Raw genomic sequence first — 115,343 nt, forward strand, 5'->3', positions numbered from 1 at the left:
GGCTATAGATCAAAGTAGTGATATTGGGTACCGAAACCGCGTTATTCTCGAGACTCTTTATAGTTGTGGACTACGTGTGAGTGAGTTGACTAATCTTCGTATTTCCGATTTGTTTTTTCAAGAAGGTTTTATACGGGTAATTGGTAAAGGGGATAAGCACAGATTTGTGCCAATAGACAAGGATACACAAGGATACATCCAAACTTATATTACTCAGATAAGGAGTCAGTTAAATGTTCAAAAAGGTAGCGGAGATATTGTTTTTCTAAACCGAAGAGGAGCTCAATTAACCCGGGCTATGATTTTTACCATTGTAAAGGACCTGGCAAATAACATTGGGTTAAATAAGGTGATTTCTCCCCATACCTTCAGACATTCTTTTGCTACACATTTACTTGATAATGGAGCCGATATTCGTATCATTCAGCTTTTGTTGGGGCATGAGAGTATAACCACTACTCAAATCTATACGCACATTTCAAGTGAGCGTTTGCAACAAGTTTTAACAGAGTTTCATCCCAGAAGTGCAAAAAACAAGAATAATGTAAACCAGGCTTAATAAAAAAACGCTTAAGAATATCTCTTAAGCGTTTTTTGTTTATAAAAATAAACAGTATTATTTAGCAATATTAATTGCTCTTGTTTCACGTATAACGGTGATTTTAACTTGTCCAGGGTAGGTCATTTCTGTTTGAATTTTTTGTGAAATATCAAATGAAAGTGTACCTGCCATCTCATCGCTTACCTTCTCACTCTCTACAATAACACGTAGTTCGCGTCCGGCTTGAATTGCGTAGGCATTTTTAACACCATTGAACTCGTTGGCTATGCCCTCTAGATCTTTTAATCTTTGAATGTAAGAATCTAAAACTTGTCTTCTTGCTCCTGGTCTTGCTCCTGATATAGCATCACAAACTTGAACAATTGGAGAGATTAAAGAAGTCATCTCTATCTCATCATGGTGAGCTCCAATGGCATTACAAACCTCCGGTTTTTCTCCGTATTTCTCTGCCCACTGCATACCTAGTATAGCGTGTGGAAGTTCACTTTCTGTCTCTGGAACCTTACCAATATCGTGTAATAGACCTGCGCGTTTGGCAAGTTTTACATTCAGTCCTAGTTCTGCTGCCATTAAACCACAAAGTTTAGCAACCTCTCTGGAGTGTTGAAGTAGGTTCTGACCATAAGAAGAGCGGTATTTCATTCTTCCTATTACTTTGATTAATTCCGGGTGTAGACCGTGAATACCTAAATCAATAACTGTACGTTTACCAATTTCGATGATTTCCTCTTCAATTTGCTTGGTAGTTTTAGCAACTACTTCTTCAATACGAGCTGGGTGAATACGTCCATCGGTAACTAATCGGTGTAAAGAAAGTCTTGCGATTTCTCTTCTAACTGGATCAAAACAAGAAAGAATGATAGCCTCTGGGGTGTCATCAACAATAATCTCTACTCCGGTAGCCGCTTCAATGGCTCTAATATTACGTCCCTCACGACCAATAATTCTACCTTTTACATCATCCGATTCAATGTTAAAAACAGATACGCAGTTCTCCACAGCTTCTTCTGTTCCTACTCTTTGAATAGTTTGGATAATTATTTTCTTTGCCTCTTGTTGAGCAGTTAATTTAGCCTCTTCAATGGAGTCTTGAATATAAGCCATGGCATCTGCTTTGGCCTCTGTTTTTAAACTCTCGATGATTTGACTTTTTGCCTCTTCTGCAGTTAAACCAGAAATTACCTCTAACTGTTCTACTGAACTGCGATGTAATTTGTCAATTTCTTCTTGTTTTTTATTTATTGCTTGAAGCTTATTGTTGTATTCTTTTACAACCTTTTCACCTTCCTCGGTTGCTTTTTTTGCTTTAGCTAATTCACTTGAGATTTGTGATTCTTTATCTCTTGTTCTTTTTTCAGCTTCAGCTATTTTTTTATCTCGGGATAATATTACTTGCTCATGTTCAGATTTTAATTCTATAAATTTTTCTTTAGCTTGTAATATTTTTTCCTTTTTAATGGCTTCTCCTTCCGTTTTTGCTTCTCGCAATATCGTCTTAGCCTCACCTTGAGTTCTTTGTAGTATAGAAGAAGCGTGATTTTTTTCTAAGTACTTTGCGATGGCAAAACCAATACCAGCACCTAGTACAACTCCTCCGACGATAAATAATATTTCCATAAATGTTTCAAAATTATATATAAAAAAAGCCCACATTAGATGAGTTGTATAAACTCTTAAATAGACAAGTTTTGAGCTAACTTGCTGTTCAAGGATCTGCCAAAGGCAGCATGCTTTAGTAGCAAAGATTCACTCATTTTAATTTGTTAGTGTTGAGTTTATCAAACGATTTCTAATGTGAGCAGTATCTTGTGTTAAGAACGTTTTTGTTTATTTTTTGGTCAAAATACGATCCAATACTTCATCTAATTTAATTAACCGATCTACCGATTTATTATACGATTCGGTGGTATCAATTGTTTTTTGCTCTGTTTGCGAGGCAAGTTGCAAGGCGCACATAGCCAAAACATCTTGTTTATCTCTCACAGCGTAATTTTGTTCAAATTGATGAATCATCATTTCAATCTTTTTAGAGGCAGTTCTAAGAGCTTCCTCTTGCGAGTAGCTTACAGTTAGAGGGTAGACTCTATCAGCGATTGATATTTTGATTTTTAATTGTTCATCTTTATGCATAAACTAATTATTTTGTGAGCTGAGCGATACAATGATCAATCTCTTTTATTAATGAATTTATTTTGAGTTTCGTATCTCTTTTTGTTTCTTCACTGCCCAATAAGGAATTAGCTAATTGTAGAGATTCATATCTTTGGTACATTTCATCTAACTTCTGCTCATTGCGATGAATCTGTGAATTAGCAAGATCAAGCGTTTGTTTTAATTGTCTGTTTTCAGACTCAAGAACGTTTAATCGTTGTACAAGTTTCGCAAACTTAACTTCTAAAGAACTTATAATATCCGTTAGCTCACTCATTATACTTTTTGTTTATCCTATACTACAAAGTTACAATTACTATTTAAATTTAAAAAAGTTTTAGCATAAAAAAAAGTCTTTTTCTAAAAAAAGTATTCTACTTGTTGGCTATGTGGTTCATTTTTAGCGTAAGATTAAAAAATTTGGCATGTATTGTGTATTTTAGCCCAAAACTATATGTAGATGAGAAGAAAAAAGAATTGGAGTTTAGTTGCTCTAGGGGTTTTATCTGGATTTTTTGTTTATGGTCAAGATAAACTTGTCAAACCTATGGATATAGATTTGCATGCTTCGGGAAATTTTGGTGAATTAAGGGGGACTCATTTCCACGCTGGATTGGATTTAAAAACCCAGCAGCGTACTGGTATACCAGTGAAAGCCACCCAAGATGGATATGTATCTAGAATAAAGGTTTCCACCTGGGGTTATGGCAAAGTAATTTACATTGCACATACAGACGGAACCACTTCGGTTTATGCCCACTTAGATCGTTTTCAAGGCGATATAGCCCAATATGTATTAAAGAATCATTATAGTAAAAAAGCATTCGAAATAGAGATGTTTCCTGGTAAAGGAGAATTAGTGGTAAAAAAAGGGCAGGTTATTGCTCTAAGCGGTAATACAGGCGGGTCAGGAGGACCACACTTGCATTATGAACTACGAGATTCCAATACCCAAGAGGTTTTAAATCCTTTTTCCATGGGATTAGACGCCCATTTAACAGACACCCAAGCTCCTACGGTTAATAGTCTGCGAGTTTATACTTTTAATACCCAAGGCGCTCTAGAATCCGGTGATTTAGCACAAGATTTAGTCTATAGAAAATCCGACCAAGGATATATTATTAGCGATACGGTAAGGGCCAAAGGGAAGATTGCCTTTGGTATTGATGCCCATGACACGGCGAATTTTAATACTAATAAAAACGGGGTATATCACTTAAAGGCTTTTAATGATGGTAAATTGGTGTTTTCTTATAAGTTTGATCGCTTCTCTTTTTCTCAAAGTAATTTAGTGTCGGGATTGTTGGATTATCCATTATATGTGAATACTTCTAAAAAGGTACAGAAGCTTTTTTATGGCAAACCTTATAATTTATCTGTTATAACAACTGATAATTCAAAAGGTGTGGTGGATGTTAAACCAGGGGATAATTTTGAGTATATTATTGAGTTAATTGATTACCATGGTAATGTACAAAAGGTTTGTATTCCAGTTGTTTACAATGAAAATTTGCAGATAACCAACAAGGAGGTTTTGCAAAGTCCTTATCCAATTGTAACAAATAAGGCGTATAATTATCAAAAGGACTTTGTGAAGATTCAGATACCTTCAGAAACTTTCTATGAGGATTTCTATTTAGATTTAAAAACCAAAGATGGTGTGTTTAGCTTACATAATCCTGATGTTTATGCTAGGAAAAATATAATAGTGAGTTTTGATATCTCGGATTTGGATATTCAAAACCCTAGTAAGGCTTTTATAGGAAGAGTTGATAAAAAAGGGAACCGCAGTTTTTACAAGACTAGCAAAAAAGGTCAGACATGGCAAATTAACACCAAGAATTTAGGTGACTATAAAATTATGTGGGATACAACAAAACCAACTATATGGGCCGCAAGTTTTAAACCAGGAGATTGGTTGAGTAATGCTACCCAGATTTCCTTTAAGGTAAAAGATGATTTGTCTGGAATTCAGAGTATTAAAGCTACTTTAAATGGAAATTGGATTTTGATGGATTACGATTATAAAACCCAAAAAATTGTACATCATTTTAGTGATCAAAAAACCGTTTCTGGGAAAAATGAAATAGTTGTCACAGTGGAGGATCAAATGGGTAATACTCAGGAGTTTATTACTCATTTTTTCAGGAAATAGTATTGTAATATTAGTAATCAAACCTAGTGTGAAGTTTAGATAAAACTATTATCTTTGATCAAAAATAAGCTATGAGGAGTATATTTTTAATTTTGTCTTTGGTTAGTTTGGGTGTTTTTACAAGTTGTAATGAACAAGAAAAACCAAAGGTTATTTACAATCAAGAAGTTGATACTAATGCCAAAGAGCAATCAACTGGTTTGTCAAATCAAGAACAATCAGAGGATTTTCAAATTGCTGACTTACCTTTGGTTTTTGGTAAGAGTAAATACTTGGTACACCCTGTAGGCCAGGTAAGAGGATATAACGAGACAAAATCAAGTAAGAAAGCAAATTACTTGTCGTTTACTGTTTCCAGTTATGTGCCTTTTGAGCTTAGAGGGAATTTAAATAATCTTATGTTTCAACACATAGATTCTTTACAGATTCGACCATTAACCGATCAAAAAATAAATATTCAGTCGGTGACTTATTTAAAAGAGTTTGCGGATCTTTATAATAAAAATTATATCGTATACACCTTATTTGATCAAGACACCAATTTAGACGGAAAATTAGATGCCTCGGATGTAAAGAGTATTTATTTGAGTAAGGACTCAGGATTGGAGTTTTTAAAATTGAATCCCGATTATCAAGAGGTTTTAGATTGGTCTTTGGTTGCTCAAAACGCACGATTATATTTTCGCTGTATTGAGGATGTAAATAAAAATGGTGCTTTTGATAAAGATGATATTATTCACTACTATTATTTAGATTTATTGCACAAAGATTTTCAAGTGGTATCTTATGATCCACTTATGGTAGCACAACCTGTTATAGAAAGTGATGATTTAGATAATTAAAATGCATCATATGGCAAAAAAAATGGGCTGATTCACGTAAGATGAATCAGCCCGTTTTTTTATCTAGATTTTTATTATAAGTTGTAATTTATTAATTATCAGAGCTTGTTATTTGCTTGTCTAATTGCTTTCTTTCTTGAATAAATTCTGCTAATTGGATACCGTACTTTGACTTAGCAACTTTTTGATCTAGTGCATTGTAAATAGTATCTAAAAACTTGGTGTTAGCATCGTATAGGTCACTAAGAGCAATATAAGGGGCTACTTCTGAGTTTTTATGATTTAAAGCAAAGTTTACTGCATTTAAATATTTTCGAACAATTAGTCTTTCCGATACACGTACAAGACTATCTCTTTTGGAGATGTTATTGGATTTTTCAGCCTCGAAGATATCTACTATTAAATCATTTTGGCGCTCATTGATAGCTGTACGAGTTTTTAAGTAGTTCTCATAAACTTCTTGGGTATTTGAACCGGAAATTTTGGCATCAGCAAAGAACTTTTTTAAAGTCGTATTTAATTGAATTTCACCAGGTTCTAAGAAAATAGGTATTTGATTATCTGGAGAATTAGTATGACCGCGATCAAGAGCAAGGTAGAAAACCTCTGGTGAATCTAAATTGGTACGGAATAAAAAATCGGAATTTCCATCAACAATTAATGAGTCTACAGCCACAAGGGTTGTATCTTTAACCTGTACCAGGTAAAGTTTTCCTTGTTTAAAACCTTTTATAGTTCCCTTAAGGGTAACATTTGCGTTAGTGTCTTTTTTATCACAAGAAGTAAAAAAAATACCAGTGGTAAGTAAAAGAGTATAGAAAATCTTTCTCATAATGTTATTTAAATAAGCCTGTTCAAGGGATGATTGGGTTTATGTATTTTATTTGTTTGGTTATTACATTATTAGATTTTTAATTGGCATTAATTCTATGTTATAAGCCTTATTAAAATTCCTATTAATGGATTGCAAATATATATAATCAATATTAATTTATCTAAGCTAATTTTTACAATAATGGAATTGGTTATTTAAAGTATTTAAAAAGCACTTGTAACTTCAAGAGCAAGCATTTGTATTTTACAAAACAGGCGGTGTTCTACTAGATTAGCAATGTTTTTTTTGTGGATAATAAATAATACAACTTTGCATTGTTTTTCTTAGCTCCTGTTTTTATAATCCTAAAAAACATTCCTAGGTACTAATAAAGCAGTACTGTGTGTAAAAGAGGTATTGTAAAAAGAAAAAGACAAACGGCTGTGTTTTGGGATAATTCAACTGAAAATTTCAAGTAGTTAATTAAAATTCAGATACAAGGCGTTAAGGCATTTTTTATAAGTGTCAGTAAATTTTATAAATTTTAAAATACAGATTCTATTTCCCCTATAGTTATCTAGATTTTTAAACATATAAAACATTATAATTGGCTAGCAATACCACCTTATAGTAAAGATCTAATTGTAGTGCTGGTAATACATAATGTTTTATATGCTTGGGAGAATCGTGTTGTATAAACACACCCTGTGGGATAACTAAATAAAGTTATTTTGAAAATAAATCCATTCCAGGAATATTAGGCATACCATCTTTAGCCGCAGCAGCTAATTCTGCTTCATGGATGCTTGTTGCCTTTTGTATTGCTTTGTTTAAAACAAGAACCAAGTAATCCTCTAATTGCTCTTTGTCTTGCATTAACTGATCATCAATATCAAGGTTTCGTATTGTGCGATTAGCTGTCATAGTAACTTTTAATAAACCATCGGAGCTTTGTTGATCAACCAACACGGTGTCTAATCGTTTCTTTGTTTGTTCTATTTTCGCTTGGGTCTCTTGTAATTTACCCATCATGCCCATTAAATCTCCAAACATATTAAAAAGGTTTTATTGATTATAACAGCAAAAATATCAAAATCTTTTTAAGTTCAATACAAACCACGACAATACCTTGAAAAATTATCTTTCTTGGTTTATTGGAGGTGTTTTATTTTAAGGAAACCAGTAAAATGGGTGGAGTGTTTTTTAGGTTTTTAGAAAAATAAGGTTGTTTATTGAGCACTTCTGGTATGTATTGCGGAAATAGATAATTTTATTTAATGTTTTTTTTGTAATTTTATCTAGTATGCTTATTCCTAGTTTGTAAGTGCTTTTGATTTGTATTAAAACGGGTATTGGCTGATTTATGGATTTTAGGTAAGATTAACCTTTAAAAGATAATTACTATGAAAAAAGTGTTAGGATTTGCTGCAAGTACTTCCAGTAAAAGCATCAATAAGGCTTTGGTGGCCTATACCTTAAGTTTATTGGAGAATTGCCAGATAAAATTAATTGATTTAAATGATTTTCCCGTTCCTTTATTTTCCGAGGATCAAGAAAAGATTGCTTATCCCCAACAAGCTCTTGCTTTTTTGCAGGAAATTAAAGATTGTGATGCTATGGTGATATCCATGGCCGAGCATAATAGGAATTGGACTGCCGCATTTAAAAACTTATTTGACTGGTGTTCTCGTAAAGAGTTAAGGCTTTTACAGGATAAGGATATTTTGCTTTTAAGTACCTCTGGGGGAAAACGTGGGGGTGGCCGTTCTTTTGATATAGCCATGCAGGTATTTCCCGAGTTTGGGGGGCATATAAAACAAGGATATAGTTTAGCGGAGTTTTATCAAAATTTTGATCTAGAAAAAGGGATTATAAATCCGGTTATTCACAAAGATTTTATGTCCGTTGTAAAGGCTTTTGAAAAAGATATTGATTCACAAAAGTAGGTAATACTGCTTTTATTATGTACTACTATATTGTTAAGCTACTGCTTTAAAAATAGCTAGGGCTAAACAAAAAGCTTACTTTTGTATTTTAATTTACAAAAATGAATAAAGATATAGTGGCACCAGTGGCAAAGAAGCTACCGGTGGAATTAAAGGCTCACGGGGATATTCGAATTGATAACTATTTTTGGCTAAATCAAAGGCAAGATCCACAAGTAATCCAATATTTAGAGCAAGAAAATCAATACTACACAAGTAAAACTGCACATACAAAAGGTCTTCAAGATAGTTTATTTGAAGAAATGAAATCTCGAATTAATCAAAAGGATAGTTCGGTACCTTATTTTTATAATGGATATTATTATATCACGCGTTTTGAAACGGGAAAGGATTACCCAATTTATACCCGTAAAAAAGGAAGCTTAGATCAGGACGAAGAAATTCTTTTTGATTGTAACCAGCTAGCTAAAGGGCATAGTTATTTCCATTTAAGAGGTATTAATGTCTCGCAAGACAATCAGTGGGTAGCCTATGGAATTGATACGGTTTCTCGTCGCGAGTATACCTTGTATATAAAAAACTTAGTAACCAATCAGGTTTTGGATTATGGGATAGCTAACACCGATGGAAGTTCAACTTGGGCTGGAGATAATAAAACTTTATTTTATTCAAGAAAAGACCCAGATACCCTAAGAGTAGATCGTATTTTTAAGCATAAAATTGGCTGGGAAACCACCCAAGATGAACTAGTGTATTTTGAAAAAGATCAGACATTCGACACCTTTATAGGCAAAGAAAAATCACATTGCTATTTGGTTATTGGGAGTCAAAGTACCTTAACTAGTGAATACCAAATTCTAGAGGCCGATAATCCAGATGGTGAATTTAGAATTTTTCAAAAGCGTAAGCGCGGTTTAGAATACAGTATTTCTCATTACGCAGAACACTTTTATATATTGACAAATTATAACAAAGCTGATAATTTCCAATTAATGCGAACCCCTGTCCAGGCTACAAGTTTAGATAATTGGACAACTGTTATTGGGCATCGTAAAGATGTTTTGTTAGAATCCATCGATATATTTAAAGATTATTTGGTTATATCAGAGCGATTCGATGGCTTACCTCATATAAAAATACAGCCTTGGGATAATGCAAAAGCAAGTTATTACTTACCATTTGAGAGTCAAACCTACGATGCTTACACGGGAATGAATATTGACTTTGATACCCCAATTCTACGTTATTGTTATCAGTCTTTAGCAACACCGGCCTCGGTAATTGACTTTAATATGCAGACCCATGAAAAACAAATAAAAAAACAACAGGAGGTTTTAGGGGATTTCAACACAGATAATTATACCGAGCAAAGGTTATGGGCTACTGCTAAAGATGGGGTAAAGGTTCCTATTTCTATTGTTTATAGAAAGGGATTGCAACAAAACTCTAACAATGCTTGCTTGCTGTATGCTTATGGTTCTTATGGAATGTCTATGGAGCCTTATTTTTCTTCCACACGATTGAGCTTATTGGACAGAGGTTTTATCTACGCTATAGCCCATGTTAGAGGTGGTGAAGAAATGGGACGTTGGTGGTATGAGGATGGTAAGTTATTACATAAAAAGAATACTTTCAATGATTTTATAGCCTGTTCTGAGTATTTAATCCAGCAAGGATTTACCAATAAAGATAAATTATATGCTCAAGGAGGCTCTGCAGGGGGAATGCTAATGGGGGTAATTGCCAATCAAGCTGGTGATTTGTATAATGGGATCTTGGCTCAAGTTCCTTTTGTGGATGTAGTAACTACCATGTTGGATAGTTCAATACCTTTAACCACCGGAGAGTATGATGAATGGGGTAACCCAGAAAAGAAAAAATATTATGATTATATGCTTTCTTACTCTCCTTATGATAATGTTAAAGCCCAAGACTATCCCAATATGTATATATCCACTGGTTTTCATGATTCCCAGGTTCAATACTGGGAGCCAGCTAAATGGGTAGCTAAATTAAGGGAGCTTAAAACAAACGACAAGCAATTGTTTTTAGATACCAATATGCAGGCTGGTCACGGTGGTGCCTCTGGGAGATTTGAAGCTCTTAGAGAAATTGCGAAGGAATTTAGTTTTATGCTGGATTTAGAAGGAATTACAAAATAATTTTTTTTTGTAAATTTGCTAATAAAGAATCAGAGTTTTAAGAACTCTATTATATAACAATAAAATTATGAAACAGAAAATCCAAGCTTATGATAATGTATTATCATTAGTAGGAAATACACCATTGGTTGCTTTAGAAAAAGTAACTAAGGATTTGCCGGGAAATTTCTTTGGAAAAGTAGAGGCTTTTAATTCGGGACAATCTGCCAAGGATAGAATTGCTTTACATATTATTGAAACCGCTGAGAAAAAGGGAATTTTAAAGCCTGGAGATACTATTGTGGAAACAACCTCTGGCAATACTGGCTTTAGTATTGCTATGGTTAGCGCTATAAAGGGCTACAAATGTGTCCTATCTGTTAGTGATAAATCATCACCAGATAAAATAGATATGTTACGAGCCATGGGAGCCACCGTATATGTTTGCCCGGCAAATGTAGCGGCAGATGACCCTCGTTCTTATTACGAGGTGGCAAAACGTGTTCACAAGGAATTACCTGGTTCTATTTATATTAATCAATATTTTAATGAGTTAAACACCCAGGCACATTACTTATCTACAGGACCAGAGATATGGGAGCAAACCGCAGGAACCATTACACATTTTGTTTGTTGTTCAGGAACAGGGGGGACCATTTCAGGAACAGGTAGGTTTTTAAAGCAAATGAATCCGAATATTCAAATCCTAGGTGTGGATGCCTATGGGTCTATTTTGAAAAAATATCATGAAACTGGTGAGATAGATCCCAATGAAATACATCCGTATAAAATTGAGGGATTAGGAAAAAACTTAATTCCAACGGCTACGGATTTCTCAGTGATTGATAAATTTGAGAAAGTAACGGATAAACAAGCAGCTTTAGCTGCCAGGGAATTAGCTGCTAAAGAAGGTTTGTTTTTAGGATACACCTCTGGAGCGGTACTTCAAGCAACAAGGCAATATGCAGAACAAGGAATGTTTGATCAAAATAGTGTTGTTGTAATGCTATTCCCGGATCATGGTTCTCGTTATATGAGTAAGATATATAGTGATCAGTGGATGGACCAGCAAGGTTTCTTAGATAAAGACGCACCAAGTAATCCAATTAATTACATAAAGTAATTAATTAATCTATTGATTATAAGAATTTAAAAAAACCTCTTTGCTTGAAAAAGTAGCAAAGAGGTTTTTTTTTTGGTCACAAAAAAAGAGATTATGTGAAATTTTCACATAACCTCTTTTTTTATTTATCTCAGAAAGTAGATTATCTTCTTCTTTCTTTGATTTTAGCTTTTTTACCTGTAAGTTCTCTGAAGTAGAAGATACGAGCTCTACGAACTTTACCTCTTTGATTAACTTCAATTTTCTCTAAAGCTGGCATATTCACTGGGAAGATACGCTCAACTCCAACGTTTCCTGACATTTTACGGATAGTGAAAGTTTCAGTAGCTCCAGCACCTCTTCTTTGGATTACAACTCCTTTGAAGAACTGTGTTCTTTTTTTCTCACCCTCTTTAATTTCGTAGTAAACTGTGATTGTGTCTCCAGCTCCAAACTCAGGAAAGTCTTTTTTTGTTACTAATTCGTCTTGAACGAATTTTAATAAATCTGCCATTTTGTAATGTATAAAATATTTTAGTCTAGGGCAACATACACGGACCTCGCCAGAGGTTGGCCTAAATCGAGTGCAAATATAAAAAAAATATTACAATTTTAAATTATTATTTTTGATATTTAATACTTTGATATATAGGTGTTTAATTTATCGTTGGCCCTTAATACAAACTACTGTTATTGGATAATTTACTAGTTGTTTTTCAATGGGGAAAACTTTGTCTTTATATCCCTTGTTGTTTCTTGTTTGATTTTAATTGAATTTAAAGCAGATTTATTTACCTTTTTTATTACTTTTTTTTTTCGTAAATTAGTGTACAAGAAAAAGCATATTTAATGGTATCATAGTCAAGATTAGTACTATTTTGTTTTGTGATTCCGCGGTACATTTGTGCTGTGTTAATTACATAGTTACTATGTAATTAGGCTAGTGCAAACTTCAAAAGCACAAAATAATATAAACTAAAATTCATCAGGAACTTTAGTGTGGAAAAGTATCATTACTAATTAATAGAAAAGTAATTGAGAATAGTGAGTCCTTTTTAAAGAAATTAATCTAAGAACTTTTTTAGGGACTGTCTAAAAAGCAATAGAATTTTAGTATAGTTTTAATTTAGAAAAATATAATTTGTTATGCATGAGTTAAGTATAGTCAAAGATATCTTTGATACTTTACAAGAGCATTACCCAGATAAGGTGGATGAAATTGTAAAAATTGAAATCACAGCAGGATTATTATCCAATGTACAACCTATCTTGATTCAAAATGCATTTAATGCCTTTTTACAAGAAAACAGCCAGAAATACAGGCAGATAGATCTAGAGGTGGTGGTTAACGATATTGTGGCTCACTGCGATGTTTGTGACAAAGATTTCAAAGTGGAATTTCACCGCTTTGTATGTCCTTGTGGCACGCCTAGTTCTAATATAGTTCAAGGAGACGAATTATATATTTCAAAAGTAATTTTCAAACAATCTTAAATTTTTAAAAGATGGCAAATCCTAAAAGTCTTGGTAACCGTGTTGGTTCACTACAATCTGATAATACAACTTTACACTTATTAAAAGCAAATGATTTTGTAGCCAATGCAATTCGTGAGAAATTAAAAGGTGTGTGTGTAATTAATATATGTTCTTCACCAGGGTCTGGAAAAACTACCCTAATGCAAGAAACTGGAAAACTTCTTGGTAAGGATTTAAATATTAGTGTTTTAGTAGGGGATCCAGAAACCGATAGAGACGCTATTCGTATGAAAGAAGTGGGGTTAAATGCCTTGCAAATCGTAACAGGGGGAATGTGTCACATTGAAGCCCAAATGATTCTACAGGCATTAGATCATATTGATTTAACAGGTACCGATTTATTATTTATCGAAAATGTTGGAAACTTATTATGTCCTTCAGCCTTTGATTTAGGTGAGGATTATCGCGTGACACTTTTAGCAACCACAGAAGGGGATGATAAGCCTAAAAAATATCCACGTATGTTTTTAACAAGTGAGTTAATGTTAGTTTCTAAAGCTGATTTACTGCCTTATGTACCATTCTCGGTAGAGGCTGTAACAAAAGATGCCAGAGAGGTTAACCCAAATATAGAGGTGTTGACAATTTCTACTTTAAAAGGTACAGGAATGGATCAATGGTGTGAATGGTTAAAAGAGCGTGTAGCTTTAAAAAAACAGCAAAATTTAGAATTGGAAAATGAGTAATATCATTGAAATTCAACAGGTTGAAAAAACTAAGGATCCCCTTGCTAGTAATATAGCTGGGGATATCTTTCTTATAGAATGGTTTGAATCAGAGAAAGTGTTTTTTCAAAGACACACCCTACAAGGAAAAGAGATACAATTACAGAAATCTGAAAATGGTCATTGGCAAAGTGGGGACTTATTATATGCCAATGGCCATTTAATAGCTACAATACAAATTAAGGCTTGTTTGTGTATTTTGTTTGAAGGTTATAATTGCGATGAATTAGTAGATTTTTCTTATTATATTGGTAATAGACATTTACCTTTATATGTAGCTAATAATGGTAAAGGATTATTAGTGGCTTATGATGGTAATTTATTGGAGCAGTTAAAAAATAAGTTTGAGCAAAAAGTTACTCTTGTCCAGCAAGTACTGCATCCAGCTTTGTTATTAAAAGAGCAAACCTTATAAATCTATGGCCAAGTTTATATTTTATTTACGTTTTATTCTATGTGTATTTATTCTTCAGAGCTGCAACAATAAAGCTTCTAAGGACCATAGTCTACAATCCTCAAAAATAAGTGTTGTAGATGCTAGTAATACCAGAATTACCTTAGATTCGGTTGCAAGTAAAGTGGTTGTTTTGTTTGACTCTTCCTTAGATCATATTTATATGTTAGGGGCTCAAGATAAGTTAGTAGGTATTCCCCAGGTAACTTATATGCAAGAAGATAAAATGGATTTCCTTGGTAAGTTAGATTCGAGATTAGCAAATAAAAGTATTACTGCCGTTACTTTTAATGGTAGAAGTAGCAATGCCGAGCAAATAGTTGCTTTAAGGCCTGATTTGGTGATTAGTTATATTGGGGATTATCAAAGTATCGAGCAATTACGCGCCTTGGGCCTAACGGTATATAGTGTACAGACTAGCAATCAAAAAGATATGTTTAAACAAGTCATGGATTTAGGGATATTACTTGGGAAACAAGACCGGGCCAGTGAAATTGTAAAATATATTGAAGGTCAGTTAGATACATTAAAACAAAAACAGGTCTTAGATAAGAAAAAGGTATATTACGCTTGGAGCAAAGGACGTATTTTATCCACATCAGGTAAGGGAACTTTGGTGGATATGGTCATGGATCTTGCCGGGGCTACAAATGCTTGTACCTTAGAGATGGAATCTCCCAATATTGGTGCTGAATTACTTTATCAATGGAACCCGGATTTAATTGTCTTATGGGATAGTTCTTTAAATGAAGTCTATGGTTTAGCGGAATTACAGAGTTTACCTGCAGTAAAAAATAAACAAGTTTATCAATTAAGTCCAGCATTTTATTATGATCCACATACCGTAAAGTTTTTATTGTTTGCCAGACAACTAAATCATTGGTGTTATTTTGATTCACCATCAGATGTCTTACAAGAGCAAATCGCAGCGGATATAGAATTTTTATATAAAAATAATAAGCAGTAATAATGATAAAAAAACTTAGTCTACACGCCTTGTGGATCGTGCCTTTGGGAATGATTTTTTTATCCATATTAGTTGGTTCCACAGGTGTTACTCCCTTAAAGGATTTTTTTATTTACCTGGGTAATGTCCTAGAGCAGATGGATCCTTCTTTAAGAACGCCAAGTGAAACAATTCTATGGAATGTTAGACTCCCAAGAGTGGTTTTAACTTTCTTAGTTGGTGCTGCTTTATCTTCCGCTGGTGGTGTATTGCAAGGTATTTTTAGGAATCCTTTGGTAGACCCATTTACATTAGGAATTTCATCAGGAGCTGCCTTTGGAGCTGCCCTGGCAATGTTAGTGCCTGTTTTGAGTTTAAATTTATCTGCTTTTATCTTTGGTGTTCTGGCTGTGATACTTACCTATTTGGTATCTTATTCAAAGCAAAATACTTCTGTGGTTGCTGTGGTTTTATCTGGTATTATAATCTCAGGCGTGTTTACCGCCTTACTTACTTTATTACAATATTTGAGTGATCCTTATAAATTACAGGCAATTGTACAATGGACAATGGGTAATTTACATACCGCCTCTTGGAGTAAAGTACAGAGTGCTTTTTTTCCTATTTGTGTCGGGCTTTTAATAATTGTTAGTTTATCTCATCGTTTAAATTTACTTTCCCTAGGAGATAATGAAGCTTTAGCTGTTGGTATTAATCCCAAGAAATGGAAAATTATTTTGGTCTGTGCATCTACTTTAATTACTGCCAGTGCGGTGGCAGCTGTTGGAGTGATTAGTCTTTTTGGTCTAATAGTGCCCCATATATCGCGTATGATATATGGACCTAATAATCAAATTACGGTTTGGGCAAATATTAGTATAGGGGGAGTTTTTCTTTTACTTATCGATTTGTTCTCTAGAGCCGTAATGCCGTTTGAGATTCCCGTTGGGGTGTTTACCATGTTAATTGGTGCTCCTATATTTATTTACCTTATGAAACGCAGTTTAATGAATTGGAACGCATGAATAAAATTATACAAATTTCAGATTTATGGTTCTCCTATGGTAAGGAGTCTATCTTACAAGGGGTAGAGGCTAGTTTTGAGCAAGGAAAATTTTCTATTATTTTAGGTAGGAACGGTTCGGGAAAGTCTACTTTGTTTCAAATTCTAACAGGAATGCAAACCAACTATTCGGGAAGTGTTTTAATTGGGGATTTAGAAAGAAAAAATCTTCGAATAGGAGCTAAAACAGGTCTTCGAATCGGTTTCTTAAATCAGTTTCATCAAACTACTTTCCCTTTTCGGGTTTACGATGTTGTTTTAACTGGACGTAGTTCCTTTTTTGGGTTTCGTCCCACAAAACAAGACTATTTGGCAGTGGAGCAAGTTTTGAAAAAATTTGATTTATATCATTTAAAAGACAAACCCTATACTGGATTATCAGGAGGCCAACGACAATTAATTTTGCTTTGCAGAGTACTTGTACAATCACCCGATATTTTACTATTGGACGAGCCTACCAATCACCTAGACTTACATTATCAAATAAGAGTATTACAAACCTTAGAGGATTTGGCCTTGCAAGGTACAACGGTTATTTGTGTGATGCATGACCCTAATTTGGCTCTTAGCTACGGAGATGATTTGTTTGTAATGCGCAAAGGTAAATTAGTAGACTTATCCACTAAAGATATTTCTGTGGTTCATCAAGAATTAGAGAAAACCTATAAAATAGCTCTAGATTATATGGATAATCAAGGTCAGGCTTTATTTTTTCCAACTAAAAAAACAAGGTTTTATGAATGAAAGTATTTTCATTGAAAAAGTAACAATCCAGGACTATCAAGTCATTTTAAAATATGTTGAAGACTTTAGAAGAGGTCTTTTCCCGATGTTAGATCCACAAAAAAGGGCTTTTGATTTAATGGATTTTGCCCATTATTATATTGATCAAGGAGTTTTCTTTCAGGCTAAAGATCATCAGGGGAATTTACTAGGGGTTGTAGGATTAATGCCATTTAAAGATCGTTTTGAATATTTAAATTACAATGGAAAAAATGCCTTCGAAGTTGCTAGACTTTTTGTAGAACCTGCCTATAGACGCCAGGGAATTGCCAGAGAATTAGTCAAGCAAGTTTTTTCTTATGCCAAAGAACAACACATCGAGGTGTTGTATTTACATACGCATCCTTTTTTAACTGGGGCACAAGAATTTTGGGCTGCTCAAGGGTTTAATCACTTTAAAACTACTAAGGATGGTGACTTTACAACCATACATATGCAACTATTTTTATAAAAGCAGTAGCCAAATACAACTCTAGATGGTCAAATGCTATTTATTTAGAGTTGTTTAAAGCCAACAATCCAAACATAATTGGATATGTTACAGAGTAGTCAAGATTTGTGCTATAAAGCACTATGTTTTTGGTGGTATCTTTGTAATGTAAACAAAAAGATAAAAATAATTCAAACTTATAATGCGTTCTAATAATATATCACATACCAATTTTCGTAGTATCGAAAAGCTAGATATCACTAGTTTTGTATGGGGAAGGACTGTTGGTGCATTGTTGTTTTTGGAGAATAAATTTCAAAAGCAAAGGCAGGTTTTGTACATGTTTTTTTTATCTATCTTTAAATCTAGATATACTAATCTTCAAGAGTATATTCAAAGTGTAGGTTGTGTAACTGACCGTCTACTTTATAACAAAGGACTTTTGTATTATAAAGTACTCTCAAGCCTAGTCTAAAAGCGCTTTTAATTGAGCTGTAGTATAACTTAATAAACTAGATAGAAAAAAAATGATTTTTTAAAAAATCATTGTAACTACCTAGGAATTAAGTGTTAAAGTTCGTAAATTAGACAAAGCTCTTTTTAAAAAAAGGCTCTTTAAAAACAAAAAATTTTAAAGCTTAACACACTTCATCACCAGGGGAAAAACCTGGAGAAAAATTCGTAATTGTTCAATAATTTTAAATTATTTCGGTATGCATTTATTACCAAGAGAAACAGAGAAGCTTATGCTTCACCTAGCGGGTGAACTGGCTAAAAAGCGTAGAGCTAGAGGACTAAAGTTAAATTATCCAGAATCCATTGCCTTAATTAGTAGTGAGCTATTAGAAGGAGCTAGAGATGGAAAGAGTGTTGCAGAATTGATGCAATATGGTGCAACAATTCTAACACGTGAAGATGTAATGGCCGGGGTGCCTGAAATGATTCACGATATTCAAGTAGAGGCTACTTTTCCAGATGGAACCAAGTTAGTTACAGTACACAATCCAATTAGATAACCTATAATAGTTATAGATATGGTACCAGGAGAATACTTTTTAAAGCAAGAGGACATTATTTGCAATAAAGACAGAGAAGTTACTACTATAACAGTAGTAAACAAAGGAGATAGACCAATTCAAGTGGGGTCTCATTATCATTTTTTCGAAGTGAATAAACAAATGGAGTTTGATCGCGCTAAAGCATTTGGTAAACGATTGAACATTATAGCAAGTACTGCTGTTCGATTTGAACCAGGAGAGCCAATGGTGGTGAATTTAGTACCTTTTGCTGGGGCTCGTAAAATTTACGGTCACAACGATTTGGTTAACGGAGAAACAACCAGTGAACAAGCCAAAGAGAAGGCATTGAAAAAAGCAGAAAAAAACTTCTTTAAAAATACAAACGTATGAGTTTAAAAGTTAGTAGAGACAATTATAGCGCTATATTTGGTCCAACAGTTGGAGATAAATTGCGTTTAGCTGACACAGATGTAATAATCGAGGTAGAAAAAGATTTCTTAAGCTACGGTGATGAGTGTAAGTTTGGTGGTGGTAAAACAATTCGTGATGGAATGTTACAGTCTTCTACCGCTTTGGATGATGGACAAGTTTTAGATATGGTTATCACAGGGGCTATTGTTTTAGACCACTGGGGAATCGTTAAAGCTGATATCGGAATTAAAGGTGGAAAAATTGTAGGTATAGGTCGTGCAGGTAATCCAGATACAATGGATGGCGTGGATAAAAACATGATCATTGGGGCAGCTACCGAGGTACATGGTGCAAATGGTATGATTGTTACAGCTGGTGGAATTGATACCCACATTCACTACATTAGTCCAACACAAATCGAAACAGCTCTTTATAGTGGATTAACCACCATGATTGGAGGGGGTAGTGGACCAGCAGACGGAACATTAGCCACTACAGTTACTGCTGGAAAGTGGAATTTAAAACGTATGTTCCAAGCAACGGATGATCTTCCAATGAACTTTGGATTTTTTGGAAAAGGTAACATTGCAACAGAAGGACCAATTATTGAATCTATCGAAGCTGGTGCTTTAGGTGTGAAAATTCACGAAGATTGGGGTGCAACTCCAGCAACTATTGACAGAGCTTTATCTGTAGCCGATAAATACGATGTACAAGTAGCAATTCACTCCGATACGTTAAACGAAGCAGGATTCTTAGAAGATACCATGCAGGCAATCAATGGACGTGTAATTCACACTTTCCATACCGAGGGTGCAGGTGGAGGACACGCGCCAGATATTATTAAATCTGCTATGTATCCAAATGTTCTTCCAGCCTCGACAAACCCAACAAGACCATTTACTAAAAATACAATTGACGAACACTTAGATATGTTAATGGTTTGTCACCACTTAAGTAAAGATATTCCAGAAGATGTGGCTTTTGCGGATTCTCGTATTAGACCAGAGACTATTGCTGCTGAGGATATTTTGCAAGACAGAGGAGTTTTTAGTATTATGAGTTCGGATTCCCAAGCAATGGGTAGAGTAGGTGAGGTAATTGCACGTACTTGGCAAACGGCTGATAAAATGAAAAAGCAAACTGGATTTTTACCAGAGGATAAAGAAAATCAAAATGATAACTTTAGAGCTAAACGCTACGTTGCAAAATATACAATTAATCCTGCTATAGCTCACGGAGTTTCAAAATATATTGGTTCGATAGAGCCAGGTAAAATTGCGGATTTAGTAATTTGGAAGCCTGCTTTATTTGGTGTAAAACCAGAGATGATCTTAAAAGGAGGTATGATTGCAGCCTCTAAAATGGGAGATGCTAACGGATCAATTCCTACTCCACAGCCTATTATTTTAAGAAGCATGTATGGGTCTTTAGGAAAAGCAGTTACAAAAACATGCTTTACTTTTGTATCTAAAGCTTCTTTAGAGAAAGGAATCCAAAAAGATTACCAAATCGAAAGAGAATTATTACCAGTGGAGAACTGTCGTAATATTTCTAAAAAAGATATGGTTCACAACAATGCCACACCAGAGATTATCGTAAACCCAGAGAACTACCAAGTAAGTGTAGATGGTGAACATATTACATGTAAACCAATTGATGAGGTTTCTTTAGGACAGCGATACTTTTTGTTTTAATATAACTATGTTGAAATTAGACTATGGAGTCAAGAACTTTTTTTGCTCCATAGTTTATTAGACTTTGTTTTTATGCTTGTAACAAACGCTTTATATAACGATCCCAGTAAATTAACAGACCCTAAGGCCGATATTCTATCCATAGAATGGTTCCAGGCCAATAAGCGCATCCAGCGTTTGACTACTTGTGGGGGCCAAGAGGTAGCTATTCGTTTTTTTGGAAAGAATCAGGAATTAAAACACGGGGATGTTCTATGGGAAGATCAGCAGTCTATGATTGTGATTCAAGTGGAGCCTACTCAAAGTATTGTAGTGCGCTTTGACAATGAATTGGATATGAGCTATGTTGCCTATCAGGTGGGAAATAAACATATCGCCTTGTTTGTTGAAAAAAATTATTTATTGATTCCCTTTGAAAGACCAATTTATAAGTGGTTATTAGAAAAGGGTTTTGATCCCGAATTACAACAGCGGGTTTTAGTAGACAAACTCAATGCTAATGTTGATCCAACCCATAATAAACCTTTAGGGCTTCAATTAAAAAAGCCACTATTGAAACTAAAGTAATTCAAAGATGAAAAATCAATTTTTAGGAAAATTATTACATTTATCCGATCCGACTTTACCCATTGGAGGGTACACCCACTCAAATGGACTAGAGACTTATGTTCAAAAAGGGATAGTTTGTGATAAACAATCAGCTAAGAGTTATGTTAAACATAATTTGTGGTATAATATAAAATATAACGATGCTGCGTTAATGAAACTTGCCTTTGATGCTGCTAAAATTGGGGACTTTCAAAGAATCATTGATTTAGATTTGGAGTGTAACGCTTTAAAAGCACCCATGGAGGTTCGTGTAGGGAGTCAAAAATTGGGACTGAGATTATTTAAAATCTTTAGTCGTTATTATGATCTACCTTTAGTGGAGCAATTACAAAAGGCTTTAGATCAAAAAGATATTTATGGTCACTATTGTATTGTTTATGGTGTGTTTGCTTATTTAATGGAATTACCCATTGTTGAGGCTATGCATGCTTATTATTATAACGCTACTATTTCCATGGTAACCAATGCTGTTAAATTAGTACCCTTAGGGCAATTAGACGGGCAGGATATCTTATATGATTTGCATCAAGAGATATGGACTTTATCGCAAGAGTCTTTAAACTTAGACCCTAGTTTAATAGGGATGTGTAATATTGGTTTTGATATTCGTTGTATGCAACACGAGCATTTATATTCAAGACTATATTTATCTTAAATTTTTAAAAACATGGAACAAAGAAAATATGTAAAAATCGGAGTAGGTGGTCCTGTAGGTTCAGGAAAAACTGCTTTACTAGAGGCATTAAGCCGTCGTTTAATGAATGAGTATGATTTAGCGGTAATTACCAATGATATTTATACCAAAGAGGACGCTAAATTTATGGCCAAAAACTCTCTTCTTCCAGAAGAGCGTATCATTGGAGTAGAAACAGGAGGATGCCCCCATACAGCTATTCGTGAGGATGCAAGTATGAACCTAGAGGCAGTGGATGAATTAGCAAGACGTTTTCCGGATTTAGAATTAATTTTAATTGAAAGTGGAGGAGATAATTTATCATCTACATATAGTCCTGATTTAGCCGATGTTACTATTTTTGTTATTGATGTGGCCGAGGGAGAGAAGATTCCTAGAAAAGGGGGACCTGCTATTACTAGATCCGATTTATTGCTTATCAATAAAATTGACCTAGCACCATACGTGGGAGCTTCTTTAGAGGTTATGGAGCACGATGCTCGTTTAATGAGAAAAGGCGCTCCGTTTATTTTCTCTAACCTAAAAACAGGTGAAGGCTTAGAGCAAATTGTAGGTTGGATAAAAAAATATGCACTATTAGAAGATATTGAAGAACCAAATTTAGTTCGTTAATATGGTATGTTCATTAGATGTATTAATACAACTTCGAAAAGATGGATATTCCTTTTTAAAGGATGCATATGTAACTCCACCTTTTCGAATTGTACCAGTGGGCCAATACAAAAAGGATAAAGCTGCTTATTTGATGATCATGAGTACCTCACCTGGATTATTAGATGGGGATGATCACCAAATCAGTGTTACTTTAGAACCGGATTGTATTTTGCAGTTACAGACCCAGTCTTATCAAAGACTATATCACATGCAAGATAAAAGCATGCAAACCACAAAGGTTTATATGCAAAAAGGCAGTAAGTTTAGTTATGTTCCGCATCCGATTGTACCGCAAAACTCTTCCTTTTTTATAAGTAAGAACATGTTTTACATGCAAGATGATGCACATTTAGCTTTTAGTGATATAATTACTTGTGGACGTAAAGGCTCTGGAGAAGAATTTGAATATAACCATTTTCAAAACCTAACAGAAATTTATCATAACAACAAGTTAGTAGTTAAAGATAATGTGTTATTAAAACCCAAAGAAATGCCAATTCAAGATATTGGACTTTTAGAGGGATATACCCATCAAGGGACTTTTATTTATTATAATACAGCCGGGATCCCAGTTGATCAATTACAAGAGCAGTTTTATAATCGTTATGGTGATCTTAGTCAAATCGAATTTGGAATTTCTTCCCTACAAGGTGATGGGTTTATGATTCGTGTACTAGGACAAGGAGCCGAACAAATCTTTACAATTTTCAAGGAAGTACAACAAAAATTATGGGAAGAGTTATTTGTTGACTAAAGGCCAAGAAATTCTCTTTTGTTTTTTACAAAAAACAATACTTATGAAAGACGCTTTCAATCATGTATTTAAAGCTTTGTTCAAAGGGTTTGGACAAATTATGTTACAAGCAAATGTCTTTACTGGACTATTGTTTTTCGCAGCGATTTTATACGATTCAGCCCTGATGGCCTTAGCAGGGGTCGTTGCGAATTTAGTTGCAATTGCAACAGCTTGGATATTAGGTTATCACAAGCATAACATAGAGCAAGGACTCTATGGATTTAATGCCAGTTTAATTGGTATTTCCACCATGTTTTATTACGAACCCAGTCCAATGGTTTGGTTGGCCGTTATAATAGGCTCGGTGTTATCGGTTTTATTAATGCGCTATGCATTAGAAAGGGAGCTTCCAGCCTATACAACTCCCTTTGTTTTAATATCTTGGGGAATCATCTTTTTTTTAAGCATTCCTGGCTTTGGATTCACCCCTGTACCTACACACTTTGAACCGGTTAAAGAGATAGACGATATTTTAATTCAAGGCCATGCCTTTGGTCAAGTTGTTTTTAATGGAAGTGCTATTGCTGGTCTGATATTTTTTATAGGTGTTTTTATTAGTAGTCCGATAAAGGCTCTGTACGCTTTTGTGGGTGTTGCTATAAGCATTTATATTTGTCATAGTTTAGGAGCCCCAGAGCATTTAATTCAACAAGGTGTATTTAGTTTTAATGCCGTGTTGTGTGCCATAGCTATGGGAGGTAACAATATACGAGATGGAATCTATGTTTTGATTTCTATTTTTCTTGCCACGGTGGTGGATATTTATTTAATAGATTGGGGGGTAACTACCTTAACGTTCCCATTTGTTTTGGCCATGTGGTTTATGTTTCCTATTAAACGTTTGGATAACTGGATTGTCAGGACTATTGGACTGTTTTCCTAGTATTTTATTCCCAAAGGGAATAGTTTTATTATCTTCTAAGAATTAAGTATCTTAGTCAAAGATTTTCTTTTAGTTAAATAGGGATTAATTCTTTTGAAAAATGCCAAAAAGATCTATTCAAATATTGAATAATTATCAGTATAAGAAATTGTTCTTAAGTGATGTAGCAACCAAGGACTTAGACAATAAAAGTATTATACAGATTTATCGTTTAGAGAATTACTTACGAGGTATTTTAATGCCTGTTGTTCCCTATCGTACTACGTTTAATTTTATGCTTTTCCTTACCAAAGGCAGTATGACCCAATATCTTGATAATGGAGCTTATACCGTGGGAAAAGGGGATGTTTTAAATGTTAGAAGTGGTAATATAACCGCTACTTTATCTATTTCAGATGACATTGAAGGGTTTTTTATAGCTTACGAAAATGAAGTGATTACCGATATTGCTTTAACAAGTAATGATATGAAGTTCTTTATGATGAACCCTTATATTTGTTTAAACAAACATAATGCAAAATGGGTAAAGAAACTTTTAGTATTATTTGAACAAGAGCTTTTTTTGGCCAATAGCGATAAAGAGGTTTGTATTTCTTTAATGCATACTATTTTACTGAAAATTATTCGTGTTGATATAGAACTTAAAACTCCTATGACTCGGCAGTTAGATATTGCGTTTCGCTTTAGAGAGTTTGTACAACAATTTCACATAGAACATAAAAATGTTTTATTTTACGCAAATCTGCTTCATATATCTGAAAATTACTTAAATAAATGTGTGAAGGAGGCTACAAACAAACCTCCAAAACAGTGGATTAATGAAATTAGTATTCTGCATTCACAAATCCTACTACAGGATAAAAGTAGGGACATAGCTGGAATTGCCTTTGAGCTTAATTATAATTCTGCTTCTTATTTCACAAGATTATTTAAAAAAGTAACTGGATATTCACCAAGTGATTATCGAAAAAATAAACTTACTATATAAAAAAAAATCGCCATAAATGGTGAAGTTACTTGTGTTTTTTAAAACTGCCTAGATTTTTAATTTAGGCAGTTTTTTAATATTCTTAGTTATCCATCGCCTTTTGAAACTCTTCAAAAAATAACCCTGCATGGTAGCCATCCCCTAGGGCATGATGTAAATGTAAAGACACACTGATTTGTTTGGTTTGTTGGATTTGTATCATCTTACCAAAAGATATTTTTGGTGAACTATCTGTTTTATCAAAATTTCTAGCATGAGAGATACTACTAAAGTTAATCCAAGGTATACTAGAGAAATGTATAATAGCATCACTATGGGTATGGGGTAGTAAATCCTTGGATTGTTCTACCCTTTGAATCTCTTTTCTTGCAGCAATATAAAACTCTTGGCTCGAATTGGTATAATTCATATAGGCAAATCCAAAGGTTTTATTGGGTCTTAAAATTGTTGGTGAAGCATGAATTTGATCAAATAAATAGACTTTATTATCTAGTATTCTATAACGGAAATTCTCTATGTTATTGGCAACCTGTAGCGCTTTGTATAGATAGTACAGAAAAAATGAAACTCCTTTTTCTTTAGCTCTTTCATAGGCAATAGTACAATCTATCTTGGCAGTTATCCCAAAGAAAGGCTCGTCAAATTCTTTGAAAAATAAGTAGTGCTGTTCTCTATCCCAGTTTTGTATATCGATTAGTTTTTTCATGCATATAAGGGAATTTCTAATTCTATAATAGCTTGTAAAAAAAAAGCTAAATAAAATTTCAAGAAATTAAATCCAGAAATACTATTTAGCTTTTCGTATTAAAAATGTTATTTGTTTTTATCCAATAAATCAGGCCTTCTGTTTTTGGTATGTTCATAGGCTTTATCTTCTCGCCATTTATCAATTTGCGCAAAATTACCACTTAATAAAACCTCTGGCACATCCCAACCTTTGTAAGAAGCTGGTCGGGTGTAGATTGGTGGTGCTAATAAGTCATCTTGGAAGCTATCGGTCAGGGCTGAGGTTTCATTACTTAAAACTCCAGGAATTAAACGTATAATAGCATCACATAGAATCGCGGCACCTAATTCACCACCTGATAACACATAGTCACCAACTGAAATTTCATGGGTTATAAAATGATCTCTTACCCTTTGATCAACTCCTTTGTAATGGCCACATAAAATAATAATGTTCTTTAAAAGAGACATTTTGTTGGCCATTTGTTGGTTTAAAGTTTGCCCATCGGGGCTCATATAAATTACCTGGTCATATTCTCGTTGTTGTTTTAAAGCGGAAATACAACGATCAATAGGTTCAATACTCATTACCATTCCGGCACCTCCCCCAAATTGATAGTCATCTACATTTTTGTGTTTGTTTGTGCTATAATCACGTAGATTGTGAAAATGAACCTCTACCAATCCCTTTGCAATAGCTCTTTTTAAAATGGATGCTTCAAAAGGGCTTTTAATTAATTCAGGTACTACCGAAATGATATCTATACGCATAATCTATGTAAATTTATGCAAATGTACAATGCTATTTTGTAATGCGCAAAATCTATTAACCATCGAATATAAACAGAATGATTTAGCAGATAAATTTAGATTTTTTTTTGGATTATTATTTTGGTGCTCTAAATCAGATGCCGTAGGTTTGCGCTATGAGTTTAAGTAAATCAAACGTTATATTTATGGCCGCGGTAACCGGGGTTATAGTAGCAAATCTATATTATTGTCAACCTTTAATTCCCTTGATAGCAAAACAGTTCGGAATCTCGGTAGATAAAGCAGGTTCTTTAACCTACTTGACTCAAGGTGGGTACGCATTTGGAATTTTTTTAATGATCCCTTTAGGAGATAAATTCGAACGCAAGACACAAATCTTAATAACTACTTTTTTGGCTAGTATTTGTTTAGGGTTAACAGCAATTATCAACAATTTTTTTTGGATGCAAGTTGTTAGTTTTGCCCTGGGTATGTTCTCTGTTGTCCCTCAATTACTCTTGCCCATGGCTGCTAGTTTATCCAGTGTCGAGGACCGTGGTAAAACAATCGGAACGGTGGTTAGTGGTTTATTAATTGGAATATTATTCTCACGTACCATTAGTGGTTTTATAGGTCAGTGGATAGGATACAAAGGCATGTTTGGTATTGCCACTGTAATTGGTTTTTTTATTTGCATTATGATTTATTTTTTATTGCCCTGGGATAAACCTGAGTTTACTGGTAAAATAAAAAATTTATATACCTCTCTTTTTACTTTAATAAAACAAGAGCCTGTTTTACGAGAGGCAACCTTAACCTCGAGTTTGGCTTTTGCTCAGTTTGGAGCTTTTTGGACTACGATGGTATTGCTTTTAAATGGTGCTCCTTTTTATTATGATACGGCTTTAATCGGTTCTTTTGGTATTATAGGAGCTGTTGGCGCATTTGCCGCACCACTGGTTGGTAAATTTGGCTCCAGTGGAGGTGCTAGGAAGCTTATTCAATATGGCATAATTCTAACTTTTTTGAGTTTTGTGGTTTTTGCTTTTTCCAGTAGTTCTTTATTTGGAATTATTGTTGGGATTGTTTTGATTGACTTGGGATTACAGACCATACATGTATCTAATCAAACTAGAATATATGCATTAAACCCCATGGCACGAAACCGAATAAATACTGTCTATATGTCATTTAGTTTCTTAGGAACTGCCTTTGGCTCGGCTTTTGGTTTATATTTGTGGAAGTTTTTTTCTTGGCAGGGAGTTTGCATAGGATGTATGGTTTTAGCTATAATTTCCTATGGAATCTTTCTTTTTTCGAAAAAGAATAGTTAAATTTAAACAAACAATATTTAAAAATATTAAAAAACAGATAGTAATGGAAAACGGTATTTACGCAAAATTTAATACTTCAAAAGGAGAAATTATTGTAAAACTAACAGAAGATAAAACTCCTGGTACTGTTGGTAACTTTGTTGCCTTAGCAGAAGGACAATTAGAAAACACGGCTAAGCCTCAAGGTCAACCATATTATGATGGATTAAAATTCCACCGTGTTATTCCTGATTTTATGATACAAGGAGGTTGCCCTCAAGGACTTGGTTCAGGTGGACCTGGATACAAGTTTGATGATGAGTTTCATCCAGAGTTAACCCATGATGGACCTGGGGTGTTATCTATGGCAAATGCAGGACCTGGAACTAATGGTTCACAATTTTTCATCACTCACGTGGCTACTCCATGGTTAGATGGTAAACATACTGTTTTTGGTAAGGTAGTTAAAGGTCAAGATATCGTTGATGCAATTGCACAAGGAGATCAGATTGAATCTATTGAGATTATCCGTGAAGGTGAGCAAGCAAAGAACTGGAATGCTGTGGAGGCATTTAGAACTTTTGAAGGAGATAGAGCTAAGCGTCTAGCTGGTGCAAGAGCACAGGCTGATCAAGAGGTGGAGAAATACGCGCAAGGTTTTGAAAAGACACCAAGTGGTTTACGTTACCAAATGATTGTTAAAGGAGACGGAAAGCCAGCAGAGAAAGGAAAGACTGTTTCAGTTCACTATAAAGGTGCTTTAGCAGACGGAACAGAGTTTGATAATTCTTATTCTCGTAAAAAGCCGATCGAATTTCCTTTAGGACAAGGTTATGTTATTGAAGGATGGGATGAAGGAATTGCTTTATTAAACGTTGGAGATAAAGCTAGATTTGTTATACCTTCTTATTTAGGATACGGAGAAAATGGAGCAGGTGGAGTTATACCTCCAAATGCAACATTAGTTTTCGATGTAGAGCTAATGGATGTAAAATAATAAAAACTTAGTAAAACTCTCAACAATACTGTTGAGAGTTTTTTTCTTAATATGGTTGTTTATGAAGCAATTATTAATAGATAGTTATAAGCTAATATCTCCCTATGTTCATAATACTCCTATTATGGAGAGTAGACATATTGAAAATTTCTTAGGAAACGATTTATATTTTAAATGTGAGAATTTCCAAAAAGCAGGTTCTTTTAAAATCAGGGGAGCTTTTAATGCTATATTAAAGTTAACTCCTGAGCAAAGACAAAAGGGAGTCATTACCCATTCATCTGGTAACTTTGCTCAAGCTCTTGCTTTGGCAGCAAGAACCCTGGGTGTTAAATGTTACATTGTTATGCCTGATAATGCGCCAGTTGTTAAGCGTAACGCTGTGTTGCGTTATGGTGGGGAAATTCGTCAATGTGTGGCAAGTATAGAATCTAGGGAAAGAATATGCAACCAAGTTATAGAGCAAACCGGTGCTGTTTTTATTCATGCATCCAATCAAATGGATGTTATAATCGGTCAGGCAAGTGTAACCATGGAGCTTTTGGAGTCACAGCCTGATTTAGATGCTATTATTGTACCAGTAGGAGGTGGAGGGCTACTTGCCAGTAGTATTTTAACTAGAGATTATCTAGGCAAGGAAAAAGTGAAGATTTACGGTGGAGAACCCCTAGAGGCCGATGATGCTTATCGTTCGTTACAAATGGGTAGTATTCAAGGAAACCTTACCACCGATACCATGGCCGATGGACTTTGTACAACCTTAGGAGATCTTACCTTTCCTATTATTCAAAAAGGAGTAGAGCAAATAATTCGTGTTCGAGAAAATGAAATAATTAGCGCGATGCGATTAATTTGGGAACGCATGAAAATAGTGGTAGAACCAAGTAGTGCGATTGCTTTATCGGTACTTATTAAAGAGAAATCTTTTTTTAAGGATAAAAAAGTAGGAATAATTTTAACTGGAGGAAACGTTGACTTAGACAATCTTCCCTTTGAAAATCAATAAAAGATTCTTTAAAATAAAGCTTGTATTACTAGGTTAGTTAAAAACAGAACCAAGTTTTACAAGCTTTTTTATTAGTACTTTATACTAAAAGTAATTTTGTTTTATTATACTAAAAGTAATTTTGTTTTATTTTACTAAAAGAAATTTTCTTTTCACCAAAATACAATCCAGCAATTATTAATGCGGCACCAATTATTTGTATGTCACTCAAGGTCTCTCCATGTAAAATTCCCCATATATATGCCACTAATGGCATTAATAAAGAAACCGAGGATGCAAAGGTTGCATTGGTTTGTTGTATGAGTTTATAGTAGTATATATTGGCTAAAGCACTTCCAAAAAAGGCAAGTAAAACAATGTAACCTATACCTTGTAAAGCGCTAGGGTGCTCCCATATGATTTGAAAAAAACCTGTTGATATTAATACTATTAATCCTGGGATTAGTAAAATTAATTCAATAAAGGCAGTCCAAATTATAGCAGGTATGTCGCCCATGTATTTTTGAGTAAGTAACCCACTATAGGCATACATTAAAGTAGCAAGAATAAGTAGGAGGTAGTAGATCCAATTCGAACCAAAATCTTGACTAGAACCTTGGGAGGTTTGTAAAAGCAAAATGACCCCTATAAAAGAGAGTACAACTCCTAGAAACTGACCTGTATGGGTTTTGTATTTAAAAAAAATAGCCCCCAATACAATTACAAATATACTCATTAAAGCATTTAATATACCTGCAATAGAACTATGTAGATGGGTCTCTGCAATTGGAAACAAAAACATAGGGATAAAGCTTCCAGTGATGGCCGTTAAAAAAAGCCAAGGAAAGTTTCGTTTAGGTAATTTTTTGATGTTTTTTAAAGAAATGGGTAATAGGAAAACACCTGCCAAACAAATTCGTAACGCCCCTACTTGTAGTGGGGAGAAATGCTCCAAACCTTTTTTAATTAGTATAAAAGACGAGCCCCAAATTAGCGATAAAAAGATAAGGGTTATCCAATGCTTAGGTTTTATTTTCAAAAGATAATAGTGTTAGGTTTTACAAAAGGTTATAAACAATAAAAGACCGTAAAAATACGGTCTTTTTATAAATAGCTAGATTATATTTAGCTTATCTTTTTCTTGTATCTAAGTCACCAAAATACATTTCTTGGAAACTTTTGTTCACTCCGTGATCAACTCGTTTATGGAAAGTTTTCGGATCAATTTCAGAAGGTTTCTCATATCCACACGCACTAATGAATTCACCTAATGCTTTCATTGTATTGGCATGGAAATTAGCAACACGTTTTCTTTTATCTGTAACGTTGATAGCTTTATATAAAGATTCATCTTGCGTTGCAATACCAACAGGACAGTGTCCACTATCACATTGTAAGGCTTGGATACAACCTAAAGCAAACATCATACCACGTGCACTATAACAAGCATCAGCTCCTAATGATAATGTTTTAGCAATATCAAAGGCAGAGATGATTCTTCCCGAGGCAATAAGTTTTACTTTATCTCTAAGACCGTTTTCAATTAATGCTTTGTTTACAAAAACTAGCGCATCATTTAAAGCCATTCCCATGTAGTCGATAAACTCTAAAGGAGCTGCTCCAGTTCCTCCTTCTGCACCATCAACGGTAATAAAGTCAGGGTAGATTCCAGTTTCAACCATTGCTTTTACAATGTTCATAAACTCATCTTTTCTACCAATACATATTTTAAAACCTACAGGCTTACCGTTAGATAATTTACGTAATTTATCTATAAAATGTATTAATTCAGTTGGACTTGAGAAAGCCGAGTGACCAGATGGTGAGTGTACTGTTGTATGAGGTACAATACTTCTGATTTTAGCAATTTCTTCTGTGTTTTTTTCAGCAGGTAATAATCCTCCATGTCCAGGTTTGGCTCCTTGAGAAAGTTTTAACTCAATCATTTTTACCTCTGGATAGTTGGCTCTTTCTTTAAATAGATCAGCATCAAAGAAGCCTTTCTCATTACGACAACCAAAGTACCCAGTACCTATTTGCCAGATTAAATCTCCTCCCGAACGGTGGTAACTACTAATTCCACCTTCTCCTGTGTTATGGGCAAATCCACCTATTTTAGCTCCTTCGTTTAAAGCTGTAATAGCTTTTTTACTTAAAGCTCCATAACTCATAGCACTAATATTATAAATACTCGCGCTATATGGTTGTGAACATAAATCACTTCCGATTGTAGTTCTAAAGTTAGTGTCTTTTACGTTTTTTGGGTAAACCGAGTGAGAAGCCCACTCATAACCAATACGATTAGCATCGTCTTGCATACCAAAAGAAACAGTTTGTTTCTCGTTCTTAGCTCTTTGGTATACAATAGAACGCTCACGTCTATTGAAAGGTTTTCCATCTAATTCACCTTCCCAGAAATATTGTCTCATTTCAGGTCGAATTGACTCGAACATATATCTAAAGCGAGCAAATAATGGGTAGTTTTTACGAATTGTATGTTTTGTCTGGCTTAAATCCTGTAGTACTAAAAGCATGATAAACCCGGAGATTACTACATTGACTATGCTAGCTACAGATTGATAAAGAACAATGCAAGTAAGGGAGTAAACCAAGTATAGAACTGCTAGAAATACGGTTACTTGACCAAATGTAAATCGATTAAGAAATTTTTTGTGAAACATAAAATAAAATTTAATGTAATCTTTTGTTGTTTTGTGTGTAAAACTTTTAAAACTTTTATTCAATTTGATTAAATCTCCAATGCATACAAAAAGTCTTTTTCCTATAGCTAAATTAGACTGTGTTTTATTGGCGTAAAATCAGCAGCAAAGGTAGTAAAGATTTTGAATTTACCCAGTTTTTGCAATTAATATTTTGGTGCATATTGTCCTGTAAAATAGCATATTGTTAAAATACTGGTTATTTATTTTTAAATATGAGTTTTTAATGCTGTAACACTGATTTTTTTTAAATTTTATTCTTACTTAATTGTTGAATTTTCAAGGTTAAATTTTTGTGATTTATAGATGGTATGCTGGCTAGAGACTAAATAAGCAATCACACAGGCCAGGGCGGTGTAGATACTATTGCTTGTTCCAAAGAGTTCTGCAGCCATAGCAATGCAGGCTAATGGGGTTTTTGTACAGGCGCAAAATACCCCTACAAATCCTATACTAGCAAGCACATCTATAGGTAGGTCAAAAAGTAGGGCCAGGGCGCTTCCCAGGGTAGCACCTATGAAAAATAAAGGTGTTACTTCTCCTCCTTTAAAACCCGAGCCAAGTATAATGGCTGTTAGTACAAGCTTGGTTATAAAAACATCTGGGGAGCTACCTACATAAAAGGATTCTTGAATAGTTGGTATTCCTAGCCCCAGGTAAATATCAGTCTTTAAAAACAAGACAAGAATTATAAAGACAATAGCTCCTAAAAAAGGATGCATATATTTTTTTTTGAGATACTTATTTAAGGAATTCGATACAAAATCGGTGGTTAAAATAAACACAATACCTGTTAAACCAAAACAAACACCTGCTAAGCCAACCCAAAGGGTGTTACTTAGGTTGTAATCTAAAAAGTGGGTAACTTGATACGCACTGTGTTTGACTTGTGTTAAATGACATACATAATTGGCTAGAAAACCAGTAAAGAAAATAGGTATAGCTTTTTTGTATTGCAATTTACCCACAATCATAATTTCCATGGCAAATAAACCTCCAGCTAGTGGTGTTCCAAAGACTGCTGAAAAACCACCGCTTATTCCCAAGAGTACAAGAAGTTTTTTTTGCTCCGGGGTCAAAGAAAAAATCTTTGAGAATTGTTCCGAGATACTTGCTCCTATTTGTAAAGCCGTACCTTCTCTACCTGCTGAACCTCCAAACAAGTGGGTAACTAATGTACCAAATAAAACAAAAATACCCATTTTTATTGGGACAGTATTTTGTGCGTTATGATAGTCTTGGATTAAAAGATTGTTTCCTTTATTGGCAACTCCTCCTTTGTAATAATACAATAATCCTACAACAAGACCGGCTAAAGGAAGTAGGTATAAAAGCCAGGGGTTTTGTTGTCTTAATTGGGTTACAAACTCTAGGCTATATAAGAAAAATGCACAAACCAATCCTATGGGTACAGCTATTAAAAAGCATATTAGCATCCATTTTGCTAAATTTAGGGTATATTTTTTTATACCTTGATAATAAGATTGATTCGGAAGTTTCTCAAGCATCGATTTCCCTTATATTAATAGGTTGCTTTAAAGTTTTATGGTTTGTTTTAAAAAGTAGTCTTAATCAAAAAAAGTCTACTTAAAATAAGTAGACTTTTTTTATAATTTGATTAAATATCGTCAAAACTAATATCTGTAAATGAATTTAATTCGTCTTTTGGATATTCCTTTTTAAAATCTTTTTGATGTCTTTCTGAGATAACCTCTTCTCCTTTATTAGCTACTACAAAATCTGTCATTTCGTCTAGAATCTCTCTAAAGGCAGTAAAATCTTCTTTATAAAGGTAGATTTTATGTTTTTTGAAATGAAATGACCCGTCTTCTTCTGTGAATTTTTTACTCTCTGTAATGGTAATGTAATAGTCATCTGCTTTTGTTGCTCTAACATCAAAGAAATAAGTTCTTCTTCCAGCTCTCAGTACTTTTGAGAAAATCTCCTCTTTTTCTAACATTTCGTTATCTCTCATAATTCCTTCTTATCAATTAATTGATTCGTTCATATAGGACTCAAAATTCTAAAAAAAAACTTAATAAACCAACTTTTTATAATAATTCTTTTTCCGAGAGTTGTTTTTGATATAACTCATTGTAATAGCCCGGTTTATCTAGTAGTTGATTATGGGTTCCGCTTTGTATAATTTTACCATTATCAAGTACAATAATATAATCTGCATTTTTAGCAGATGAAACTCGGTGGGTGACCACAAGGGTAGTTATATTCTTACTATGTGTTTCCAAAGAGTTTAAAATAGCCTCTTCGGTTTGGGTATCTACAGCCGATAAGGAGTCATCAAGTATTAAGATAGGTGCTTGTTTTATCAAAGCTCTTGCAATGGATACACGCTGCTTTTGACCTCCGGAAAGGGTTAAACCTCGTTCTCCTAAGATGGTATTATACCCTTTGTCGAATTGTTCAATATTGTGGTGTACTGCAGCTTTTTTTGCAACCTGTTTTATTTGATCTAAAGTAGCCTTATTGTTACCAAAGCGTATATTATTGGCTATTGTGTCACTAAAAAGAAAAGCATCTTGTGGAACAAAAGCAATTGCCTGTCTTAGATCATTTAAATTAAAGGATTTAATTGGTTTATCATCAATTAATATCTCACCTTGAGTAGGGTCATATAATCTGGCAATTAACGATAAGATAGTTGTTTTTCCAGACCCAGTTTTTCCCAGTATAGCTAAGGTTTGTCCTTGTTGAAGTTTGAAACTAATCTGGTCTAAGGCTTTTATACCGGTATCGGGATATGTAAAGCTGACATTTTGAAATTCAATTGAACCTTGTATTGGGGTAGGATGATCAACCGTATTGTAAATAATAGGTTTGGTTTGTAAAAATTCGTTGATTCTTTTTTGTGATGCCTCGGCCTCTTGTATCATCATCGTAACCCATCCTAGGGATGCTATGGGCCAAGTTAACATATTGATATATAGGATAAATTGGGCTATAATTCCAATATCGGGTATCGTTCCGTTGAAATATAATAACGATCCTACAAGAATTACTACTAAATTACTTATTCCTATTAAAAATATTAAAAGCGGTCCGATTAGGGCGCTAGTTTTTGCTAATCTTAAATTTTTAGTTTTACTATCTTTGGCAAGTTCACTAAAATCATGTTCTTTCTCCTTTTCTAAAGAGTAGGCTTTAACCACGCGTATTCCCGAGAACATTTCTTGGCTAAAGGAAGATAAATGGGATAAGTTTTCTTGAAAAGCTTTACTGCGCAAGTTCACTTGTTTACTTAATTTATATATAAAATATCCTAAAAAAGGAACAGGTATAAGTGAGTAAAATGTTAGTTCGGCAGAGATAATATACATTTGGGTAAGTACAACAGCGAAGCGAATAATGGTATTAATGGAATACATCACCGCCGGACCGGCGTATTGTCTTACTTTGCCCACATCCTCACTGATTCGGTTCATTAAATCACCCGTACGATGTGTTTTAAAGAAACTTTGCGACAAACGTTGGTAATGGCTATAGATTTCGTTTTTTAGATCAAACTCAATGTGTCTAGACATTACAATTAAGGTTTGGCGCATTAAAAAAGTAAGAAATCCAGCAATAAGTGTTGTCACTAATATCAAAAAGATATTTTGTGTTAGGGTTGTCACCACCTGGGTTTTATCCTCTGGGGTTAACTGTTCTAAGGTACGAATTGAATCTCCTACTAATTTTGGAGTATATAGGGTGAAAATTTGGGCTACAATAGTTATAATTATACCTATTATAAAGCGGGTTTTATATTTTAAAAAATATTTATTTAAATGACTAAGTGCATTCATAGATAATATATAGACAATAGGGTATTAAAACGAGACTCGTTATAAGGCTCTTGCTAAAAGCAAAGATACTGTATTATAAGCAAAGCGGAATTTGTTATAGATTAATTATTTACTAAAAATATCGTTAAATATAAATTCATTGCATCTTTTTGGTTTGATTAAAATTATATTTTCTTACCTTTGCCCTGTTAAATAAACGACATTCATTTATCTAAAAAGTTCTTAAGTAGCATGTTAAACAGAAGACACATTCGTATAAAGGTTATGCAAACTCTTTATATGATGCAACAAAGTAACTCTGACAATATCCAAAGCGGAGAGAAGTTTCTAATTGATAGTATAGAAAATCTACAGGATTTATATCTATTAGTAATCAGTAGCTTGGTGGAGGTTAGAAAAAAAGAAGCTGAGTTATTATCCCTAGGCCAAAAGAAACATTTAGCTACTGCGCAAGAACGAAATCCAAATAACAGATTTATCGACAATAAAGTTCTCAATATTCTTGAGGAATCTGTTTCTATTACTTCAAAAGTACAGGAGAATAAGTTAAACCACTGGCAAATCAACTACACCTACATCAATTTGTTATTAGAACAAATCAAACAAAGTGAGATTTATAATCACTACATGAGCAAACCAACATGTAGTTTTGAAGATGATCGTAAATTTGTATGTGATGTATTTACAAATATTGTAGCACCTGATGAAAAAATTTATGCTTTTTTCGAAGATACAAAATTAACATGGGTGGATGATCTACCAGTTGTTAATACGATGATTCAAAAGCAACTACGACAAATCAAAGAACAGGATACACAAATTTTTGTACCGCGTTTGTATAAAGATGTTGATGATCGTGAGTTTGCAATAAGCTTGTATCGAAAAACGATTTTGAATTACCAAGAATTAACCAAGGAGTTTGAAGATAAAACTCCAAATTGGGATCCAGAGCGTATTGCTGAATTAGATACCATCATACTTCGTATGGCTATTTGTGAGATGTTACGCTTTAGTTCAATTCCTGTTAAAGTAACAATTAATGAATATTTAGAGGTTGCAAAGGAGTATTCTACGCCAAAAAGTAGTATTTTTATCAACGGAGTATTAGATAATATATCCAAAGCTTATAGCCAAGAAGGTAAAATAAGCAAAATAGGTAAAGGTTTACTATAATTAATAATTATGAAAAAAAGTTTATTATTAGTTTTTTGTGCAACTTTAGCATTGGTGTCTTGTAAAGATAATACACAGGCGTCAAGTAAAATTGACACACAAAACGCACAATTAGTTGAACAAGAATCTTCTAAGCCAAAATTATATCCTAAGATTGAATTCACAAAGACAAGTCATGATTTTGGAGATGTAGCTAACAACCAAGCTGTATTTACAGAGTTTGAATTAAAGAACGTTGGACAAAGTGAGTTGATTATTATAGATGCATCAGCTTCTTGTGGTTGTACGGTTCCAGATTATCAAAAAACACCTATATTACCAGGTGAGACGTCTGTTTTAAAAGTTCGTTTTCAACAAGCACAAGCTGGAATGCAACAAAAAACAGTTAATTTAAGAACTAACACAGAAAAAGGAGAGGAAATATTAGTTATAAAGGCTAATGTTTTACCTAGAAACAATTAAAAAAAACGAAAATAATTTATATATGGAAAGTTTACAACAGTTTTTGCCAATTATTTTAATGTTTGGGGTGATTTATTTTTTAATGATTCGTCCACAACAAAAAAGAGCTAAGAAAGAAAAAGAATTCGAAGCAGCTATTAAAGTGGGGGATCGTATTATTACAAAAAGTGGTCTTCACGGTAAAATTGCTGAATTAAACCAAGATACGATTGTTCTTGAGACTATGGCTGGAAAACTTCTTATAGAGCGCTCAGCTGTTTCTATGGAGATGAGCCAAAGATTAAGTGAGAAAAAATAATTTACAACAAGTAGATATAAAACAAAAAAAGTGAGCTATAGCTCACTTTTTTTGTTTTATACAGGTTCCATTAAAAAATGCTTAGCATTTTTTAGAGGTTATTTTTTTTGTTTAAATTATCCATGAAAATAATCAAATCAACTAATCGGTTAGAATAACCAATTTCATTGTCATACCAACCAACCACTTTAACCATTTTATCTAAAACCGATGTTAATTGAGAATCAAACAAACACGAGGCTGGATTCCCTAAAACATCTACCGATACAATAGGATCTTGGGTGTAGTCTAAAATACCTTTTAGTTGGTTTTGTGCAGCATTGGCAAAGGCTTGATTGATTTGTTGAATGCTAACTTGGTGTTTAACATAACAGGTAATATCTGTTAAAGATCCATCGGGTACAGGAACTCGGATTCCGCCACCGCCTAATTTACCTTCGTATTCAGGGAAAATCTTAGTTAACGCTTTAGCCGCACCTGTTGTTGTGGGTACAATACTTTGGGCTGCACCTCTGGCTCTTCTTAAATCCTTATGAGGTTGGTCATGTAAACTTTGATCGGTTGTATAGGAGTGAACTGTGGTTATATAGGCCTGTTCGATTCCACATAACTCTTGAATAACTTTAATCATCGGAGCTGCATTGTTTGTGGTGCAACTAGCATTGGAAACAATTAAGTCTTGATCGGTTAAGATATCTTGGTTTACTCCAAGAACAATGGTCTTAATTATATTGTCTTCAGGTGGAACCGATAGGATTACTTTTTTAGCACCTTGAACAATATGTTGATATAAAAGCTCACTTGTTTTGCGCTTACCTGTAGCTTCAATAACAAAATCTACCTCTAAGGCTTTCCAAGGTAAATCACTTATTTGACTATGTCTGAAAAAAGCCACGGGATTGTTATCTACAATTATTTGATTCTCTGTAAAAGTGACATCTTTTTTCAATACCCCGTGAATGCTATCGTATTTAAGTAAATGGGACATGGTTCTTGCATCAGCAAGATCATTTATTGCAACTACTTGAATTAAAGGATGATCTAAAAGGATTCGAAATAAATTTCTACCAATTCTACCAAATCCATTGATAGCGACTTTTATTTTTTTCATAAGCCATAGTTTAAAAAAGATGGTCGCCACAGCGACCATATATATCTTATAATAAATGTTTTTGTGCTCGGTAGGAGGAGCGAACTAAGGCTCCACTTTCAACATGTCTAAAGCCTAATTCAAGGCCTATTTTTTCGTATTCTTCAAATTGTTCTGGGGTAATGTAATGTTTAACAGGTAAGTGTTTTTTACTTGGTTGTAAATACTGACCAATGGTTAAAACATCTAGATTTACCTCTCTTAAATCGTGCATGGTTTGAATTACCTCTTCTCTGGTTTCTCCAAGACCTAGCATAATTCCCGATTTAGTACGGTTGATACCTTGTTGTTTTAAATACTTTAATACCTCCAAGCTTCTTTCGTATTTAGCTTGAATTCTAACCTCACGCGTTAATCTTTTAACGGTTTCCATATTATGGGAAACAATCTCAGGATTAACCTGTATTATGCGATCAATGTTTCTATAAATGCCTTGGAAGTCAGGAATTAAAGTTTCCATAGTTGTCCCTGGACTTATTCTTCTTACTGCCTCAACGGTTTCTGCCCAAATAATAGATCCTCCGTCTTTTAAGTCATCTCTGTCCACACTTGTGATTACCGCGTGTTTGATTTGCATTAATTTTATAGAGCGAGCAACTTTCTCTGGTTCATCCCAATCCACGGTCTCTGGACGACCTGTTTTAACACCACAGAATCCACAAGAACGGGTACAAATATTTCCTAAAATCATGAATGTTGCGGTACCTTCTCCCCAACACTCACCCATGTTAGGACAGCTTCCAGAGGTACAAATGGTATGAAGCTTATATTTATCAACTAAACCTCTTAGTTCGGTATATTTTTTTCCTGTAGGAAGTTTTACGCGTAACCACTTTGGTTTGGCTGTTGGCTTAATATTTGAGTCTAAAACAGTTTCCATATTTGTGATTTTCAAAACACAAATATACTTAAAGTATTAATTTTAAACTCCTTTTTAACGGGTAAATGATTTTTATTCTCTTACAGATTGATTTACAGAACAATGTAAAGAGCTTTGCTGGGCGAGGCTTGGGAGTATAAAATAAGTCTAAGGCAGGGTAGGATGAAAAAAAAATACAGTTTTTTTCGGTTTGTATAAGTTATAGTAAAAATCAAATAAAAGCTCAAAGTGTATAGCATATTCACAAGTTTGCTTATGCATTATGTGGTGTTTTAATTAAAGTAGTATTAAAAAACTTATAGAAATATCAATTTTGGATTTTTACAGATTTGCCAAAAACAGATAGAAAAGGTATATTCGCTCCAAATTATTTAAAAGATGGAAAACAAAATTAAATTGACTCTTGCCGATAAGTATATTTCCGATCCTGCTAAAAGGTTTATGGATAAATCTACTTCCGGTGGTATAGTTTTATTTATTGCAGCTGTGGTGGCTATTTTTTTAGCCAACTCGCCATGGGCTGAGCAATACATGAATTTCTGGGATAATAATTATATTGGATTTTCTTTTAATGACTTTACGTTAAATCACTCCTTTAAACATTGGGTAAACGATGGTTTAATGGCTATTTTCTTTTTTGTTGTTGGTTTAGAGCTAAAACGAGAATTATCAACCGGTGAGTTGTCTTCTCCTAAAAAAGCTATGTTACCTATTATTGCAGCAATTGGAGGGATGGTTGTTCCTGCGAGTATTTATTTGTTTTTTAATGGTGGTACCGATGCAGCTCATGGATGGGGAATTCCTATGGCTACAGACATCGCGTTTGCTTTAGGAGTACTTTACCTTTTAGGGGATCGAGTGCCAACATCTTTGAAGGTGTTTTTAACCGCTTTGGCCATTGCCGATGATTTAGGAGCAGTTATAGTGATTGCACTTTTTTATACCTCGGAGCTTTCTTTGTTGAATTTAGGTCTAGGTTTTGGGTTTTTCGCCTTATTATTGATTAGTAATTTAATTGGAATACGAAATACTATTTATTACGCTATTTTTGGAATCGGTGGTATTTGGTTTTTCTTCCTTCTCTCGGGTGTTCATGCAACTATAGCCGCTGTATTGGCTGCTTTTGCAATTCCTTCTACAATGCGCGTTCCAGGAGCATTCTTTAGTTCAAGAATTAGCAAATATCTAGATCGTTTTAAAGCAGGTAAGCCTAGTGATAATAGTCAGATTTTAACCGGGGATCAATTAGTAAGTGTTGAAAAAATACAAAAATTAGCCACAGAGGCATTACCTCCATCTATTCGTTTAGAACATGGAATGCATGGTTTTGTTGCCTTTTTTGTTATGCCTGTTTTCGCTTTGGCTAATGCTGCAATTCCGTTCTCCATGGGTGCAGAGGGGCAAGGAATCAGTGCCGTTACCCTTGGGGTAAGTTTTGGACTTGTACTAGGAAAAGTTATCGGTGTGGCTGGTATTACAGCTCTTATTGTTAAATTAAAGATAGCCCCTATGCCAGAGGGAGCAAATTATATTAAATTACTTGGTTTAGGACTATTGGCCTCTATTGGGTTTACCATGTCTTTATTTGTAACCGAGTTAGCCTTTGATATAAATGCACATCCTGAATTTCCAGGGCAAGCAAAAATAGGAATTTTAATGGCCTCTGGTATTGGAGGTATTTTAGGGTTTTTAATTTTGCGTTTTTCTGGTAAATCAAAATAAAAAAATTAGCGCCCTTAGGTGTTTATAAAATAACTATAAGGCCTTGAGATTCGTCTCAAGGCCTTTTTTTTAAGGAAATTACACCTTATAGAAAACAATGGAATTGCCTTTTTTTTTCTTGGTCCACGATAAAGTAGTATTATATTTGCAGCAAAATAAAATAAGGAAACACATATGATTACAGTTAATGATATTTCTGTGCAATTTGGTGGAACTACGCTTTTTAGCGGAGTTAACTTCTCTATTAATGAGAATGATAAAATCGCTCTAATGGGTAAAAATGGAGCAGGTAAATCTACGTTACTTAAAATAGTAGCAGGTGTTAATAAACCCTCCACAGGTTCTATTTCTGCACCTAAGGATGCTGTTATTGCTTACCTACCACAACATTTACTTACACAGGATGATTGTACTGTAATGCAAGAGGCTAGTAAAGCTTTTAGCGAGCTTTTTCAAATGAAAGAGCAGATCGATGCAATTAACCAAGAGTTGACTGTCCGCACGGATTATGAGAGTGATGCTTATATGAAGTTAATTGAGCAAGTTTCCGAATTAAGTGAGAAGTTTTATGCCGTTGAAGAGGTAAACTATCAAGCCGAGGTGGAGAAGGTTTTAAAAGGTCTTGGATTTGTTCGTGAAGATTTTCAGAGAAAGACCTCGGAGTTTTCAGGAGGTTGGCGCATGCGAATCGAATTGGCAAAAATATTATTGAAAAAGCCAGATTTGATTTTATTGGATGAACCTACCAACCATATGGATATTGAGAGTATAGAGTGGTTAGAGGACTTTTTAATCAATCAAGCAAAGGCCGTTATGGTGATTTCTCACGACCGTGCTTTTGTGGATAATATTACCAATCGTACCATAGAGGTAACTATGGGGAAAATTTATGATTACAAGGCTAAATATTCTGACTATTTAATTCTTCGTCAAGACCGTCGCGCTCATCAGCTTAAGGCATATGAAGAACAGCAAAAAATGATTGCCGAGACAACCGAGTTTATCGAGCGTTTTAAAGGAACTTATTCAAAAACACTACAAGTGCAATCCCGTGTGAAGATGTTGGAGAAGCTTGATATTATTCAAGTAGACGAGGTAGATAACTCTGCTTTGCGATTAAAATTTCCGCCTGCTCCACGTTCCGGACAGTATCCTGTGGTGGTAAAAGAGTTATGCAAATCTTATGATGAGCATGTTGTGTTTAAAGATGCCGATATTGTTATTGAGCGCGGTCAAAAAGTTGCTTTTGTTGGAAAAAATGGCCAAGGAAAATCCACAATGATCAAAGCCATTATGCAGGAGATTGATTTTCAAGGTAGTTTAGAGATTGGTCATAATATTCAAATCGGTTATTTTGCTCAAAATCAGGCTTCTTTATTGGATGAGAATTTAACTATTTTTGAAACAGTTGATCGTATTGCAGTTGGTGATATTCGAACACAAATAAAAAATATTCTAGGAGCTTTTATGTTCCAAGGAGATGATATTCAGAAGAAAGTAAAGGTTTTATCTGGGGGAGAAAAAACACGTTTAGCAATGGTTAAATTACTTTTAGAACCATATAATTTACTTATTTTGGATGAGCCTACCAATCATTTGGATATGAAAACCAAAGATATTATTAAAGAAGCCTTAAAGGAGTTTGAAGGAACTATTATCCTGGTTTCTCACGACCGTGACTTTTTGGATGGATTAGCCCAAAAAGTATTTGAATTTTCAAACAAGCGTGTTAAAGAGCATTTTGAAGATATTAAAGGCTTTTTGGCCACAAAAAAGATGGAGAGTTTAAAAGAGATTGAAAAATAGTTAAAAAAGGTTTTGTTTTATAATGGTTACTCACTTGGTATTCCAGAGTAATTTATTAGGTATAATTTATAATTTAGATTAAATGAATAAATGTACTAAGAAAAATAAAATATTTATTAGATAAACAGGGGGGCGTTTTGAATTGTGAGACAGCCCCCTTTTTTATTTTTTAAAATTTAGCTTGTAAATAGCAGTTTGCTTGTGGGTATTACCTGGGTTTAAAGAAAGTAAAAAACTTAAATTATTTTTATTTTGATCATATAGAGTAATTCCTTGAAAGTTTAATTCCTTGCTAATTACTTTTGTTTTTTTGACCTTAAGTTTATCCAAAGTAATTTCTCCAATTAAAGTACCTTTATTTTTTTGATCTAAAAAAGTATCCTCTTGATCTATAGGGGTTGCTATAAAATAGATGGAGTTCCCCACTAGGGTAGCATCGGTGAACCCACTGTCTTTCTTGTTTATTTTAGGTAATTTTATAGGTAGGTAGTATACATTGAAATGATCAATGATGTTTTGGGCATCTACCACAAAAATCCCGTTTTTATTTTCTGGACTAGTTCCACGGTTAAAAAAATACCATTTATTTTGGTTTTTTATTACACCTTGAATATTAAAGTCCTCTACAGATATATTGCCAATATCCATCATAGAGTCATATAATATATCAAGATACTCTATTTCTTGGACCTGGTAGTTCATCTTATTGACTCTAACCATATCCAAGGCAGATTGGTTTTTACCTGATCCAAAGATATAAAAGTCCATTTGATCGTAAGTAATAGCTTGAAAATCGGGTTTAATATCCTTGGGTATTTCAACAAGCCCATAATCTAGTTCACTAATTGGAGTTTGGCTCCATAGCTTATCTTGGGTATCATAACGATAGAAAAAAGTACTATTATCACTAATTACATGAATATGATCGTGCTGATAAACAATCCCTGAGGGAGATTGTAAATTCATTAGTAATAAAAAAAGTTCTAAGGTTATTTGCTTCATGGTTAATTTTCATCTAGTTAGTTCCACAAAAATAGAGTAAATTAACTAAGTAAAAACAGCAGTTATGAATTTTGAACAAAAATACAAGGTACAACCTGATTTTGATCTCTCTAGTTTACCAACTAGTGTTGATTTAGGAATCTCGGATAATAAATGCCAAAGGAAACTCGAGAAATTAACCCGGTCTTTAAGTAAGTTTCAAGACAATATGTATGCTCATAATAAATATAGTGTTTTAATTTGCATACAAGGTATGGATACAGCGGGTAAGGATAGTTTAATACGCGAGGTGTTTAGAAATTTTAATGCACGTGGGGTTGTGGTGCAAAGTTTTAAAAAACCCAACTCAGCGGAATTAGAGCACGATTATCTTTGGAGACATTATATTGCTTTGCCGGAACGCGGGAAATTTACAGTTTTTAATCGCAGTCATTATGAAAATGTGTTAATTGCCAGGGTGCACCCACAAGTGGTATTTAAAGAAAATATTCCTTTTATTGACTCCCAGAAGGACTTAACTCCTGAGTTTTGGAATTCACGCTATAGGGATATTATTAATTTCGAAAAGCATTTAAGTGCAAATGGTACTTTGGTTTTAAAGTTCTTTTTACATTTAAGTAAAGACCAACAGAAAAAACGAATTTTAAGAAGACTAGATAAACCAAAACATCAATGGAAGTTTTCCCCAGAGGATATCAACGAGCGCCAATATTGGGAATTATACCAAGAATATTATCAAATGGCTATTGAAAAAACACACACTAAACAGGCTCCTTGGTATGTGATTCCCTCGGATGATAAATTAATTTCTCGATATATATTTGCTGGAATATTAAAAGATATTTTCGATAAGATGCCCTATGTAAAACCACCTGAGCTGTCTAGTGATATTTTAAATAATTTACAAAAATACAAAACTAGTTTACTTTTAGAATAGGGCATTTTTAACCAAGATTTTTAAGAGTGTAAATCTAGATTGTAAAAATACCTTGGGTTTAATAACAAGGGTGTATATTTGCACAAAAAAAAATAAAATGAATCTATCGGTATACTTTAAAGAGTTTAGGTATAATATTCAATTGGCTTATCCAATTATACTGGCCATGCTTGGTCACACTATTGTTGGGGTGATTGACAATATAATGGTTGGGAAAATTGGAGCCACTGAATTAGCTGCTGCTTCTCTTGCTAATAGCTTTGTTTTTATAGCGATTTCTTTGGGAGTTGGATTCTCCACAGCAATTACGCCTTTGGTGGCTCATAGTGATGCCGAGAAGAATAATGAACAGGGTAGGAAAATCTTCATTAACGGACTTTTCCTTTGTAGTTTAATTGGAATCTTACTCTTTGGAGTTATTTACTTTGCAAAGCCTTTATTGGTGTATATGAAACAACCTGAACAGGTAATTGTTTTGGCTAAGCCTTTTTTGGATATTGTTGCCTTGTCTTTAATTCCCCTTGTCATTTATCAAGCCTATAAGCAATTTTCTGATGGAAAAAGTCGTACAAAGAACTCGATGTACGCCACCATTATAGCCAATGTAACGAATGTTTTTTTTAATTACGTACTTATTTACGGGGTGTGGTTTTTTCCGGAGATGGGTATGCTTGGAGCGGCTTACGGAACACTTATTTCCAGAATTGTAATGCTTGGGTTTATGCATTTCTCATTGCGCTCACAAAGTGATTTTAAGCCTTTTTTACGTGGAATTTCTTTTAAAGAAATTACAAAAGATATGAGTTTAACCATCGCAAAAATTGGTTTACCATCTGGTTTAATGAGTTTCTTTGAAGTGGCCTTATTTGTTGGGGCAGTTTGGTTATCAGGTATGATTGATATTGTGTCTCAAGCGGCCAATCAAATCGCCCTTAGTATGACCTCTATGACCTTTATGCTTGCAAGTGGTCTTGGTGTTGCGGCTATGATTCGAGTGGGTAACCAAAGGGGTTTAAAGGATTATGTGAAGTTACGTGTGGTTGCCACTAGTATTGTTTTAATGGGAGTGATAACTTATAGTTTTTTAGCGCTTGTTTTTGTAGCACTTCGAAATTATATCCCTATGTTATTTATGAACAATCACGATATAAATGAAGCTTTGGTAAACCAGCAAGTAATTCGAATTGGTGCTCAATTACTTTTAGTTGCAGCAATCTTTCAAATCAGTGATGCAATACAGGTAATTATTTTAGGTGCTTTAAGAGGTTTACAAGATGTAAATGTTCCAATGGTTCTTACCTTTATATCTTATTGGATTATAGGTTTCCCAGTATCGATTTATTTGGGTTTATATACAGATTTAAAAGCAGTAGGTATTTGGATTGGTCTTTTAGCGGGTTTAACCACCGCGGCCATTGTGTTATCCATACGCTTTCATATATTAACAAAACGATTAATTAAAAATAATTAAATAGACATATTATGCAGTTACCAAAATTCGTATTAGCTGACAATAGTGACAATCCAGAGGCTATCTATATTGTTCACTTAGAATTTCCTAGATTTATTATCGATTTAAATCAAGAGGATATGGAATTTCTAGAAACCATTGAAGAGTCTGAAGAGGCTGAGGTTCAAGCCGAGATAGAGAACTTAATTGCTTTAGCAGGAGAGTTCTATGAAAGAGAAATGGAACGTTATGTAGAGGATGAAGATTTAGAAGATTAATTTTTATCCAAAGATTTAAAATACATATCTAATATTTGCCAAGCAGCTGCAAAGGGTGAAATTTCACTTTTTTGCACTGCTTTTTTGTTGGTTTGAATGCTTTGTGTAATTCCAGGGCTACTTTTAAAATGATTTAAAAGTTGCTCGTGAATGGTTTCCATCATCCAATATTGGTTTTGTGAGTTTCGATTGTTTTGAAAATAACCATTTTGTTTTGTTATTTTTTCAAATTCTTGGATAAAGTTCCAGATCGGTTCAATGCCAATATGTTCAATCGCGCTACAGGTTCTAACCTTAGGTGCAACACCTGAGGCTTTAGCGGGAAATAAATGTAAGGCCCTGTTGTATTGTAATTTTGCGATACGGGCTTTGTCTATATTTTGGCCATCGGCTTTATTAATAACCACCATATCGGCCATTTCCATAATACCGCGTTTAATACCTTGTAATTCATCGCCTGCACCAGCTAGGTTTAATAATAAAAAGAAATCTACCATACTTTGTACGGCAGTTTCGCTTTGTCCAACTCCTACGGTTTCCACTAAGATAGTATCATAGCCTGCAGCCTCGCATAAAACAATACTCTCTCTGGTTTTTCTAGCCACACCACCAAGGCTATCCCCAGAGGCAGAAGGTCTTATATAGGCGTTAGGATCTTTTACAAGCTCTTCCATTCTAGTTTTATCTCCTAAAATACTACCTTTAGTAATGCTACTACTTGGATCAATGGCCAAGACTGCCACTTTTCTACCCAATGAGGTAAGCAGTGTTCCAAAAGCTTCAATAAAAGTACTTTTTCCAACCCCTGGAACCCCTGTAATACCAATTCGTATGGATTTATTGGCGTAGGGTAAACAGGCCTGAATAATCTCTTGAGCTTTTAATTGATGTTCGGTCTTTAGACTTTCTATAAGGGTAATGCCTTGACTTAAATAGACTTTGTTTTGTTGTACTATTCCTTGAATAATTTCTTGGGCGGATACTGCTTTTTTTCTACGATCTTGTAAAAGACGAATCGCCTTAGGATTTAGAATATTGGGCTGGGTGATTCCTTGATTTTCTTTTAAAGCTGATTTATTAGATTCAGGATCCTTTGAATTATTCACTTTTTTTTAGTTTTGGTTGGTATAAAGTAAAAGTAATAAAAATTGTAGCAGAGAAAAATTTTATCTTAAAAATTAAGTCTCTGCGGCTAATATCTAGTATATTTGCCTGAAAATTACCTATCTATTATGACCAATATGCAAGCTTTTACTCAAGGTTTAAAACAAAAGGTAAAAGATCAAACTACAGCGCAAAAGACAGTTTATCCCATTTTGCTATTAATAAGTGTAGGACATTTGTTTAATGATTTTATTCAAGCTATTGTTCCTGCAACTTATCCTTTACTAAAAGACAATTATAATTTAGATTTTGCACAAATAGGTATGATTACCTTTTGCTTTCAATTATCATCCTCTCTTTTACAGCCCTTAGTGGGTGCTTATACCGATAAAAATCCAAAGCCATACTCGCAAGTATACGGTATGGTATTCTCAACCCTTGGGGTTGTTTTATTAGCCTTTGCACCGAGTTATATTTGGATATTGGTAGCGGTAATGTTAATAGGAATAGGATCATCTATTTTTCATCCTGAATCCTCAAGAGTATCATTTGTAGCCTCAGGAGGTAAGCGTTCTTTGGCTCAGAGTATTTTTCAAATTGGTGGAAATACCGGTACAGCATTAGCTCCTTTATTGGTGGCTTGGGTTGTTTTACCCAAAGAGCAGGTATATTTATTGTGGTTTTTAGTGGTTGGTTTAGTAGCCCAATGCGTGTATTATTTTATAGGAACTTGGTATAAACAAGTTTTGCAGGTTGCCAAGGCCAAGCAGAAAAAGAAAATATTGATTCCTCAGTTAAGTAAATTGCGTATTAATAGCTCTATTGTAATTCTATTAGTGCTTATTTTCTCTAAATATTTCTATGTGGCAAGTATCTCGAGTTACTTTCAATTCTATGTAATGGATAAGTTTGGTATAACTTACGCACAGGCTCAAGTTTACCTTTTTTATTTCCTTTTGGCTACCGCTGCCGGAACTCTAATTGGGGGATTCTTTGGAGATAAAGTAGGAAGAAAGTATATTATTTGGTTTTCAGTTTTAGGTGTTGCTCCACTTACTTTATTACTTCCATATGTGGGACTTGTTTGGACTGCCATTTTAATTATCCTAATAGGTCTTATTATATCTTCTGCTTTTCCATCTATTTTGGTTTACGCCCAAGAACTTTTGCCTAAAAAAATTGGTATGGTTTCGGGATTGTTCTATGGGTTTGCTTTCGGAATGGGTGGAGTTGGTTCGGCCCTATTGGGTTGGTTAGCCGATAAAACTTCCATTGAGTATATCTATCACGTTTGTGCATTTTTACCTCTTTTAGGTATTGTTGCATGGTTTTTACCAAACATGAAAAAAGTAGAATTTATCGAACAGGATTAATCTATTTAAGCTTGAAATAGACAAAAACGAATTTCTAGTATAGAAAAGCCCCAAATACTCTTTTGGTTGTAAACTGGTGAGTATTTGGGGCTTTTTATATTGTTTTTGTAGGTTTTTATTTTTAAAGCAGCCTTCCTGTTAGTAAGGCAGCGGCAATACTAAAGTATATAATTAAACCAGAAACGTCGACTAAAGTAGCTACAAATGGGGCAGAGGCTGTTGCCGGATCTAGACCAAATTTCCTTAAGATAAAAGGAATTAAAGAACCCGATAAAGTACCCCAGAGTACAATAACCAACAAAGATATAGAAACGCTTAAGGCTACATAAAACCAATGTTCGCCATAATCGTAAATACCGGCTTGTTGCCAAATCATAATTCGTATAAAGCCTATAAAACCAAGTAATCCTCCAAGCATTACTCCAGAGGCAATTTCTTTTCGCATCACATACCACCAATCACTTAGTTTTAGCTCTCCAAGTGCCATGGCTCTAATGATTAAAGAGGCTGCTTGACTACCGGAGTTTCCTCCACTGGAAATAATCAAAGGAACAAACAAAGCAAGTACTACTGCTTTGGCTATTTCTCCATCAAAGTAACCCATAGCCGATGCGGTTAACATCTCTCCTAAGAATAGGATAATTAACCAACCGGCACGTTTTCTAACAAGTTCAAACAAAGGGGTATGGGTATAGGATAGATCTAATTCTTCCATCCCCCCGAATTTTTGAATATCTTCTGTGTCTCGCTCTTTGATTTTATCTAAAATATCATCAAAAGTTACAATCCCAACTAAAACTCCTTTTTCAGTTATAATAGGTAATGCACTTCTATCGTATTTTTCAAAGATATCAAAAGCATCTTCCATGGCTGTTGTAGTGGTAATGGAAACAAAGTTATGATCGATTAATTCAGAAATAAGCGTGTTTTCATCGGCTAAGAGTAACTGGCCTATTTTTAAGTCATCAATTAAGCGATTGTGACTATCCACTACATAGATATAATTTAAAGTCTCTGCTTTTTTACCATATACTTTGATATGTTCCAAGACTTGTTTAACGGTTCGATCCTGTTTTGTTTGAATATATAAAGGGGTCATTAACCTGGCAATACTGTCTTGTTTGTAGCCAATTAAATTAAGGGCTATTTGCTTTTCGGTATCATTTAAAAGGTTAATGGAATATTTAATTAATTCGTCTGGGAAGTTTTCAAATAATTCAGTACGGTCATCTGGTTCTAAATTATTCAATACCTCGGCGTAGTCCTCTTGGGTCATGCTACGAACAATCTCTTCTTGGATATTAATCTCCAAGAAAGAAAACACCTCGACCTTTAAAGCAGAAGGTAGCTTTAAAAACTCTAAATTTCTCTGTTTTTTCTTCATTCCAGAGAGTACCTCGGCAATATCAGCAGGGTGCATGTCTTTAAAATTCATAAAATGCAGTATTTATACAATTAATAAAATTAAATGTAATTCATAGTAAATGTAAGCTTTGTTGTGCAAAATTAAAAATTTATGTAAAAGATTAAATTTTTACTTCAAATCCTAATAGTATTCTAATGAAATTTTAAAAATGGAGTTCTTGGTTGTCAGTTAATTGGGTGTCTAAGGATTTTTTAGCCTTAGCTCCCATGTCTTTTAATTTCTGTACAGAGCCAATTAAATTTCCTTTACCCTGGCTAAGTTTATTAAACGCGTTATCGTATTCTATTTTAGCCTCATCTAATTTTTTACCAATCTTTGTTAAATCCTGTGTAAGCCCTACGAATTTGTCGTAAAGTAAGCCAGCTTGTCTGGCTATTTCAAAGGCGTTTTGAGTTTGTTTTTGTTGTTTCCACATACTTTCAATAGTGCGTAAGGTTGCCAAAAGGGTGGAAGGAGTAACAATAACAATGTTTTTTTCAAAGGCTTTATTATATAGGCTAGCATCTTGATTAATAGCAACAGAAAAAGCGGTTTCTATGGGAATAAATAACAGTACAAATTCAGGTGAACTACCTGGATAAATATCCTGATATCTTTTAGCCGATAATTGATCAATATGTCTTGTGATCGATACGATATGTTCCTGTAGTGCTTTATTTTGGCTCTGGGTTTCACTGTGGTTGATATACTGTTCATAGGCCAGTAAAGACACCTTGGAATCAATTACCATGTGGCGATTAGCCGGTAGGGATATAATAACATCAGGTTGCAGACGTTTTCCGTATTCATTGGTATGACTAACTTGGGTGTGATACTCTCTGTCTTTTTCTAATCCTGATTTCTCTAAAATACTCTCCAGAATCATTTCCCCCCAATTTCCTTGTATTTTATTGTCTCCTTTTAAGGCTTTTGTTAAGTTTTGAGTCTCTTGACTCATCTTGGTATTGGTTTGTTGTAAGCCAAAGATTTGTTGACGTAAAGCTGCGTGGTAATCAATACTTTCTTTATGGGTTTGTTCTACTTTTAACTCAAAATTCTTTATTTTTTCTTGTAAAGGGGTTAGTATATTTTCAATATTATCTTTATTTACCTTAGTGAAGTGTTCGCTTTTATCTTGGAGTATTTTATTGGCTAGAATTTCAAATTCCTTACTGAATTTCTCTTGTAAGTCTTGGCTTTGTATTTTTTGTTGATTTAGGTTTTGTTCTAAATTTTGCACTATTACTTTTAATTTTGCATTTTGTGCTATTAGGTCTTGGTTATCAATCCTTTGAATTTGCTCGCTTTCCAAAAGGGCTTTTTTATCGTTTTGTAAATCCATAATTTGTTGATTTAAATACGAAATATTTGCCTTGGCTTGTAAGAACTCTACCTGGGAGTTTGCTTGGTTTTTCTTAGCAGATTTATGGCCGATAAAAAAAGCTAGTATAATTAGAAAAAAGCTAATGGCCAATAACAATTCATAACTCATAATACAAAGGGTAATAAAGGTTTAATAAACGGTTCAAAAATAAGTAAAATACTTTAGAATAACTCCTTGTATGTTGCTAGGGTTTGTAGCAAAAAAAAAGAGGTTAGCTATAAAAACTAACCTCTTTTCTTATTTAAAATTTAAAGATATTTATTTACTTAAGTACATCTTTCTACGAGCGTAAATATCGTAGAATGTATCGTCTTTTAAGCTATCAATAAATAAAATACTTTCTCCTGTGGATTTCATCTCTGGGCCTAAAGCTTTATTTACATTTTTGAATTTGCTAAAAGAGAATACAGGTGTTTTTATAGCATATCCATTTAATTGTGGATTAAAAGTAAAATCTGTTACTTTATTGTGTCCAAGCATCACTTTTGTAGCATAATTCACATATGGCTCACCGTATGCCTTTGCAATGAAAGGAACCGTTCTAGATGCTCTTGGATTTGCTTCAATAATGTAAACTACATCATCTTTTATTGCAAACTGGATATTGATTAATCCAACTGTTTTTAATGCAACTGCAATCTTTTTGGTATGATCTTTAATTTGTTGTAAAACATATTCACCTAGGTTAAACGGAGGTAACATAGCGTGGCTGTCTCCTGAGTGAACTCCACAAGGCTCAATATGCTCCATTATACCAATAATGTGAACGTTTTCTCCATCACAAATAGCATCTGCTTCTGCTTCGATTGCACCATCTAGGTAGTGATCAAGAAGAAGTGTGTTACCTGGGATTGAGTTTAAAAGCTCAATTACGTGTTCTTCTAATTCTTTTTTGTTGATTACAATTTTCATTCCTTGTCCTCCAAGTACGTAAGATGGACGTACAAGTAGTGGGAAGTCTAATTCGTCTGCTAATTCTAAGGCTTTTTCAGCTGTTTTAGCCACACCGAATCTAGGGAATGGGATCTCTAACTCTTCTAATAAAGTTGAGAAACGTCCGCGATCCTCTGCAAGATCTAAAGCATCGTAGCTTGTTCCGATGATTTTAATGCCGTGACGTTCTAATTTTTCTGCAAGTTTTAAAGCAGTTTGTCCTCCTAATTGAACAATAACCCCTTCTGGTTTTTCGTGACGGATTATATCATAGATATGCTCCCAGAAAACTGGTTCAAAATATAATTTACTTGCTGTATCAAAATCAGTTGATACTGTTTCTGGGTTACAGTTAATCATAATGGTCTCATAACCACACTCCTCTGCAGCCATTACTCCATGTACACATGAGTAATCAAACTCGATCCCTTGTCCAATACGGTTAGGTCCAGAACCAAGAACGATTATTTTCTTTTTATCTGTAACTACACTTTCATTGGCTGTGTATACCGTACCGTCTGGTTTTTGAATCTCAGCCTCGAATGTAGAGTAGTAATATGGTGTTTTTGCAGGGAATTCCGCTGCACAAGTATCTACTAATTTAAAGATACGTTGGATGTTTAATTCTTCACGTTTTTGATGAACTTTACTCTCTAATGTGTTTAGCATATGAGCGATTTGTCTATCTGCAAAACCTTTTTGTTTAGCCTCTAATAGTAAATCTTTTGGTAAAGTATCAATAGTGTAGTTAGAAATTTCTTTTTCTAAGATAGCCAACTCTTCGTATTGTTTTAAAAACCACATATCTATTTTAGTGATCTCGTGAATTCTACTAAGAGGTATACCATGTTGAATAGCATCATAAATGGTAAATACTCTATCCCAACTAGCGTTAGTTAACTTATCGATAATTTGGTCATAATTGGTATAACCTTTACCATCAGCTCCTAATCCGTTACGTTTAATTTCTAAAGATTGTGTGGCTTTGTGTAATGCTTCTTGGAATGAGCGTCCAATTCCCATTACCTCACCCACTGATTTCATTTGTAAACCTAAAGTGCGATCTGCTCCTTCGAATTTATCAAAATCCCAACGCGGTATTTTTACAATTACATAATCTAATGTAGGCTCAAATAAAGCAGATGTAGATTTAGTAATTTGATTTTGTAGTTCATCCAGGGTGTATCCTAGGGCTAATTTTGTAGCCACTTTAGCAATTGGATATCCTGTAGCTTTAGATGCTAAAGCAGATGAACGTGATACACGTGGATTAATTTCAATGGCAACAATATCTTCTTTTTCATCTGGAGACACAGCAAATTGTACGTTACATCCTCCAGCAAAGTTACCAATGGCACGGATCATACGAATCGATAAATCACGCATTCTTTGGAATGTAGTATCCGATAAAGTCATAGCTGGAGCTACTGTAATACTATCTCCAGTATGTATTCCCATTGGATCCATATTCTCGATTGTACAAATAATAACTACGTTATCATTTTTGTCGCGAATTAACTCTAATTCATACTCTTTCCATCCCAATAAAGCCTTATCAATAAGTACCTCGTGGATTGGAGAGGCCTCTAAACCATAGGTTAATAGATCATCAAACTCCTCTGCGTTGTGCACAAAAGCAGCTCCAGTTCCACCCAAAGTGAAAGACGGACGGATAACTAAAGGAAAACCAAATTCTTGTGCAATTTCTTTACCCTGTAAAAAGGATGTAGCTGTTCTAGCAGGTGCCACAGGTACATCGATAGTGGAAAGTAATTGTTTGAATTGTTCACGGTCTTCTGTAACATTAATCGCGTTGATGTCTACTCCGATTAAGCGCACTCCAAAATCAGACCAGATTCCTTTCTCGTCACACTCTAAACATAGGTTTAAAGCAGTTTGTCCACCCATGGTAGGTAAAACAGCATCAATTTCTGGATGCGCAACAAGGATTTCAATGATTGATCTTGCAGTTAATGGTTTTAAGTAAATATGATCTGCCATGGAAGGATCAGTCATAATGGTAGCAGGGTTTGAGTTAATAAGTATAACTTTAATTCCCTCTTCTTTTAATGATCTAGCAGACTGTGAACCAGAATAATCAAATTCACAAGCTTGTCCAATAACTATCGGTCCTGAACCAATAATTAAAACCGTTTTGATAGAGTTGTCTTTAGGCATCTTTTTTCTTTGTGTTGTTTTATTAAATACTCCTTTTAGATTAAAAAAAGTAAGTTTAGTGCTGTGTGTGTGTGATTTTTTATGTTTTTTTCACTCAAATTTTGTGAATTGAGTATAAAAAAAGGCGTTACCCATAATAGTAACACCTTTATTTATGTTTTAAAAAAACATTATTTTTTATGTCTAGTTTCACAAGAAACAGATAATTTGTGTCTTCCTTTAGCTCTTCTTGCCGCTAATACTTTTCTACCGTTAGGTGTAGACATTCTGTCCATGAAACCGTGTTTGTTTCTTCTTTTTCTATTCGATGGTTGAAACGTTCTCTTGCTCATTGCTTTTATCTTTAAATCTTAAATTTTTACTTCTTCTATTCAGCTTTGAATGTCTCGCTTCAAAACCGAGTGCAAATATATAAAAGTCTTTTTCTCTTACAAAACCTTTTTCAAAAATATTTTTTATTTATTTACTTCTTATTAAAAGCTATATACATATATATGTTTATAACCAAGGATTTGTATTGTAAAATGGTGAGATTATATGTTTACGCAGGTAAAGATACAACAAATCGGTTAATAAACGATTTTTTTAACCATCAAGGCTCTTGTATAGTAAGCTTTGTAAAATTGGCTTGGTAGTTATTTTATCTTTAAAAAAGAGTTAGAGGGGGATAGTAAGTGATTTTTTTTAAAATCAATGATTCTTATTTACTTGTTTTAATAGGAAGCGATAAATTTGTTATTTAAATGCTTTACTTTGAAAATAAAGCTAGTGGTAGAGTAAAACCAGAGATTATTAATTTAAAGGTCAAAAAAATGCTAGATGAACTCAAAGAGAAACTTCAACTCACCGATAAACAGTGGCAGGATTATTCAAGTTGCTTTACTTGTGTAGAACTCCCGGCAAAGACTACTGTTTTAAAACAGGGCGAAATACCTAAGAAGATGTTTTTGATTCAAAAGGGGTGTATTCGCGTGTGGTTTGATATGCAGGGAAAGGAAATTACTTGTCAATTTTTTTTTGAAAATCAAGTGGTTGGTTCAATCGAGAGTTTTATTAAACAACAGCCTAGCCCCACGGATATTCAAACCATCGAACCTTGTGTTCTTTGGTGGGTACATAAGGATGATTTAGATAGAATCCTTTTTGAAATAAAACAAATACCACATCTTCGTGAAATGTTTATAAATAAAATATTTCAAAGGACTTTTGATTATATGAACTATTTCTTTTCTACCTTGAAGTATACTGCTCAACAAAGGTATGAGAATTTAGTGTTAGAAAGACCAGAGGTAGTTCAAAGGGTGGCTCAACATTATATTGCATCTTATTTGGGAATTTCCACCGTACATCTTAGTCGCATTAAAGCTAAGTTGGCTAAGGGAAAACGGGTATGAGTATTTAATAACAAATGTTATCGTTTACCAGTTTTGAATGTTATAGGTTTGAAAAAAAAACAATACAATGGAAGCAGCAGTAGTATATAACAAAGCAGAGTTACCTGTGTTTGTCAAAGATTTCAAAGACCCGGTAATACAAAATGAGCAGCAAGTATTAATTCAAGTAAAAGCGGCCGCATTAAAGAATTTAGATAAGATGCAGGCAAAAGGAGTACATTATTCAACACAAGACAAACCATGGACACCCAAGGTGGTGGGCACTGATGGTGTGGGTGTTTTACAAGACGGCACACGGGTTTATGGGCTTAGTAAAACTGGTATGATGGCTCAAAAAGCCCTTGTGCAGAAAAATAGTATTGTGAAGATTCCCGATAACCTTGACAATGTAACAGCTGCAGCTCTTGGCAATGCAGTAATGGGATCTGCTTTAGCTTTGCGTTTTAAGGGTAAATTAAAAAAGGGACAAGTTGTCTTAATTAATGGAGCAACTGGTGTAACTGGAAAACTAGCGGTGCAAATAGCAAAATATTATGGAGCCTCTAGGGTAATTGTAACCGGTAGAAACAAGCAAGTATTACAGGAATTATTATCCATGGGAGCCAGTGATGTGATTAATCTACAAACCAGTGATGAAAGTTTTGTGCAACAATTAAAACAGCTTCATAAAAAACACCCCATTGATGTGGTTATAGATTACTTGTGGGGAAGCAGTGCACAATTGATTTTATCTGCCTTAAAGTCAGATCTAGAATTTTCCCACCCCATTGAATATGTGACTCTAGGTGGAATGATTAGCGATACAATTACTTTATCCTCTTCTGTGTTAAGATCAAGTGATATCCGAATATCTGGTTGTGGTATGGGTAGTTGGAGTAGGCAAGAAGTAGAATTGCTTTTTAGTGAAATTCTGCCCGAGATTTTTGAATTAGCGAGTCTAGGAAAACTCATTATACACACCCAAACAGCAGATTTAAAAGATATTCAAACTGCTTGGCAACAAAGCACACAACCAGGTAAGCGTTTAGTGATTTTAATATAAGAATCTTTTTTACACAAGATAACTGGTTGATTATTAAGCTGATTGTTAACTTGTTTTTAGCTAGATGTTTTATGTAGTAAAACAGGTTATTTACTTAACGGAAGTTTTTTGTTTATGTATCTAATCTTAGAGTTATAGTGATTGCCCCATTAGATTATTTTTCAATAAACTAGTGGGTCGGCTTTTTAAAAAACAACTCTAAGGTACTAAAACTCTTTTTGACTAGCTTTAATTACTAGAAATTCAATTTAAGAATAAATCAAGCCAGGTAAGAGTTTTGACAAAAAGAGCTTTAAAAGTAACTGTTATATAGATAATAGTTGTATATTGCCCCTTGATAAAAAATCCTTATTTACTAAGGTCAAACATAGGTTACATTAAATTGTATCAAAAGGGAATCGTGTGAAAATCACGAACTGTCGCGCAACTGTAAAGTAACATGCGATTTTATACCTACATAACCACTGGGATGATTACCTGGGAAGGATGGTATAAAAGTTACAAGTCAGGAAACCTGCCTAAGAGTTTTGGATATTGCTTTCGCGATTTGAAGCTAAATGTCATTGTTTTAGAAAATACATCTTATCTTGTATATGAGTCTATTTAAGGCTTATTAATGTAGTGATGTATTTCATCTACCTTGGTATACCAGCTCCCTTATCCATCAAAGTAAGTTTTCCAAATTTTTCAGGATTTAAAAATGTTTGTAATTATTTAGTTACAAAGTACTAGTTGAGGCTATAAGTTATAGTTTCTCTGTCAATAATAAATCTTGTAAGGATCTTACATTTTTTAGTTTTTTGGTTAAGGGACAGATTTTATAAAATCTGTCCCTTTTATTTGATGTCCCCAGCCATATTGGTTAACTCAAAAAAGTAGAGTCACCAACATTGTTTGAGAGATTAAGGGGAGTAATTGCCTTTAAAAGATCTCAATTCTTAGATAGGGTGTTAAGTAAGTTACAGAAAAGCTTTTAGGTCTAAACAAGTAGAAATTAAATAAACGTAATAACACCTACTTGGTGATCCAACAAATCTCTAAAGATCATCTCTTTAGAGATTTGTTGGATTATATAATTCTAATTTTTAGTTAAAGCGTAATATATTACATATATCCATCCTAAGAAAAAATGTATAATTGCCCATAAAATAGAGTGATTTCGTTGCCAAGATAGATATACAGCTAAAATAGAACCGATAGTAATTCCTCCTCCATATAATTCAATAGAAGGACCCCCTGCAAAACATGTACTACTAGTGAGTAAGACAGGAATAGCCAGTAGAAATTGATGTTTTTTCATAATATTTGTTTTTTTATAGCTAATATAGCTAGTATGTTTGTTAAAAATACGAAAAAAAAGGCTATTTGTAAGGGTGTGTTTTTGTTTTTTTTAGAAAAAATAATGGGTTGTCTGTGGCTCTAGCCATAGAGTTATCTCACAAGATTTTTTATGCTAATAAAATAAATTAGCACCTGTTTGACAAACAGACTATTTTTCTTGGGTTAAGACATAAAAAAAAGCGACTATCGCCGCTTTAATATTTTAATGATTGTGTAAAAATGCCTGTCTATCTAATAGTGTTTGATCATCCTCTACGTGATTATCATCGGGAACACAACAATCCACCGGACATACTGCCGCACATTGTGGTTCATCATGAAATCCTTTACACTCTGTACATTTAGAAGGTACAATATAATAGAATTCATCAGAGATTGGTTCTTGAGCTGCATCTGCATTGACTTGTGTACCATCAGGTAGAACTACTGTTCCACTTAATGATGTTCCGTCTTTATACCTCCAATCATCTGCACCTTCATATATAGCTGTATTGGGACATTCAGGTTCGCAAGCTCCACAATTAATGCATTCGTCTGTTATTATGATTGCCATAGCTTATATTTTTATATATTTATGTATTAACTTTGCTACAAATTTACACCCAAAACAATTCACAAACAAGTCAATATGGATTTAGATGTTAAAAAAAATGCTTTTGCAAAATTAGGACAGTTTTTAAGTCAATTTACTAATCAAGAGCCTGTTATAAGCCATTGTAATGCAAAAGAGCAAGAACTTTACAATGAATTCTTAAATTTAATTGAAACAGCGGTTCACTATAATGGCTGGTTTACTAAAAAACAAGTGCTTATTTCAGTAGAGTCTTGGGCTAAAGCTTTACAAAAGGAAAATCTTGATTTATGGGTAAGTAAGTACGACTTTAAAAATAATGAAATTAAGAAAGTAGGTCTTATTTTAGCCGGTAATATACCCTTGGTTGGTTTTCACGACTTTATATGCGTATTATTATCGGGAAACAAAGCAGTTGTTAAGTTGTCTTCCAATGATCAAAGATTGCTTCCTTTTATGGCTAAATATCTAATTTATTGCCAACCAGAATTTGCCTCTCGAATTGAATTTGTGGAGCATAAGTTAAATGATTTTCAGGCCGTAATTGCAACCGGTAGTGATAACACGGCTAGGTATTTTGAATATTACTTTTCTAAAGTTCCACATATTATACGAAAAAATAGAAACTCTGTTGCGGTGTTAAATCAAAAAGAGACCCCTGAACAAATGATAGAGTTAGGTAAAGATATTTTTACTTATTTTGGTTTAGGTTGTCGAAATGTATCGAAGATTTTTATTCCTAGAGATTATAATTTTGATCATTTTTTCAATGGTATGTATCCCTATAAGGATGTGATTGATTATGATCGATATGCTAATAATTATGATTATAATAAAGCTGTGTTTTTAATGAGTGAATTTAAGATCTTAGATAATGGTTTTTTAACCATTAAACAAGACCCAACGTATAGTTCACCGATTTCTTCTGTTTTTTATGAATACTATGATAATTTAGATCAACTAAAACAAAAGTTAGAAACCCAGGCAGATCAAATTCAATGTATTGTCAGTAATGATTTAATTCCCCAGAGTATTGGTTTTGGACAAACCCAAAGTCCCTCACTTTGGGATTATGCCGATAATGTAGATACGTTGGAATTTTTGTTGAATCTTTAATATAAAACTACCATGGAGAAGGTCCATAATTTTTGCGCCGGTCCTTGTTTGCTAGACCAAAGTGTTTATCAAAAAAGTGCCCAGGCTATTTTAGATTACCAGCAAACAGGCATTTCTATTTTATCTATGTCTCACCGTAGTGTTGAATTTCAAGAAATTCTTGCAAAAGCCAAAAGTTTAGCCTTGGAATTACTTGGTTTGAGTATAGAACATTATGATGTACTTTTTTTACAAGGCGGTGCTAGTATGGAATTCTTGCGAGTACCTTGTAACTTATTGCAAAACAAGGCAGCTTATTTAAACACAGGAATCTGGTCCGGTAAGGCCATACAACAAGCCAAAGAGTATGGCCAGGTAGATGTGCTTTACCATGGAGAAGACTCCAATTACAGTCATATAACCAGTGATTTACATTTTCAAGGTTCTTATGATTATCTGCATTACACCTCTAATAATACCATATACGGTACTCAGTTTAAACAAATTCCTACCACAGTGGATATTCCAGTGGTTTGTGATATGAGTTCGGATATTTACTCTAGGGAACTGGATTTTAATCAAATTGATTTAATTTATGCTGGTGCTCAAAAGAACATCGGTCCAGCAGGGGTTAGTCTAGTTATAATTAAAAAGAACTTATTGGGTAAGACTACAAGGCGTATTGCTGCTATGTTAGATTATCAAAAACATATTGAACAGGGAAGTTTATACCATACGGCCAATGTATTTGGAATTTATACCTGTATGTTGAATTTTCAGTGGTTAAAACAAAAGGGGGGAGTGGCAGCCATAGAAAAAGTAAACAATCAAAAAGCAGCTCTTTTGTATGAGCAATTAGATAAAATGGATTTCGTTAGGGGATTTGCCCAGAAAGATTCTCGATCCAAGATGAATGTAACTTGGGAGTTTATAGATCCTAAACACAATGCTATTTTTGATCAAATAGCACAACAAGCCAATATTGTAAATATTAAAGGGCATCGCTTAATTGGAGGTTATCGCGCCTCTTTATACAATGCTGTTAGTCTTCAGAGTGTAGAAGTATTAATTCAAGCTCTGCAACAAATCAGCAGTAGAGTTTAAAATAGAAAGACCTAAAAACAAAGTAATGAAAGTATTAATAAACCATAGTGCATCACCTAAGGTGGTTGAAAACTTGCAGCAAGCAGGATTGGAAGTTTTACAAGTTCGCGTTGCAATTCAGCAATTAGTCTCTTATACTAAAAACAATCAGATCGATATCTTAGTGGTTGGTAAAGCTACTGGTTTTACAAAACAAGTAATCGATGAATTAAGCCACCTAAAGGCTATTGTATTTGCCAGTAGTTTTGTGGAATTGGAGATTATTGATTATATAAAAACCACTACAATTCAGGTAATTTGGCCAGAAACCTCGTTAAGTAATGCCACAGCAGAATTGGTGTTTGCTCATTTGCTTTGTGCATGTCGTTTTTTGCAAGAGTCTAATCGAAACATGCCTTTAGAGGGAGATACGAGTTTTAAATTTTTACAGGAATCCTACCAAAACGGAATTGAGTTGGCTGGAAAAACGCTAGGTATTATAGGAATGAACCTAGCCGGTGAGTTGGTGGCCCAAAAAGCTTTAGCCTTGGGAATGCATGTTTTATATCACGATACAATTATTAAGGATTTAAACAAAACATTTACCTTGGCAAATGGCATGGAGTTTAAAGTGAATTTAAAGTCATCGGACAAACAAACGGTTTTACAACAAAGTCATTTTCTAAGTGTTCATACCAGGTTTTTTGAACGTTATGTGATCGATCAACAAGATTTACAACAGGCTAAAAATTTACTTGGTTTAATTAATTGTGCTTATCCTCAGGCGGTAAATGAGGTAGATTTAGTGGAGACTATAAATCAAGAGCAGATTCTGTTTGCCGCACTAGATCGTTTTGAAGAAGAACCCACCCCAGCCATTCAAGTATTAATGCAACCGGGATTTTCTTTATCCCCTTATATTAATGGTTCTACGCAAACAAGCCAAGTTAACTTATGGGAGGAAATAGTAGAAAAAATGCTTGAATTGTTAGATAAATAGTTAGTTTTACAAAAAAAATAAAACTATGTTACAGCAAATTACACAGCTAATTCAAAAGGTAGCCTTGAAGGATTTACAAGCCAGCCAGATAGCCTCTGATTTACAACCTAAGGCCGTTGAACTAACAGCAAAAAGTGTTTTACAAGGTCTTACAGAAAATGCTACATCAGCCTCTAAATTGGGTGATTTAACCTCTTTGTTACAAGGTTCGGGACAAAACATTAACAACAATCCAATTGTGGGATCTATAATCAAGGAATTAGTGGGATCTTTAAGTGGTAAATTAGGAATCCCGGATTCCATGGCTAATGGGTTTGCAAGTTTGGTTGTACCAAATATAATTGGAGCAATTAGCCAAAATATGAATGCTTCGGATAAAAGCTTTTCTTTAAGTGATCTTCTAACCGGTTTGGCACTTGATGGTGATTCCAAAACTGGTATATCAGACTTTTTAAAAGCTGATAATTCAAAAGCAACCTCGTTAGTAACTGGCGCTTTAAAAGGCTTTTTTAAATAAGAAGTAAAAAAATATAGATTTCTATCTAAAAAAATAATCTTACCCCAATTAAGTTGTCTACTTATTTGGGGTATTTTTTAGTTATCCCAAATAAGTTCTTACTCTTTTTTAGGTTTTAAGTGCCACGATCCAAATGGTGTGTAAATCCCGTAATTTAGGTGATTTTTATACTAGTAATTTATTGCTAGGGATTTTTAAACAAGCAATACAACTGGTGTGGTTTTTTGTTATGGTTTGTATCTTGGAAAAGGTTTTGCAAGGTATTTTACAAACTTATAAACAACAACTAGGGTAACATTATAGATTATAAGATGGGATTTTATCCACTTAAGTGGGTGACTAGCCAATATAATACTAGTATATTTGCGATCTAGTTTTTTTAAAAATATTTGAAATATGGATCCTATTATCTGGCATACTAAGAGTTTTCAAGAGTTAACCAATTCCGAATTATACGATATCTTAAAGCTTCGAAGTGAAGTTTTTGTGGTAGAACAAAACTGTGTTTATCTTGATATTGATAATAAAGATAAGGCTTGTTTACACGTATTTGCTACTTGTTTAAATCAAGTTGTTGCAACCTCGCGTATTGTTCCTTGTAATCTAAGTTATCCACAAGTGTCCATTGGAAGGGTTGCGGTGCATAAAGATTTTAGAGCCTTAAAATTAGGTAGAGAGTTAATGCAATACAGTATGGATCAGGTACAAAGTAACTTTGGGCCATGTGATATTCAAATCGGTGCCCAGGTATATTTAGATAAGTTTTACAAAAGCTTTGGCTTTCAATGCGTATCTGAGCCTTATGATGAGGATGGTATTTTACATGTGGATATGTTATTTGAAGTAAATAGCAAGAATTAGATTTAAGAAAAGATAATGGTGAATTTTTATTTTTCCACGGATGTATTTACAGTAAAGAAAGTTAACTTTAATAGAATTATTCTTGTGAAAAAAGAATTTACTTTTTCAAATATTTTTAATGTTTGATATCTTTGGCCAATGTTAGAAATTCTTTATCAAGACCCTTATATTGTTGCTATAAATAAACCTAGGGATTTGCTAGTGCACAAATCCTTTATAGCCAGTGATATTAGCCAATACGCTGTACAAGAACTACGTAATCAAATCGGACAAAGAGTATATCCAGTACATCGTTTAGATAGAAAAACCTCAGGTGTTTTATTGTTTGCTTTAGATAAGGAAACTTTAAAGGTATTAAATCAAGAGTTTTCTTCTCAAGGGGTTGAAAAAACGTATTTAGCTATTTTAAGAGGGTATAGCCCTGAAAAGGGGGTGATTGATTATCCTCTTACCAATGATAGTGGTAAAAAGCAAGAAGCCTTAACAAACTTCCAGACCCTAGAAAGAGTTGAGATTCCAATGGCAAGTAAAACCCATCCTACCTCGAGATACTCCTTGGTTTTAGCTTATCCCATTACAGGTAGGCAGCATCAGTTGCGAAAGCATTTCAAGCATATTTTCCATCCTATTTTAGGAAGTCGGCCTCATGGGTGTAATAAACAAAATAAATTATGGTTGGATAATCACAACCTAAGCGCGATGCTTTTACACGCTTTAGAATTAAGTTTTACCCACCCTGTTTATAAAAAACGCATCACATTAAAAGCAAAACTTGACAAACACTATGCGTTATATAATGCCGTTTTGGGATTTAATTTGCAAAAGTTTTATTAGTTGATTGTTTTTTTACTCATACCTTAAGGCCTCTACAGGGTCTAATTTGGAGGCTTTTAAAGCTGGGTATAGTCCAGAGATAATAGCCACTAAGAACGTTGTTATAAAGGCAGCTAAAATAGCACCCCAAGGGATAGTGAATACAAATCCCATTATCAAGGCTAAGCTATAGGCAGTTACAATGCCCAACAAAGTACCTAGTAAACCTCCTAGTTGGCCTATAATAATAGTTTCTGTAAAAAACTGCCAAGCTATTATTCGACGTTTTGCACCTAGAGCTTTGCGTATTCCAATTTCTCTGGTTCGTTCGGTTACCGATACCAACATAATATTCATCAGAGCAATCGAGGAGCCTAAAATGGTAATTAAACCGATCATCCAAGCAGCAATATTTAATGTGGTTACTTGAGTTAACATAGATCGAATCATATCATCGCTTCTCTCAATACCAAAATTTGCTTTTTGTATAGGGGTAAGGTTTCGTATGTTTCTAAATAAAATAGTGGCAACATCGGTGGCTTGTTCTAAAAGTCCTTCTTGTAAAATAGAAACTTTAATGGTGTAATTTATATTTGCAGCATTAAAAATATTTCGGGCTATTGGTAGGGGAATAAAAACTCGTTGATCCTCACTATTTCCAAAGGTACTTCCTTGTGGCTTTAACATTCCTTGAATTTCGAACTTATGCCCTCTAATAGAGATGGTTTGTCCAATGGGGTTTGTTGCTTTAAATAAACTCTTAGCAAAGTCAGCTCCAACCACACAAACATATCTAGAGTTGGTGATATCGGTTTGACTTAAGTTTCTACCAAATTCCACTTTAAGACCACTATTGGCCAAGTAATTCTCATCGATACCCAACACAGATACATCTGGATCGGTTTTATCATTTTCACTTTTTACCTCGATATTCGAAGCGGCTCTAAACGATAAAGAGACCGAGCTTGGGTAAAAGTCGTATTTTTCTTTAAATTCTAACCCTTGAGCATAAGTAATAATAGCATTTGGCTTGTACTTGGGCTGATTTTTAGCCATATTATCCGATAAACTATATCGGCTAATAGTAAATGTGTTGGCACCCATAGAAGCAAAGTCTTCTATAATTGTATTTTTCAAGGCACTTACCACAGATAAAATTCCAACTAAAGCCCAAATACCAATTGCGATAATAAATACCGTGATGGTAGTACGAGTGATTTGGCTGCGTATGCTAGCCAAAGCAATGTTTATATTTTCAAAAGCAATTTTCCACATACCTATTGGTAGTTGTTTTTAATAAAATGTTACAAGTAAAAGTAGCAAAAAAACCCAACAAGTAAATAAGGTTATTTTCTTAGGAGTTTTATTTTGGTGCCAATGGGTAAATATATGGGAGTGTTTGCCAAGTGTGGTGTGAAAAAATTCAGTATTTTTGTAGACGTTTAAATCATAAAAATTAAATAAAAATGGCAAAAAAACCTGGGATTCCAAAAGGAACAAGAGACTTTTCTCCGACTGAAGTGGCAAGAAGACAATACATTATGCAAACTATTCGACACGGATTTGAGAAATTTGGTTTCCATCCAATTGAAACTCCTTCGTTTGAAAATCTAGACACTCTTTTGGGGAAATATGGAGAAGAGGGTGATCGTTTAATTTTTAAAATTCTAAACTCAGGAGATTATTTAGCTAAGGCAGACCTGGATATTTTACAACAGAAGAACAGTTCGAAATTAACCAATCAAATAAGTGAAAAGGCATTGCGATACGATTTAACGGTACCTTTTGCCAGGTATGTGGTAATGCACCAAAATGAAATCGATTTTCCTTTTAAGCGCTATCAAATTCAACCTGTTTGGAGAGCAGATCGCCCTCAAAAAGGTAGATATAGAGAATTCTTTCAATGTGATGCGGATGTTATCGGAAGTACCTCATTATGGCAAGAAGTAGAGTTTGTTAGTTTATATGACCGCGTTTTTACAGCATTGGGTATAAATGGGGTTACTATAAAACTAAACAATCGAAAAATCTTATCGGGAATAGCTCAGGTAATTGGAGCTAGTGATAAATTGATTGATTTCACTGTAGCTTTAGATAAATTAGATAAAATTGGTGAGCAAGGTGTTAAGGACGAAATGATTGAAAAAGGAATTTGTCCAACGGCTATTGAAAAGGTGCAGCCTCTTTTTAATTTCACTGGTGATTACACACAAAAAATTGAGCAGTTAAAACTCTTATTGGCCAGTTCGCAAATAGGTTTACAAGGGGTAGAAGAATTGGAATTTATTGGCCAAAAGATTAAAGAAATCGGACTATTAAGTGCTCATTTAAATTTAGATGTTACCCTGGCTAGAGGTTTAAATTATTATACAGGAGCTATTTATGAAATTCAAGCCCCACAAGGCGTTAAAATTGGTTCTATTGGTGGTGGAGGTAGATATGATGATTTAACAGGTATCTTTGGTTTAAAGGATATGAGTGGAGTGGGTATTTCATTTGGATTAGATCGTATTTATTTGGTTATGGAGGAATTAAATTTATTTCCAGAGCAAGTAAAGGCCTCTAGTGAGGTATTATTTCTAAATATGGGTGAACAAGAAATGGGATATGCCTTTACAGCCTGTATGGCATTAAGAGACAAGGGGATTAAAGCAGAAATTTACCCCGATAAAGCAAAAGTGGGTAAACAGTTCCAATTTGCCGATAAAAAGGGAATTCCTTTTGCTGTTATTGTAGGTAGTCAAGAAATACAAGAAAACCGATACACGTTAAAGAATTTAACCACAGGTGAGCAAACTAGCCTAAACTTACAAGAGCTCGAACAAGCATTAAAGTAAACGCGAGAATTATATTTTTATAAAAACAGTTGTTACTAACAACTGTTTTTTTTTCCTACAAACCAATTGTTGCAAACCAATTGCTTTGGTAGCTATTAACCTATTTTACTTGGTAACACGCCTTATGTTAAAGATCAATATTGAAGATTTTGTTGTTAATTATTCCCTTTGCGATCGAGAATATTTAGATTTGAAATGGAACGGAAAATTTGGTCCTAAGTATAAGGATGAGAATCATTTTTTCAGGCTACAGGTTTTAGAGCAAGTTATCCTTGATCCATCCAAAGTGGAGATACAACTCTTACGTGAACTATTTATTTGTCTTGGACGTAGTGCACAATTAAACTTTTATGTTCATCCGTATTTTTGTGTGTTAGCCCAAGAGCTATTGCAACGTGGTGGAAAAGAGTTTTTATTTGAATATGTATGTGCGGCACATATTTCTTATGATACTTTTACAGCAACGGCAGATATCAAATTGGATTGCAAAACAAAGGCTGAATTATTGCAATATTTTGATTATTTAAAAACCGAGCTTTTAGAGCCCAGTATGGCTAAGTTATTTGTAGAGCCAATTCGCAATCGTTTTGTGTAAGTTTATAATGGCTATAAATCACCAAATAACTTGTCGATTTTCTCTTATCTACAGGTAAAACCTAATTTTTTTAATGAAGCCTAAAAAAAATGCAAAATTAATTTAGCGCTTACTCAATACCATTAAACAGATGTATTATCTATTAAGTAATATACTTATTTGGGATGTAAATCCCCAAGCATTTCATATTGGACCTATCGATTTTCGGTATTATGGTATTTTATTTGCCATAGGAATATTAGTGGGATACCAGATTGAAAAAAAGATTTTTATAAAAGAAAACCTTTCTTTAAAAGTCTTAGACACCCTTTTGATTTATATAGTAATTGGTACTTTATTGGGAGCCAGAATAGGGCATTGTCTTTTTTACGATTTTGCTTATTACAAGGATCATTTACTGGAGATTCTTGTGCCGTTTGAAAACATACAAGGGGATTATAAATTTGTTGGATTTAAAGGCCTTGCTAGTCATGGTGGAGCTATTGGAGTATTATTAAGTATTTTACTTTATTGTAAAAAGTACCATATGAATTTATTTTATCTCTTAGACCGATTATCTGTGGCTATTGCTGCTACTGCAGGCTTTATTCGTATAGGTAATCTTATGAACTCTGAGATTTATGGGAAACCCACTAGTGGTAGTTGGGGAGTGATTTTTGCTTTACACGATGATCTGGCCCGACACCCAACACAGATTTATGAATCTGTGGGGTATTTTTGTATAGGTCTTTTGTTATTTTGGGGCTATAAAATGGGATTGGCTCAAAAAAAAGGGCTTTTATTTGGCTTGTTTTTAATAGGAATGTTTTCCACTCGTTTTATACTGGAGTTTTATAAAGAAAACCAAGTTGATTTTGAGCAAAACATGCTCTTTAATATGGGACAAATCTTAAGTGTTCCTTTTCTTTTATTGGGTTTACTACTTGTTTTATATAGTCTGTTTTATCCAATAAAAGCCAAAAAAAGTGTCTATTAATTAAGTAATTAGCAAGGAAAAGCTTTTTGAGTTGTTTGTATTTGGTGGTGGTAGTATTTTTAAAGAATGATTTGGGTAATAGTATAGATAAGTAATCCAACAAGACCTCCTACGATGGTTCCGTTAACTCGAATAAATTGTAAGTCTTTACCAACTTCAAGTTCTAGTTTATCGCTTAACTCTCTACCATCCCATTTATCAACTGTATTTTTTATGAGTTGTCCTACTTCTTTGGTGTTTTTTAAAGCTAGGCGATAAATAGTTTGTTGTACCCAGGCATTTATTTTGTTTTGTAAAACCGGATCTTGTTGTAAATCTAGGGCTAAATTACCCAAGGTTTTTCCAATATAATTACGAAGGGTTCCATTTGGAGTATTTAATTGTACTTGGATAAGATCTAAGGTGGAATCTAAAAGGTCTTCTACGTATTGTCTTAAAATAGTATCGGAAACAAATTGATTTATTAGTTGATCAAATTTTGTTTTCCATGATTCTAAAGTTTCAATCTCCACACACAATACCTCTAATCGGTATGTAATCTCTTTTCTAATCTTATGTTCTGGGTCTTTGGCTATGTCCTCTAAAAATGTATGGATGCCGCTAATTAGTTGATTGGTTACCGCTTTTCCTCCCACAAGAGCCAATAACGGCTTTTTGTCAATTACTGCTTGGTATATTTGATCGCGATTTTGCTCCACGTAGTTTTGAGCCTTGGGAATAATTACATCCAATAAACGATTATGCTCATTTTTTTGTATTGCATACATTAACCCGGTGGCTGCCATGGCCTGGAAGTTAATATTTACAATTAAATCTTTGGCTTTTCGTTGGACAAAATCGGCTACTTTTTGCTTTTCTAAATCTTGGATAATATTCCAAGCTAAATCACAGATTTCTGTCTCTATTAGTTTTTGATTTTTCTTAACTCCTAGCCAATTGGCTATTAAAATGGCCAAATCAATTCTTTTTATATAAGGTCTAATATTGGCTGAGGTAAGAAAATTGTCTGTTACAAAATCTCCGAGATTGTCTCCGATGACATTTTTACTATTTTCTATTAAATTAGTATGAGGTATACGCAATCCCATAGGGTGTCTAAAAAGAGCAGTTACTGCAAACCAATCGGCAAGGGCCCCTACCATGGCGGCCTCGGAGAATGCCTTTAGGTATCCCATCCAGGGCATTTGGTAGTATTTAATTAAAAAAACCATTAGCAAATAAACCAAAGCCATGGCTACAAATAGACCCGTAGCGATGCGTTTGTGTTTAATGAGTTGCTGTTTTTTATTTGGCATAGTAAAGAATTTAAAAAAATAAATTTACAAAAAATAATCTAGAAGTCCTCTGGTATCTCGAACCTTAAGGTTTGTTTACTAGAGGGATGGATGAATTCTATTGCTTGGGCATGTAGGTATAATCTTTGTGCTGGTTGGCCGTAAAGGTCGTCTCCCACAATCGAAGCATTAAGTCCTAAGGGATGAGCAGCGTGCATTCTTAATTGATGTGTTCTACCGGTGATAGGATAAAAATAAACTTTGGTTGTTTGCCCGTTTGTGCTTATAATTTGGTAATTGGTCACGGCTGGTTTTCCATGAGTGTAACAGACCATTTGACGAGGTCTATCCTCCAAATCTAAACGCAAAGGCAGATCAATGGTTCCTTTGCCTAGAGGTAATTCGCCTTGCAACAGGGCTACATATGTTTTTCGTATTGTTTGATCTAAAAATTGTTTTTGAATGGCTTTGTGCGCTTTTTTAGTCTTTGCAATAATTAATATTCCCGAGGTGGCCATATCTAAACGATGGACAATAAAAGGGCTGTTATTTTGTGGATATCTTTGTTGCATTCTTGTATACACCGAATCTTGGATATATATACCGGGAACCGATAAAAAGTCGTGGGGTTTATTTACAATTGCTAAGTCTTGGTCTTCAAAAATAATTTCTAACTCTTTTTGTAAAACAGGTGTTTTTAAAAGCGGATTATCCTCCACCTGAAGTCCTTGAAGCATATGGGTTAAAATAGGTTCGCATTTTCCTTTACATGCTCCGTAGTAATGAAGGTGTTTTCTGATTTCACTCTTGGGAGATTCTCCCCACCAAAATTCAGCCATGCTAATGGGTGTATAGCCTTTTAAATAGGCATATTGCAATAATCTTGGGGCCGCACAATCTCCTGCTGCTGCTGGGGGGAAAGCCCCTAGATGCTCTTGAAATATATCTAAAAGATCTTTTTGAACTCCTTTTGCATTTAGGAATTTATATTGCTGAAAAAGCTTTTTTTGCAGCGCATTGGATTTCTGTTTTCGACTTTGTTTTAAAAGTTGTATTTTTTGTTGTTGTTTTTGAATCTCTAAATTTAACTGATCAATAGTAGTTTCCCAGAATTTTACCAATTCGCGTAATTCATGTTTATCTCTTAAACTTTGCTTTATTAGATCTTGTGATAATGCTTCAAATTCTTGCGCATTTAAAATAGGTTCTTTATCTAACCTGATTTGTTTTCGTTGATTTTTTAAAGTTTTTAAAGCCTGTTTTTTCTGTGCTATTTCAAGTAAACTTTCTTGGGTTTTTAAAATAAGCTGCTGTTTTAAATGTAAATATTCAGGATCGTTTTTTAACTGATCTATCTCTAGGTTGATTTTATTTAAAACTTGTTCTTCTTGTAAGAAAAATCCTTTTTCTTGATAAAGATCAAATACACTAGGAGCAAAACCTTGCATGTGGGTGTATTGTGCCAATTTACCTGAAAAAGCAGCTATATACCCCAGGGTATTATCTTGGGTTTTAACAACCAATACTCCAAACATTTTTCCGCATGGTAACCCCTGTGGATTTGTTTTATCAAACAAAGGACTAATTATGGGATGACTCTCTAAGTGGTTTTGTAGTTCTTGAGCTGCTAGGATACTAATTTTTGCTGGTTGATAAAAGAAAGGAAAAGTAAATTTTTCCGGTAAATCTACCGATGAAATATCGTTTTTAAAACGCCTTAAAATACTACAGGAATCTCTCATGAAATGGATATTATTTGGCAAAAGTAAGTAATTAATAAAAAGCAATCTTATTAATTAACAAAATCTGGCTATAATCTGGTATAGGTTAGGGGTATAAAAACAACGGTTTTTATAAAAGTTGTTTTTTCTTATTTTTTATTTCTAGGCTATTTTATTGCTCCTTAAAGGTTATAGAAAATGAGCCAGCAATGCCCTTTGGTGATTTACAATGTGAACTTTAAGATAATAATAATTGCAAAAAAGTATATTTTGTTTGCTAGGGGTTTTGTGTGATATCGAGTTAAATACTATCTTTGGCCTTTCTAAGTATTAAATCAATACAAATTATGTTTGATAATCTAAGTGATAAATTAGATAAAGCCTTTCATATCCTTAAAGGACACGGCAAAATTACCGAAGTAAACGTAGCGGATACCCTAAAAGAGGTACGTAGAGCATTATTAGATGCCGACGTTAACTTTAAAATTGCCAAAGATTTTACCAATAGAGTAAAAGAGAAGGCTTTAGGACAAGACGTTTTAACGACATTACAACCAGGACAATTGATGATTAAGATCGTAAAAGACGAGCTTACACAATTAATGGGGGGTGAGGTTGCTGGAGTGAATCTTTCAGGTACTCCTTCGATTATTTTAATGTCTGGTTTACAAGGTTCCGGTAAAACAACGTTCTCTGGAAAACTTGCTAATTTTTTAAAAACAAAAAAGAATAAAAAACCTTTATTAGTTGCTTGTGATGTTTATCGTCCAGCGGCTATTGATCAGTTACATGTTGTAGGAGATCAATTAGGGGTAGAGGTTTATTCTGAACCTGGTAATAATGATCCGGTTGCTATTGCTAACAATGCTATTGCGCATGCAAAGTCAAAGGGTTTTAATGTAGTTATTGTCGATACAGCGGGACGTTTGGCTGTGGATGAGCAAATGATGAATGAAATTGCTAATATCCATAGTAGTATTAAGCCACATGAAACTTTGTTTGTGGTGGATTCCATGACAGGACAAGATGCAGTTAATACAGCCAAAGCGTTTAACGATAGATTGAATTTTGACGGGGTAATCTTAACTAAATTAGATGGAGATACTCGCGGGGGAGCTGCAATTTCTATTAAATCTGTAGTAAATAAACCAATTAAGTTTATTGGTACAGGTGAGAAAATGGATGCAATTGATGTGTTCTACCCAGAGCGTATGGCCGATCGTATTTTGGGAATGGGAGACGTTATTTCCTTAGTAGAACGTGCTCAGGCACAATACGATGAGGAAGAAGCTCGTAAGATTCAAAAGAAAATTGCTAAAAACGAATTTGGTTTTGATGATTTCTTATCTCAAATTCAGCAAGTTAAAAAAATGGGTAGCATGAAAGACTTAGTTGGCATGTTACCAGGGGTTGGTAAAGCTTTAAAAGATGTTGAGATTGAAGATGATGCCTTTAAACACATCGAGGCAATTATTCACTCTATGACACCACAAGAGCGTTCAAAACCCTCTTTATTAGATGCAAAAAGAAAGGCAAGAATTGCCAAGGGGTCAGGGACCGATATTCAACAAGTTAACCAATTACTTAAGCAATTTGATCAAATGAGCAAGATGATGAAAATGATGCAGGGCTCAAAAGGAAAGAATCTTATGCGTATGATGGGCAACTTAAAGGGAATGCAATAAAAGTTTTAGTGAAGGTTTAAAATTCTAAGGAAATTTAAACCTTTGCTGTTTTCTTATACACAACACACACACAACACACTAAAAACACAAAAGTCATGCAACTACTAGACGGGAAAAAAATATCCTCGGATATTAAAAATGAAATTGCCCAAGAAGTACAATCAATGAAAGATCGCGGGGAGAAAGTACCTCATTTAGCAGCGGTTTTAGTTGGAGACAACGGAGCGAGTTTAACTTACGTTGGAAGTAAAGTTAAATCTTGTCAACAAATTGGATTTGAATCAACTCTTGTAGCCTTGCCAAAGCAAACTACCCAGCAAGAGCTCCTAGAAAAGATTCAAGAGTTAAATAATGATCCCGAAATTGATGGGTATATTGTTCAACTACCTTTACCTGAGCATATTGACGAACAAGCTATTTTAATGGCAATTGATCCCGATAAGGATGTGGATGGTTTTCACCCGACAAACTTTGGGAAAATGGCCCTAGAAATGGAAACTTTCTTACCAGCAACTCCATACGGAATTATGGAACTTTTACAGCGCTATGAAGTACCGACTTGTGGGAAAAATGTTGTAGTTATTGGACGTAGTCACATTGTGGGAAGACCAATTAGTATTTTACTTAGTCGTAAAGGAAACCCAGGAGATGCTACTGTTACTTTGACTCATAGTCGAACAAAAGATTTACATGAAATTACCCAAAAAGCAGATATTATTATCTCTGCCCTAGGAGTACCTCATTTTTTAAAGGCAGATATGGTAAAGCCAGGAGTTACTATAATTGATGTTGGAATCACTCGTGTGCAGGATGACTCTAATGAGCGTGGTTATGTTATTGCCGGAGACGTAGATTTTGAAAACGTAAGTAAAAAAGCATCTTTTATTACCCCGGTTCCAGGAGGAGTTGGGCCTATGACAATTGCAATGTTACTGAAAAACACTTTGTTGGCTAGAGAAAGAAAAGCTAAAGGGGCAAAGTAGTTACTAAAAAAGGCTTTATTGACCAATAAGATAAGATAGGTCGCATACTTGTTATGCGGCCTTTTTTTATGCTTTGACTTTTTTTAAAAAAAAATAAAATACAATAAAATAAAGTGAATTGGTATAACAAGCCCTGGTAAGTTTCTACCAGTGATTGGATAAGACTCTGTTTTTAAGTAAGCTAACTTTTAAATAAAGGTAGAATTTATAGCTAAGCTAAGTGAATAATTTTTTTTTTTAAAGAGGCGTTTTTTGGCAGGCTTTTTTTCGCAGTTTATTTTTCGCATCGATTTATTAATTGCATTTTTATTTATTAAAAACGCATTTAACCAAATCCAAGTAAAACAATATAGATGTGTTTTTCATAGCAAAGTGGTTTTAAATACTTTATATTTGTTAGGGCTTTTTGCAATAAAGAGCCTTGTTGATTAACTAAAAAGTCATTATGGGAATTTATACAAAGAATATTGAATTATTTGAAAAGGCCTATCAAAAGGTAAAAAGCAAACATAAAATTGTAGGAGCAATTAGACTGGTGATGTTTTTAGGGATAGTATATTGCTTTTATTTAAGTGTATCTAGATCCGATTTTACCTATTTGTATATATGTGGTGGGTTTGTAGTGCTGTTTATAATTCTTCTTAAGATCCACGCTGATTACTCCTGGAAGATGAGTTACGCCCAGGCTCTTTTACAGGTTAATCAAGATGAGGTAGATTTTTTAGAGAATAAAAAATGGCCATTTGAAGATGGAAAGGAGTTCTTAACCCTTGATCACCCCTATGCCTATGACTTGGATATTTTTGGTCCCAAATCCCTGTACCAAGCATTAAATCGAACCAGTTCTTATATTGGACAAGAAAAGCTTGCAGATTTATTAAAATATGGTTTAGACCAACAAGAGATATTGGCCAATCAACAGGCAATAAAAGAATTAAGTCAAAACTTGGATTGGCGTCAGCAAATCAATGCTTACTCTAGACTGTGTAATTTAGATAAAGATACCTACCAGCGTTTAAAGAATTGGAGTTTAAGTGTATCGAAAGATTTATCAAGCACTACACGATTTTTAAGTTATTTAATCCCTGCAATACTAGGGGTGAGTATTTTGGTATATATTTTTTATAGTTCCTTGGTTGTAGGCTATGTCATTTCAACTGCGTTTTCTTTAAATTTAATATTATCTATATCTAAGTCAAGGGATATTCAAAGAGAATTGGGGTCAGCCGATAAGGTTCACCAAACAATTAATAGTTATAGTGAGATTGTAAAACGCATAGAAAAACAAAGTTTCACCACCCCTAAGATGAAGCATTTTTTAGAGCTGTTAAAAAGGGATAATTTTAAAACTAGTAAGGAGTTAAAGACCTTATCTAATCTTTTTGAAAAATTAGAAACAGTAGGTAATCTGTTTATAATGATTTTGTTTAATGGTTTAGGTCAATACCATATACATGTACTAGATAGGCTGATACGTTGGAAAAATAAGAACTCTAAGGTATTACTATCGGCAATTGATGTGGTGGGACAAATCGAGGCTTTAAACTCTTTGGCAAACTTCTCTTATAACAACCGGGATTACACCTTTGCCAATTATAATAATAAACAAACAATGGAGTTCAAAGAATTAGGACATCCTTTGTTAAACCCGCAAAAAAGGGTTTGTAATGATATTAGTTTTAAACAACACCGATTTGTGATTCTAACCGGTAGTAATATGTCTGGCAAGAGTACTTTTTTACGCACCATCGGTGTGAATTTAGTTCTAGCTAATATGGGGGCTCCTATTTGTGCAAGTTCCGCTAATTTATTTGTGTTACCTTTATTTGTTTCGATGCGTTTAACCGATTCGTTAGACGATAGTGAATCTTATTTCTATGCGGAGGTAAAACGATTAAAGATGATCATGGAAAATGCCCAAAAGCAGCCTTGTTTTGTTTTGTTAGATGAAATACTTCGTGGAACTAATTCCGATGATAAACAAAGTGGAACTATTGGGGTTATAACAAAGCTTATTCAAAGTGATACCTTCGGGGTGATAGCAACCCATGATTTAGAGGTTTGTAATACAACCCTACAATACCCTGATATATTAACTAACAAATGTTTTGAAGTTGAGATTAAAAACGATGACTTGTTTTTTGATTACAAAATCAGATCAGGTGTGTGTCAGAACAAAAATGCTACTTTTATTATGAAAAAAATGGGCATTATCAATTAATAAATACTTTTTTAAATAAATCTGTATTTGGTTGGATTTAAAAATTAAACCCCCTTTATATATAATAAAGAGGGTTTTGATTTTTTAAGTAAATAATGTAAGCTACTTAAGGCCTAATATATCTAATTTTTAGATTTCTTGGATTAATTCATTGATTAAGGCTCTAGCAATTGGTTCGGCTTGTTGTACTGCCTTTAATACCTCTTGGTGATTTACATCGGCAATTCCTTGTTCATCTCCCATATCAGAGATAACAGAAATACCAAAGACATCCATATCCATGTGTCTGGCTACAATAACCTCTGGAACAGTACTCATACCCACACAATCTCCACCTACGGCTTTCACCATTTTATATTCAGCTAGGGTTTCAAAGGTTGGCCCTTGTAAACCATAATAAACACCTTGTTTTAAATCAAAGTTGTTTTTCTTGCCAATCTCTAAGGCTTTTAAGATTAAATCTTTGGTGTAAACCTGGTTCATGTTTACAAACCTTGGACCAAATCTTAGATCGTTTTCCCCACGTAAAGGATGTTCAGGGAAAGCATTAATATGATCGGTGATAATCATAATATCTCCAATTTTGAAATTTGGATTTACCCCACCTGAAGCATTAGAAACTATTAGGGTTTGAACTCCCAAATATTTCATTACGCGAATTGGAAAAACGGTTGTTTTAATATCATAACCTTCATAGTAATGAAATCTACCTTGCATAGCCACTACTTTTTTACCTGCTATGGTACCAAAAATTAAAGCTCCTTTGTGCCCCTGAACAGTAGAGACAGGAAAGTTTGGAATCTCTGCATAAGGAATTTCATGTTCAATGGTAATATCCGCAGTTAAATTTCCTAATCCAGAACCCAGGACAATTCCTATTTCTGGCTTAAAATTTGTTTTTTCCTCTAAAAACTTAACAGTTTGTTGTACTTGTTCCCACATAATGTAAAATGGTTTTATCAAACTCTTGTCCTTGACTTATAAAAGAAGTTTGAATTGGTAAATAATACAATTGCTCACAGGGGATTAAATTTTGTAAACGCATATAATCCTTCTCTGTGGTGATAATTTTTTTATCTTTTGCGTTTTGTAAAATTTGTTCAATGTCCTTTGGGGTGAAATTATGATGATCTTTAAAAACCATACAAACTGTATTTGGTTTTTTTACATGATCAAAAAAGCTCTGTGGTTTTGCAATTCCTGCCACCATGATAAAATCAAACTTTTTAAAATCCTCCAAACAAATCGAACTCGTTTTATTCTTTGCAATTTTACTAAATTCAATATACGTAAAAAAAGACAATTGTCCCGGGGCAAGGTTTAATTTTTTACGTATAGATGCTTGATTTTCTTTACTTAAGTCTTTTGGGCATTTAGTGACAATAACAATTTGAGCTCTTTTAGTTGCTTTTTGGGTTTCTCTTAAGTTTCCTGTGGGAAGTAAAAAATCTTTATAGTAAGGTTGGTTATAGGTGGTTAATAAAATATATAGCCCACCTTGGATAGCTAGATGCTGGTAGGCATCATCTAAAACCGCCACTTGGGTTGTTGGGCTTTGCTGTAAGATATTTTCAAGGCCGTTAACCCGGTTGGAGTCTACCGCTACTTTTATTTTTTCGAATTTACTGTGATATTGAAATGGCTCATCTCCAATTTCTGGCATTAATGTGTTTTTATTGGCCAAAACAAAACCTTTGGTTTGTCTTTTATATCCTCTAGATAAAGTAGCAAGTTTGTATTTATCTTGTAAAAGGTTGATTAGATACTCAACCATTGGTGTTTTTCCGGTTCCTCCAACACTTAAGTTTCCCACTACAATAACAGGAATAGAAAAGCGGGTTCTTTTAAAAATCCCTGTTTTATAAAACCAAGTTCTAACACTGGTAATAAGGCCATATAAGATCGAAAAAGGGAATAATAAAAAGCGTAAAATCTGCATGAATATAATAATATTGCTTTGTAACGTGTTTTTTTACATCCTTTGTTTTTATAAAAGATGTGGTTAAGGCAAATATAAGGTTGATTTTTTACTTAATTATCTTTAGGTGTTTTAATTTTAAATCTATTGTTTTACCATCAGATTTTATGTTTGTTTGCTTTAATCACTAAAAAGCCTTTTAAAGTTTAGGGGATTAAATTATTAAACTTATATTTATAAGGCTTTTAGATTTTTATATTTGCCAGCAAATAAAGTGATATACAATAGGCTTTGGTTACCTTTGCCTTGATTTTCGTGGTTCACGATACTAAAAATGCATTAAAAAAATGAAAATTAAAGAATTTGCCGAAGTTTTACAGCAATTAGCACCTTTGGGTTATGCGGAGAGTTTTGATAACGTAGGTCTTTTGGTAGGAAATGAAAATACGCAAATTACCTCTGTTTTAGTAGCTCATGATGCTTTAGAGCAAGTAGTTCAAGAGGCTATCGATAAGCAGTGTAACTTAATTGTATGTTTTCATCCAATTTGGTTTTCTTCCCTAAAGAGTTTAACGGGTAAAAATTATGTAGAAAGAGCCCTTATTAAGGCCATTCGTCATGATATTGCTATTTATGCCATTCATACGGCATTGGATAATCATAGCCAAGGGGTCAATAAAATATTTTGCGATACTATAGGGGTGAGAAATCCAGAAATTTTGATACCCAAGCAAAATTATATCAAAAAATTAGTAACCTACGTACCCCAGGATTATACCCAAAGAGTTCAAGATGCTCTTTTTGCTAGTGGAGCGGGTTCTCTGGGCGATTATAGTGAATGTAGTTTTACCTCCAAAGGTCTAGGGAGTTTTAAACCCGGTAGTACAACTAGTCCTTTTGTAGGACAAATAGGACAACGTCATGTAGAACCAGAGGATCGATTAGAGATTGTTTTTGAAAAGCATTTACAAGGCGCAATCCTAAAGGCATTACATGGGGCTCATCCTTACCAAGAGGTTGCCTATGAAATATTTTCAATTGAAAATACCATGAAAAATGTTGGAATGGGAATGGTAGGAGAATTAGACCAGGCCATGGATGAGCTTGCGTTTTTAAATTTAGTTAAGCAAAAAACCCAAAGCAATGGTATTCGTTACAGTAAATTATTAAACAAGCCAATTAAGCGCGTGGCTGTATTGGGGGGATCGGGTAGTTTTGCCATTTCAGATGCAATTAAACAACAGGCCGATATACTGTTAACGGCAGATTTAAAATATCATGACTATTATCAGGCTGAAAATCAGATTGTTTTAGCTGATATTGGACATTTTGAGAGTGAAAGATATACAAAAAATTATATAGTTGAATTTCTTTCAAAAAAAATGACTACTTTTGCAGTTATTTTATCAACAGTAAATACGAATCCAGTTAACTACTTATAAGATGACAAAGAAAAAAGAATTAACCGTTGAAGAGAAGTTAAGAGCTTTATACGACTTGCAATTAATTGACTCTAGAATTGACGAAATTAGAAATATGAGAGGGGAATTACCTCTAGAAGTTGAAGATTTACAAGATGAAGTTGCTGGACTGAACAAACGCTTAGAAAAGTTACATGCAGATTTAAGTACAATTGAACTTGGAATTAAAGAGAAAAAAGGTTCAATTGATGAGTTTAAAGAAGCTATTAAGAAATATACAGAGCAACAAAATCAAGTTAAGAACAATCGTGAGTACAATTCTTTAGAGAAAGAAATTGAGTTCCAAAACTTAGAAATCGAGCTTGCCGAGAAGCACATTAAAGAAATGAAGGCTAGCATTGAGTTCAAAAAAAGCAATATTTCCGAGACCCAAGAGCGTTTAGAGGCTAGACAAGAGCACTTAGGTCATAAAGAAGCTGAGTTAAATCAAATCATGGCAGAGACCGAGCGTGAGGAGCAATTGCTTTTACAAAAATCGGAAGAGTTCAAATTAGATGTTGAGGAGCGTTTATTAGTAGCTTATACTCGTATTAGAAATGGAGTTAAAAACGGATTAGCAGTTGTATCTGTTGAGCGTGGTGCCTCTGGAGGATCTTACTTTACAATTCCACCTCAAACCCAAGTGGAGATTGCTGCTCGTAAGAAAATTATCACCGATGAGCACAGTGGACGTATCTTAGTGGATAGTGCACTTGCTGAAGAAGAAAGAGAAAAAATCGAAGCAATTATTGCTAGTATTTAAAAAATATTAAAAAAGCCTCTAATTAAGAGGCTTTTTTTGACTTTAAAAACTATGAAGAAACTAGTAGGTAAAATAATTAACACTTACAGTGTGTTTAACATCTGTCGGGCAGTTAAAATAGCCTATGGTTTGTTTGCAACTCCAAGAAAAGGAAAAATTAAGGGTGATTTACCTGATTTTTTAAAAAAAGCTACCTCTGGTAAGTTAACCTTTGATTTATTAGAGCTTCAGGTTTACTCTTGGAACAATTCTAGGGCTAACTCACAAACCATTTTATTGGTCCATGGTTGGCAAAGTAATACCAACCGATGGGAGGCTTTATGTAAAGGATTGCCTAGAAATTATAATTGGGTTGGAGTAGATGCCCCTTGTCAGGGGAAAAGCCAAGGTACAGAGTTATCGGTATTTCAGTATAGCCAAGTTCTACAAGAGGTGATCAAAGAATTTAATCCCCAAATTATCATCGCACATTCTTTAGGAGCCTTTGCTGTTTTAGATAGTTTATCTAACAAGCAAAATCCTTTTTTAGAAAAAATAATTCTCTTGGGTGCTTTAGATAAATTTGAACATATTGTGTGGAATTATTTCAACATGATGGGATATAACAAAAAATTGCAAGAAAGATTTATTTCTTATATCGAATCAATTATTGGAAAAGATTTATCTGAGTATGCAAGTTATTTATTTGTTGAAAATATTGCGGCTAAGTTTCTTGTTATCCATGATAAAAATGATTGTGTTGTACCTTTAGAAAAAAGCTTAAATTTGCATAGGGAGTTACAAAAGAAAAACGCAGAGATTATTTACACCCATAATTCGGACCATTCTTTACAAAATCAGACTGTGTATACCTATATCTATGATTTTATCACCCAACAGGAGTAGGAAGATTTTTTTGGTTCAACTATTATTTTAGCTATGCAGGAAATTGAAAAAACAAGATTAAATAAATATTTATCCGAAGTAGGATATTGTTCACGTCGTGAGGCAGATCGTTTAATTGAACAAGGATTAATACTTGTTAATGGTCAAGTTCCACAAATGGGAACTAAAGTTAGCTCACAGGATCAAATCAAGGTTAACGGAGAGTTAATTGGACAAAAGGATCAAGCACCGGTTTATTTGGCCTTTTACAAGCCAATTGGTATTGAGTGTACCACCAATACCAAGGTAAAAGATAATATTGTGGATTACATTAATTATCCCAAACGTATTTTTCCTGTAGGAAGGTTAGATAAAGATAGCGAGGGGTTAATTATTATGACCAACGATGGAGATATTGTAAATAAGATTCTTAGACAAAAAAACAATCACGAGAAGGAATACATAGTAACGGTTAACAAACCCATTACCGATCGCTTTTTAACACGTATGAGTTTAGGGGTGCCTATTTTAGATACAATCACCAAACCTTGTCGGGTAGAGGCAATTAGTAAAAATGTATTTCGAATCTTTTTAACACAAGGTTTGAATCGTCAAATCAGACGTATGTGTGAGTATTTTGATTACGATGTAGTGGCTTTAAAGCGTATTCGTATTATTAATATTTCTTTAGATGTTCCCTTGGGCAAGTATCGTGAACTTACCAAAAAAGAGTTAGATGAGTTAAATGAGTTAATTGCGCCTTCAAGTAAAACCCAAGAGGCAAGTCAAGGGTATAGTGATCCTGGTTTTACACCAAAAGTAGGTAGTTCTAAGGCAGTGGTTTCTAGTAGTAGAAATGGTAAGAAAAATTTTGAAAGAGAGAAAAATAAATCCGCGCAAAATAAAACCTTTTCACTTAAAAACGAGCGTTTAACAAAACGAAGAAGAGATTAAATGTCAGGTTAAGGCAAATATATAAACAAAAAAGCACTAGAAAACTAGTGCTTTTTTGTTTGAAATTATACCTGTTTTATTGTTCTTCTAATACACTAAACTCAGCTGCCGAGGCGTAATCCTGTCCATTGTGGGAGCTTAAGGCTGTAAAGCGTATATAACGCGCTTTTTGGGGACTGTCAAAAAGAATTTTTTGAGCCATAGTTTGATCTAAAAATTCACCTTGGTATACCTTTGTCCAGTCTTTGGTGTCATTGCTTAGATGAATTTGAAACTCTTTTACGTTACCGGTTTTTCCTTCTTGTCTGTGTTGGTAAACAAAACCTTTGATATTTTTTGTTTCTTGGGTATCAAAGATGATCCAATGGGGATACTGAGCCACGGTTACCGAATACATACTATGCCAGATTGTGGAGGGATCATTGTCTAGTAAATTTTGTGGGTCTCCATAACTTGTCTCTACACTAGAGTGTGCTAAAACAGAGAGATTGATGTTCTCTAAGGTTTGAATTTCCTGCTCGCTGATTAACCTAGGATTATCCTTTGGCCAGGCCTTTATCTTGGCTTTTGCTCTTTGTAAGATAGGCTGTTTGTATTCAAAGGGTTGTTGTTGGTTAATTTGAACCATTATGTTTTCTTGCCCATCTTTGCCCAGTAAATGCAAATAACCCTGGTTGTCTCTATGGATAACAATTGGCGTTTGCCCCATGGAGCTAACTTGGGCTTTTTGATTGTAATCTTTGTTAGCCACTGGTCTTATTATAAAACCGAAATTCAAGGCAGTTGATTTCACGCGATCCTCCGGTAGTGGGGGGCCCTGACCACAACTATTTCCACCCAGACCAGTTACTTTATCTAGTAAATATAAATGCGTAGAATTACTATGGGGTAACTCATAACTATGAGGTGCTAGGGTTAATTCTAATTCACTATAGGGTAGAGCGGAGGCCGAGAATTCTTGATCGGCAATAAAAACAACACCTAGGTCTTGGGAGTTGGTTAAACTAGCCCATCTAACTTGTTCCCTGTTTCCTGTGGATTGAGGTTTGGTCCAAGGTACATATAAATTTTCTACTTTAGATTCATATTGAGCTATAACAGCGCCTGTTTTTCGGTCATTGTAATTATTAAATGGACCTTTACCATAATAGGTATAATTGATTAGCTCTGGGTTTACCTGCATGGTGTAACCAATATGAGCCAAGGAAAGGTTGTTGTTATTTGCACTTATACTACTTTGAAGTTCAACCGAGCCGTCCTTGTAGATGGTATATACCAAATAGGTGTTAAAATAAAAGTCGTTTTTATCAAATGGTCTTTGTTTTAAATCTGTTATGGTATATTTTCCCGAGGAACCACCATGGATTTGACTGGCATAAGCAGCTTGTGAGGTAACTCGGTAGGTAATCACTAAATCTTTATTTGGTAAGTAATAATGGTCCATTTGGGTTACTTTATGTTCTAGGTTATGTAATCCGTTTAAAAACCAAGTTTTATAAGCCCAATTATCGTTGTCCATAGGAGCTCTAAAGGCATCTAACTTAGGGCCATTTTTTTGATAAAACACCTGGGTGTTCTGATAGATTAAATCAGCGATACTTCCGGTTTTATTATCAAAGCTTACCAAGAAATCTTTTCCAGTTACCTTTAAGGTATCTTTGGTTTGAATAAGGGTTAAATCAGTGCTTTGGTGTATCGTGGTGTTTATTTGAGGTTTATCTAAAGGACTTTGTAAAAGGATTTGTTCTTGCATTTGTACATACCCTTTTTTTGACCAAAAGTTGTCTTTTAGAGTCAAAAAATCGATAACCATGAAGTATTCACTTTGTGGATCAAAATTTATTTGACTAAGATCTATTTGAATTTCTTTTTTCTGTCTTGGACCTATTTCACTAATATCTGGTCCAAGGTAGTTAATCCCCGATGCAATAGGCACTCCGTTTTGTAAAATGGTATACTTTAATTGGTAATCCGATAGGTTGGTGAAATAATTTTTATTGAAAATCTCTAACTTCCCCTTGGAAATATCCACTGGTGTTACCTGTATGTTTTGATAAACTTTTTTCACCTCATAGTATTGAGGTTTCGGGGTTAAATCACCAAACAACAAGCCGTTCATTACAAACATACCATCATTTGGCGTGTCTTGAAAATCACCTCCGTAGGCTAGATATTTTTCATGGGTGTCTTTATCATAATTATATAGAGATTGATCAACCCAGTCCCAGATGGCTCCCCCTACAAAAAAGTTAGTGGATTCAATAGCGTTCCAGTAATCCACTAGATTTCCAGCTGCATTTCCCATGGAATGAGCATATTCGGATATATGAAATGGATATTTTATGGGATATTGTCCCTTAACAGCTTCTTGAACCCACCCAATAGAGGGATATTGGTTGGAGCCCATATCCACAATTTGGTTGTTTCTCTCATATTGTATTGGTCGAGAATCATCAATGGCTTTAATAGCATTGTAAGCTGCTACAAAGTTATCACCCGGGCCAGCTTCATTACCCAAGGACCATATCACAATACTAGGGTGGTTAATAGTGGCATGTACCATTTCAAGGTTTCGAGCCACATGGGCATTCTCCCATTCTTTGGGATGCGATAAAGAGGCTTGACCATAATAATACTGATGACTTTCAATATTGGCCTCATCCTCTAGGTAAATACCATATTTATCACACAGATAATACCAATAGGGATCATCTGGATAGTGGGCATTTCTGACATGGTTTATATTAGCTCTTTTTAATAGCTGAATTTCTTGTAGCATTTGTTGCTCACTAATAACATGTCCGGTGGTAGGATTAGTCTCATGTCGGTTTACTCCTTTTAATTTTACAGGCTTCCCATTGATGTAAAAATAGCGGCCTTGTAAAGAAAACTCATCCTGATGAGCTGGGGTTTGCTTTATTTCTACTTTTCTAAATCCTGTATAACTTGAAACACTTTCGATTACTTTGTTTTTACTATCTAGTAAACTAACCACCAGGGTGTACCGATAAGGAGCCTCGGCACTCCATTTCAAGGGCTGTTTAATGGCTATGGTATTTTGAATATTTAGCTGCTGATTTGGGGATATCGAACTTGTTAATTTTATAGGCTTGGATTGATAAACCAGGGTGTTATTATCACTGTATAATTCATTTTGGTATAAGGCATATTCTAGTTTATAACCTTTTGCAATTTTTTTGTCTAAGTTTTTTATCTGCGAGCTAACCTGTAGGGTACCCTCGGTGTATTGTGGGTCTAAATCTGGGATTATTACCATATTGGATAGTTGCACTTTTGGTTTGGCTTGCAGAGATACTTCACGGAAAATACCCGGTAAACGAAACATATCTTGTGCCTCTAAAAAGGAACCATCTGAGTTTCGGTATACCTCTACACTCACCTTGTTGGGTTTGTCTGTATTTAAATAATTGGTTATATCAAAACTAGCTTGATTCCTTGAGTTTTTTGAAAAACCAACGAACTTTCCATTAATCCACAAATAAAAAAAAGAGTCTACACCATCAAAGTTGATATAAATCTGTTTGTTTTGCCACGACTTTGGTAAATCAAATTCCCTTGTGTATGAACCTACTTCGTTTCTATGTTGGTAAGTGGTCCAATTTTCAGGTGGAGTACGCATTACCCCTTTTTTATAATCATCCTTCTCTACCTTATGGTAAAAAATAACAGGTTGATTAACATAGATGGGTTTGCCGTATTTCAGATTTCCATTTTTTTCAAGTCCTGCTAGATTCCAATTCATTGGTACTTTAACCGTATCCCAATGTTGGTTATTAAAGTCGGTTTTGTAAAAGTCTATAGGTCTTTGATCTGGGTGTGGTACCCAAAAAAATCGCCATGTACCATTTAATGATAAATAGTTTGGGCTGTTTTGCTTTAAAACTTTGCGCGCTTGTTGTGGATCATCAAAAGAAAATTGGTATGCTTTGGGTAATTGTTTGTTTAAGGCCACTTGTTCAGGTGATTCCCAGTGTTTACCCCTTAAGATAGTGTCTGTGGAAAAACTGTATCCTGGAATGGAATTGCTAAAAGGAAAATTTTGAGCGGTTATTATTTGTGTGGATATTAAAATCAATATAGAACACAAGTGTTTTAATAGGGGATTTTTATAAATCATAAGTTATTTGTTTGGCCTTACAAAAATAGAATTATAAATGAAATAGGCTGTATTTATAAAAAATAACACCTCAAATTTATATTAACTTAATATAAATTTGAGGGTTAATAGGATGGTTGTTTTATGTTTTTTAGTGTTTTTGTTTATAATTAGTGTGATTTGGTTAATTTATTTTCGTGTTATGTGTGTATTTGTTTTCACTATTATAATTAAAACAGTATGACTGTTAAACAAAGTTTTTTAGCTAAAAATTTGACGCAAAAAAATCCATTGACAAGTAAAACGGTAAACACACAAACTTTAGAGTTAGAATCATTTCATTTTCTAGTTACTTTAAGTTATAATTTAGGATTATAAAATAAAAGAAAAGTTTTTTGTTAAAAGATTAAATATTAAAAATCCAGAGTAAGAACTTGCAATAAATACGTTTTTAAAGTTAGAAAAAGCAAATGAAATCCTGTAAAGTGATTAAAATACTATGTACTGGAAAATCCAAAATAAAATAAAAATAAATCTTATACCTGTTAATAAAAACTATTTACATTTTAAAGCAAGTGTCTTTATAGGACTAAGTTTAAATACCTATAAAACCAGGGATGTATGAGTCGGCTTTGCTTTTTTCTTCTTTTTTTATTCTCTGGAACTACTTATAGTTCAGATCTTCATAGCCCAATGGATCTCTCGGGTTTAAGGGATCCTTATTTTGAATTACATTATCGCAATTCGATGAATTTTTACAACGGTATTATCCAAAGTCCACAGGTAAATAATGTAAATAAATCAAAGACTTATTATTTAAAATACCAGTTGTTAAAGAAAACCGGGAATTATAATCAAGCTCTACAAAACTTGGATTTCGCCTTTCAAATTGGGCAAACATCCGCAAAGCTTAACCAAGCTACCACTGATTATCTGTTAGAAAAAGCCTTTTTGTATATTGAAATGCAGCAGTACTCTTTAGGGCAGTGTGAACTAGAAAAATTAGATATAATCCATTTGAATCCTAGTGATGTAAATAATCAAGGACTCTATTTGTTTTTAAAGGGTTTTTTTATTGTCACTAAACAACATAATCTATCTCAAGGGGTAGACTTTATTTTAATGGGAGTTGAAGATTTAAAACAAAACAATGCAAGTTACCTTATTGTTCTTTACAGGGAGTTGATGCGATTTTATAGTAACGATATAAATCACCACCATAAAGTACAGGGTATTTATAAATTAGCTCTGGAACTGGGTTATGAGAAATCCTATGCTATTCAAATTTTAAAATTACATGAACTACTGGGGGAATTTTACAATCAAAAAGAAAAGCATCAAGAGGGTTTACAGTTAAGAGAATTATTTTTAAAAGACTCTATTTATTATAGTTTTTCCAACCAAACACAAGGTATTCTTTTTAAGTCAAACAAGATCGTAGGTGAAAAACAAGATCAGCAAAAACAAACTAAAGGCAATGAAAATTCTAAAAAAAGAGTTTGGACCGGCTTAATAACGGTAAATATTGTGATGATTTCTCTATGGGTTTGGTTTTTTAGAAAAAGACTTTCTAAAAGAAATCTAGCAATTAAAAAAAGTATTCAAAAGGCCAAGTTAATTGCCATTACCGAGTTAACTCCAAGACAAAGACAAATTATAGAATTAGTCAAACAAGGTGATAGCAATAAACAAATCGCCCTTAAACTAGCCATTTCAATCAATACGGTAAAATACCATTTGAAAATTATTTTTAGTAAATTAAAAATCAAAGATCGCTATGAATTAAGGGATTAACAATTTTCTTATTCGGTATTAAAAAAAGGATTAATGGCAGAATTATATGGATTTGTGCTATTTCTTACCAATACTTATTTGTAATTTTGCATCAAAACTCACTAATATGTATGAAATTGTTAAGAAAATAGAGAAATCGTTGCTGGTTTGTTTATTTGCCTCGAGTGCCGTTTTTGCACAAGATGTTCAAGAGCAACAGCCAAAAGGTTTACCCGATAAGGTAATACATGCCGAGCCGCTATTTAATGACTTAATGCGTGATTTAGGTGCTTATAAAGGAGAGCGCGAATGGAACGCTGGTTTTGGTGTAGGAGATCACAAAAGTTATAAAGAGTATTTCGGCTTTGTAGAATATGAATTTGCTGTAGCCAATCGCTTAGGCTTAGAAGTGGAGATACCTTTTTCATTTAACAAACAAACTTCTTTGGGTAACCCTAGTGTTCCCAACAATAGAATAGAAGGGATTAAATTGGCCTCTCAGTATACTTTTTATGTCAATAAAAAGCAACAGTTATCCTTAGCCTTGGCCTATATTCATGAATTTGAAATGAATTATTTTAAAAATTTAGATCAAGGTAAGTTTTTTACTGGAATGCGTATGAACCCTATTTTAATTGCTGCTAAGAATTTTGGTAGTTTCAATACGGTTGTTTTTGGTGGTCCTGTGTTTGAGAATCATTTTTCAAGCCGAAGTGTAACTACCCTTGGAACTTTAAACGCGAGTGTTCTTTATGTTTTACCAGGTAGCCGTAATTTTATTGGTATTGAGAATAATATGGACTTTGGACAAGGTGAATTTCATTATATGCTTCGCCCCCAAATCAAAGTAGCTCTTTTACATAACTTGGCTGTGGGTATTGTCACAGGAATTCCATTAACCAATGAAAAAGATATAGCCATGGATTTTATGACTCGTATTATTTGGGAGCCATAAAAGTAAGATTAAAAAAACAAGAGTTTTTTTTAAGTTAGATAATAATTTTAATTCCTGAAAAAGGCTAAGAAAATAATGTCTTAGCCTTTTTCTATTTTGCCTAGAAACTAATTTTTGGAGTTTTCTATAGAATATAGATACATTATGGGTAAGTAAGGGGCTTATTTTACGGTCATCTTTTTGATTATCTAATACAAGGTAATTGTTAAAGTTTTGTAGGTAATTTTACCTTTAAATTCGTTTTATTTTTTTGATCTGGATTGATTTTATCTTCATCTTTGAGCGAGAAAAATCAGATATATTTTTAGTGTTTTATTTTATTTTTTCATTTAAAGTATTGATAATTAGCAATGTATGTGTTTTTGCTTGTTGGGTATTTTAAGTTAGGATTTAACCGTATTGTGACTAATGGAATTAGTGGGTTATACTGATTTTTTAAATTGTTAAGATTTGTTATAATAGTTAATTGGCTTTTACATATTGGACAGCGGGTACATAATTTGTTACTTTAGCTTTGAAAGAGAAAATTTTGTTTAATTAATTAGATTAATAGCTATGAAAAAGTTACTATTTATTTTAGCCCTTTTTATGGGGCTTAGTTCTTATGCACAACAACAGGATTCCTATGGGCACTACCAAGGAGATCTTTCTGAATTATTAGAGGCCTCGGATTACTATCAAATCACACCAGAGCAAAGAGCCAAAATCATTGCACGTAAAAAAAGTATAGGACGTGAGATGGCAGCCATTGGAAAAGATCGCTCTTTATCGGGGTACCAAAAAGGACAGAAAAAAAGGGAATTGTCAATTCAAATTAAAAAAGATATTCAAATTATTTTAAGTCAAGGACAATATAATAAATGGAATAATCACTGGAATTCTGGGAAGTACGGACATAAGGGGGATCACTGGAAATACGACAAAGATTATACAAATGATGCCATAGATCGTCAGATTGATCTTCTTGAGGATCAATATGAAAGAGACATAGAGTGGGTAGAGAAAAGGTATAAGAATGATAAGTATGCTTTGAAAAGTGAGAAGCAGTACTTAAAGACTGTATTTAAAGCGGAAAAACAGCGTTTAAAAGACTTAAAAAAATAGTCTAATTATCACAAGCACATGCTAAAAATATATTACCTGAGGTAGGTAAAAGAGTCATTTTTAATTTAAAAATGGCTCTTTTTTTTAGCAATAAAGGTTTTTATTATTATAAGTGCTTTTTTTTTAATAGATTTAAATGAATAGATCTTCTTGGGATTTTATTAAAAATGGTTACACATAAAGTAGTTAGGTAGGTATTTTTAATTAATTTTAAAAAAAGATCAAAGGATTTTGAAACTAGTTTATATTAACAAAACAAAAAGATATGTTTTTAATTGTTTTACTACTTTTCTTGGCCGTTGTAGTCTTAGTATATTTTCTAAAAGACCGGGTTAAAAAAGACTTTACACCTGTGAGAGATTTTAAGGTCTCTAAGTATTTAGGACTCTGGTATGAGATTGCCCGTTTGGATTTTCATTTTGAAAAAAATTTAGATAACACCACGGCTCGTTATACTTTAAATAAAGATGGAAGTATTGAGGTTTTAAACAGTGGGTATTCCACTAAAACAGGTAAGTGGAAACAAGCCTTGGGTAAGGCTAAATTCAAAGGTAAACCTACTTTGGGGGCTTTAAAGGTAAGTTTTTTCCCTCCGTTTTATTCCGATTATACGATTTTAGAATTAGACACGGATTACAAGTTTGCTCTAGTGGCAGGCAAGAATTTAGAATATTTATGGATCCTATCTCGGGAAAAACAAATGCCTTTAGAGATTAAAGACAAGTATGTAGCCAAGGCTTTGAGTTTGGGTTTTGACACCCAACAACTGGTTTGGGTTGATCATCTAAGGGAAGATAATCCTTATATAAAGTAAGATTTACGTGGATTTTTAGAAAAAGTAAAAGACCTTAATTTACCGGTTATATCTTGGTAAATTAAGGTCTTTTTTAAAAAAAGGAATTAGCTTAAGTTTATTTCAAGTGGTAATTGGAATTACTTGTGATAAACATTTCACTTTTATCCTCGGCTACTATTTCAATAAAACGTTGGTAATGTTTTAAAACATCACTAATTAGTTCGTTTTTGTTTAAAATCTGTACATCATAACCTTGTCTATAATCACCAAAGTAGCTCATAGGGAAATAGGTTTTTTCGTGGTGTACATCGGGTAGATTCTCTTCTTGGATTAATGAGTCTGCCAAGGTTTTAGCCTGGGTTTTCACCCCGTAAATAAAGTTGTTTACCTGATCGTGTTTTATTTCGATTTCCATTGCCTTTGGAGATTCATAGGAGTTTATTTTAACCTCTATATTGTTTTTAGCAAACTCTTGTTCTAGTTCTAAAAAGGCATGTTTTACCGTAGAGTCTATAAACTGATCTATAGTTTGTTTGTTATCAAAGGAAATAATTTGTTTTAAACGTTGTTTCCAGCGATCCCCAGACCATACCACACTTGTTTTTTCGAAATCTTTAGCATAATACTGTTGGTCCACCACAAGTGCCTTGGCTAAACTTACCATAAAAAGTAACATAATTATTGAAAAAGGTAGGGCTGTTATAAGAGTCATACTTTGTAGAGCATCTAATCCACCTACATTTAATAAAAGTAATGCTAAAGCTCCAAGTAAAACACCCCAAATAATGATCTGCCATTTTGGAGATACTTTTGCGTTTTTTGTGGCAATACTATTCATAACATATATTCCAGAATCTGCCGAGGTCACAAAAAATATTAAGATAATTAAAATACTTATAAAGCTAGTTATTTGGCTTAATGGTAAATACTCAAGAAACTTAAATAAAAGAACCTCAGGATTGGCCACCAGACTACTTAAAGCACCATTTGCCTGATTAATATCAAACCAAATAGCACTGTTACCAAAGACACTCATCCAAATAAAATTAAATAAGGTAGGGATTAATAACACCGCTACAATATATTCACGAATGGTACGACCTTTGGATATTTTAGCAATAAATATTCCTACATAAGGAGCCCAAGATATCCACCATGCCCAATAAAGAATCGTCCAATCATAAAACCATGGTTTAGTTTGGGGATCAAAGGAATGGGTGGAGAATGTTAATTCAAAGAAATTGGAAATATAAACACCAATTCCTTGGGTGAAACTACTAATTAAATAAACTGTTGGACCTAATATTAATACGAATAATAACAGAACAACTACGGCTATAATATTAATATTACTTAAAATTTTAACCCCTTTATCCAACCCGCTAACTGCTGATAGAACCGATAAAGAAACTAGAGTAATTACAATAATGGCTTGATATAGGAAACTACTATGGGAAACCAAGCCTAAGGTTTGCAAACCGGAATTTATTTGTATTACCCCAAAACCAAGTGTGGTTGTGATACCAAAAAACGTACTACAAAGGGCAAATACATCAATTAAGTTTCCCCATTTTCCTTTTATTTTATCTTTTAATAAAGGATAAAAGCAACTCCTTAAAGAAAGGGGTAGACGATATCGGTATGCAAAGTAAGAAAGGGCTAATCCAACCACTGCATAAATAGCCCATGGGTGAATACCCCAGTGAAAAAAGGTATACATTTGAGCGTCTTGAGCTCTTAAGCCTTGTGGATTACCAGCAAAGACATCAGCCGAGTAATGTCCCAAGGGTTCAGCAACGCTAAAGTACATTAATCCAATTCCCATTCCAGCCGCAAAAAGCATCGATATCCAAGAAAAGAAGGAATATTCTGGTTTACTATTATTAGGACCCAGGCGTATATTACCAAATTTACTGAACATTAAATAAACCAAGAATAAAATAAACAAGGTAACCGACCATACATAAACCCAGTTTAGATTTAAAAATATAAATTCTTTAATCAGGTTTAAAGAGTCATTAGTAGCTCTTGGAAATGTAGCAGCAAGTAAACTCACCCCTACTATAAATAGTAAACTTGGTAGAATAACACCTTTACTTAAGGTTGTTCGTATTCTAGGAAATAAAGACATTTGTTAATTGTTTTTTATTAATTTATTTTTTAAAATTTCAAAAAATACACTGGGTTTGGTAAACCAAAGTATCCTAAAGCAACCTGCTTTTTTTGGAATCCTTTTTTAGCAATAGAATATGATTCGAAAGTGAATTTTTGAAAAAAATTGTTTTAGAGTTAGTGGTGCAATTTCTTTTGATTTTGAACTGAAAACCATTAAAGTTGCAAAGTCAATTAGTAACTTAAAATAAATGAAAATCGATGCTTTATAAATTAGCAAAAAGATTATGTTCTTTTTTAAGTTCAGGAGTTTTAAAAAAACTAAAAACTTTCCCTTAAAAACCTTTAAAAAATAGACGCGTTAGGTAAAGCGACTGATTTTAATATTGTTTTTTTTAATTTTAGAAAAGCTAGGTTTATAGGCTAATGGTGTTTTAAAACAAAAAAAATGTTTTACTGCCAATTATTTTGTTTTAAGCAATAAACTTGGCATTTAGCCTTGTGTAATAAAGAATTTAAATACAGCTCTAACACAGCAATACCTATGGAAATAAGGAGGAGTAATGGTAGGACTTATGTGTAGTGTATTTGAAGGTAAACATATTTGTTTTTATATAAATTCTTTGCAAATGTATGATTTATTTGCTTGAATATCAATATTTTTTACAAATTTATTATTTTATTTAGATTTTAATAGCTTTAAAATTAATGTTTTTTTCTGCCATTAAGGCCCATAAAACAACTAAAAAAAATAATCTATAATCTTTTAGTATTTTTTCGTTTTTGTTTTTATGTATCCTAAGAAAAATATAGAATTTAACTCGAAGATAAGAATATAGCTAAATAGGGGTAAGTAGCTGTAAATCAATTTTTTTAATGTCATAGTTAACCAATGTTTTTGTAACTTTAGTTAATACCAATTCAATGGATACAAAAAAAAAGCAGCTCATGATACACCCTGTCAATAACCCATTTAAAGTATACTGTACTGCCCCTGGTAGTTATTTAATAAAAGTTGTGGTTAACCAGCCTTATTTGCGAATACCTATTCAAGAACAAATCGGACTCACAAAAGTTTCTTTGGTGGTTGATAACCTACAAAAAAGTCAATACAAATTGCGTTTGGCTTGTAATAAGGTTGATTATCATCTAAGTTTAGATCTAAGTGAATATTTAAATCAAGAGGTTTGTTTTATTTTAGATGATGTGGTTCAAAAAAATATTTTATGGTCTTATTTTAGTATGTCAGATTCTATCATATCGACTAATATCCAAAGATTTCGTCCAAATTATCACTTTAGCGCCGATTTTGGATGGATAAACGATCCCAATGGTATGTTTTATAAAGATGGAGTTTACCACCTTTGTTTTCAATATAACCCTTACGGAGCTACTTGGGAGAATATGACCTGGGGTCATGCTGTAAGTAAAGATTTGATATTGTGGCAACAACAAAAAGAGGTTTTACACCCTGATGCTCTAGGACAAATCTACAGTGGTTGTGCGGTGGTGGATACCAATAACGATGCAGGATTCGCAAAAGGTAGTGTACTTGCATATTATACTAATGCTGGCAATGCGCAGTTTCAATCCTTGGCATATAGTACTGATAATGGCCAGAGTTTTATTAAATACAAGAATAATCCTATTTTAATGGGAAATTCGCCTGATTTTAGGGACCCAAAAGTTTTTTATCACCAACAAAGTAAAAAATGGATTATGGTTCTAGCCGCTGGTCAGCAAATGGAGTTTTATAGCTCCATAGATCTTCTGTCCTGGGAGTATCAAAGTACCTTTGGACAGGGTATAGGTGTGCATAGTGGGGTGTGGGAATGTCCTGATTTAATTGAACTTAGCCTACAAAGTGAAAAACAAAATCTTTGGGTTTTGTTATGTAATATTAACCCTGGAGGAATTTTCGGGGGATCTGCTGCTCAATATTTCATTGGTCATTTCGATGGTAAAACTTTTACTGTCTTGGGGGATGATTATCCAAAATGGCTGGATTTTGGAAAGGATTTCTATGCCGGGGTAAGCTGGTCGAATTTACCCGATAATCGAAAGGTTGTGATGGCTTGGATGAGTAATTGGCAATATGCTCATGAATTGCCCAGTTCTCCTTTTAAAGGAGTAAACACCATTGCTCGTGAGTTGAGTTTGTTTAGCTACTGTGATTCGGTATATGTAAAGACACAGTTTGTTAAAGAGTTGCAAGGGTATTGCAAAAAAACAAAGTTATTTACCGATATAAAAATCGATAAACTAACCAAGATCGAGCATCTAGTGGAGCCTTGTTGTATGAGCTACCGACTAGATTTTGATTTTACCATAAATACTAGCAGTAAATTTCATTTAAAGTTGTATAATGATTTAAATCAAGAGATACTCTTTGTTGTAGATCTTGTAAATAAGCAGTTTACCATGGAAAGAGATAAAAGTGGACACTTACCTGTTTTGAATAATTTAGACTTTATACAAGCCACCACAGCTCCTATTTACAACGATGAAAATAAATTAAAATTACAGATTTTAATAGATACCTGTAGTATAGAGATTTTTGGAAATCATGGCGAGTTTGCTATGACTAATTTGGTTTTTCCGACCCAGAGTTTCCATCATTTACAAATTAGTTTACAACAAGGTTTCCTTGTAATGGATAGCCTGCAGGTTTATCATATTGTGGTTTAATAAATTGAAGTTCAAAAAAAGCAAAGAGCATCCAAAAGTATTTTGGCCATTTGTTTTTGCCAGATGGATGATGTCTTTTTTTTAGTTAAACTAAAATCTAAAGTGTAGGTTATCTAGCTTTTATAAAAACACCTAAATGGGTGCGGGAGAAAGCATAAATTTTAACAAATGGACTTTCGCTTTTTTGAAACGAGACACGCTTTAAGTTTTAACTATTCTTAGTCTATTATTAATAGAACTTGGGAACAAAGATGAGTTAAATAGATATATTAACTTAATTAAGATGACGTTTTTTTGATTGAATTTAAGGGAGTTTGTTTCGGTATGTTATTTTTATAGTATTTTATATTAAATTTAATGCTTTAAAAAAGTTAATAATTAGAGAATTATATTTTAGTAGTTTGCAGTATATATGCTTGATTTATGTTAAAGTTTATTATTTTTAATTAAGGATGATGTATATTTGCATGTCTTATTTTAAGATTTTGCACACAAGACAAAAACTGATCCCTAAACAGTTTTTATAAATTATACAAACATCCCTAATTTGTATATACCTTGGCAAACAGTCACTTTAGATAAATTATGACCTGTTGCCATAGGATAAATTCTCATAGAATAATATATTTTTTATGTTAAGTAATAAAGTAGTGATAATACAACACGCTTTTTATAAAAAAGCGTTGTATATATGTCGATGGTATATTTTACTTTTACTACTAGAAGTAGGTATTTTCGGACTCTTGCAAAATTCAGATTTGTATGTTTTTAATGGTCCGTTATTTTTTATTCTAGTTCAAAGTTTGCGTAATAGATTTAGAATAAATCGGGTGATTGTTCATCTGTTAGTGGGGGTGTTGTATCTTTTGTCTTTGTTAATTTTGATGTCAAATAAAACCTATCTACAATACTCAACTATTATTCCGGCTACTTCCTTGTTGTGTTACGGGGTGTCTTTTTTTGTTTTGGATTATTTTAAATATATAATGAGTGAATTTAAGTTTTGGTTAAAGTACATGGCTTGGTTCTGTATTTTAATTGGTACATCTGCTTTTTTATATTTAATAAATTTGGCTGATTTACATATTGTTAAAGTTAATACCTACTTTTTTGTATTAGGGTTGACCTGTTTTTCATTGATTTACTTGCTTTTGCTATATCGGGCTTTGCGACAAAATCAAAATGATTTAAGCTATTTAAAAAAGGTAGATACTTTAAAAGCAGAATATAGAGATAAGGTACAAAGCTTGCAGTTTTATTTTGATACAAATAATCATTTTTTAGATCCAGATTTTAGTATTGATGATTTAGCAACACCGTTAAATATGGATAAAAAGGATTTAAGTTTTTTGTTAAATCAAGTTTTAGATACGAATTTTTATAACCTTTTAGCCGAAAAACGGATCAAAGTTGCCCAGGGACTGATTGAAAATTATTCGGATATTTATACAATCGAATATATTATGCAGCAATCTGGTTTTCGAAGTAAATCATCTTTTAATAGGTATTTTAAATACCATACGAATAAAACACCTTCGGAGTTTCGTGATATGATTAACCGCAGTAAGTTATAGCCTATGTTTGGATATATACAAGTTTTTTATTTTCTGTTTTTAAATGGTGCTATTATATTTGCTATCTATAACATTCTGATCTATAATAAGAAGAAGTTAGATAATTATGCAGATAGCGCCATATATTGTATCAATGTTTTGATTCTTTTCCAGGCGATTTATAATTTAATATGTAGGATGGCCTGGTCCGAGTTAGGTTTTTTAAATATAGGAACTCCCATTAAACTACTATACGGGCCCTTGTTTTTATACGTAGTACGAAGTACTATTTATAAAAGACCTTTATTTAACTTGAGAAAAATAGGTCTTTATTTGCACTTTATTCCTTTTTTATTTTTTCTTTTTTGGTTTGTTGAACTTGTTAGGCATCAAGGGGACTTTGGTTATGAGCAAAAGGATAATTTTTATCTAAGAGTGTTGTATATTGTTTCTGGGGCTCAAATTATGGTTTACTCCATTATTTCATTATATATCATGCAGGTTTATGATCTTGTAAAGACAAATAAAAGAGTAAAACGTTTATTCTTTGATGGTCTTTTAATCTTGATTATTCGTGGGATTTATTTAATTGGCGATGCGTTAAATAAAGACTTTAACCTAAAGGAAAACGACTTGGCTAGTTTGTTTAGTTATCTGTTAATGTTTATCATTATTTTATTAATTCATAATGTATGGATAAAGAACTATTTTGTAAACCCAACAAAGGATCCCGCTCTTATGATAGACAGACGTGAGTTAGAAAAAGCAAAAGATGTGCTAGGGTCAGGAAAATCAAAACAAGCAAAGTATAATAAATCAAGAGTCGATCACCAGGATTTAAGTGATTATGCCAAAAGGCTAGATCGCATTGATATGGATGTTTTTTTAGACCGGGATTTAAATATGGAAAAACTAGCCTCGATTTTACATGTAAATGTACATACTGTTTCCCAAGTGTTTTCTTTGGTTTTAGAAACAAGTTATAGTGGTTATGTTCATAAAAAAAGAATATCACATTGTATTGAACTTCTTCAAAAGCATCCTAATTTATCGATTCATGAGCTAAGTGAGGAGTGTGGTTTTAATTCTTTGGCTTCGTTTTATAGAGCCTTTAAAGATATTTATGGTATGACTCCCAGGGAATATCAAAAAAAAATAACAAAACATGAATAACTACTGTTTCAAAAAAACATAAAGATTTGATTTTTTTTTTTAAAGTTATTTGGTTTTTTTAACTGATATTATTTTAGAGCTCTTTTTTCTTATTTAATACCAAGTGTTTTTTATTTTCCTATCTATATTTTGTTATAATCTACTGTGTAAGATTCGATTCTTTTTCCATTAAAGAGGGTACATATTTTTTAAGGCTTAGTCTACGCGCAAAATTATAGTTTTCAAAATTTGACAATTTATCTCTTTTTTAAAATTGTGATGATAAGTTTCTAAATAGGTGATAAGGAAAATCATTAAGAGAACACACTTGGGATAGACAATCTCTTACATCTTTAGATACAAGAGGGGGTTCCATTAGACAATAAAATTATCAAAATTTCAGAGTAATATAATTATTTAAATTACCCAAGAATCGTAATTTGGTGATTTTTTTGATTAATACCAATACTAAATTGTTTTTAGTAATCTTAGATTGGTATATCCAGGTATATATCAATAGTAGAAATGTAATAGTTTTTTTCCTTATTAATGACTCTACCACATTATTTTATTATATCAATATATTCTAAAGGCGTCAAAGGTTCAAGCTAAGGTGTTTTAAGTTATTTTTTATTCGATCAATCTTTAGCAATGTGATTTTGTAAAAATGTAGTTTAAAATACAATGCCTTAAACTTTTTGTGGCGAATAGTATACTAATTTTATTTAGAATACTCTATCATTATTCTATTTGTAAAGTATATAAGAAGATGGAAAAAAGTTTTCTTAATGTTTTTAGGATGGTGAATTATTTTTTTTTGGATTTCAGTGATCTTTTAAATACTAATGACTCTATCTTCCCCCCCCCCCCTTCCTTTATTAAATTGTTTTTATTTTACGGAGGCACAATTTAATCTAATAGCATTCTAATGTTTTTTTCATCTGATATCTCAATGTTTTTTTACCATGGAGGTTCAGTTTGTAATTTTAATAGTTTGTGAATTGAAAAATTACGAAAGAGTTTTTTTTTCTTCTACTTCTAATAAAAACTGATAGTGCATCTACTTATATGGTTTTCTTATATAAAATGTAAATCAAAGATAAGTAACTAATTTTAGCCAGTTTATTTAGTACTCTAATAATTTGGTATAATCAAAAGAATTAACCCACAATAAAACTTTTTTTTTAAATCTTATAAACAATTTTGTTGTGTAATGACAAGTGAAATGTTGAGAACAGATTAATAAATAGTAAAAAAATAAATTTAAGTAGATAACTTATAAATATTTACTCTAGAGTTGGTTGCTTTAAAGTACTCATTATTTTATTTGAAAGGCATAATTATATATTTATTAGTTCTTTAAGAACTTAAGGAGAAAAAATAATTATTCTATTAAATGTAGAAAGGATAATTAATTTTTTTTTTGATTTTTTTGTAATCTTTTATCTTTTTTTTTCTAAATTTTTATAACTAATGTAGTAAAACACTTAAAAATGGCGTTCCATTTTTTCATATTCATGTATTTTTCAATAAAGATACAAGTTCTTTTGTATGTTGTTGATTGTGAACTACTTACTGATGCTTCATATTATTAGGAGCTAATACATCTCAATAAAATGAAAATTATTTTGTTTTTTTTCGTCTTTACTTTGTGTCATACAAAATGGGAGAGGTCTTTATCTAATCTTACTTAAAAAAATCTTCCAAGTATACGTAATTATTTTCATTTTCTCGCTATATAAAACATATCAGTTTAAAAAGAGATACGATTTTTTAAAAGTAGTTAAGGTGATTGAGATGAATTAAAGTTCTGTTAGTAAGTAAACCGGTAATAATTAGGGAGTATTATAAGATTGCCTAAAGCAGGACTTTCAATTCATCGTAAGATCAAAAAAATATATTTATTAAAGAAAAACAGGAAAGAAAATCTATGAAAAAGAAAGCTTAGCTTGTTTAACTACAAAGTAGAAAATTCAACAATGTAATATTTGTTGATGTAGATTGGAATAAGGCTTACTAACAAGCTAGTAATGAAAGTAACATGCCCAATATAAGGGTTAATTTCATTGTTGAATTCTTCTTTGTTGATAAGAACTTATAAAGTTGGTTTTAAATTATTGAAAAAATGTAAAATCTCAACGAAAAATATTAGGATTTAATATCCTTAGTAATTAGTGGGGACTATGAGTTTTTCGTTGAGTTTACAAAATCTTTTACTAAGCCTTTTAGAGAATAAGGAAAATATTCAATTATATCATTCCGAAATAAATGTTTCTGTGGTTGATAACTCACAAGTTTCATACATTACTGTAAAGTTATCTTTTTAGTAGCTTACTAACAATTGTGAAATTTTATTTTTTTTTTCAAGTGTGAGTTAAGGAGGATTAGAGAGCCCTATTTGGGCTCTCTATTTCACTCGAATTGAAATTTAATCTATCTGGAGGTTTTACTGGAGTAAAAAAAGTTTTTTTGTTTCAATTTAAATAAGGAAACCTTTTATATCTATGACACTACTCCACCCCCCCCCATTATTTTTTTAGAGTATTTATTTTTTGAAAAAATTTTTATAAAGAATTAAAATTTATAGTAAAAATCTTTTAGAGATAAAGGTTTTTAAAAGTGTGATAACAATTGTAGAAAATTTGTTTTAATAGGAGGAGCACCTTCTTAATATGTAAAAAATGATTAAAAAAATTATTCCTGTAGTAGCTATTTTTTTTAGTGTTTATAGTTACGCACAATTGGGAGTTGGAACGCGACTTCCTAAAAGTTCTGCTTTATTGGAGGTGAAATCAAGTGAACAAGGAGTTCTTTTGCCTCGAGTAACTTTACAAGGTCTTGATGTTGCATCTCCTATTAAAGGCGAGATAGTTGAGAGTTTATTAGTTTATAATTTGCCTGGCGGGAATTTACCAGCAGGTTTTTATTATTGGTCTGAGACTGGTTGGTTAAAGTTATTGAGTGGAGAAAGTATAGTAGATACTACTAATAAATCTTTTACCTTAACTGATGATAAACTGATTATAACTGACAGTAGTGGTAATACCGTAGAATTAGGTGTAGAAGAAATAGCTACCAATAGTACTTTTGTAACTAAGCTAGCTCAAAATAATGAGTTTATAACTTATTTAGGTGATAATATAGATTTTGTAAATCAAATCACAGAGAATAATGAGTTTATAGAAAATATCGTAAATAAATTAACAGGTACTTATGGAAACGTAGGTTACGATTCCGTTAGCAAGGAGTTATACTACTTTGATAGTGAAGGAAATCGAGTAGCTGTTAATTGGAGTGATTTAGATACTACAAACGTTTCTTTTGACTTAGAAGATGATCTATTAACAATAACAGATAGTAAAGGATCTAAGGTAACTTTAGGTGTAGAAGAAATAGCTACCAATAGCACTTTTGTAACAAAGTTGGCTAATAACAATGAGTTTATAACTCAGTTAGGTGATAATATAGATTTTATAAATCAAATCACAGAGAATAATGAGTTTATAGAAAATATCGTAAATAAGTTAACAGGAACTTATGGAAACGTAGGTTACGATTCAGCTAGCAAAGAGTTATACTACTTTGATAGTGAGGGAAATCGTGTAGCTGTTAATTGGAGTGATTTAGATACTACAAACGTTTCTTTTGACTTAGAAAACGATCTATTAACGATAACAGATAGTAAAGGATCTAAGGTAACTTTAAGTGTAGAAGAAATAGCTACCAATAGCACTTTTGTAACAAAGTTGGCTCAAAATAATGAGTTTATAACCAATTTGGTTGAGAACAATGAGTTTATAACTCAGTTAGGTGATAATATAGATTTTGTAAATCAAATCACAGAGAATAATGAGTTTATAGAAAATATCGTAAATAAATTAACAGGAACTTACGGAAACGTAGGTTACGATTCCGTTAGCAAGGAGTTATACTACTTTGATAGTGAAGGAAATCGAGTAGCTGTTGATTGGAGTGATTTAGATACTACAAACGTTTCTTTTGACTTAGAAGATGATCTATTAACAATAACAGATAGTAAAGGATCTAAGGTAACTTTAGGTGTAGAAGAAATAGCTACCAATAGCACTTTTGTAACAAAGTTGGCTAATAACAATGAGTTTATAACTCAGTTAGGTGATAATATAGATTTTGTAAATCAAATCACAGAGAATAATGAGTTTATAGAAAATATCGTAAATAAATTAACAGGTACTTACGGAAACGTAGGTTACGATTCCGTAAGCAAGGAGTTATACTACTTTGATAGTGAAGGAAATCGAGTAGCTGTTAATTGGAGTGATTTAGATACTACAAACGTTTCTTTTGACTTAGAAGATGATCTATTAACAATAACAGATAGTAAAGGATCTAAGGTAACTTTAGGTGTAGAAGAAATAGCTACCAATAGCACTTTTGTAACAAAGTTGGCTCAAAATAATGAGTTTATAACCAATTTGGTTGAGAACAATGAGTTTATAACTCAGTTAGGTGATAATATAGATTTTGTAAATCAAATCACAGAGAATAATGAGTTTATAGAAAATATCGTAAATAAATTAACAGGAACTTACGGAAACGTAGGTTACGATTCCGTTAGCAAGGAGTTATACTACTTTGATAGTGAAGGAAATCGAGTAGCTGTTGATTGGAGTGATTTAGATACTACAAACGTTTCTTTTGACTTAGAAGATGATCTATTAACAATAACAGATAGTAAAGGATCTAAGGTAACTTTAAGTGTAGAAGAAATAGCTACCAATAGCACTTTTGTAACAAAGTTGGCTAATAACAATGAGTTTACAACTCAGTTAGGTGATAATATAGATTTTGTAAATCAAATCACAGAGAATAATGAGTTTATAGAAAATATCGTAAATAAATTAACAGGAACTTATGGAAACGTAGGTTACGATTCCGTTAGCAAGGAGTTATACTACTTTGATAGTGAGGGAAATCGTGTAGCTGTTGATTGGAGTGATTTAGATACTACAAACGTTTCTTTTGACTTAGAAAACGATCTATTAACGATAACAGATAGTAAAGGATCTAAGGTAACTTTAGGGGTAGAGGAAATAGCTGGAAATAACACTTTTGTAACCAAACTAGTTAATAACAACGAATTTATTGAAAATATTACCAATCAGTTAACAGAAAAATATGGTAATGTTGGGTATGATACAGTAAATAATGAGTTTTACTACTTAGATGAAAATGGTGATAAACAAACCATCGATTTACAAGATGCAGTAAAATTGTACCAAACTCTAACAAGTTTAGAGAATGTAGTAACGCAAGAAGTAGATGAATACGGGCAAGAGATTGATGTGTATACCTTGACTTATAAGGATGAAAATGGAAACTCAAATCCAATTGATATCAATGTGTTGGTTAAAGGAAGTGAGACGTTAACTTCTTTAACTTATGATCCGATTGAACATACATTACTGTATGTAGATGAAGAAGGTAACGAGTCAAACTTTAAGTTAACGGACTTAGTTGGCGATTCACAATCTTTGACTAAGTTAGAATTTGACCCAGCAACTAATAGTCTGTTGTTTACAGATGAAAATAATAATATTCATACACTAGAATTAGATTCTATAAATAAACATCCGTGGTACGATTCAAGTACAAAAAAACCAGCACTAGTTAATACAGCGAACATTTATACAAATGGTTGGGTAGGAATAGGATATAGTGAGCCTTCGGGTGCACCAAACGAGCGATTACGCGTTAATGGTAGTATTACAGCTGTTAATAGTTACTATGCGGACTACGTGTTTGAAAAATATTTTGATGGATTCTCTTCTTTAAAATATGATTATGATTTCAAAACCTTAGATGCCGTAGCGGATTACATCAAAGAAAATAGACATTTGCCAGGTGTAACACCTATACACCAGCTAGCTAAACTCGAGGAAGGATATGCTTTTAATGTTTCAGAACTATCGATTCAATTATTAGAAAAAACAGAGGAATTGTATTTACATATCATTGATCAAAACAATCAAATAGAGCAAATTAGTAATGATAGTGAGTTGAAAGCTTTGCAGTTAAAGGAAAAAGAACTTCGAATTGATGAACTTGAGAAAGCCAATGAACAAGTGCAACAAAAAATTGAGCGATTAGAACAGATGCTTTTCCAGTTCATGCAGTAAACTAACTAATTTAAATAAAGAATTATGTATAAAAATACAAATATTTACAAGAAAATGAAATCTTGGATTTCTTTACTATTAATATTATTGTTGGGGACCTTTTCAACAATAGCCCAAACCCATATGACTAAGATTAAAGATGGAACCATATCAGGGACTGTGGCAACGCCAAGTTTAGGATCCATTTTAGAGTTAGAAAGTGTTAACAAAGGGTTTTTAACGCCTCGATTAACCACCCAACAACGCGATGCTATTGATCCATTACACCGTACCGATGGATTGTTGATTTTCAATAGAACCACTGGATGTTTTAATTATTGGAGTACAGCCCAAGATAATTGGCTAAGTATCTGTGGTACCCCACCACCAGCGGTCTTTGAAATCACTGCATCGCAGTGTGATGCTTTAGTTGTAAATGGAGCCTATCAACAAGGAGAATTTCTTACAGGGGCTAATTATTTAACAATTCCAGTTACAGTAAATCAAGCAGGTAGTTATGAGTTAATAGCTACAACAACAAATGGGTATTATTTTTCAACAGAAGGAGTATTCCCTTTAGCGGGTAATTATACGCTTATTCTAACGGGTGTTGGAACACCAAATAGGGGATATAATCCTGGTGAACTAGGTGATAATTTGACTATTACTTTAAACAACAGACCCTCTACCTGTATGAATAAATATGTATTTGTTGAAAAAGCTGCTGTAGATTATACGATTAACTGTAGTTCTATAGAAGCCTTAGGACAATATTATGTTGGAAAAGCTGTGGATAATACCAATAAACTTAAAGTACAAGTGAATGTAAGTGCAATGGGATATTGGAATATATCAACAAATACAGTAAATGGATACTCTTTTACTGGGTCGGGAACATTTACCTCCACCGGGGTGCAAACCATCGAATTGTTAGCAACAGGTACTCCAACTAATTCAGGAACAAATTTATTTAATTTATCAGCCAATGCCAATACACTTGCAAATTGTTCAGCAATTCCTGTTACAGTTCAATCTATAGCTTATAGTGTTGATTGTTCTAGTGCAATTGTCAATGGAGTATTTAAACAAGATGAACCAGTAAAAGATTCTAATTTTGTTACCTTAAATGTAGATGTTCAAGCTACGGGGAATACTACTATTCAGACCAATACCGTTGGTGGAGTTTACTTCTCTTCGGGGCCACTTTCTTTTGATGAACTTGGAGTTAAACAAGTTGTTTTAAGAGCTGTAGGGACCCCTGTGGTTGCTGGAAAAAACACGTATACTTTAAATCAAGCCACGGGATTGGTTAATAGTTGCTCTTTTGATATTGAAGTTGAAAAACAACCAGTATCTTATAGTCTAACGTGTAGTTCTATTGTTGTGGGGGGTAGTTATGCACCAAGCATTATCATGAATGATAACAACACAATTACATTAAATGTAAATGTTGATTACGCTGGGGATTATAATATTTCTACCAATCAGGTAAACGGGGTGAGCTTTAAGGCTAGTGGTACCTTTACTAGTACAGGATTACAACAAGTTATTTTAAAAGCTAGTGGTACACCTATAAATGGAGGTCAACATAGATTCACACTTACAGGAAATAGCACCACTGGATCTGCTAATCTTTGTAACGTGAATATTGATTTTAGATTTAGAACAATGAATATTTTAGGTCTTGGAGGTGGTACTTACCAACCTGGTACAGCTAGTAACACCCAATCGACTAGAGCAATACTTCAGTCTTTAAATAACTTTGGTCCCAATGGTAAAGTAAAAGTAGATGGAATATCTATAATTAATGGTCGAACTAGTCAAGGTAATGCCCTTAGAAATTTAATTAACACTAATAAGATTGACATTATTGTAATTGGTTATAACTACTTACCAAGTGCAGCTTCTATTGCAATTTTAGAGGATTTTGTTAAAACTAAAAAAGGTGTATTAATTCATTCTCAAGAAAATGATGCAACAGGTGCAAAGAATATGATTAATGCTATAGCATATTCTGCTTCAACAGCAGTAGCTGGAACAGGAACTACTTATATTAACCCTATTTTAAATATTGACAATGTATTATTAACTGGTCCATTTGGAGATATTAAAGGATTAGCAACTGGAAGTGACGTAAATAATTCCTATTATGTAACGGGATATTCTAATGAATTTACAAGTTTAGCACATCAAGAAGGAAATACTTCTCGATCATGGATGTTAATGCATAATACTCTAGGATATGTTTATATCGGTGATTCGGGTTGGACTGCAGGTGATGCTAAAAATAGTTCAAAAACTATATGGCCTGCTGCAATGACTGCTGGAGCAACACCGATTAGTAAAAATTACAATCGTGATGTCGTAGTATACAATAGTATTTTATATGCCAATACAATGACTTGGGCTATTAAATATGCGCAAGAACATATTGATGTTAATTATAACGTGAAATAATTCTAAAGCCAATGAGTTTAGTTTGCGCTAAACTCATTGCTTTATCTAAAAGAATTCAATTACAATTAGAAATTGAATTGAGTACTAATTTTATTCACTCAAATAGATGAAAATTAAAGTAATACAAACTAGCCTATTGCTATTATTAGGTAATGTTTTATATAGTCAAGAACCTCTAGAAATTGTAAATTTTGGGGAAATGACGGTTTCTCCAAACACTTTAGTATCCGTGTTAGGGAATTTTGAGAATACCCAAACAGGCCATGTAGTTAGTGATGGTACCATGATTTATTTCGATGACTTTACCAATGATGGCTATTATGGTACTAATAGTAATAATACAAGTTCTACTACTATTTTTACCATTAAGGATCAATCCTTAACCCCAAAGCAAATTAAAGGAAATCAAATAGCTTCATTTCACAATGTAACCTTTGATAGTTCGGTTAAAAATGTAGCTTTTGATCTACGTAATAATATCGATGCACAAGGAATGGTTGATTTTCAAAACGGAATTGTTCAAGTTGATTCAACCATTAACCCTTTAACAAAGGTTTCCTATGGGATGTTCACCTTTAAAAAAGGAGCAAAGGCTTTTAATACTAGTGATAATTCACATATTCAAGGAGCAATAGAAAAGATAGGTAATGAGGATTTTGTTTACCCAAGCGGGCACAAGCAACATTATCGATCGGTTGGTATCTCAGGTTCACAAAACCCATCGGATGTGTTTGTGGGACAATATGTATATCAGGATACGGCCTTTTTTAAGACTCGTGTAAATAGTGTCGGGGTAATAAATAAAATCAACGATCAAGAATATTGGATTATTGATAAAGGAAATAATAAACAAAGCGATGTCTTGTTGCATTTAACTTGGGATGAATCAACTACATCGAAAGATGTATTGGCCAATGGGCAAGAGGATTTACATATTGTACGTTGGGATGCTAAACAGCAAATCTGGGTTGATGAAGGAGGTGTTGTGGATATAGCAAACAAACAAGTAAGTACTATTGGAACGGTAAAGGGATATGGTATTTTTACTTTAGCCACCGTTAAAAAAGATTGGATGCAGGATGGTAATGTTGTGATTTATAATTTAGTAACTCCAAATGGGGATGGTAAAAATGATTATTTTATCATTGATAATATTAATAATTATCCAAATAAAGTAGAGATTTTTAACCGTTGGGGAACTCGTGTTTTTGAGACCACTAATTATGATCCAAACGGTGATGGAAGCACCAATGTCTTCCAAGGATACTCACAAGGAAAAGTAACATTGAATAAAAATACGAAACTTCCTAGTGGAACATATTATTATGTTATTACCTATCAATACCAAGATGACAATGGAACCAGAATGATAAAAAAGGCGGCCAACTTACATCTTGAAACCAATTAAACCCCATCTAATGAATATAAAAACAATAATTAGGCAGTTATTCATGTGGTGCCTTGTAATTGTTAGTGTTAATCAAGCACTGGCACAACAAGACCCGCAATATGTGCAGTATATGTATAATCCGGCGGCAGTAAACCCTGGATATGCAGCAAGTGTAAATAATCTACAAATCTTTGGACTGTATCGCAATCAATGGGTAGGATTGCAAGGCGCACCTACAACGGCATATCTCTCTGGAATTATACCCTTGAGTGACAATGGGCTTGGAATGGGAGTTCACTTTAAAAACGATCAATTAGGGGTAATGCAAAAAAATAGTCTCTCTATTGATATGGCCTATACCATTAATTTAGATCACCAGTATAAATTAGCTTTTGGTTTAAAGGCCACAGCAGATTTGTTGGATGTAAATTATGACAAATTATTTATTTATGACCAAACAGATCCTATTTCCCAAAGTAATATAAGCAATAAGTTCTCTCCCAATATTGGCGCGGGTGTGTATCTGTACTCGGATAGGGCTTATTTGGGGTTGTCTGTACCTATGATTTTATCAAGTGATATTTACAATGATAATAACTATAAGCTTGTGAAAAATAAAGCCCATTTTTATGCCATGGCTGGTTATGTGTTTGATGTAAGTCAACAGGTACAATTCAAGCCTGCAGCTTTGGCCAAAGTGGTAACAGGGGCGCCGTTACAGGTAGATTTAACAGCAAATTTCATGTTCGTAAATAAACTAACCTTGGGAGTTGGATACCGTTGGGATTCGTCGGTGAGTGGTTTAGTAGGATTTCAGTTATCCAATGAGTTGTTTATCGGGTATAGCTATGATGCAGATACCAGTAAATTGGCCCATTATAACTCTGGCTCACATGAGATTTTTGTAAAATTTGAATTATTTAGTAACAACAAAAGAAAGGTAGCTCCTCGCTTTTTCTAAAAACTAGCAAATATGGTTAGAAATTATATAACTAAACTTGCGATGCTTTGTTTGTTGTTATCCAGTTTATGGAGCATGGCACAAATTAAAAAGCAGCGTAAGGCAGATCACAACTTTGATACCTATGCTTATGTAGATGCAATTAAAATTTATCAAGACATGATTGACAAGGGACAAGTTAGTGCATCTATCTTAAGTAATTTAGCGGATGCTTATTATTTTAATGGCAAGTATCAACAGGCTTTTAAATGGTATGATGAATTGTTTGAGGGTTCCTATCAGGATAAAAATGTAATGCTTTTAGATAAAGAGTATTATTTTAGATATGCCCAAAGCTTAAAGGCGATGAATTATCTAACAAAAGCCGATCAAATATTACAGGAATTCGCCCAAGAGAAAAGCTCGGATTCTAGAGGGAAATTTTTCATTACTTATCCCAAATTAGTAGAGCAAACCACAGGAGCCTCTCGTTTTACTTTATCCAACTTATCATTCAATAGTGAGCTTGGAGATTATGGGGCTACTTTATTGGGTGATCGTTTGATTTTTACCTCTTCTCGAGATAATAAACAAATGAAAAATAAGATTCACAGTTGGACAAATCAGTATTTCACCAAATTGTATGCTACTAATATATTACAAGACGGTAGTTTTAGTGAACCAGAGTTATTTGCAAAAGAGCTTTCTTCTAAGCAACTAAATATTGGATCGGCTATTTTTACAAAAGATGGAAATACGATGTATTTTAATAGTAATAATGGTTCAACCACAGGTAGTAAACGTGCACAATATAATCAAGATGAATCGTCCTTATTAAAAATTTATAAATCGCAAAAACAACCCGATGGGAGTTGGGGTACAGCCCAAGAGTTACCTTTTAATTTACCGGGGTATAATACGGCTCATCCGGCTTTGACCCCCGATGAGAAATGGTTGTACTTTAGCTCGGATCGTCAGGGAACTTTGGGTCAATCCGATTTATTTAGAGTGGCTATTTATGAAACGGGCCGTTTTGGTCAAGTCGAACATTTATCCGACAAGATCAATACCGAAGGGCGTGAGTCGTTTGCTTTTATCTCCAGTGATAACTTTTTGTATTTTTCCAGTGATGGGCATCCTGGATTTGGAGGATTGGATTTGTTTAAGTCATTTATAAGTTCCGATAATCAATTAGGTGAACCAGTAAACTTAGGGCCAGATATCAATAGTGCTTTTGACGATTTTGCTATCTATATAGACCCTGTAGCAAACAAGGGATTTGTGAGTTCGAATAAACCAGGAGCTAAAGGCACGGATGATATTTATTTGTTTATCGAGCAAACATGTTATCAAACTTTAGAGGGTATGGTAATCGATGTGGATTCAAATGAAGGTATTTCACAGGTGGAGCTGGCAATTTATGACAAGAAAAACAAGCTTGTCGAAAATGTTTTTACCGATCAACAGGGACTTTACAAAGCCCAAAAACTTTTATGCGGTCAACACTATACAGTGAAGGTTAATAAACAAAAGTACTTCTCTAAAGAATTTGTTGTTGATGTTAATCGCGATATTAGTCAAAGGGTAGATGTACAAATGGAGTTAATTCAAAAAGGAGATGATTTATTTAAGAAGTTAAAATTAGATCCTATTCATTTTGATTTTGATTCCGATAAGATACGCAGTGATGCGCAAGTAGAATTGCAAAAGGTAGTGGATTTAATGCTACAACACCCAAGTATGAAGGTAGATGTTCGTTCACATACCGATAGTCAAGGAGAAGATGCTTATAATATGAAGTTATCTGAGCGTCGAGCCAAGTCCACAATCCAGTGGATGATTAGTAAAGGAGTAAACCCAGGGAGATTAACCGGTAGAGGATATGGTGAAACGCAACTGGTGAATTCTTGTGAAAATAATGTGGATTGTAGTGATCAACAACATCAAGAAAACAGACGAAGTGAGTTTATTATTATCCAGTTAGAGTAAGTATTTAAACCAACATAAAGAGTTGTAAAAATAGGATTAGTTTTTAAAAAGCGGGTGTTTTTCATAACATCCGCTTTTTATGTGTTTACTAACACCTAGGTAAGACAACTTGTTATAAATAGACGAATTTGCTTACTTATATAAATTAAACTTTGTTTATTTTTTTTTGCCGGTTTGAAGTAATCTGTAAATTCCGGATGTTTTAAACAAAGGGTAGGATATAAAAACAAATGTAGATAAAGGGTCTTTGAAATAAAAAAGGTAAAAAACAACCTAAAAAAAAGGTGTTAATTTTTTAGCTTTATTATAATAAAAGCTATTATTGGTAAATAACTTGGAGTAACAAAAAAAAAGCACTTTTGGTGATGCTAAAAAAGTATATTACAATTTAAATTACTGGAAGTTTTTTTGTAGAATTCGCTATACAAGATGGTGTTTTGTAGTTAATGAAAATGGTTTGTATAATAAACTACGCATTTGGTATAATAATAAAAGGTAAGCCATTTATTCTTGCTTTATTTACACCTTAGAAGGTTAATCAGGTATGTTGTGATAAGATAAATTTGATTAAATTTATTTATATTAGAATCAGCCTTGCCATAAAAAAAAGAAAATTATTTATGATTAAAAAGTCGATGTTTTTAATAGGTAGTCTTTTACTGTCTATTAATTGCTTCTCGCAAGAACAAAAAGTATCTGAAAGATCCAAAGATAGTATTAGTGCACCTCGACAAGTGGCTAGTTACGCAGCAGATAAATTCACTATAATACGACCTTTGAATATTGAATTTACAAGTCCCTCTCCATACAAGTATAAAACAGACAAAGGTATGGATATATTAGACCGTGGTAAGGTTAATAGATTTCAACAGATTAAAGTTACAGCTACGGCTACTTTTGTAAAGAAAAGAAATTACGGTCTTGGAGTCACCCTGGGATATAAAAATACAGATTTGGATTTAAAACCAAACCAACCTAATTTAAATAAATCAAACTTACTCTCGAATAATTATCACTACTTTTTTACCTCTTTTAACTTTGCCTATTTCTCTAGCTTGTTTGGTAAAAGGGTTGTTTACTCGGCAAGTGCTGTTGTGGAGGGGAGTGATAAGCATTTTGAAAACATTAAGGGAATTATATCGGGTGTCATTGTATTGAAAAGTAGTCCAAAAAGCGTACTTAGTGTGGGGTTACTTGGTAATATTGATGTAAACACCCAGGTACCTGTTTTGCCCATTGTAACCTATGAGGTGAAATTCAATAAAGGATTTGTTTTTGATGCAACTTTACCCAAGAGTATTTATCTTAGGAAAAATACCTTTTCGGCTGGAAGAATTTCTTTGGGAAGTGAAATGGATCTAAGCTCGTTTTATTTGTATAATTTTGACAACACAAACAAAACCTACCTATACCGCCAAGTAGAGATAAATTCAGGCTTGGTTTATGAATATGCCCTAGGGGATTTTGTATTAACAGCTAAAGGTGGGCTTAAAGTCACTCCAAGTGCAAGAATATTTGAAAAACATGAGTCTTTTAATGATGCAGTTGTTGAGTTAAAACCTGATCCAACGTTTTATTTTAACGTAGGTATTTCATTTAATCCATTTACCTTGTTGAAAAAAAGAGAATTAGATTAAAGCCATGTTATTTGGATTTTTAATAAAAATAGGGTGGTTAGTAGGTAAGTAGTAAGTTTTACAGGTCTATGGGAAAAAAAGATATTAACAACGGATTTATTATAAGCTTTTTAATTTCTAAACGCTTACGATTAATACGACATGCTTTTTTCTTAATTGCTTTTTTTTTCCTTTTATACCTTGGGGAGTTCTTTAATGAGTTTCCTAGAAATATAGCCTATTGTGTTATTTTTCTTATTTATGGTATTTTTATAGGCATGTTTTATTTTAATATGTATGTATTAATACCTGTTTTTTTATTTAAAAATAGATACATACTATATTCTATATCACTAATTCTTCTTG

99 protein-coding genes, 1 other RNA gene and 1 riboswitch (2 of these 101 cut by a window edge) are annotated in these 115,343 nt (G+C 33.5%); of the genes, 69 read left to right on the plus strand and 31 right to left on the minus strand.

Features of this window, described 5'->3' with window-relative positions; translation table 11 throughout:
* On the plus strand, positions 1 to 559 hold the 3' portion of the coding sequence (gene xerD / locus ACYSNV_RS03485) for a site-specific tyrosine recombinase XerD (protein ID WP_461761173.1). It extends 377 nt beyond the left edge of the window; 559 of the gene's 936 nt are visible here — the last part of the coding sequence; the start codon falls outside the window, past its left edge; its stop codon occupies positions 557 to 559.
* Between the two features lie 57 nt (positions 560 to 616).
* Here xerD and rny read toward each other — a convergent pair whose 3' ends face one another.
* The 4 genes from rny to ACYSNV_RS03505 form a co-directional block, all read right to left on the minus strand.
* Complete coding sequence (gene rny / locus ACYSNV_RS03490) at positions 617 to 2,179, minus strand: ribonuclease Y (protein WP_461761174.1); 1,563 nt, start codon at positions 2,177 to 2,179, stop codon at positions 617 to 619.
* A gap of 50 nt (positions 2,180 to 2,229) precedes the next feature.
* Positions 2,230 to 2,337, minus strand: a non-coding RNA gene (gene ssrS, locus ACYSNV_RS03495) — 6S RNA.
* Positions 2,338 to 2,389: 52 nt separating this feature from the next.
* Positions 2,390 to 2,692: a cell division protein ZapA gene (locus ACYSNV_RS03500; protein ID WP_461761175.1), complete on the minus strand. Its 303-nt coding sequence runs from the start codon at positions 2,690 to 2,692 to the stop codon at positions 2,390 to 2,392.
* Between the two features lie 7 nt (positions 2,693 to 2,699).
* Entirely contained in the window at positions 2,700 to 2,990 is a 291-nt protein-coding gene (locus ACYSNV_RS03505) for a hypothetical protein (protein WP_461761176.1), read from the minus strand.
* A gap of 183 nt (positions 2,991 to 3,173) precedes the next feature.
* On the opposite strand from ACYSNV_RS03505, the gene ACYSNV_RS03510 reads away from it, so the two are divergent.
* Both ACYSNV_RS03510 and ACYSNV_RS03515 read left to right on the plus strand, forming a co-directional pair.
* The gene (locus tag ACYSNV_RS03510) at positions 3,174 to 4,868 is read left to right on the plus strand and encodes a M23 family metallopeptidase (RefSeq protein WP_461761177.1); all 1,695 of its coding nucleotides are present in this window, start codon (positions 3,174 to 3,176) and stop codon (positions 4,866 to 4,868) included.
* Between the two features lie 71 nt (positions 4,869 to 4,939).
* Positions 4,940 to 5,710, plus strand: a complete 771-nt coding sequence (locus ACYSNV_RS03515; RefSeq protein WP_461761178.1) for a hypothetical protein — start codon at positions 4,940 to 4,942, stop codon at positions 5,708 to 5,710.
* A 91-nt stretch (positions 5,711 to 5,801) separates the two neighbouring features.
* On the opposite strand, the gene ACYSNV_RS03520 is transcribed toward ACYSNV_RS03515, so the two are convergent.
* Both ACYSNV_RS03520 and ACYSNV_RS03525 read right to left on the minus strand, forming a co-directional pair.
* Complete coding sequence (locus ACYSNV_RS03520) at positions 5,802 to 6,542, minus strand: DUF4369 domain-containing protein (RefSeq protein WP_461761179.1); 741 nt, start codon at positions 6,540 to 6,542, stop codon at positions 5,802 to 5,804.
* A 708-nt stretch (positions 6,543 to 7,250) separates the two neighbouring features.
* Complete coding sequence (locus tag ACYSNV_RS03525; RefSeq protein WP_461761180.1) at positions 7,251 to 7,577, minus strand: YbaB/EbfC family nucleoid-associated protein; 327 nt, start codon at positions 7,575 to 7,577, stop codon at positions 7,251 to 7,253.
* Between the two features lie 350 nt (positions 7,578 to 7,927).
* Here ACYSNV_RS03525 and ACYSNV_RS03530 point away from each other — a divergent pair, with 350 nt between their 5' ends.
* From ACYSNV_RS03530 to ACYSNV_RS03540, 3 genes are all read left to right on the plus strand, one after another.
* On the plus strand, positions 7,928 to 8,470 hold the full coding sequence (locus ACYSNV_RS03530; protein ID WP_461761181.1) for an NADPH-dependent FMN reductase: 543 nt from the start codon (positions 7,928 to 7,930) through the stop codon (positions 8,468 to 8,470).
* A gap of 101 nt (positions 8,471 to 8,571) precedes the next feature.
* Positions 8,572 to 10,632 carry a S9 family peptidase gene (locus tag ACYSNV_RS03535; RefSeq protein WP_461761182.1) on the plus strand — a complete coding sequence of 687 codons (2,061 nt, stop codon included), beginning with the start codon at positions 8,572 to 8,574 and terminating at the stop codon, positions 10,630 to 10,632.
* Between the two features lie 67 nt (positions 10,633 to 10,699).
* Complete coding sequence (locus ACYSNV_RS03540; RefSeq protein WP_461761183.1) at positions 10,700 to 11,734, plus strand: PLP-dependent cysteine synthase family protein; 1,035 nt, start codon at positions 10,700 to 10,702, stop codon at positions 11,732 to 11,734.
* Between the two features lie 142 nt (positions 11,735 to 11,876).
* Here the strand turns inward: ACYSNV_RS03540 and rplS are convergent, their stop codons facing one another.
* Positions 11,877 to 12,227, minus strand: a complete 351-nt coding sequence (gene rplS, locus ACYSNV_RS03545; protein WP_461761184.1) for a 50S ribosomal protein L19 — start codon at positions 12,225 to 12,227, stop codon at positions 11,877 to 11,879.
* A gap of 632 nt (positions 12,228 to 12,859) precedes the next feature.
* Here rplS and ACYSNV_RS03550 point away from each other — a divergent pair.
* The 17 genes from ACYSNV_RS03550 (at position 12,860) to ACYSNV_RS03630 (ending at position 25,401) form a co-directional block, all read left to right on the plus strand.
* Positions 12,860 to 13,207 carry a hydrogenase maturation nickel metallochaperone HypA/HybF gene (locus tag ACYSNV_RS03550; RefSeq protein WP_461761185.1) on the plus strand — a complete coding sequence of 116 codons (348 nt, stop codon included), beginning with the start codon at positions 12,860 to 12,862 and terminating at the stop codon, positions 13,205 to 13,207.
* An 11-nt stretch (positions 13,208 to 13,218) separates the two neighbouring features.
* Positions 13,219 to 13,935, plus strand: coding sequence for a hydrogenase nickel incorporation protein HypB (hypB, locus tag ACYSNV_RS03555; RefSeq protein WP_461761186.1), 717 nt, complete (start codon positions 13,219 to 13,221; stop codon positions 13,933 to 13,935).
* Positions 13,928 to 14,389, plus strand: a complete 462-nt coding sequence (locus ACYSNV_RS03560; RefSeq protein ID WP_461761187.1) for an urease accessory protein UreE — start codon at positions 13,928 to 13,930, stop codon at positions 14,387 to 14,389. The genes hypB and ACYSNV_RS03560 overlap by 8 nt, the downstream gene beginning before the upstream one ends.
* A gap of 4 nt (positions 14,390 to 14,393) precedes the next feature.
* Positions 14,394 to 15,395 carry an ABC transporter substrate-binding protein gene (locus tag ACYSNV_RS03565; RefSeq protein WP_461761188.1) on the plus strand — a complete coding sequence of 334 codons (1,002 nt, stop codon included), beginning with the start codon at positions 14,394 to 14,396 and terminating at the stop codon, positions 15,393 to 15,395.
* 2 nt (positions 15,396 to 15,397) lie between these two features.
* Complete coding sequence (locus ACYSNV_RS03570) at positions 15,398 to 16,399, plus strand: FecCD family ABC transporter permease (RefSeq protein WP_461761189.1); 1,002 nt, start codon at positions 15,398 to 15,400, stop codon at positions 16,397 to 16,399.
* Positions 16,396 to 17,181 (plus strand): ABC transporter ATP-binding protein, encoded by a 786-nt coding sequence (locus ACYSNV_RS03575; RefSeq protein ID WP_461761190.1) that lies wholly within the window; start codon positions 16,396 to 16,398, stop codon positions 17,179 to 17,181. Before ACYSNV_RS03570 ends, ACYSNV_RS03575 begins: the two co-directional genes overlap by 4 nt.
* A complete protein-coding gene (locus ACYSNV_RS03580; RefSeq protein ID WP_461761191.1) occupies positions 17,174 to 17,671 on the plus strand; it encodes a GNAT family N-acetyltransferase in 498 nt (165 codons plus the stop codon). Before ACYSNV_RS03575 ends, ACYSNV_RS03580 begins: the two co-directional genes overlap by 8 nt.
* 181 nt (positions 17,672 to 17,852) lie before the next feature.
* Positions 17,853 to 18,125, plus strand: coding sequence for a hypothetical protein (locus tag ACYSNV_RS03585; protein ID WP_461761192.1), 273 nt, complete (start codon positions 17,853 to 17,855; stop codon positions 18,123 to 18,125).
* 238 nt (positions 18,126 to 18,363) lie between these two features.
* The gene (ureA, locus tag ACYSNV_RS03590; RefSeq protein ID WP_461761193.1) at positions 18,364 to 18,666 is read left to right on the plus strand and encodes an urease subunit gamma; all 303 of its coding nucleotides are present in this window, start codon (positions 18,364 to 18,366) and stop codon (positions 18,664 to 18,666) included.
* A gap of 18 nt (positions 18,667 to 18,684) precedes the next feature.
* Positions 18,685 to 19,059, plus strand: a complete 375-nt coding sequence (locus ACYSNV_RS03595; protein WP_461761194.1) for an urease subunit beta — start codon at positions 18,685 to 18,687, stop codon at positions 19,057 to 19,059.
* Complete coding sequence (gene ureC / locus ACYSNV_RS03600; protein ID WP_461761195.1) at positions 19,056 to 20,777, plus strand: urease subunit alpha; 1,722 nt, start codon at positions 19,056 to 19,058, stop codon at positions 20,775 to 20,777. Before ACYSNV_RS03595 ends, ureC begins: the two co-directional genes overlap by 4 nt.
* Positions 20,778 to 20,849: 72 nt before the next feature.
* Positions 20,850 to 21,344, plus strand: a complete 495-nt coding sequence (locus ACYSNV_RS03605; protein WP_461761196.1) for an urease accessory protein UreE — start codon at positions 20,850 to 20,852, stop codon at positions 21,342 to 21,344.
* A gap of 7 nt (positions 21,345 to 21,351) precedes the next feature.
* Positions 21,352 to 22,041: an urease accessory protein UreF gene (locus ACYSNV_RS03610; RefSeq protein ID WP_461761197.1), complete on the plus strand. Its 690-nt coding sequence runs from the start codon at positions 21,352 to 21,354 to the stop codon at positions 22,039 to 22,041.
* Between the two features lie 12 nt (positions 22,042 to 22,053).
* The gene (gene ureG, locus ACYSNV_RS03615; protein ID WP_461761198.1) at positions 22,054 to 22,692 is read left to right on the plus strand and encodes an urease accessory protein UreG; all 639 of its coding nucleotides are present in this window, start codon (positions 22,054 to 22,056) and stop codon (positions 22,690 to 22,692) included.
* A gap of 1 nt (position 22,693) precedes the next feature.
* Positions 22,694 to 23,488, plus strand: a complete 795-nt coding sequence (locus ACYSNV_RS03620; protein WP_461761199.1) for an urease accessory protein UreD — start codon at positions 22,694 to 22,696, stop codon at positions 23,486 to 23,488.
* A gap of 43 nt (positions 23,489 to 23,531) precedes the next feature.
* Positions 23,532 to 24,413: an urea transporter gene (locus ACYSNV_RS03625; RefSeq protein WP_461761200.1), complete on the plus strand. Its 882-nt coding sequence runs from the start codon at positions 23,532 to 23,534 to the stop codon at positions 24,411 to 24,413.
* A 100-nt stretch (positions 24,414 to 24,513) separates the two neighbouring features.
* Positions 24,514 to 25,401: a helix-turn-helix domain-containing protein gene (locus ACYSNV_RS03630; RefSeq protein WP_461761201.1), complete on the plus strand. Its 888-nt coding sequence runs from the start codon at positions 24,514 to 24,516 to the stop codon at positions 25,399 to 25,401.
* Positions 25,402 to 25,483: 82 nt separating this feature from the next.
* Here the strand turns inward: ACYSNV_RS03630 and ACYSNV_RS03635 are convergent, their stop codons facing one another.
* Together ACYSNV_RS03635 and trmD are read right to left on the minus strand one after the other, a co-directional pair.
* Positions 25,484 to 26,107, minus strand: a complete 624-nt coding sequence (locus tag ACYSNV_RS03635; protein WP_461761202.1) for a CatA-like O-acetyltransferase — start codon at positions 26,105 to 26,107, stop codon at positions 25,484 to 25,486.
* A gap of 107 nt (positions 26,108 to 26,214) precedes the next feature.
* Positions 26,215 to 26,898, minus strand: a complete 684-nt coding sequence (gene trmD, locus ACYSNV_RS03640) for a tRNA (guanosine(37)-N1)-methyltransferase TrmD (RefSeq protein WP_461761203.1) — start codon at positions 26,896 to 26,898, stop codon at positions 26,215 to 26,217.
* 155 nt (positions 26,899 to 27,053) lie between these two features.
* On the opposite strand from trmD, the gene ACYSNV_RS03645 reads away from it, so the two are divergent.
* The 3 genes from ACYSNV_RS03645 to ACYSNV_RS03655 all read left to right on the plus strand — a co-directional run bounded on the left by ACYSNV_RS03645 (position 27,054) and on the right by ACYSNV_RS03655 (position 30,193).
* Complete coding sequence (locus ACYSNV_RS03645; protein WP_461761204.1) at positions 27,054 to 28,211, plus strand: MFS transporter; 1,158 nt, start codon at positions 27,054 to 27,056, stop codon at positions 28,209 to 28,211.
* A gap of 43 nt (positions 28,212 to 28,254) precedes the next feature.
* Entirely contained in the window at positions 28,255 to 29,187 is a 933-nt protein-coding gene (locus ACYSNV_RS03650; RefSeq protein WP_461761205.1) for a peptidylprolyl isomerase, read from the plus strand.
* Between the two features lie 61 nt (positions 29,188 to 29,248).
* Positions 29,249 to 30,193 carry a threonine ammonia-lyase gene (locus ACYSNV_RS03655; RefSeq protein WP_461761206.1) on the plus strand — a complete coding sequence of 315 codons (945 nt, stop codon included), beginning with the start codon at positions 29,249 to 29,251 and terminating at the stop codon, positions 30,191 to 30,193.
* Positions 30,194 to 30,302: 109 nt separating this feature from the next.
* Here ACYSNV_RS03655 and ACYSNV_RS03660 read toward each other — a convergent pair whose 3' ends face one another.
* From ACYSNV_RS03660 to ACYSNV_RS03680, 5 genes are all read right to left on the minus strand, one after another.
* Positions 30,303 to 31,211 carry a DMT family transporter gene (locus ACYSNV_RS03660; protein WP_461761207.1) on the minus strand — a complete coding sequence of 303 codons (909 nt, stop codon included), beginning with the start codon at positions 31,209 to 31,211 and terminating at the stop codon, positions 30,303 to 30,305.
* 91 nt (positions 31,212 to 31,302) lie between these two features.
* Positions 31,303 to 32,853, minus strand: coding sequence for an FMN-binding glutamate synthase family protein (locus tag ACYSNV_RS03665; protein ID WP_461761208.1), 1,551 nt, complete (start codon positions 32,851 to 32,853; stop codon positions 31,303 to 31,305).
* A gap of 299 nt (positions 32,854 to 33,152) precedes the next feature.
* Positions 33,153 to 34,400, minus strand: coding sequence for a chloride channel protein (locus ACYSNV_RS03670; protein WP_461761209.1), 1,248 nt, complete (start codon positions 34,398 to 34,400; stop codon positions 33,153 to 33,155).
* A gap of 110 nt (positions 34,401 to 34,510) precedes the next feature.
* The gene (locus ACYSNV_RS03675; RefSeq protein WP_461761210.1) at positions 34,511 to 34,867 is read right to left on the minus strand and encodes a PUR family DNA/RNA-binding protein; all 357 of its coding nucleotides are present in this window, start codon (positions 34,865 to 34,867) and stop codon (positions 34,511 to 34,513) included.
* A 76-nt stretch (positions 34,868 to 34,943) separates the two neighbouring features.
* Positions 34,944 to 36,695, minus strand: coding sequence for an ABC transporter ATP-binding protein (locus ACYSNV_RS03680; RefSeq protein WP_461761211.1), 1,752 nt, complete (start codon positions 36,693 to 36,695; stop codon positions 34,944 to 34,946).
* A gap of 231 nt (positions 36,696 to 36,926) precedes the next feature.
* On the opposite strand from ACYSNV_RS03680, the gene nusB reads away from it, so the two are divergent.
* The 3 genes from nusB to yajC are packed head-to-tail and all read left to right on the plus strand — an operon-like array spanning position 36,927 to position 38,628.
* A complete protein-coding gene (nusB, locus tag ACYSNV_RS03685; RefSeq protein ID WP_461761212.1) occupies positions 36,927 to 37,868 on the plus strand; it encodes a transcription antitermination factor NusB in 942 nt (313 codons plus the stop codon).
* Positions 37,869 to 37,877: 9 nt separating this feature from the next.
* Complete coding sequence (locus ACYSNV_RS03690) at positions 37,878 to 38,330, plus strand: DUF1573 domain-containing protein (protein ID WP_461761213.1); 453 nt, start codon at positions 37,878 to 37,880, stop codon at positions 38,328 to 38,330.
* A 22-nt stretch (positions 38,331 to 38,352) separates the two neighbouring features.
* Positions 38,353 to 38,628: a preprotein translocase subunit YajC gene (gene yajC / locus ACYSNV_RS03695; protein ID WP_461761214.1), complete on the plus strand. Its 276-nt coding sequence runs from the start codon at positions 38,353 to 38,355 to the stop codon at positions 38,626 to 38,628.
* A gap of 91 nt (positions 38,629 to 38,719) precedes the next feature.
* Here yajC and gap read toward each other — a convergent pair whose 3' ends face one another.
* On the minus strand, positions 38,720 to 39,739 hold the full coding sequence (gene gap / locus ACYSNV_RS03700) for a type I glyceraldehyde-3-phosphate dehydrogenase (RefSeq protein WP_461761215.1): 1,020 nt from the start codon (positions 39,737 to 39,739) through the stop codon (positions 38,720 to 38,722).
* A 46-nt stretch (positions 39,740 to 39,785) separates the two neighbouring features.
* Positions 39,786 to 40,658: a lipoyl synthase gene (lipA, locus tag ACYSNV_RS03705; RefSeq protein WP_461761216.1), complete on the minus strand. Its 873-nt coding sequence runs from the start codon at positions 40,656 to 40,658 to the stop codon at positions 39,786 to 39,788.
* A 378-nt stretch (positions 40,659 to 41,036) separates the two neighbouring features.
* On the opposite strand from lipA, the gene nhaA reads away from it, so the two are divergent.
* Positions 41,037 to 42,380, plus strand: coding sequence for a Na+/H+ antiporter NhaA (nhaA, locus tag ACYSNV_RS03710; RefSeq protein ID WP_461761217.1), 1,344 nt, complete (start codon positions 41,037 to 41,039; stop codon positions 42,378 to 42,380).
* Between the two features lie 174 nt (positions 42,381 to 42,554).
* Entirely contained in the window at positions 42,555 to 44,186 is a 1,632-nt protein-coding gene (locus ACYSNV_RS03715; RefSeq protein WP_461761218.1) for an ABC-F family ATP-binding cassette domain-containing protein, read from the plus strand.
* A 162-nt stretch (positions 44,187 to 44,348) separates the two neighbouring features.
* Here the strand turns inward: ACYSNV_RS03715 and ACYSNV_RS03720 are convergent, their stop codons facing one another.
* On the minus strand, positions 44,349 to 45,188 hold the full coding sequence (locus ACYSNV_RS03720) for a DUF6929 family protein (protein WP_461761219.1): 840 nt from the start codon (positions 45,186 to 45,188) through the stop codon (positions 44,349 to 44,351).
* Positions 45,189 to 45,252: 64 nt separating this feature from the next.
* On the opposite strand from ACYSNV_RS03720, the gene ACYSNV_RS03725 reads away from it, so the two are divergent.
* From ACYSNV_RS03725 to ACYSNV_RS03735, 3 genes are all read left to right on the plus strand, one after another.
* Entirely contained in the window at positions 45,253 to 46,125 is an 873-nt protein-coding gene (locus tag ACYSNV_RS03725; RefSeq protein WP_461761220.1) for a PPK2 family polyphosphate kinase, read from the plus strand.
* A 97-nt stretch (positions 46,126 to 46,222) separates the two neighbouring features.
* Positions 46,223 to 47,596, plus strand: a complete 1,374-nt coding sequence (locus ACYSNV_RS03730; protein WP_461761221.1) for an MATE family efflux transporter — start codon at positions 46,223 to 46,225, stop codon at positions 47,594 to 47,596.
* A gap of 11 nt (positions 47,597 to 47,607) precedes the next feature.
* Entirely contained in the window at positions 47,608 to 47,853 is a 246-nt protein-coding gene (locus ACYSNV_RS03735) for a hypothetical protein (protein ID WP_461761222.1), read from the plus strand.
* Here ACYSNV_RS03735 and meaB read toward each other — a convergent pair.
* On the minus strand, positions 47,850 to 48,959 hold the full coding sequence (gene meaB, locus ACYSNV_RS03740) for a methylmalonyl Co-A mutase-associated GTPase MeaB (protein WP_461761223.1): 1,110 nt from the start codon (positions 48,957 to 48,959) through the stop codon (positions 47,850 to 47,852). The two genes, ACYSNV_RS03735 and meaB, sit on opposite strands and share 4 nt — an antisense overlap.
* Before the next feature lie 126 nt (positions 48,960 to 49,085).
* Between meaB and ACYSNV_RS03745 the strand changes: the two genes are divergently transcribed.
* The gene (locus tag ACYSNV_RS03745) at positions 49,086 to 50,330 is read left to right on the plus strand and encodes an MFS transporter (RefSeq protein WP_461761224.1); all 1,245 of its coding nucleotides are present in this window, start codon (positions 49,086 to 49,088) and stop codon (positions 50,328 to 50,330) included.
* A 121-nt stretch (positions 50,331 to 50,451) separates the two neighbouring features.
* On the opposite strand, the gene mgtE is transcribed toward ACYSNV_RS03745, so the two are convergent.
* From mgtE to rpmH, 4 genes are all read right to left on the minus strand, one after another.
* Positions 50,452 to 51,765: a magnesium transporter gene (gene mgtE, locus ACYSNV_RS03750; RefSeq protein ID WP_461761225.1), complete on the minus strand. Its 1,314-nt coding sequence runs from the start codon at positions 51,763 to 51,765 to the stop codon at positions 50,452 to 50,454.
* A gap of 133 nt (positions 51,766 to 51,898) precedes the next feature.
* Positions 51,899 to 53,227, minus strand: coding sequence for a DNA recombination protein RmuC (locus tag ACYSNV_RS03755; RefSeq protein WP_461761226.1), 1,329 nt, complete (start codon positions 53,225 to 53,227; stop codon positions 51,899 to 51,901).
* A 150-nt stretch (positions 53,228 to 53,377) separates the two neighbouring features.
* Positions 53,378 to 56,230, minus strand: coding sequence for a carbamoyl-phosphate synthase large subunit (gene carB, locus ACYSNV_RS03760; protein ID WP_461761227.1), 2,853 nt, complete (start codon positions 56,228 to 56,230; stop codon positions 53,378 to 53,380).
* A 170-nt stretch (positions 56,231 to 56,400) separates the two neighbouring features.
* Positions 56,401 to 56,562 (minus strand): 50S ribosomal protein L34, encoded by a 162-nt coding sequence (gene rpmH / locus ACYSNV_RS03765; RefSeq protein ID WP_461761228.1) that lies wholly within the window; start codon positions 56,560 to 56,562, stop codon positions 56,401 to 56,403.
* A 411-nt stretch (positions 56,563 to 56,973) separates the two neighbouring features.
* On the opposite strand from rpmH, the gene ACYSNV_RS03770 reads away from it, so the two are divergent.
* Both ACYSNV_RS03770 and ACYSNV_RS03775 read left to right on the plus strand, forming a co-directional pair.
* Positions 56,974 to 57,624 (plus strand): Crp/Fnr family transcriptional regulator, encoded by a 651-nt coding sequence (locus tag ACYSNV_RS03770; protein ID WP_461761229.1) that lies wholly within the window; start codon positions 56,974 to 56,976, stop codon positions 57,622 to 57,624.
* 67 nt (positions 57,625 to 57,691) lie between these two features.
* A complete protein-coding gene (locus ACYSNV_RS03775) occupies positions 57,692 to 58,666 on the plus strand; it encodes a quinone oxidoreductase family protein (RefSeq protein WP_461761230.1) in 975 nt (324 codons plus the stop codon).
* Positions 58,667 to 59,018: 352 nt separating this feature from the next.
* A riboswitch (cobalamin riboswitch) is annotated at positions 59,019 to 59,202 on the plus strand.
* A 542-nt stretch (positions 59,203 to 59,744) separates the two neighbouring features.
* Here ACYSNV_RS03775 and ACYSNV_RS03780 read toward each other — a convergent pair.
* Positions 59,745 to 59,966, minus strand: coding sequence for a hypothetical protein (locus tag ACYSNV_RS03780; RefSeq protein ID WP_461761231.1), 222 nt, complete (start codon positions 59,964 to 59,966; stop codon positions 59,745 to 59,747).
* Between the two features lie 243 nt (positions 59,967 to 60,209).
* Positions 60,210 to 60,560, minus strand: a complete 351-nt coding sequence (locus tag ACYSNV_RS03785) for a 4Fe-4S dicluster domain-containing protein (protein WP_461761232.1) — start codon at positions 60,558 to 60,560, stop codon at positions 60,210 to 60,212.
* A 75-nt stretch (positions 60,561 to 60,635) separates the two neighbouring features.
* Here ACYSNV_RS03785 and ACYSNV_RS03790 point away from each other — a divergent pair, with 75 nt between their 5' ends.
* The 6 genes from ACYSNV_RS03790 (at position 60,636) to ACYSNV_RS03815 (ending at position 65,968) form a co-directional block, all read left to right on the plus strand.
* Positions 60,636 to 61,694, plus strand: a complete 1,059-nt coding sequence (locus ACYSNV_RS03790; protein ID WP_461761233.1) for an acyl-CoA reductase — start codon at positions 60,636 to 60,638, stop codon at positions 61,692 to 61,694.
* Between the two features lie 12 nt (positions 61,695 to 61,706).
* Positions 61,707 to 62,777: a 3-phosphoserine/phosphohydroxythreonine transaminase gene (gene serC / locus ACYSNV_RS03795; RefSeq protein ID WP_461761234.1), complete on the plus strand. Its 1,071-nt coding sequence runs from the start codon at positions 61,707 to 61,709 to the stop codon at positions 62,775 to 62,777.
* Between the two features lie 25 nt (positions 62,778 to 62,802).
* Positions 62,803 to 63,756, plus strand: a complete 954-nt coding sequence (locus ACYSNV_RS03800; protein ID WP_461761235.1) for an NAD(P)-dependent oxidoreductase — start codon at positions 62,803 to 62,805, stop codon at positions 63,754 to 63,756.
* A 25-nt stretch (positions 63,757 to 63,781) separates the two neighbouring features.
* The gene (locus ACYSNV_RS03805) at positions 63,782 to 64,273 is read left to right on the plus strand and encodes a hypothetical protein (RefSeq protein WP_461761236.1); all 492 of its coding nucleotides are present in this window, start codon (positions 63,782 to 63,784) and stop codon (positions 64,271 to 64,273) included.
* Positions 64,274 to 64,669: 396 nt separating this feature from the next.
* Positions 64,670 to 65,134 (plus strand): GNAT family N-acetyltransferase, encoded by a 465-nt coding sequence (locus ACYSNV_RS03810; RefSeq protein WP_461761237.1) that lies wholly within the window; start codon positions 64,670 to 64,672, stop codon positions 65,132 to 65,134.
* A 138-nt stretch (positions 65,135 to 65,272) separates the two neighbouring features.
* Positions 65,273 to 65,968 carry a pseudouridine synthase gene (locus ACYSNV_RS03815; protein ID WP_461761238.1) on the plus strand — a complete coding sequence of 232 codons (696 nt, stop codon included), beginning with the start codon at positions 65,273 to 65,275 and terminating at the stop codon, positions 65,966 to 65,968.
* 12 nt (positions 65,969 to 65,980) lie between these two features.
* Here ACYSNV_RS03815 and ACYSNV_RS03820 read toward each other — a convergent pair whose 3' ends face one another.
* Positions 65,981 to 67,222: an ABC transporter permease gene (locus ACYSNV_RS03820; protein ID WP_461761239.1), complete on the minus strand. Its 1,242-nt coding sequence runs from the start codon at positions 67,220 to 67,222 to the stop codon at positions 65,981 to 65,983.
* A gap of 191 nt (positions 67,223 to 67,413) precedes the next feature.
* Here ACYSNV_RS03820 and hisS point away from each other — a divergent pair, with 191 nt between their 5' ends.
* The 3 genes from hisS (at position 67,414) to lgt (ending at position 70,355) form a co-directional block, all read left to right on the plus strand.
* Positions 67,414 to 68,784 carry a histidine--tRNA ligase gene (hisS, locus tag ACYSNV_RS03825; RefSeq protein WP_461761240.1) on the plus strand — a complete coding sequence of 457 codons (1,371 nt, stop codon included), beginning with the start codon at positions 67,414 to 67,416 and terminating at the stop codon, positions 68,782 to 68,784.
* A 124-nt stretch (positions 68,785 to 68,908) separates the two neighbouring features.
* A complete protein-coding gene (locus ACYSNV_RS03830) occupies positions 68,909 to 69,379 on the plus strand; it encodes a hypothetical protein (protein WP_461761241.1) in 471 nt (156 codons plus the stop codon).
* 130 nt (positions 69,380 to 69,509) lie between these two features.
* A complete protein-coding gene (lgt, locus tag ACYSNV_RS03835) occupies positions 69,510 to 70,355 on the plus strand; it encodes a prolipoprotein diacylglyceryl transferase (RefSeq protein ID WP_461761242.1) in 846 nt (281 codons plus the stop codon).
* Between the two features lie 59 nt (positions 70,356 to 70,414).
* Here the strand turns inward: lgt and ACYSNV_RS03840 are convergent, their stop codons facing one another.
* Together ACYSNV_RS03840 and ACYSNV_RS03845 are read right to left on the minus strand one after the other, a co-directional pair.
* Positions 70,415 to 71,650, minus strand: coding sequence for a DUF445 domain-containing protein (locus ACYSNV_RS03840; RefSeq protein ID WP_461761243.1), 1,236 nt, complete (start codon positions 71,648 to 71,650; stop codon positions 70,415 to 70,417).
* Positions 71,651 to 71,688: 38 nt separating this feature from the next.
* Positions 71,689 to 73,371, minus strand: a complete 1,683-nt coding sequence (locus ACYSNV_RS03845) for an RluA family pseudouridine synthase (RefSeq protein WP_461761244.1) — start codon at positions 73,369 to 73,371, stop codon at positions 71,689 to 71,691.
* 326 nt (positions 73,372 to 73,697) lie between these two features.
* Here ACYSNV_RS03845 and ffh point away from each other — a divergent pair, with 326 nt between their 5' ends.
* The 3 genes from ffh (at position 73,698) to ACYSNV_RS03860 (ending at position 78,239) form a co-directional block, all read left to right on the plus strand.
* Positions 73,698 to 75,035 (plus strand): signal recognition particle protein, encoded by a 1,338-nt coding sequence (gene ffh, locus ACYSNV_RS03850; protein WP_461761245.1) that lies wholly within the window; start codon positions 73,698 to 73,700, stop codon positions 75,033 to 75,035.
* Positions 75,036 to 75,130: 95 nt separating this feature from the next.
* Positions 75,131 to 76,018, plus strand: coding sequence for a bifunctional methylenetetrahydrofolate dehydrogenase/methenyltetrahydrofolate cyclohydrolase FolD (gene folD, locus ACYSNV_RS03855; protein WP_461761246.1), 888 nt, complete (start codon positions 75,131 to 75,133; stop codon positions 76,016 to 76,018).
* A 445-nt stretch (positions 76,019 to 76,463) separates the two neighbouring features.
* Complete coding sequence (locus tag ACYSNV_RS03860; RefSeq protein WP_461761247.1) at positions 76,464 to 78,239, plus strand: MutS-related protein; 1,776 nt, start codon at positions 76,464 to 76,466, stop codon at positions 78,237 to 78,239.
* A gap of 129 nt (positions 78,240 to 78,368) precedes the next feature.
* Here the strand turns inward: ACYSNV_RS03860 and ACYSNV_RS03865 are convergent, their stop codons facing one another.
* Positions 78,369 to 79,181, minus strand: coding sequence for a purine-nucleoside phosphorylase (locus ACYSNV_RS03865; protein WP_461761248.1), 813 nt, complete (start codon positions 79,179 to 79,181; stop codon positions 78,369 to 78,371).
* Positions 79,153 to 80,178 (minus strand): tetraacyldisaccharide 4'-kinase, encoded by a 1,026-nt coding sequence (gene lpxK / locus ACYSNV_RS03870; RefSeq protein ID WP_461761249.1) that lies wholly within the window; start codon positions 80,176 to 80,178, stop codon positions 79,153 to 79,155. The genes ACYSNV_RS03865 and lpxK overlap by 29 nt, the downstream gene beginning before the upstream one ends.
* 326 nt (positions 80,179 to 80,504) lie before the next feature.
* On the opposite strand from lpxK, the gene ACYSNV_RS03875 reads away from it, so the two are divergent.
* The 4 genes from ACYSNV_RS03875 to rluF are packed head-to-tail and all read left to right on the plus strand — an operon-like array spanning position 80,505 to position 84,198.
* Positions 80,505 to 81,599, plus strand: a complete 1,095-nt coding sequence (locus ACYSNV_RS03875) for a Nif3-like dinuclear metal center hexameric protein (protein WP_461761250.1) — start codon at positions 80,505 to 80,507, stop codon at positions 81,597 to 81,599.
* Between the two features lies 1 nt (position 81,600).
* Entirely contained in the window at positions 81,601 to 82,380 is a 780-nt protein-coding gene (locus tag ACYSNV_RS03880) for a zinc ribbon domain-containing protein (protein ID WP_461761251.1), read from the plus strand.
* Between the two features lie 51 nt (positions 82,381 to 82,431).
* Positions 82,432 to 83,265 carry an alpha/beta hydrolase gene (locus ACYSNV_RS03885; RefSeq protein ID WP_461761252.1) on the plus strand — a complete coding sequence of 278 codons (834 nt, stop codon included), beginning with the start codon at positions 82,432 to 82,434 and terminating at the stop codon, positions 83,263 to 83,265.
* Positions 83,266 to 83,298: 33 nt separating this feature from the next.
* Positions 83,299 to 84,198: a 23S rRNA pseudouridine(2604) synthase RluF gene (gene rluF, locus ACYSNV_RS03890; protein ID WP_461761253.1), complete on the plus strand. Its 900-nt coding sequence runs from the start codon at positions 83,299 to 83,301 to the stop codon at positions 84,196 to 84,198.
* 76 nt (positions 84,199 to 84,274) lie between these two features.
* Here rluF and ACYSNV_RS03895 read toward each other — a convergent pair whose 3' ends face one another.
* Complete coding sequence (locus tag ACYSNV_RS03895) at positions 84,275 to 88,336, minus strand: glycoside hydrolase family 2 TIM barrel-domain containing protein (RefSeq protein WP_461761254.1); 4,062 nt, start codon at positions 88,334 to 88,336, stop codon at positions 84,275 to 84,277.
* Positions 88,337 to 88,555: 219 nt separating this feature from the next.
* Between ACYSNV_RS03895 and ACYSNV_RS03900 the strand changes: the two genes are divergently transcribed.
* The 5 genes from ACYSNV_RS03900 (at position 88,556) to ACYSNV_RS03920 (ending at position 92,961) form a co-directional block, all read left to right on the plus strand.
* Complete coding sequence (locus ACYSNV_RS03900; protein ID WP_461761255.1) at positions 88,556 to 88,693, plus strand: hypothetical protein; 138 nt, start codon at positions 88,556 to 88,558, stop codon at positions 88,691 to 88,693.
* A 243-nt stretch (positions 88,694 to 88,936) separates the two neighbouring features.
* The gene (locus ACYSNV_RS03905) at positions 88,937 to 90,109 is read left to right on the plus strand and encodes a response regulator transcription factor (protein WP_461761256.1); all 1,173 of its coding nucleotides are present in this window, start codon (positions 88,937 to 88,939) and stop codon (positions 90,107 to 90,109) included.
* Between the two features lie 106 nt (positions 90,110 to 90,215).
* Entirely contained in the window at positions 90,216 to 91,043 is an 828-nt protein-coding gene (locus ACYSNV_RS03910) for an HAEPLYID family protein (RefSeq protein WP_461761257.1), read from the plus strand.
* Positions 91,044 to 91,598: 555 nt separating this feature from the next.
* Positions 91,599 to 92,147, plus strand: coding sequence for a hypothetical protein (locus ACYSNV_RS03915; protein ID WP_461761258.1), 549 nt, complete (start codon positions 91,599 to 91,601; stop codon positions 92,145 to 92,147).
* Positions 92,148 to 92,412: 265 nt separating this feature from the next.
* Positions 92,413 to 92,961: a lipocalin family protein gene (locus ACYSNV_RS03920; protein WP_461761259.1), complete on the plus strand. Its 549-nt coding sequence runs from the start codon at positions 92,413 to 92,415 to the stop codon at positions 92,959 to 92,961.
* A gap of 97 nt (positions 92,962 to 93,058) precedes the next feature.
* On the opposite strand, the gene ACYSNV_RS03925 is transcribed toward ACYSNV_RS03920, so the two are convergent.
* Positions 93,059 to 95,074: a BCCT family transporter gene (locus ACYSNV_RS03925; RefSeq protein WP_461761260.1), complete on the minus strand. Its 2,016-nt coding sequence runs from the start codon at positions 95,072 to 95,074 to the stop codon at positions 93,059 to 93,061.
* Between the two features lie 929 nt (positions 95,075 to 96,003).
* On the opposite strand from ACYSNV_RS03925, the gene ACYSNV_RS03930 reads away from it, so the two are divergent.
* The 11 genes from ACYSNV_RS03930 to ACYSNV_RS03980 all read left to right on the plus strand — a co-directional run.
* Entirely contained in the window at positions 96,004 to 97,743 is a 1,740-nt protein-coding gene (locus ACYSNV_RS03930; RefSeq protein WP_461761261.1) for a GH32 C-terminal domain-containing protein, read from the plus strand.
* 632 nt (positions 97,744 to 98,375) lie between these two features.
* Positions 98,376 to 99,317 carry a helix-turn-helix domain-containing protein gene (locus ACYSNV_RS03935; protein WP_461761262.1) on the plus strand — a complete coding sequence of 314 codons (942 nt, stop codon included), beginning with the start codon at positions 98,376 to 98,378 and terminating at the stop codon, positions 99,315 to 99,317.
* Between the two features lie 3 nt (positions 99,318 to 99,320).
* Entirely contained in the window at positions 99,321 to 100,469 is a 1,149-nt protein-coding gene (locus ACYSNV_RS03940) for a helix-turn-helix domain-containing protein (protein WP_461761263.1), read from the plus strand.
* Between the two features lie 2,162 nt (positions 100,470 to 102,631).
* Entirely contained in the window at positions 102,632 to 102,775 is a 144-nt protein-coding gene (locus ACYSNV_RS03945) for a hypothetical protein (protein WP_461761264.1), read from the plus strand.
* Between the two features lie 354 nt (positions 102,776 to 103,129).
* Positions 103,130 to 106,606, plus strand: coding sequence for a hypothetical protein (locus ACYSNV_RS03950; protein WP_461761265.1), 3,477 nt, complete (start codon positions 103,130 to 103,132; stop codon positions 106,604 to 106,606).
* Positions 106,607 to 106,630: 24 nt separating this feature from the next.
* Entirely contained in the window at positions 106,631 to 109,042 is a 2,412-nt protein-coding gene (locus tag ACYSNV_RS03955) for a hypothetical protein (protein WP_461761266.1), read from the plus strand.
* Between the two features lie 106 nt (positions 109,043 to 109,148).
* Positions 109,149 to 110,450: a gliding motility-associated C-terminal domain-containing protein gene (locus tag ACYSNV_RS03960; RefSeq protein WP_461761267.1), complete on the plus strand. Its 1,302-nt coding sequence runs from the start codon at positions 109,149 to 109,151 to the stop codon at positions 110,448 to 110,450.
* Between the two features lie 10 nt (positions 110,451 to 110,460).
* The gene (locus ACYSNV_RS03965; RefSeq protein WP_461761268.1) at positions 110,461 to 111,393 is read left to right on the plus strand and encodes a PorP/SprF family type IX secretion system membrane protein; all 933 of its coding nucleotides are present in this window, start codon (positions 110,461 to 110,463) and stop codon (positions 111,391 to 111,393) included.
* Positions 111,394 to 111,405: 12 nt separating this feature from the next.
* Positions 111,406 to 113,361, plus strand: coding sequence for an OmpA family protein (locus ACYSNV_RS03970; RefSeq protein ID WP_461761269.1), 1,956 nt, complete (start codon positions 111,406 to 111,408; stop codon positions 113,359 to 113,361).
* Positions 113,362 to 113,981: 620 nt separating this feature from the next.
* Positions 113,982 to 114,998, plus strand: coding sequence for a DUF6268 family outer membrane beta-barrel protein (locus ACYSNV_RS03975; RefSeq protein ID WP_461761270.1), 1,017 nt, complete (start codon positions 113,982 to 113,984; stop codon positions 114,996 to 114,998).
* Between the two features lie 68 nt (positions 114,999 to 115,066).
* Positions 115,067 to 115,343: the 5' end (the start) of a sensor histidine kinase gene (locus ACYSNV_RS03980; protein ID WP_461761271.1), read on the plus strand. It continues 794 nt past the right edge of the window; only the first 277 of its 1,071 coding nucleotides appear in the window; it begins with the start codon at positions 115,067 to 115,069; its stop codon lies beyond the right edge, outside the window.

This window comes from Myroides sp. LJL119 (genome assembly GCF_054871605.1).

What these genes read in the sequence shown, in the direction of transcription:
- rny (WP_461761174.1), bottom strand. Translation starts at nt 2,179, where the DNA reads ATGGAAATATTATTTATCGTCGGAGGAGTTGTACTAGGTGCTGGTATT.
- ACYSNV_RS03500 (WP_461761175.1), bottom strand. Translation starts at nt 2,692, where the DNA reads ATGCATAAAGATGAACAATTAAAAATCAAAATATCAATCGCTGATAGA.
- ACYSNV_RS03505 (WP_461761176.1), bottom strand. Translation starts at nt 2,990, where the DNA reads ATGAGTGAGCTAACGGATATTATAAGTTCTTTAGAAGTTAAGTTTGCG.
- ACYSNV_RS03510 (WP_461761177.1), top strand. Translation starts at nt 3,174, where the DNA reads ATGAGAAGAAAAAAGAATTGGAGTTTAGTTGCTCTAGGGGTTTTATCT.
- ACYSNV_RS03515 (WP_461761178.1), top strand. Translation starts at nt 4,940, where the DNA reads ATGAGGAGTATATTTTTAATTTTGTCTTTGGTTAGTTTGGGTGTTTTT.
- ACYSNV_RS03520 (WP_461761179.1), bottom strand. Translation starts at nt 6,542, where the DNA reads ATGAGAAAGATTTTCTATACTCTTTTACTTACCACTGGTATTTTTTTT.
- ACYSNV_RS03525 (WP_461761180.1), bottom strand. Translation starts at nt 7,577, where the DNA reads ATGTTTGGAGATTTAATGGGCATGATGGGTAAATTACAAGAGACCCAA.
- ACYSNV_RS03530 (WP_461761181.1), top strand. Translation starts at nt 7,928, where the DNA reads ATGAAAAAAGTGTTAGGATTTGCTGCAAGTACTTCCAGTAAAAGCATC.
- ACYSNV_RS03535 (WP_461761182.1), top strand. Translation starts at nt 8,572, where the DNA reads ATGAATAAAGATATAGTGGCACCAGTGGCAAAGAAGCTACCGGTGGAA.
- ACYSNV_RS03540 (WP_461761183.1), top strand. Translation starts at nt 10,700, where the DNA reads ATGAAACAGAAAATCCAAGCTTATGATAATGTATTATCATTAGTAGGA.
- rplS (WP_461761184.1), bottom strand. Translation starts at nt 12,227, where the DNA reads ATGGCAGATTTATTAAAATTCGTTCAAGACGAATTAGTAACAAAAAAA.
- ACYSNV_RS03550 (WP_461761185.1), top strand. Translation starts at nt 12,860, where the DNA reads ATGCATGAGTTAAGTATAGTCAAAGATATCTTTGATACTTTACAAGAG.
- hypB (WP_461761186.1), top strand. Translation starts at nt 13,219, where the DNA reads ATGGCAAATCCTAAAAGTCTTGGTAACCGTGTTGGTTCACTACAATCT.
- ACYSNV_RS03560 (WP_461761187.1), top strand. Translation starts at nt 13,928, where the DNA reads ATGAGTAATATCATTGAAATTCAACAGGTTGAAAAAACTAAGGATCCC.
- ACYSNV_RS03565 (WP_461761188.1), top strand. Translation starts at nt 14,394, where the DNA reads ATGGCCAAGTTTATATTTTATTTACGTTTTATTCTATGTGTATTTATT.
- ACYSNV_RS03570 (WP_461761189.1), top strand. Translation starts at nt 15,398, where the DNA reads ATGATAAAAAAACTTAGTCTACACGCCTTGTGGATCGTGCCTTTGGGA.
- ACYSNV_RS03575 (WP_461761190.1), top strand. Translation starts at nt 16,396, where the DNA reads ATGAATAAAATTATACAAATTTCAGATTTATGGTTCTCCTATGGTAAG.
- ACYSNV_RS03580 (WP_461761191.1), top strand. Translation starts at nt 17,174, where the DNA reads ATGAATGAAAGTATTTTCATTGAAAAAGTAACAATCCAGGACTATCAA.
- ACYSNV_RS03585 (WP_461761192.1), top strand. Translation starts at nt 17,853, where the DNA reads ATGCGTTCTAATAATATATCACATACCAATTTTCGTAGTATCGAAAAG.
- ureA (WP_461761193.1), top strand. Translation starts at nt 18,364, where the DNA reads ATGCATTTATTACCAAGAGAAACAGAGAAGCTTATGCTTCACCTAGCG.
- ACYSNV_RS03595 (WP_461761194.1), top strand. Translation starts at nt 18,685, where the DNA reads ATGGTACCAGGAGAATACTTTTTAAAGCAAGAGGACATTATTTGCAAT.
- ureC (WP_461761195.1), top strand. Translation starts at nt 19,056, where the DNA reads ATGAGTTTAAAAGTTAGTAGAGACAATTATAGCGCTATATTTGGTCCA.
- ACYSNV_RS03605 (WP_461761196.1), top strand. Translation starts at nt 20,850, where the DNA reads ATGCTTGTAACAAACGCTTTATATAACGATCCCAGTAAATTAACAGAC.
- ACYSNV_RS03610 (WP_461761197.1), top strand. Translation starts at nt 21,352, where the DNA reads ATGAAAAATCAATTTTTAGGAAAATTATTACATTTATCCGATCCGACT.
- ureG (WP_461761198.1), top strand. Translation starts at nt 22,054, where the DNA reads ATGGAACAAAGAAAATATGTAAAAATCGGAGTAGGTGGTCCTGTAGGT.
- ACYSNV_RS03620 (WP_461761199.1), top strand. Translation starts at nt 22,694, where the DNA reads ATGGTATGTTCATTAGATGTATTAATACAACTTCGAAAAGATGGATAT.
- ACYSNV_RS03625 (WP_461761200.1), top strand. Translation starts at nt 23,532, where the DNA reads ATGAAAGACGCTTTCAATCATGTATTTAAAGCTTTGTTCAAAGGGTTT.
- ACYSNV_RS03630 (WP_461761201.1), top strand. Translation starts at nt 24,514, where the DNA reads ATGCCAAAAAGATCTATTCAAATATTGAATAATTATCAGTATAAGAAA.
- ACYSNV_RS03635 (WP_461761202.1), bottom strand. Translation starts at nt 26,107, where the DNA reads ATGAAAAAACTAATCGATATACAAAACTGGGATAGAGAACAGCACTAC.
- trmD (WP_461761203.1), bottom strand. Translation starts at nt 26,898, where the DNA reads ATGCGTATAGATATCATTTCGGTAGTACCTGAATTAATTAAAAGCCCT.
- ACYSNV_RS03645 (WP_461761204.1), top strand. Translation starts at nt 27,054, where the DNA reads ATGAGTTTAAGTAAATCAAACGTTATATTTATGGCCGCGGTAACCGGG.
- ACYSNV_RS03650 (WP_461761205.1), top strand. Translation starts at nt 28,255, where the DNA reads ATGGAAAACGGTATTTACGCAAAATTTAATACTTCAAAAGGAGAAATT.
- ACYSNV_RS03655 (WP_461761206.1), top strand. Translation starts at nt 29,249, where the DNA reads ATGAAGCAATTATTAATAGATAGTTATAAGCTAATATCTCCCTATGTT.
- ACYSNV_RS03665 (WP_461761208.1), bottom strand. Translation starts at nt 32,853, where the DNA reads ATGTTTCACAAAAAATTTCTTAATCGATTTACATTTGGTCAAGTAACC.
- ACYSNV_RS03670 (WP_461761209.1), bottom strand. Translation starts at nt 34,400, where the DNA reads ATGCTTGAGAAACTTCCGAATCAATCTTATTATCAAGGTATAAAAAAA.
- ACYSNV_RS03675 (WP_461761210.1), bottom strand. Translation starts at nt 34,867, where the DNA reads ATGAGAGATAACGAAATGTTAGAAAAAGAGGAGATTTTCTCAAAAGTA.
- ACYSNV_RS03680 (WP_461761211.1), bottom strand. Translation starts at nt 36,695, where the DNA reads ATGAATGCACTTAGTCATTTAAATAAATATTTTTTAAAATATAAAACC.
- nusB (WP_461761212.1), top strand. Translation starts at nt 36,927, where the DNA reads ATGTTAAACAGAAGACACATTCGTATAAAGGTTATGCAAACTCTTTAT.
- ACYSNV_RS03690 (WP_461761213.1), top strand. Translation starts at nt 37,878, where the DNA reads ATGAAAAAAAGTTTATTATTAGTTTTTTGTGCAACTTTAGCATTGGTG.
- yajC (WP_461761214.1), top strand. Translation starts at nt 38,353, where the DNA reads ATGGAAAGTTTACAACAGTTTTTGCCAATTATTTTAATGTTTGGGGTG.
- gap (WP_461761215.1), bottom strand. Translation starts at nt 39,739, where the DNA reads ATGAAAAAAATAAAAGTCGCTATCAATGGATTTGGTAGAATTGGTAGA.
- lipA (WP_461761216.1), bottom strand. Translation starts at nt 40,658, where the DNA reads ATGGAAACTGTTTTAGACTCAAATATTAAGCCAACAGCCAAACCAAAG.
- nhaA (WP_461761217.1), top strand. Translation starts at nt 41,037, where the DNA reads ATGGAAAACAAAATTAAATTGACTCTTGCCGATAAGTATATTTCCGAT.
- ACYSNV_RS03715 (WP_461761218.1), top strand. Translation starts at nt 42,555, where the DNA reads ATGATTACAGTTAATGATATTTCTGTGCAATTTGGTGGAACTACGCTT.
- ACYSNV_RS03720 (WP_461761219.1), bottom strand. Translation starts at nt 45,188, where the DNA reads ATGAAGCAAATAACCTTAGAACTTTTTTTATTACTAATGAATTTACAA.
- ACYSNV_RS03725 (WP_461761220.1), top strand. Translation starts at nt 45,253, where the DNA reads ATGAATTTTGAACAAAAATACAAGGTACAACCTGATTTTGATCTCTCT.
- ACYSNV_RS03730 (WP_461761221.1), top strand. Translation starts at nt 46,223, where the DNA reads ATGAATCTATCGGTATACTTTAAAGAGTTTAGGTATAATATTCAATTG.
- ACYSNV_RS03735 (WP_461761222.1), top strand. Translation starts at nt 47,608, where the DNA reads ATGCAGTTACCAAAATTCGTATTAGCTGACAATAGTGACAATCCAGAG.
- ACYSNV_RS03745 (WP_461761224.1), top strand. Translation starts at nt 49,086, where the DNA reads ATGACCAATATGCAAGCTTTTACTCAAGGTTTAAAACAAAAGGTAAAA.
- mgtE (WP_461761225.1), bottom strand. Translation starts at nt 51,765, where the DNA reads ATGAATTTTAAAGACATGCACCCTGCTGATATTGCCGAGGTACTCTCT.
- ACYSNV_RS03755 (WP_461761226.1), bottom strand. Translation starts at nt 53,227, where the DNA reads ATGAGTTATGAATTGTTATTGGCCATTAGCTTTTTTCTAATTATACTA.
- carB (WP_461761227.1), bottom strand. Translation starts at nt 56,230, where the DNA reads ATGCCTAAAGACAACTCTATCAAAACGGTTTTAATTATTGGTTCAGGA.
- rpmH (WP_461761228.1), bottom strand. Translation starts at nt 56,562, where the DNA reads ATGAGCAAGAGAACGTTTCAACCATCGAATAGAAAAAGAAGAAACAAA.
- ACYSNV_RS03770 (WP_461761229.1), top strand. Translation starts at nt 56,974, where the DNA reads ATGCTTTACTTTGAAAATAAAGCTAGTGGTAGAGTAAAACCAGAGATT.
- ACYSNV_RS03775 (WP_461761230.1), top strand. Translation starts at nt 57,692, where the DNA reads ATGGAAGCAGCAGTAGTATATAACAAAGCAGAGTTACCTGTGTTTGTC.
- ACYSNV_RS03780 (WP_461761231.1), bottom strand. Translation starts at nt 59,966, where the DNA reads ATGAAAAAACATCAATTTCTACTGGCTATTCCTGTCTTACTCACTAGT.
- ACYSNV_RS03785 (WP_461761232.1), bottom strand. Translation starts at nt 60,560, where the DNA reads ATGGCAATCATAATAACAGACGAATGCATTAATTGTGGAGCTTGCGAA.
- ACYSNV_RS03790 (WP_461761233.1), top strand. Translation starts at nt 60,636, where the DNA reads ATGGATTTAGATGTTAAAAAAAATGCTTTTGCAAAATTAGGACAGTTT.
- serC (WP_461761234.1), top strand. Translation starts at nt 61,707, where the DNA reads ATGGAGAAGGTCCATAATTTTTGCGCCGGTCCTTGTTTGCTAGACCAA.
- ACYSNV_RS03800 (WP_461761235.1), top strand. Translation starts at nt 62,803, where the DNA reads ATGAAAGTATTAATAAACCATAGTGCATCACCTAAGGTGGTTGAAAAC.
- ACYSNV_RS03805 (WP_461761236.1), top strand. Translation starts at nt 63,782, where the DNA reads ATGTTACAGCAAATTACACAGCTAATTCAAAAGGTAGCCTTGAAGGAT.
- ACYSNV_RS03810 (WP_461761237.1), top strand. Translation starts at nt 64,670, where the DNA reads ATGGATCCTATTATCTGGCATACTAAGAGTTTTCAAGAGTTAACCAAT.
- ACYSNV_RS03815 (WP_461761238.1), top strand. Translation starts at nt 65,273, where the DNA reads ATGTTAGAAATTCTTTATCAAGACCCTTATATTGTTGCTATAAATAAA.
- ACYSNV_RS03820 (WP_461761239.1), bottom strand. Translation starts at nt 67,222, where the DNA reads ATGTGGAAAATTGCTTTTGAAAATATAAACATTGCTTTGGCTAGCATA.
- hisS (WP_461761240.1), top strand. Translation starts at nt 67,414, where the DNA reads ATGGCAAAAAAACCTGGGATTCCAAAAGGAACAAGAGACTTTTCTCCG.
- ACYSNV_RS03830 (WP_461761241.1), top strand. Translation starts at nt 68,909, where the DNA reads ATGTTAAAGATCAATATTGAAGATTTTGTTGTTAATTATTCCCTTTGC.
- lgt (WP_461761242.1), top strand. Translation starts at nt 69,510, where the DNA reads ATGTATTATCTATTAAGTAATATACTTATTTGGGATGTAAATCCCCAA.
- ACYSNV_RS03840 (WP_461761243.1), bottom strand. Translation starts at nt 71,650, where the DNA reads ATGCCAAATAAAAAACAGCAACTCATTAAACACAAACGCATCGCTACG.
- ACYSNV_RS03845 (WP_461761244.1), bottom strand. Translation starts at nt 73,371, where the DNA reads ATGAGAGATTCCTGTAGTATTTTAAGGCGTTTTAAAAACGATATTTCA.
- ffh (WP_461761245.1), top strand. Translation starts at nt 73,698, where the DNA reads ATGTTTGATAATCTAAGTGATAAATTAGATAAAGCCTTTCATATCCTT.
- folD (WP_461761246.1), top strand. Translation starts at nt 75,131, where the DNA reads ATGCAACTACTAGACGGGAAAAAAATATCCTCGGATATTAAAAATGAA.
- ACYSNV_RS03860 (WP_461761247.1), top strand. Translation starts at nt 76,464, where the DNA reads ATGGGAATTTATACAAAGAATATTGAATTATTTGAAAAGGCCTATCAA.
- ACYSNV_RS03865 (WP_461761248.1), bottom strand. Translation starts at nt 79,181, where the DNA reads ATGTGGGAACAAGTACAACAAACTGTTAAGTTTTTAGAGGAAAAAACA.
- lpxK (WP_461761249.1), bottom strand. Translation starts at nt 80,178, where the DNA reads ATGCAGATTTTACGCTTTTTATTATTCCCTTTTTCGATCTTATATGGC.
- ACYSNV_RS03875 (WP_461761250.1), top strand. Translation starts at nt 80,505, where the DNA reads ATGAAAATTAAAGAATTTGCCGAAGTTTTACAGCAATTAGCACCTTTG.
- ACYSNV_RS03880 (WP_461761251.1), top strand. Translation starts at nt 81,601, where the DNA reads ATGACAAAGAAAAAAGAATTAACCGTTGAAGAGAAGTTAAGAGCTTTA.
- ACYSNV_RS03885 (WP_461761252.1), top strand. Translation starts at nt 82,432, where the DNA reads ATGAAGAAACTAGTAGGTAAAATAATTAACACTTACAGTGTGTTTAAC.
- rluF (WP_461761253.1), top strand. Translation starts at nt 83,299, where the DNA reads ATGCAGGAAATTGAAAAAACAAGATTAAATAAATATTTATCCGAAGTA.
- ACYSNV_RS03895 (WP_461761254.1), bottom strand. Translation starts at nt 88,336, where the DNA reads ATGATTTATAAAAATCCCCTATTAAAACACTTGTGTTCTATATTGATT.
- ACYSNV_RS03900 (WP_461761255.1), top strand. Translation starts at nt 88,556, where the DNA reads ATGACTGTTAAACAAAGTTTTTTAGCTAAAAATTTGACGCAAAAAAAT.
- ACYSNV_RS03905 (WP_461761256.1), top strand. Translation starts at nt 88,937, where the DNA reads ATGAGTCGGCTTTGCTTTTTTCTTCTTTTTTTATTCTCTGGAACTACT.
- ACYSNV_RS03910 (WP_461761257.1), top strand. Translation starts at nt 90,216, where the DNA reads ATGTATGAAATTGTTAAGAAAATAGAGAAATCGTTGCTGGTTTGTTTA.
- ACYSNV_RS03915 (WP_461761258.1), top strand. Translation starts at nt 91,599, where the DNA reads ATGAAAAAGTTACTATTTATTTTAGCCCTTTTTATGGGGCTTAGTTCT.
- ACYSNV_RS03920 (WP_461761259.1), top strand. Translation starts at nt 92,413, where the DNA reads ATGTTTTTAATTGTTTTACTACTTTTCTTGGCCGTTGTAGTCTTAGTA.
- ACYSNV_RS03925 (WP_461761260.1), bottom strand. Translation starts at nt 95,074, where the DNA reads ATGTCTTTATTTCCTAGAATACGAACAACCTTAAGTAAAGGTGTTATT.
- ACYSNV_RS03930 (WP_461761261.1), top strand. Translation starts at nt 96,004, where the DNA reads ATGATACACCCTGTCAATAACCCATTTAAAGTATACTGTACTGCCCCT.
- ACYSNV_RS03935 (WP_461761262.1), top strand. Translation starts at nt 98,376, where the DNA reads ATGTTAAGTAATAAAGTAGTGATAATACAACACGCTTTTTATAAAAAA.
- ACYSNV_RS03940 (WP_461761263.1), top strand. Translation starts at nt 99,321, where the DNA reads ATGTTTGGATATATACAAGTTTTTTATTTTCTGTTTTTAAATGGTGCT.
- ACYSNV_RS03945 (WP_461761264.1), top strand. Translation starts at nt 102,632, where the DNA reads ATGAGTTTTTCGTTGAGTTTACAAAATCTTTTACTAAGCCTTTTAGAG.
- ACYSNV_RS03950 (WP_461761265.1), top strand. Translation starts at nt 103,130, where the DNA reads ATGATTAAAAAAATTATTCCTGTAGTAGCTATTTTTTTTAGTGTTTAT.
- ACYSNV_RS03955 (WP_461761266.1), top strand. Translation starts at nt 106,631, where the DNA reads ATGTATAAAAATACAAATATTTACAAGAAAATGAAATCTTGGATTTCT.
- ACYSNV_RS03960 (WP_461761267.1), top strand. Translation starts at nt 109,149, where the DNA reads ATGAAAATTAAAGTAATACAAACTAGCCTATTGCTATTATTAGGTAAT.
- ACYSNV_RS03965 (WP_461761268.1), top strand. Translation starts at nt 110,461, where the DNA reads ATGAATATAAAAACAATAATTAGGCAGTTATTCATGTGGTGCCTTGTA.
- ACYSNV_RS03970 (WP_461761269.1), top strand. Translation starts at nt 111,406, where the DNA reads ATGGTTAGAAATTATATAACTAAACTTGCGATGCTTTGTTTGTTGTTA.
- ACYSNV_RS03975 (WP_461761270.1), top strand. Translation starts at nt 113,982, where the DNA reads ATGATTAAAAAGTCGATGTTTTTAATAGGTAGTCTTTTACTGTCTATT.